The organism is Citrobacter sp. Cm046 (genome assembly GCF_030333065.1).
In the GTDB taxonomy this organism is placed as follows: Bacteria; Pseudomonadota; Gammaproteobacteria; order Enterobacterales; family Enterobacteriaceae; genus Citrobacter; species Citrobacter murliniae.
Window position 1 is genome coordinate 57,672 of sequence record NZ_JAOWGP010000034.1, and the last position, 115,343, is coordinate 173,014.

Annotated in this window: 100 protein-coding genes and 1 tRNA gene (1 of these 101 only partly in view); 49 read left to right on the forward strand and 52 right to left on the reverse strand. The window is 51.0% G+C overall.

The window, feature by feature from the left end:
- The 3 genes in view from OGX98_RS05135 to cecR are tightly spaced (each overlapping or abutting the next) and all read right to left on the reverse strand, a layout consistent with a single transcriptional unit that may run on beyond the window.
- Positions 1 to 662: the 5' portion of an ATP-binding cassette domain-containing protein gene (locus OGX98_RS05135; protein ID WP_284096544.1), read on the reverse strand. 1,075 nt of this gene lie to the left of the window's left edge; the window shows 662 of its 1,737 coding nt (coding positions 1-662); it begins with the start codon at positions 660 to 662; its stop codon lies off the left edge, out of view.
- Positions 655 to 1,650: a secretion protein HlyD gene (gene hlyD, locus OGX98_RS05140; RefSeq protein ID WP_048221803.1), complete on the reverse strand. Its 996-nt coding sequence runs from the start codon at positions 1,648 to 1,650 to the stop codon at positions 655 to 657. The genes OGX98_RS05135 and hlyD overlap by 8 nt, the downstream gene beginning before the upstream one ends.
- Positions 1,647 to 2,324, reverse strand: a complete 678-nt coding sequence (gene cecR / locus OGX98_RS05145; protein WP_045441172.1) for a transcriptional regulator CecR — start codon at positions 2,322 to 2,324, stop codon at positions 1,647 to 1,649. The genes hlyD and cecR overlap by 4 nt, the downstream gene beginning before the upstream one ends.
- 228 nt (positions 2,325 to 2,552) lie before the next feature.
- On the opposite strand from cecR, the gene rhlE reads away from it, so the two are divergent.
- A complete protein-coding gene (rhlE, locus tag OGX98_RS05150) occupies positions 2,553 to 3,899 on the forward strand; it encodes an ATP-dependent RNA helicase RhlE (RefSeq protein ID WP_045441173.1) in 1,347 nt (448 codons plus the stop codon).
- Positions 3,900 to 3,933: 34 nt separating this feature from the next.
- Here the strand turns inward: rhlE and OGX98_RS05155 are convergent, their stop codons facing one another.
- Positions 3,934 to 4,668: a GntR family transcriptional regulator gene (locus OGX98_RS05155; RefSeq protein WP_048221800.1), complete on the reverse strand. Its 735-nt coding sequence runs from the start codon at positions 4,666 to 4,668 to the stop codon at positions 3,934 to 3,936.
- A 202-nt stretch (positions 4,669 to 4,870) separates the two neighbouring features.
- Between OGX98_RS05155 and OGX98_RS05160 the strand changes: the two genes are divergently transcribed.
- From OGX98_RS05160 to OGX98_RS05180, 5 genes are all read left to right on the forward strand, one after another.
- On the forward strand, positions 4,871 to 6,223 hold the full coding sequence (locus tag OGX98_RS05160) for a class-II fumarase/aspartase family protein (protein WP_045441175.1): 1,353 nt from the start codon (positions 4,871 to 4,873) through the stop codon (positions 6,221 to 6,223).
- Positions 6,224 to 6,256: 33 nt separating this feature from the next.
- The gene (locus OGX98_RS05165) at positions 6,257 to 7,678 is read left to right on the forward strand and encodes a DASS family sodium-coupled anion symporter (RefSeq protein WP_048221798.1); all 1,422 of its coding nucleotides are present in this window, start codon (positions 6,257 to 6,259) and stop codon (positions 7,676 to 7,678) included.
- 177 nt (positions 7,679 to 7,855) lie between these two features.
- Positions 7,856 to 10,006: an ATP-dependent DNA helicase DinG gene (gene dinG, locus OGX98_RS05170; protein ID WP_200010651.1), complete on the forward strand. Its 2,151-nt coding sequence runs from the start codon at positions 7,856 to 7,858 to the stop codon at positions 10,004 to 10,006.
- Positions 10,007 to 10,035: 29 nt separating this feature from the next.
- Positions 10,036 to 11,004 (forward strand): DNA-binding protein YbiB, encoded by a 969-nt coding sequence (ybiB, locus tag OGX98_RS05175; RefSeq protein ID WP_045441178.1) that lies wholly within the window; start codon positions 10,036 to 10,038, stop codon positions 11,002 to 11,004.
- A gap of 163 nt (positions 11,005 to 11,167) precedes the next feature.
- Entirely contained in the window at positions 11,168 to 12,253 is a 1,086-nt protein-coding gene (locus OGX98_RS05180; RefSeq protein ID WP_200041974.1) for a malate/lactate/ureidoglycolate dehydrogenase, read from the forward strand.
- Positions 12,254 to 12,351: 98 nt separating this feature from the next.
- Here the strand turns inward: OGX98_RS05180 and ybiJ are convergent, their stop codons facing one another.
- From ybiJ to mcbA, 5 genes are all read right to left on the reverse strand, one after another.
- Positions 12,352 to 12,612 (reverse strand): DUF1471 family protein YbiJ, encoded by a 261-nt coding sequence (gene ybiJ, locus OGX98_RS05185; RefSeq protein WP_045441180.1) that lies wholly within the window; start codon positions 12,610 to 12,612, stop codon positions 12,352 to 12,354.
- A gap of 301 nt (positions 12,613 to 12,913) precedes the next feature.
- Positions 12,914 to 13,180: a DksA/TraR family C4-type zinc finger protein gene (locus OGX98_RS05190; protein WP_048221795.1), complete on the reverse strand. Its 267-nt coding sequence runs from the start codon at positions 13,178 to 13,180 to the stop codon at positions 12,914 to 12,916.
- Positions 13,181 to 13,256: 76 nt separating this feature from the next.
- Positions 13,257 to 13,934, reverse strand: a complete 678-nt coding sequence (ybiX, locus tag OGX98_RS05195) for a PKHD-type hydroxylase YbiX (protein ID WP_045441182.1) — start codon at positions 13,932 to 13,934, stop codon at positions 13,257 to 13,259.
- Positions 13,935 to 13,977: 43 nt separating this feature from the next.
- The gene (locus OGX98_RS05200) at positions 13,978 to 16,263 is read right to left on the reverse strand and encodes a catecholate siderophore receptor Fiu (RefSeq protein WP_225760682.1); all 2,286 of its coding nucleotides are present in this window, start codon (positions 16,261 to 16,263) and stop codon (positions 13,978 to 13,980) included.
- Positions 16,264 to 16,555: 292 nt separating this feature from the next.
- On the reverse strand, positions 16,556 to 16,816 hold the full coding sequence (gene mcbA, locus OGX98_RS05205) for a DUF1471 family periplasmic protein McbA (protein WP_225760683.1): 261 nt from the start codon (positions 16,814 to 16,816) through the stop codon (positions 16,556 to 16,558).
- Positions 16,817 to 17,035: 219 nt separating this feature from the next.
- Here mcbA and rlmF point away from each other — a divergent pair, with 219 nt between their 5' ends.
- Positions 17,036 to 17,962: a 23S rRNA (adenine(1618)-N(6))-methyltransferase RlmF gene (rlmF, locus tag OGX98_RS05210; RefSeq protein ID WP_048221794.1), complete on the forward strand. Its 927-nt coding sequence runs from the start codon at positions 17,036 to 17,038 to the stop codon at positions 17,960 to 17,962.
- Here rlmF and ybiO read toward each other — a convergent pair.
- From ybiO to rhtA, 6 genes are all read right to left on the reverse strand, one after another.
- Positions 17,959 to 20,193 carry a mechanosensitive channel protein gene (gene ybiO, locus OGX98_RS05215; protein ID WP_200010663.1) on the reverse strand — a complete coding sequence of 745 codons (2,235 nt, stop codon included), beginning with the start codon at positions 20,191 to 20,193 and terminating at the stop codon, positions 17,959 to 17,961. The genes rlmF and ybiO overlap by 4 nt on opposite strands.
- 117 nt (positions 20,194 to 20,310) lie before the next feature.
- Entirely contained in the window at positions 20,311 to 21,033 is a 723-nt protein-coding gene (gene glnQ / locus OGX98_RS05220) for a glutamine ABC transporter ATP-binding protein GlnQ (protein ID WP_045441186.1), read from the reverse strand.
- Positions 21,030 to 21,689 (reverse strand): glutamine ABC transporter permease GlnP, encoded by a 660-nt coding sequence (gene glnP, locus OGX98_RS05225; RefSeq protein ID WP_003035248.1) that lies wholly within the window; start codon positions 21,687 to 21,689, stop codon positions 21,030 to 21,032. The genes glnQ and glnP overlap by 4 nt, the downstream gene beginning before the upstream one ends.
- A 130-nt stretch (positions 21,690 to 21,819) precedes the next feature.
- Complete coding sequence (gene glnH, locus OGX98_RS05230) at positions 21,820 to 22,566, reverse strand: glutamine ABC transporter substrate-binding protein GlnH (RefSeq protein WP_045441187.1); 747 nt, start codon at positions 22,564 to 22,566, stop codon at positions 21,820 to 21,822.
- Between the two features lie 365 nt (positions 22,567 to 22,931).
- Entirely contained in the window at positions 22,932 to 23,435 is a 504-nt protein-coding gene (dps, locus tag OGX98_RS05235) for a DNA starvation/stationary phase protection protein Dps (RefSeq protein ID WP_045441188.1), read from the reverse strand.
- Positions 23,436 to 23,739: 304 nt separating this feature from the next.
- Positions 23,740 to 24,627, reverse strand: a complete 888-nt coding sequence (rhtA, locus tag OGX98_RS05240) for a threonine/homoserine exporter RhtA (RefSeq protein ID WP_045441189.1) — start codon at positions 24,625 to 24,627, stop codon at positions 23,740 to 23,742.
- Positions 24,628 to 25,038: 411 nt separating this feature from the next.
- Between rhtA and ompX the strand changes: the two genes are divergently transcribed.
- Complete coding sequence (gene ompX / locus OGX98_RS05245) at positions 25,039 to 25,554, forward strand: outer membrane protein OmpX (RefSeq protein WP_048221793.1); 516 nt, start codon at positions 25,039 to 25,041, stop codon at positions 25,552 to 25,554.
- Between the two features lie 64 nt (positions 25,555 to 25,618).
- On the opposite strand, the gene OGX98_RS05250 is transcribed toward ompX, so the two are convergent.
- Positions 25,619 to 27,205 (reverse strand): phosphoethanolamine transferase, encoded by a 1,587-nt coding sequence (locus OGX98_RS05250; protein WP_136345462.1) that lies wholly within the window; start codon positions 27,203 to 27,205, stop codon positions 25,619 to 25,621.
- A gap of 276 nt (positions 27,206 to 27,481) precedes the next feature.
- Positions 27,482 to 27,610 (reverse strand): manganase accumulation protein MntS, encoded by a 129-nt coding sequence (gene mntS, locus OGX98_RS05255; protein ID WP_045441191.1) that lies wholly within the window; start codon positions 27,608 to 27,610, stop codon positions 27,482 to 27,484.
- A 186-nt stretch (positions 27,611 to 27,796) separates the two neighbouring features.
- On the opposite strand from mntS, the gene mntR reads away from it, so the two are divergent.
- Together mntR and OGX98_RS05265 are read left to right on the forward strand one after the other, a co-directional pair.
- Entirely contained in the window at positions 27,797 to 28,270 is a 474-nt protein-coding gene (mntR, locus tag OGX98_RS05260; protein ID WP_045441192.1) for a manganese-binding transcriptional regulator MntR, read from the forward strand.
- On the forward strand, positions 28,267 to 29,376 hold the full coding sequence (locus OGX98_RS05265; RefSeq protein WP_284096539.1) for an anion transporter: 1,110 nt from the start codon (positions 28,267 to 28,269) through the stop codon (positions 29,374 to 29,376). Before mntR ends, OGX98_RS05265 begins: the two co-directional genes overlap by 4 nt.
- A 62-nt stretch (positions 29,377 to 29,438) precedes the next feature.
- On the opposite strand, the gene ldtB is transcribed toward OGX98_RS05265, so the two are convergent.
- Positions 29,439 to 30,359 (reverse strand): L,D-transpeptidase, encoded by a 921-nt coding sequence (ldtB, locus tag OGX98_RS05270; RefSeq protein WP_045441194.1) that lies wholly within the window; start codon positions 30,357 to 30,359, stop codon positions 29,439 to 29,441.
- A 221-nt stretch (positions 30,360 to 30,580) separates the two neighbouring features.
- Here ldtB and OGX98_RS05275 point away from each other — a divergent pair, with 221 nt between their 5' ends.
- Complete coding sequence (locus tag OGX98_RS05275; RefSeq protein ID WP_048221791.1) at positions 30,581 to 32,176, forward strand: ABC-F family ATPase; 1,596 nt, start codon at positions 30,581 to 30,583, stop codon at positions 32,174 to 32,176.
- A gap of 86 nt (positions 32,177 to 32,262) precedes the next feature.
- Here OGX98_RS05275 and OGX98_RS05280 read toward each other — a convergent pair whose 3' ends face one another.
- Together OGX98_RS05280 and OGX98_RS05285 are read right to left on the reverse strand one after the other, a co-directional pair.
- Positions 32,263 to 34,626 carry a glycoside hydrolase family 31 protein gene (locus tag OGX98_RS05280; RefSeq protein WP_286594929.1) on the reverse strand — a complete coding sequence of 788 codons (2,364 nt, stop codon included), beginning with the start codon at positions 34,624 to 34,626 and terminating at the stop codon, positions 32,263 to 32,265.
- Positions 34,627 to 34,643: 17 nt separating this feature from the next.
- Positions 34,644 to 35,945 carry an MFS transporter gene (locus OGX98_RS05285; RefSeq protein WP_045441197.1) on the reverse strand — a complete coding sequence of 434 codons (1,302 nt, stop codon included), beginning with the start codon at positions 35,943 to 35,945 and terminating at the stop codon, positions 34,644 to 34,646.
- Positions 35,946 to 36,232: 287 nt separating this feature from the next.
- Here OGX98_RS05285 and OGX98_RS05290 point away from each other — a divergent pair, with 287 nt between their 5' ends.
- Entirely contained in the window at positions 36,233 to 37,306 is a 1,074-nt protein-coding gene (locus tag OGX98_RS05290; protein WP_045441198.1) for a LacI family DNA-binding transcriptional regulator, read from the forward strand.
- Here OGX98_RS05290 and OGX98_RS05295 read toward each other — a convergent pair.
- The 4 genes from OGX98_RS05295 to OGX98_RS05310 all read right to left on the reverse strand — a co-directional run bounded on the left by OGX98_RS05295 (position 37,303) and on the right by OGX98_RS05310 (position 43,117).
- On the reverse strand, positions 37,303 to 38,565 hold the full coding sequence (locus OGX98_RS05295) for a DUF1479 domain-containing protein (RefSeq protein ID WP_045441199.1): 1,263 nt from the start codon (positions 38,563 to 38,565) through the stop codon (positions 37,303 to 37,305). The genes OGX98_RS05290 and OGX98_RS05295 overlap by 4 nt on opposite strands.
- 150 nt (positions 38,566 to 38,715) lie before the next feature.
- Entirely contained in the window at positions 38,716 to 39,531 is an 816-nt protein-coding gene (locus OGX98_RS05300) for a Cof-type HAD-IIB family hydrolase (RefSeq protein ID WP_048221789.1), read from the reverse strand.
- Positions 39,532 to 39,779: 248 nt separating this feature from the next.
- Positions 39,780 to 42,212, reverse strand: a complete 2,433-nt coding sequence (locus OGX98_RS05305) for a glycyl radical protein (RefSeq protein ID WP_048221788.1) — start codon at positions 42,210 to 42,212, stop codon at positions 39,780 to 39,782.
- A gap of 5 nt (positions 42,213 to 42,217) precedes the next feature.
- Positions 42,218 to 43,117 carry a glycyl-radical enzyme activating protein gene (locus tag OGX98_RS05310; protein ID WP_200010677.1) on the reverse strand — a complete coding sequence of 300 codons (900 nt, stop codon included), beginning with the start codon at positions 43,115 to 43,117 and terminating at the stop codon, positions 42,218 to 42,220.
- 130 nt (positions 43,118 to 43,247) lie between these two features.
- Here OGX98_RS05310 and fsa point away from each other — a divergent pair, with 130 nt between their 5' ends.
- Together fsa and OGX98_RS05320 are read left to right on the forward strand one after the other, a co-directional pair.
- Positions 43,248 to 43,910, forward strand: coding sequence for a fructose-6-phosphate aldolase (gene fsa, locus OGX98_RS05315; RefSeq protein ID WP_200010680.1), 663 nt, complete (start codon positions 43,248 to 43,250; stop codon positions 43,908 to 43,910).
- A gap of 177 nt (positions 43,911 to 44,087) precedes the next feature.
- The gene (locus OGX98_RS05320; protein ID WP_286594931.1) at positions 44,088 to 45,029 is read left to right on the forward strand and encodes an Rpn family recombination-promoting nuclease/putative transposase; all 942 of its coding nucleotides are present in this window, start codon (positions 44,088 to 44,090) and stop codon (positions 45,027 to 45,029) included.
- A 50-nt stretch (positions 45,030 to 45,079) separates the two neighbouring features.
- Here the strand turns inward: OGX98_RS05320 and moeB are convergent, their stop codons facing one another.
- Positions 45,080 to 45,829: a molybdopterin-synthase adenylyltransferase MoeB gene (gene moeB, locus OGX98_RS05325; RefSeq protein ID WP_225760691.1), complete on the reverse strand. Its 750-nt coding sequence runs from the start codon at positions 45,827 to 45,829 to the stop codon at positions 45,080 to 45,082.
- Positions 45,829 to 47,064: a molybdopterin molybdotransferase MoeA gene (gene moeA, locus OGX98_RS05330; protein ID WP_045441206.1), complete on the reverse strand. Its 1,236-nt coding sequence runs from the start codon at positions 47,062 to 47,064 to the stop codon at positions 45,829 to 45,831. Before moeA ends, moeB begins: the two co-directional genes overlap by 1 nt.
- A 201-nt stretch (positions 47,065 to 47,265) precedes the next feature.
- Between moeA and iaaA the strand changes: the two genes are divergently transcribed.
- From iaaA to gsiD, 5 genes are read left to right on the forward strand one after another with little or no spacing between them, the layout of a single operon-like run.
- On the forward strand, positions 47,266 to 48,231 hold the full coding sequence (gene iaaA, locus OGX98_RS05335; RefSeq protein ID WP_286594932.1) for a beta-aspartyl-peptidase: 966 nt from the start codon (positions 47,266 to 47,268) through the stop codon (positions 48,229 to 48,231).
- The gene (gene gsiA / locus OGX98_RS05340) at positions 48,218 to 50,089 is read left to right on the forward strand and encodes a glutathione ABC transporter ATP-binding protein GsiA (protein WP_048221784.1); all 1,872 of its coding nucleotides are present in this window, start codon (positions 48,218 to 48,220) and stop codon (positions 50,087 to 50,089) included. Before iaaA ends, gsiA begins: the two co-directional genes overlap by 14 nt.
- Before the next feature lie 27 nt (positions 50,090 to 50,116).
- Positions 50,117 to 51,655: a glutathione ABC transporter substrate-binding protein GsiB gene (gene gsiB / locus OGX98_RS05345; protein ID WP_200010688.1), complete on the forward strand. Its 1,539-nt coding sequence runs from the start codon at positions 50,117 to 50,119 to the stop codon at positions 51,653 to 51,655.
- Positions 51,656 to 51,702: 47 nt separating this feature from the next.
- Positions 51,703 to 52,623, forward strand: a complete 921-nt coding sequence (gene gsiC, locus OGX98_RS05350; protein ID WP_045441210.1) for a glutathione ABC transporter permease GsiC — start codon at positions 51,703 to 51,705, stop codon at positions 52,621 to 52,623.
- A 2-nt stretch (positions 52,624 to 52,625) separates the two neighbouring features.
- A complete protein-coding gene (gene gsiD / locus OGX98_RS05355; protein ID WP_286594933.1) occupies positions 52,626 to 53,537 on the forward strand; it encodes a glutathione ABC transporter permease GsiD in 912 nt (303 codons plus the stop codon).
- Positions 53,538 to 53,632: 95 nt separating this feature from the next.
- Here gsiD and rimO read toward each other — a convergent pair whose 3' ends face one another.
- Positions 53,633 to 54,940: a 30S ribosomal protein S12 methylthiotransferase RimO gene (gene rimO, locus OGX98_RS05360; RefSeq protein WP_045441212.1), complete on the reverse strand. Its 1,308-nt coding sequence runs from the start codon at positions 54,938 to 54,940 to the stop codon at positions 53,633 to 53,635.
- Between the two features lie 225 nt (positions 54,941 to 55,165).
- Here rimO and OGX98_RS05365 point away from each other — a divergent pair, with 225 nt between their 5' ends.
- Both OGX98_RS05365 and glgP read left to right on the forward strand, forming a co-directional pair.
- Positions 55,166 to 55,351 (forward strand): glycine cleavage system protein T, encoded by a 186-nt coding sequence (locus OGX98_RS05365; protein ID WP_286594934.1) that lies wholly within the window; start codon positions 55,166 to 55,168, stop codon positions 55,349 to 55,351.
- 53 nt (positions 55,352 to 55,404) lie between these two features.
- Positions 55,405 to 57,855, forward strand: a complete 2,451-nt coding sequence (gene glgP, locus OGX98_RS05370; RefSeq protein ID WP_286594935.1) for a glycogen phosphorylase — start codon at positions 55,405 to 55,407, stop codon at positions 57,853 to 57,855.
- A gap of 10 nt (positions 57,856 to 57,865) precedes the next feature.
- On the opposite strand, the gene OGX98_RS05375 is transcribed toward glgP, so the two are convergent.
- The gene (locus OGX98_RS05375) at positions 57,866 to 58,813 is read right to left on the reverse strand and encodes a LysR family transcriptional regulator (protein ID WP_045441215.1); all 948 of its coding nucleotides are present in this window, start codon (positions 58,811 to 58,813) and stop codon (positions 57,866 to 57,868) included.
- A 239-nt stretch (positions 58,814 to 59,052) separates the two neighbouring features.
- Here OGX98_RS05375 and bssR point away from each other — a divergent pair, with 239 nt between their 5' ends.
- Positions 59,053 to 59,436: a biofilm formation regulator BssR gene (gene bssR, locus OGX98_RS05380; protein WP_045441216.1), complete on the forward strand. Its 384-nt coding sequence runs from the start codon at positions 59,053 to 59,055 to the stop codon at positions 59,434 to 59,436.
- A 102-nt stretch (positions 59,437 to 59,538) separates the two neighbouring features.
- Entirely contained in the window at positions 59,539 to 60,648 is a 1,110-nt protein-coding gene (locus tag OGX98_RS05385; RefSeq protein ID WP_286594936.1) for a PQQ-dependent sugar dehydrogenase, read from the forward strand.
- A 20-nt stretch (positions 60,649 to 60,668) separates the two neighbouring features.
- Here the strand turns inward: OGX98_RS05385 and OGX98_RS05390 are convergent, their stop codons facing one another.
- Positions 60,669 to 61,295, reverse strand: coding sequence for a glutathione S-transferase family protein (locus tag OGX98_RS05390; protein WP_286594937.1), 627 nt, complete (start codon positions 61,293 to 61,295; stop codon positions 60,669 to 60,671).
- Positions 61,296 to 61,614: 319 nt separating this feature from the next.
- Between OGX98_RS05390 and dacC the strand changes: the two genes are divergently transcribed.
- Complete coding sequence (dacC, locus tag OGX98_RS05395; RefSeq protein ID WP_048222747.1) at positions 61,615 to 62,817, forward strand: serine-type D-Ala-D-Ala carboxypeptidase; 1,203 nt, start codon at positions 61,615 to 61,617, stop codon at positions 62,815 to 62,817.
- A 45-nt stretch (positions 62,818 to 62,862) separates the two neighbouring features.
- Here dacC and deoR read toward each other — a convergent pair whose 3' ends face one another.
- Both deoR and ybjG read right to left on the reverse strand, forming a co-directional pair.
- Entirely contained in the window at positions 62,863 to 63,621 is a 759-nt protein-coding gene (gene deoR, locus OGX98_RS05400; protein ID WP_045441219.1) for a DNA-binding transcriptional repressor DeoR, read from the reverse strand.
- Positions 63,622 to 63,687: 66 nt separating this feature from the next.
- Positions 63,688 to 64,296, reverse strand: coding sequence for an undecaprenyl-diphosphate phosphatase (gene ybjG / locus OGX98_RS05405; RefSeq protein WP_200010699.1), 609 nt, complete (start codon positions 64,294 to 64,296; stop codon positions 63,688 to 63,690).
- Positions 64,297 to 64,615: 319 nt separating this feature from the next.
- On the opposite strand from ybjG, the gene OGX98_RS05410 reads away from it, so the two are divergent.
- On the forward strand, positions 64,616 to 65,848 hold the full coding sequence (locus tag OGX98_RS05410) for an MFS transporter (RefSeq protein ID WP_048221778.1): 1,233 nt from the start codon (positions 64,616 to 64,618) through the stop codon (positions 65,846 to 65,848).
- Positions 65,849 to 65,892: 44 nt separating this feature from the next.
- On the opposite strand, the gene OGX98_RS05415 is transcribed toward OGX98_RS05410, so the two are convergent.
- The 3 genes from OGX98_RS05415 to OGX98_RS05425 all read right to left on the reverse strand — a co-directional run bounded on the left by OGX98_RS05415 (position 65,893) and on the right by OGX98_RS05425 (position 68,305).
- On the reverse strand, positions 65,893 to 66,174 hold the full coding sequence (locus OGX98_RS05415; protein ID WP_045449517.1) for a hypothetical protein: 282 nt from the start codon (positions 66,172 to 66,174) through the stop codon (positions 65,893 to 65,895).
- A gap of 107 nt (positions 66,175 to 66,281) precedes the next feature.
- Positions 66,282 to 67,097, reverse strand: a complete 816-nt coding sequence (locus OGX98_RS05420) for a Cof-type HAD-IIB family hydrolase (protein ID WP_045441222.1) — start codon at positions 67,095 to 67,097, stop codon at positions 66,282 to 66,284.
- Positions 67,097 to 68,305 (reverse strand): MFS transporter, encoded by a 1,209-nt coding sequence (locus OGX98_RS05425; protein ID WP_286594938.1) that lies wholly within the window; start codon positions 68,303 to 68,305, stop codon positions 67,097 to 67,099. The genes OGX98_RS05420 and OGX98_RS05425 overlap by 1 nt, the downstream gene beginning before the upstream one ends.
- 85 nt (positions 68,306 to 68,390) lie before the next feature.
- Here OGX98_RS05425 and OGX98_RS05430 point away from each other — a divergent pair, with 85 nt between their 5' ends.
- Positions 68,391 to 68,939, forward strand: a complete 549-nt coding sequence (locus tag OGX98_RS05430) for a TetR/AcrR family transcriptional regulator (RefSeq protein ID WP_045441224.1) — start codon at positions 68,391 to 68,393, stop codon at positions 68,937 to 68,939.
- A gap of 5 nt (positions 68,940 to 68,944) precedes the next feature.
- On the opposite strand, the gene OGX98_RS05435 is transcribed toward OGX98_RS05430, so the two are convergent.
- Positions 68,945 to 69,859: a LysR family transcriptional regulator gene (locus OGX98_RS05435; protein WP_045441225.1), complete on the reverse strand. Its 915-nt coding sequence runs from the start codon at positions 69,857 to 69,859 to the stop codon at positions 68,945 to 68,947.
- 102 nt (positions 69,860 to 69,961) lie between these two features.
- Between OGX98_RS05435 and OGX98_RS05440 the strand changes: the two genes are divergently transcribed.
- On the forward strand, positions 69,962 to 70,876 hold the full coding sequence (locus tag OGX98_RS05440) for a DMT family transporter (protein ID WP_048221776.1): 915 nt from the start codon (positions 69,962 to 69,964) through the stop codon (positions 70,874 to 70,876).
- Positions 70,877 to 70,891: 15 nt separating this feature from the next.
- Here the strand turns inward: OGX98_RS05440 and OGX98_RS05445 are convergent, their stop codons facing one another.
- Entirely contained in the window at positions 70,892 to 71,689 is a 798-nt protein-coding gene (locus OGX98_RS05445) for an SDR family NAD(P)-dependent oxidoreductase (protein ID WP_286594939.1), read from the reverse strand.
- Positions 71,690 to 71,966: 277 nt separating this feature from the next.
- Entirely contained in the window at positions 71,967 to 73,652 is a 1,686-nt protein-coding gene (locus OGX98_RS05450) for an aspartate:alanine antiporter (RefSeq protein WP_045441228.1), read from the reverse strand.
- 270 nt (positions 73,653 to 73,922) lie between these two features.
- Between OGX98_RS05450 and OGX98_RS05455 the strand changes: the two genes are divergently transcribed.
- Positions 73,923 to 74,303, forward strand: a complete 381-nt coding sequence (locus tag OGX98_RS05455; RefSeq protein ID WP_045441229.1) for an inner membrane protein YbjM — start codon at positions 73,923 to 73,925, stop codon at positions 74,301 to 74,303.
- Positions 74,304 to 74,337: 34 nt separating this feature from the next.
- Here OGX98_RS05455 and OGX98_RS05460 read toward each other — a convergent pair whose 3' ends face one another.
- Positions 74,338 to 74,601 carry a GrxA family glutaredoxin gene (locus OGX98_RS05460; RefSeq protein WP_045441230.1) on the reverse strand — a complete coding sequence of 88 codons (264 nt, stop codon included), beginning with the start codon at positions 74,599 to 74,601 and terminating at the stop codon, positions 74,338 to 74,340.
- A gap of 263 nt (positions 74,602 to 74,864) precedes the next feature.
- Between OGX98_RS05460 and OGX98_RS05465 the strand changes: the two genes are divergently transcribed.
- The 10 genes from OGX98_RS05465 to rlmC all read left to right on the forward strand — a co-directional run bounded on the left by OGX98_RS05465 (position 74,865) and on the right by rlmC (position 83,728).
- Positions 74,865 to 75,155, forward strand: coding sequence for a DUF1418 family protein (locus OGX98_RS05465; protein WP_045441231.1), 291 nt, complete (start codon positions 74,865 to 74,867; stop codon positions 75,153 to 75,155).
- Positions 75,139 to 75,861, forward strand: a complete 723-nt coding sequence (nfsA, locus tag OGX98_RS05470; RefSeq protein WP_045441232.1) for a nitroreductase NfsA — start codon at positions 75,139 to 75,141, stop codon at positions 75,859 to 75,861. The genes OGX98_RS05465 and nfsA overlap by 17 nt, the downstream gene beginning before the upstream one ends.
- Before the next feature lie 59 nt (positions 75,862 to 75,920).
- Positions 75,921 to 76,823: a 30S ribosomal protein S6--L-glutamate ligase gene (gene rimK, locus OGX98_RS05475; RefSeq protein WP_045441233.1), complete on the forward strand. Its 903-nt coding sequence runs from the start codon at positions 75,921 to 75,923 to the stop codon at positions 76,821 to 76,823.
- 90 nt (positions 76,824 to 76,913) lie between these two features.
- Entirely contained in the window at positions 76,914 to 77,390 is a 477-nt protein-coding gene (locus tag OGX98_RS05480; protein ID WP_045441234.1) for a type III secretion system chaperone family protein, read from the forward strand.
- 430 nt (positions 77,391 to 77,820) lie between these two features.
- The gene (gene potF, locus OGX98_RS05485) at positions 77,821 to 78,933 is read left to right on the forward strand and encodes a spermidine/putrescine ABC transporter substrate-binding protein PotF (protein ID WP_045441235.1); all 1,113 of its coding nucleotides are present in this window, start codon (positions 77,821 to 77,823) and stop codon (positions 78,931 to 78,933) included.
- A gap of 140 nt (positions 78,934 to 79,073) precedes the next feature.
- Positions 79,074 to 80,207: a putrescine ABC transporter ATP-binding subunit PotG gene (potG, locus tag OGX98_RS05490; protein WP_048221773.1), complete on the forward strand. Its 1,134-nt coding sequence runs from the start codon at positions 79,074 to 79,076 to the stop codon at positions 80,205 to 80,207.
- Positions 80,208 to 80,216: 9 nt separating this feature from the next.
- Positions 80,217 to 81,170, forward strand: coding sequence for a putrescine ABC transporter permease PotH (gene potH, locus OGX98_RS05495; protein ID WP_045441237.1), 954 nt, complete (start codon positions 80,217 to 80,219; stop codon positions 81,168 to 81,170).
- Positions 81,167 to 82,012: a putrescine ABC transporter permease PotI gene (gene potI, locus OGX98_RS05500; RefSeq protein ID WP_286594940.1), complete on the forward strand. Its 846-nt coding sequence runs from the start codon at positions 81,167 to 81,169 to the stop codon at positions 82,010 to 82,012. Before potH ends, potI begins: the two co-directional genes overlap by 4 nt.
- Positions 82,013 to 82,032: 20 nt before the next feature.
- A complete protein-coding gene (locus OGX98_RS05505; protein WP_144243096.1) occupies positions 82,033 to 82,560 on the forward strand; it encodes a YbjO family protein in 528 nt (175 codons plus the stop codon).
- A gap of 40 nt (positions 82,561 to 82,600) precedes the next feature.
- The gene (rlmC, locus tag OGX98_RS05510) at positions 82,601 to 83,728 is read left to right on the forward strand and encodes a 23S rRNA (uracil(747)-C(5))-methyltransferase RlmC (RefSeq protein WP_286594941.1); all 1,128 of its coding nucleotides are present in this window, start codon (positions 82,601 to 82,603) and stop codon (positions 83,726 to 83,728) included.
- Positions 83,729 to 84,017: 289 nt separating this feature from the next.
- Here the strand turns inward: rlmC and OGX98_RS05515 are convergent.
- The 3 genes from OGX98_RS05515 to OGX98_RS05525 all read right to left on the reverse strand — a co-directional run bounded on the left by OGX98_RS05515 (position 84,018) and on the right by OGX98_RS05525 (position 85,808).
- A tRNA-Ser gene (locus OGX98_RS05515) sits at positions 84,018 to 84,105 on the reverse strand.
- Between the two features lie 148 nt (positions 84,106 to 84,253).
- Positions 84,254 to 84,931: an isochorismatase family protein gene (locus OGX98_RS05520; protein WP_045441241.1), complete on the reverse strand. Its 678-nt coding sequence runs from the start codon at positions 84,929 to 84,931 to the stop codon at positions 84,254 to 84,256.
- Positions 84,932 to 84,947: 16 nt separating this feature from the next.
- The gene (locus OGX98_RS05525; RefSeq protein WP_045441242.1) at positions 84,948 to 85,808 is read right to left on the reverse strand and encodes a pirin family protein; all 861 of its coding nucleotides are present in this window, start codon (positions 85,806 to 85,808) and stop codon (positions 84,948 to 84,950) included.
- 108 nt (positions 85,809 to 85,916) lie between these two features.
- Here OGX98_RS05525 and OGX98_RS05530 point away from each other — a divergent pair, with 108 nt between their 5' ends.
- A complete protein-coding gene (locus OGX98_RS05530; RefSeq protein WP_045441243.1) occupies positions 85,917 to 86,828 on the forward strand; it encodes a LysR family transcriptional regulator in 912 nt (303 codons plus the stop codon).
- Between the two features lie 78 nt (positions 86,829 to 86,906).
- Here OGX98_RS05530 and infA read toward each other — a convergent pair whose 3' ends face one another.
- The 5 genes from infA to trxB all read right to left on the reverse strand — a co-directional run bounded on the left by infA (position 86,907) and on the right by trxB (position 92,731).
- The gene (infA, locus tag OGX98_RS05535; protein WP_002211347.1) at positions 86,907 to 87,125 is read right to left on the reverse strand and encodes a translation initiation factor IF-1; all 219 of its coding nucleotides are present in this window, start codon (positions 87,123 to 87,125) and stop codon (positions 86,907 to 86,909) included.
- A 285-nt stretch (positions 87,126 to 87,410) separates the two neighbouring features.
- A complete protein-coding gene (aat, locus tag OGX98_RS05545) occupies positions 87,411 to 88,115 on the reverse strand; it encodes a leucyl/phenylalanyl-tRNA--protein transferase (protein ID WP_200010726.1) in 705 nt (234 codons plus the stop codon).
- 44 nt (positions 88,116 to 88,159) lie between these two features.
- Positions 88,160 to 89,881 (reverse strand): heme ABC transporter ATP-binding protein/permease CydC, encoded by a 1,722-nt coding sequence (gene cydC, locus OGX98_RS05550; RefSeq protein WP_286594942.1) that lies wholly within the window; start codon positions 89,879 to 89,881, stop codon positions 88,160 to 88,162.
- Positions 89,882 to 91,648: a heme ABC transporter permease/ATP-binding protein CydD gene (gene cydD / locus OGX98_RS05555; RefSeq protein WP_284096527.1), complete on the reverse strand. Its 1,767-nt coding sequence runs from the start codon at positions 91,646 to 91,648 to the stop codon at positions 89,882 to 89,884.
- A 114-nt stretch (positions 91,649 to 91,762) separates the two neighbouring features.
- The gene (gene trxB, locus OGX98_RS05560; protein WP_045441247.1) at positions 91,763 to 92,731 is read right to left on the reverse strand and encodes a thioredoxin-disulfide reductase; all 969 of its coding nucleotides are present in this window, start codon (positions 92,729 to 92,731) and stop codon (positions 91,763 to 91,765) included.
- 547 nt (positions 92,732 to 93,278) lie between these two features.
- On the opposite strand from trxB, the gene lrp reads away from it, so the two are divergent.
- The 9 genes from lrp to OGX98_RS05605 all read left to right on the forward strand — a co-directional run bounded on the left by lrp (position 93,279) and on the right by OGX98_RS05605 (position 107,009).
- On the forward strand, positions 93,279 to 93,773 hold the full coding sequence (gene lrp, locus OGX98_RS05565) for a leucine-responsive transcriptional regulator Lrp (RefSeq protein ID WP_002439523.1): 495 nt from the start codon (positions 93,279 to 93,281) through the stop codon (positions 93,771 to 93,773).
- A gap of 134 nt (positions 93,774 to 93,907) precedes the next feature.
- Positions 93,908 to 97,912 (forward strand): DNA translocase FtsK, encoded by a 4,005-nt coding sequence (gene ftsK, locus OGX98_RS05570; RefSeq protein WP_286594944.1) that lies wholly within the window; start codon positions 93,908 to 93,910, stop codon positions 97,910 to 97,912.
- A 111-nt stretch (positions 97,913 to 98,023) separates the two neighbouring features.
- Positions 98,024 to 98,635, forward strand: a complete 612-nt coding sequence (gene lolA, locus OGX98_RS05575) for an outer membrane lipoprotein periplasmic chaperone LolA (protein WP_040233939.1) — start codon at positions 98,024 to 98,026, stop codon at positions 98,633 to 98,635.
- Between the two features lie 10 nt (positions 98,636 to 98,645).
- Complete coding sequence (gene rarA / locus OGX98_RS05580) at positions 98,646 to 99,989, forward strand: replication-associated recombination protein RarA (RefSeq protein WP_045441249.1); 1,344 nt, start codon at positions 98,646 to 98,648, stop codon at positions 99,987 to 99,989.
- Positions 99,990 to 100,081: 92 nt separating this feature from the next.
- On the forward strand, positions 100,082 to 101,374 hold the full coding sequence (serS, locus tag OGX98_RS05585) for a serine--tRNA ligase (RefSeq protein WP_045441250.1): 1,293 nt from the start codon (positions 100,082 to 100,084) through the stop codon (positions 101,372 to 101,374).
- Positions 101,375 to 101,610: 236 nt separating this feature from the next.
- Positions 101,611 to 104,055, forward strand: coding sequence for a dimethylsulfoxide reductase subunit A (gene dmsA / locus OGX98_RS05590; protein ID WP_286594945.1), 2,445 nt, complete (start codon positions 101,611 to 101,613; stop codon positions 104,053 to 104,055).
- 10 nt (positions 104,056 to 104,065) lie between these two features.
- Positions 104,066 to 104,683 carry a dimethylsulfoxide reductase iron-sulfur subunit DmsB gene (gene dmsB / locus OGX98_RS05595; protein WP_045441252.1) on the forward strand — a complete coding sequence of 206 codons (618 nt, stop codon included), beginning with the start codon at positions 104,066 to 104,068 and terminating at the stop codon, positions 104,681 to 104,683.
- A 1-nt stretch (position 104,684) separates the two neighbouring features.
- Positions 104,685 to 105,548 carry a dimethyl sulfoxide reductase anchor subunit family protein gene (locus OGX98_RS05600; RefSeq protein ID WP_045441253.1) on the forward strand — a complete coding sequence of 288 codons (864 nt, stop codon included), beginning with the start codon at positions 104,685 to 104,687 and terminating at the stop codon, positions 105,546 to 105,548.
- A 309-nt stretch (positions 105,549 to 105,857) separates the two neighbouring features.
- Positions 105,858 to 107,009, forward strand: a complete 1,152-nt coding sequence (locus tag OGX98_RS05605) for an MFS transporter (RefSeq protein ID WP_045441254.1) — start codon at positions 105,858 to 105,860, stop codon at positions 107,007 to 107,009.
- Here OGX98_RS05605 and OGX98_RS05610 read toward each other — a convergent pair.
- From OGX98_RS05610 to ycaO, 6 genes are all read right to left on the reverse strand, one after another.
- Entirely contained in the window at positions 106,949 to 107,158 is a 210-nt protein-coding gene (locus tag OGX98_RS05610) for a PTS sugar transporter subunit IIA (RefSeq protein ID WP_081918189.1), read from the reverse strand. The genes OGX98_RS05605 and OGX98_RS05610 overlap by 61 nt on opposite strands.
- Positions 107,159 to 107,254: 96 nt before the next feature.
- The gene (locus tag OGX98_RS05615) at positions 107,255 to 108,049 is read right to left on the reverse strand and encodes a PA3715 family protein (protein ID WP_225760707.1); all 795 of its coding nucleotides are present in this window, start codon (positions 108,047 to 108,049) and stop codon (positions 107,255 to 107,257) included.
- A gap of 88 nt (positions 108,050 to 108,137) precedes the next feature.
- Positions 108,138 to 108,878, reverse strand: a complete 741-nt coding sequence (gene pflA, locus OGX98_RS05620) for a pyruvate formate lyase 1-activating protein (RefSeq protein ID WP_045441255.1) — start codon at positions 108,876 to 108,878, stop codon at positions 108,138 to 108,140.
- Between the two features lie 180 nt (positions 108,879 to 109,058).
- On the reverse strand, positions 109,059 to 111,341 hold the full coding sequence (pflB, locus tag OGX98_RS05625; protein ID WP_045441256.1) for a formate C-acetyltransferase: 2,283 nt from the start codon (positions 111,339 to 111,341) through the stop codon (positions 109,059 to 109,061).
- Positions 111,342 to 111,400: 59 nt separating this feature from the next.
- Positions 111,401 to 112,258 (reverse strand): formate transporter FocA, encoded by an 858-nt coding sequence (focA, locus tag OGX98_RS05630; RefSeq protein ID WP_003831909.1) that lies wholly within the window; start codon positions 112,256 to 112,258, stop codon positions 111,401 to 111,403.
- Positions 112,259 to 112,662: 404 nt separating this feature from the next.
- Positions 112,663 to 114,423, reverse strand: coding sequence for a 30S ribosomal protein S12 methylthiotransferase accessory factor YcaO (ycaO, locus tag OGX98_RS05635; protein WP_045441257.1), 1,761 nt, complete (start codon positions 114,421 to 114,423; stop codon positions 112,663 to 112,665).
- A 136-nt stretch (positions 114,424 to 114,559) separates the two neighbouring features.
- On the opposite strand from ycaO, the gene OGX98_RS05640 reads away from it, so the two are divergent.
- Positions 114,560 to 115,252, forward strand: a complete 693-nt coding sequence (locus OGX98_RS05640) for a DUF421 domain-containing protein (RefSeq protein WP_045441258.1) — start codon at positions 114,560 to 114,562, stop codon at positions 115,250 to 115,252.
- The last annotated feature ends 91 nt before the right edge of the window (positions 115,253 to 115,343 follow it).

Sequence of the window (115,343 nt, forward strand, 5' to 3'; positions counted from 1 at the left end):
GGTTCGCCCTGATACAGCAGTTCACCTTCGTTCATCAGCAGCACATCACGACACTGCTCGGCTTCATCAAGATAGGAAGTGCTCCAGAGGATCAGCATGCCGTCCCCGGCCAGCTCGTGCACCATTTGCCACAGTTCGCGACGAGAAATGGGGTCCACACCAACGCCTGGTTCATCCAACAACAGAACTTTTGGCTCACCAACCAGGGTACAGGCAAGACCCAGCTTCTGTTTCATCCCGCCGGAGAGCTTTCCTGCCAGACGCCCGGTAAATGGCCCCAGCGAGGTAAACTCCAGCAAACGGGCAAAGGTCTCTTTGCGTTTTTCACCGGTCACGCTACGTAAATCGGCATAGAGATTGAGATTCTCCATGACGGTCAAGTCTTCATACAGGCCAAATTTTTGCGGCATGTAGCCCAGCACGGCATGCAGCGCGCTATCGTCTTTTATCGGGTCAAAACCGATCACTGTCGCGCTACCGTCATCTGGCTTCAACAGGCCCGCCAGCATACGCATTAAGGTCGTTTTCCCTGCGCCGTCTGGCCCTACAAGACCGGTGACATAGCCAGCGTGAATGGTACAGTCGAGCGGTGCAACCGCCGGCTTTTCCAGGCCTTTGAAGCGTTTGACCAGTCCACTAAGCGTAATGACGGCGTCATTCATGCCGCGCCTCGTCACTGAGTTTCACCGTGACAGGCATCCCCTGGCGTAATGCATCATCCGCATCTGTCACAACAATACGCAGGCGATAAACCAGGTCGGTACGCAGGTCCGGGGTTTCAACCGTTTTGGGCGTAAACTCTGCGGTAGGAGATACAAAGCCTATTTTACCGTGATACGGTTTATCCGGACGGCCATCGGTATAGAGCAGAATTTCTCGTCCTGGCTGTGCCTGGCTCAGATTACGTTCGTCAACATAGGCGCGAACCCAGACCGGACGGGTAAGCGACAGTGTAAGCACGGTGCCGCCCGCGTTCAGCATGCTGCCGGGTTCGACCGCTCGGGTTAGCAACGTGCCGTCAGACGGTGAGGTGAGAGTTGTATCATGCAAATCAAGTTCAGCCTGCGCCAGCTGGGCCTGAGCTTGTTCGAGTGTTGCTTTCGCCTGGGCGATATCCTGTGGGCGGTTACCGCTGCGATATTGCGAAAGTTTATCCTGGGCAGATTTCAGTGTGGCCAGCGCCTGGTCGCGTGCAGAACGGGCGTTTTCCAGGTCATTGGCGGAAATCGTGCGACTTTTCCACAATCCTGACTGGCGGTTGTAAAAGTTTTGTGCGTAATCGTATGCCGCCTGAGCCTGTTTCACGGCTGCTGCGGTTTGTGCGATCTCTTCCTCACGATACCCTGCCAGCATCAGGTCGTATTGCGCCTGTGCAGCGGCGACATTGGCTTTTGCCTGCATCAGTGCGTTTTCGTATGGGGCATGGTCCAGCTCGCCCAGCACCTGACCGGCGGTAATGGCATCACCTTCGTCAACGGCTAGCGAGGCCAGTCTGCCACCAACACGAAAACTTAAGTTGACGCTACGGATGTCGACATTGCCGTACAGGGTCAGGCCGTTATCTTGTCGGCTTTGATACCACCACGTTCCACCGGCAATCACGGCCACGAGTGTCGCGATAACCAGCCCAAGAACGACAGGTTTTTTCATGAGTCCAGACTCCTTTGCGTTAAACCTTGCAGAATAAGATCGATGTGAAAGATGACCGTTTGGGAAATCAGCGCGGCTTTATCCTCATCAAATTGTGACCAGCCAGTGCGTAACAGTATGGTTTCTTTACCCAGCCGGAAGGCCAGTACCTCGCCGAGTATGGCGTGGGTGTGCAGGATCATTTGGGTATCGTTGGCATCGCAGCCAGTATAGGCAGCAATCAGGCGTGTCAGGTGTGTATGTAGAGGATTGAGTACCTGATCGTGCACCAGTTGATAAGCGGCGGTGGGCGAAAGCTGCTCACGCGAAATAAATTTACTCAGATTAACGGTGTCGTCCTGGGTTAACAGCATGATCATATTTTTGCAGGCGCGCAGAATAAGTTCGCGCATTGCCGCCCGATCCGGCTCTGGCTGGGCAAACAGGCGCTCAGCTTCCTCTGCGTGGGGACGAAACTGTGAACCGATAAAATCAGCAATCCACTGGGCGCAGGCAAGATATAAATCTTCTTTTGAACCAAAATAGTAGGTAATTGCGGCAATGTTCTGCCCGGCCAGGGCGGCAATATCGCGCGTCGTCGCGTGCAGGCCATACTCACCGAATTGTGCCAGCGCGGCGGCAATGAGCTGGTTCTTTGCCTGTTCACCTTTTGTTGTCATGGTTGGTGTATTCATTGCACGGTCATAATCTTAATCAATCGATTGATTAAGATTATGACTGATGTTCGATATTGTCCAGTGTGGTGGTTTATTTTGTTTTTTCGGCTGGCGGGATAATTTATGCGGTACATCACAAAAACTGCTACACTCCGCCCCTTCATGACATTGTGGTTTTTGTCATCTCTTTTGCGAGTATCTCCCTGAAAACGACACCGGTAACGGTCGGGGCGGTTCGGAGTAGTTATGTCTTTTGATTCCCTTGGTTTAAATCCTGATATTTTGCGCGCCGTTGCCGAGCAGGGTTACCGTGAACCAACCCCTATTCAGCAGCAGGCAATTCCCGCAGTGCTGGAAGGCCGTGACCTGATGGCCAGCGCCCAGACTGGTACAGGTAAAACAGCAGGCTTTACCCTGCCGCTGCTACAACATCTTATTACCCATCAGCCGCATGGCAAAAGCCGTCGCCCGGTGCGTGCGCTGATTCTGACACCAACACGTGAACTGGCTGCGCAGATTGGTGAAAACGTCCGCGATTACAGTAAGTATCTGAATATCCGCTCACTGGTGGTTTTTGGCGGTGTGAGTATTAACCCGCAAATGATGAAACTGCGTGGCGGTGTTGATGTGCTGGTGGCGACTCCCGGTCGTTTGCTCGATCTGGAACATCAGAACGCGGTCAAACTGGATCAGATTGAGATCCTGGTGCTGGATGAAGCGGACCGTATGCTGGATATGGGCTTTATCCATGACATTCGTCGCGTACTGGCAAAATTGCCGGCAAAACGTCAGAACCTGCTGTTCTCTGCAACGTTCTCTGACGACATCAAAGCGCTTGCTGAAAAGCTGCTGCATAACCCGCTGGAAATTGAAGTGGCTCGTCGTAATACCGCTTCTGAGCAGGTTACTCAACACGTTCATTTCGTTGATAAAAAACGCAAGCGCGAATTGTTGTCGCAGATGATTGGCCAGGGTAACTGGCAGCAGGTACTGGTCTTTACCCGTACCAAACATGGCGCTAACCACCTGGCAGAACAGCTGAATAAAGACGGCATTCGCAGTGCAGCCATTCACGGTAACAAATCTCAGGGTGCGCGTACGCGTGCGTTGGCCGATTTTAAATCCGGTGATATTCGGGTTCTGGTGGCGACCGATATCGCCGCGCGCGGACTGGATATTGAAGAACTGCCGCACGTAGTGAACTACGAGCTGCCGAACGTGCCGGAAGATTATGTACACCGTATTGGTCGTACCGGCCGTGCGGCGGCAACGGGTGAAGCGTTATCTCTGGTGTGCGTCGATGAGCACAAACTGTTGCGTGATATCGAGAAGCTACTGAAAAAAGAGATCCCACGTATTGCTATCCCGGGCTACGAGCCGGACCCGTCCATCAAAGCTGAGCCGATCCAGAACGGACGCCAACAGCGTGGCGGTGGTGGTGGCCGCGGACAGGGTGGTGCAGGGCGTGGGCAGCAACCGCGTCGTCAGGATGGCGGAGCGCCAAAAGCGAAGCCGCGCAGCAGTGAAGGCAAACCGGCAGGCGATAAGCCTCGTCCGCCACGTCGTCCTCGCAGACCGTCTTCAGCACAGTAATTGAATGAAAAACCTGCCATGTCGGCAGGTTTTTTTACTCACCTGAACTCTGCGGTTTCAGCACGATTGAGCAGGTATACCGTCCTGCCGGGTGAATCGAAATCGTCGTTTCAAATACCTTTCCTTCCCTGTCCATATAGCGACGCACAATTCTCATCGCCGGTGAATCAGGTTCTACGTTGAGGATTTTCGCCACCTTTTTAGGCACGCCCACGGCTGTAATCGTCTGATGTACCTCATGGCTTTTAATACCGTAATGGGTTTCGATCAAATCGCTAATTAACGAGTGTGGATCGTTGCGGATGTAAGCGCGCAGCTTGGCGTAATCCGTACTGGCATAACTGTCGGTCCAGCAGATTGGCGCGTCCGGGTTTTGCGCATCTTCGCGGGTGCTGGCAATGTGCAGCCAGCGGGAGCCCGGCGGACAACCAATCATCTGGGAAAGCTCAATATCCGCGACAATTTCATCGATTTTTTTAATCACGCGCAGATTGTTTTTCGCCAGCAGTAACAGATCTTCAAGATGCGATAATGGGTGGTTGACGCCGTTTGCCTGTGGTTCGCAAACGCGGGTTCCTGCGCCTTTACGGCGTGAAATCAACCCCTGTTCCGTTAATTCCCTCAATGCCTCTCGTATGGTGTGGCGGCTGACCTGCCATGTTTCACACAGCTCCATTTCTGTGGGAAACAGCGAGCCTGGGGCAAAAGTACCCACCGATATTTGCTGCGCCAGTTCACGTGCTATTCGCTTGTACAGAGATTCTTTCATCGCAGTTTCATCAAAAAATTAATGATCTTCATCACAAAAATATGTACGGACTATTCCATACATTCCTTGTGAATACTATAAATGTCCGTACATTTAAATGTACGGACATTGTTGTATGTCTGGACAATGTGGTGGTCTTTGTTCTTCCAACAAACGGCCTGAAACACGCATCTTATCATTATCAGATTTTCCAGGGGGATTTATGGCTTCGAATGTGCTTGATTCTGTTCTGTTCAGGGATTCTTTCGGTACACCTGCAATGCGCGCGGTGTTTGACGATCGCGAACTGGTGCGCAAATACGTGGAAGTGGAAGTGGCATTAGCTAAAGCCCAGGCACGCTGTGGCGTGATACCCGAAGCTGCGGCGCAGGAAATTGCTGAGAAATGCAATGCCGATACGCTTGATTTTGATTTGCTGCGTCATGAAACCGAAATTGTGGGTTATCCGATCCTGCCGCTGGTGCATCAGATTTCAAAACAGGCCGGAGAGTCCGGCGGTTACGTGCACTGGGGGGCGACCACCCAGGACATTATGGACACTGCGGTAGTGCTGCAAATTCGTGATGCTTTTGCATTAATCGAATCCGATATGGACAAACTTCGTGCGACGCTGGCCGATCTTGCTCGTCGGTACCGCGATACGCCAATGGCGGGGAGAACTCATCTGCAGCAGGCGCTGCCAGTGACCTTTGGTTATAAAGCTGCCATTTGGCTGGATATGTTCGAACGCCATGCCGAGCGTCTTGCTCAGGCGCGTCCACGTGTGCTGGTCGGTGAATTTGCTGGCGCAGCCGGTACGCTGGCATCGTTGGGCGATAAAGGGCTGGCGGTACAAAAAGCCATGATGGAAGAGCTGGGACTCAATGTACCTACGTCTACCTGGCACGTCGCGCGCGATGGTTTTGCTGAAGCCGTAAACCTGCTGGCGGTTATGACTGGTTCTCTGGGCAAGATCGCTTATGACGTGATGCTGATGGCATCAAACGAGTTTGGCGAACTGTACGAGCCGTTTGTTAAAGGACGCGGCGCCAGCAGCACCATGCCGCAGAAACGAAACCCTATCTCCAGTGAGCTGATGCTGGCCTGTGCCAAAGGCGTACGTCAGCAAGCAGGGCTCATGCTGGATGCGATGGTACAGGACCTGGAACGGGCAACCGGGCCGTGGCATGCCGAGTGGATTGCTATCCCGGAAAGTTTCGTCCTCAGCGCGGGGGCGTTGCATCAGGCCAACTTTATGCTGGCGGGGCTGGTGGTTGATGAAGCGGCGATGAAACGTAACCTCGGTATGACCAATGGTTTGATTGTGGCCGAAGCGGTCATGATGGGTCTGGCGCCATATATTGGCCGTCAGGATGCGCATGACGTAGTGTACGACGCCTGCCGTATCGTTAATGAACAGGGGGGACGACTGGCCGATGTACTGAATGCGATGCCGTCAGTCTCAGAACGTCTGGATCCGCAGTTGATTGAGGAGCTGACCGACCCGGCAAATTACCTGGGGATGGCACCCGCGATGGTCGATCAGGTGCTGGCCAAATATATGTCGCGGAAATGAATTATCTCGGGCTAACGGAATAAGGATATTTTTATGTCAACGAATTCTGTCACGGGAAAATCCATTCTGTCATTCCTGATACCGCTGGCGATTGGCGGAATCATTTGGTTTTATCCCGTACCTGAGGGGCTGACGCCTCAGGCCTGGCATATGTTTGCTATTTTTGCCGCCACTATTGCCGCCATTTTGACCCAACCGCTCCCTTCGGGGGCGGTCATGTTGATTGCGCTTTGCGTGGTGATTTTTACCAAAACGTTGCCAGAGGCGAAAGCGCTTTCCGGGTTTGCTTCCGGCACGGTATGGCTCATCTTCTGCGCCTATGTCCTTTCTCTGGGGTTTGTCACCTCGGGTCTGGGGAAACGTATTGCGTATAAGATGTTGTCGCTTTTTGGCGGTAGCAGTCTGGGTATCGCCTACTCGCTGGGGGTTTCCGATCTGATTATGGCCCCGGCAATGCCGTCGGTGACCGCGCGTTCCGGGGGGATTATTTTCCCTATCACGCGTTCAATTAATGATGTGCTGGGCTCGGCTCCTGGGGTAACGGGCAAACGTATTGGCGATTTCTTAACCATGGTGTGCTTTCAGTTTACGCCGATTACCGGGGCGATATTTCTCACCGGGATGGCGGCGAATCCGCTGGTGGCGAGCCTGGCGAAATCCTCATTAGGCGTTGAGATAACCTGGGGCGGGTGGTTTGTTTCCGCAGTGGTCCCGGCGATGGTTTGTTTTTGCCTGATGCCGCTATTGGTTTATAAGTTGCTGGATCCTGAGCTTAAGCGCACGCCAGAGGCAAAAGCGATGGGTAAGCAGGCGCTGGGGGAACTCGGCGCGATGAGCAGCAACGAGAAAAAAGTCGCTTTCGGCTTTGTGCTGGCGTTGGTTGGCTGGGGCACAAGTTTGATCACAGGATTGTCTGCGACGTCAGTCGGACTGGGATTGGCTGCTTATCTGTTCGCCTCGGGCGCCGTGAGCTGGAAAAGCCTGCTCAATGACCATGCGGCCTGGGATACGGTGATCTGGTTTAGCGTCATTATCAGCCTCGCGACCGGGCTTGCCGATCTGGGCTTTATTAAATGGATGACGATCAAGCTGGGTAGCGGTATTCAGGGATTTGGCGCGATAGAGTCCTTTATTATGTTGGGGATCCTCTATATTTACGTCCATTATCTCTTTGCAACCGCGACCGGACATGTAGCGGCGCTGTACGCACCTTTTGCGGCCACCGCGATCGCTGCAGGCGCACCGCCGATGATGGTGGCTATTTGCTTCGGTATTTTCAGCAATCTGATGTGGGGTAATACGGAGTATGGCGGCGGACCTGGCCCAATCTATTTTGCGCAAGGTTATTTTGAACGACCGCGCTTTTACAAAATCAACCTCTGCGTGGTGACGGTGAATGTGATTATCATTTTTGCCGTGGGTATGCTGTGGTGGAAGCTACTGGGATACTATTAACCGATACGCTTATTCGGCCTGCAATATGTATAAATGCAGGCCGGATAAGGCGTAAGCCGACATCCGGCAAAGTGAACCCGAGTTGCGAAGCGCTTTCCAGTTTGGGGGAAAAAGGTACATCCAGCGCCTGAAATGTGCCACAATAGTGGCTGTTTATACAGTATTTCAGGTTTTCTCATGGCATTAACTGCTGCGCTAAAAGCGCAAATTGCCGCCTGGTATAAGGCGCTTCAGGAACAGATCCCCGACTTTATTCCCCGAGCACCACAGCGGCAGATGATTGCTGATGTCGCTAAAACGCTGACTGGAGAAGAAGGGCGGCATCTGGCGATTGAAGCACCGACTGGCGTAGGGAAAACGTTATCGTACCTGATCCCCGGTATTGCCATTGCGCGTGAAGAACAAAAAACGCTGGTGGTCAGCACCGCCAACGTTGCGTTGCAGGATCAAATCTACAGTAAAGATCTGCCGCTGCTGCGAAAAATTATCCCTGATCTGCGTTTTACCGCTGCCTTTGGTCGCGGACGCTATGTCTGTCCACGAAATTTAGCTGCATTAGCCAGTACCGAACCTAATCAGCAGGATCTGCTGGCGTTCCTCGACGATGAACTGACGCCAAATAACCAGGAAGAACAAAAGCGCTGTGCCAGGCTGAAAGGCGATCTCGACAGCTACAAGTGGGACGGGCTTCGCGACCATACGGATATCGCCATTGACGACGGACTCTGGCAGCGTCTGAGCACCGATAAAGCCAGTTGTCTGAACCGTAACTGTCACTACTATCGTGAATGTCCATTTTTTGTTGCCCGCCGGGAAATTCAGGAAGCTGAAGTGGTGGTGGCGAACCACGCACTGGTGATGGCGGCTATGGAAAGCGAGGCCGTTTTACCGGAACCGAAAAACCTGTTGCTGGTTCTTGATGAAGGTCACCACTTGCCAGATGTTGCACGCGATGCGCTGGAAATGAGTGCGGAAATTACGGCACCCTGGTATCGACTCCAGTTGGATCTGTTCAGCAAATTAGTCGGTACCTGCCTGGAGCAGTTCCGTCCGAAAACCACGCCACCGCTGGCTAATCCTGAGCGGCTGAACGCCCACTGCGAAGAACTGTACGAACTGATCGCTTCATTAAACAACATTCTCAATCTGTATCTGCCCGCCACGCAGGAGGCCGAACACCGCTTTGCAATGGGCGAGTTGCCTGCGGAAGTGATGGAAATTTGTCAGCGTCTGGCGAAGTTGACGGAAATGTTGCGCGGTCTGGCGGAACTGTTCCTCAACGATCTCAGCGAAAAAACCGGCAGCCACGATATCGTGCGTCTGCACCGGGTCATTTTGCAGATGAACCGGGCGCTGGGTATGTTCGAAGCGCAGAGTAAACTGTGGCGGCTGGCGTCGCTTGCGCAATCATCAGGTGCGCCGGTGACTAAATGGGTGACGCGCGATGTGCGTGACGGACAGATCCATGTCTGGTTCCACTGCGTGGGGATCCGCGTCAGCGATCAGCTTGAACGGCTGCTGTGGCGCAGCGTACCGCATATTATTGTCACTTCAGCTACCTTACGCTCGCTCAACAGTTTCTCGCGCCTGCAGGAAATGAGCGGCCTGAAAGAAAAAGCAGGAGACAGGTTTGTCGCGCTCGATTCACCGTTTAATCATGTTGAGCAAGGCAAGATCGTTATTCCTCAGATGCGCTATGAGCCATTGATTGATAATGAAGAGCAGCATATAGCGGAAATGGCGGCCTATTTTCGCGAGCAACTGGAAAGCAAAAAACATCAGGGCATGCTGGTGCTGTTTGCCAGCGGGCGCGCGATGCAGCGTTTTCTTGAGCATGTGACCGATCTGCGCCTGTTGTTGCTGGTACAGGGCGATCAACCGCGTTATCGTCTGGTGGAGCTGCACCGTAAGCGAGTGGAAAGCGGTGAACGTAGCGTGCTGGTTGGCTTACAGTCTTTCGCCGAAGGCTTAGATTTGAAAGGCGAGTTGCTGACTCAGGTGCATATCCACAAAATTGCGTTTCCACCTATCGACAGCCCGGTGGTGATTACCGAAGGCGAGTGGCTGAAAAGCCTGAATCGTTATCCCTTTGAGGTGCAGAGTTTACCTGCGGCGTCGTTCAATTTGATCCAGCAGGTCGGGCGACTCATTCGTAGCCACGGCTGCTGGGGTGAAGTGGTTATTTATGACAAGCGTTTATTGACCAAAAACTATGGTAAGCGTTTACTGAATGCGTTACCCATTTTTCCTATAGAGCAACCTGCTGTGCCAGACGTTATAGTAAAACCAAAAGAAAAAGCGAAACCCACGCGCCGTCGGCGGCGTTAACGATGTGAGCAACAGGCAAGGAGTTTTCGATGGATTACCGCAAAATCATTAAAGAGATTGGGCGAGGAAAAAATCACGCGCGTGACCTGGACCAGGATACCGCTCGCGGACTGTATACCCACATGTTGAATGGCGACGTGCCCGATCTTGAGATGGGCGGCGTATTAATTGCGCTGCGTATCAAAGGGGAAGGGGAAGCGGAGATGCTCGGTTTTTATGAGGCGATGCAAAACCATACTATTCGTCTGACACCGCCTGTCGCCAAACCCATGCCAATTGTTATTCCCACCTACAACGGGGCACGTAAGCAGGCGAACCTGACCCCGCTGCTGGCCATTTTGCTGCATAAGCTGGGCTTCCCGGTGGTGGTACACGGTGTCAGTGAGGATCCGACTCGCGTACTGACGGAAACCATTTTTGAACTGCTGGGCATTGCGCCAACGCTGCATGCCGGGCAGGCACAGGCAAAACTGGATGGACATGAGCCGGTGTTTATCCCGGTGAGTGCCTTATGCCCTCCACTGGAGAAACAGCTGGCGATGCGCTGGCGGATGGGCGTACGCAACAGTGCGCATACGCTGGCGAAATTAGCCACGCCGTTTGCTGAGGACGTTGCGCTGCGCCTTTCCAGTGTTTCGCACCCGGAATATGTTTCGCGGGTGGCGAAATTCTTTGGCGATATCGGGGGGCGTGGCCTGCTGATGCATGGTACGGAAGGTGAAGTGTATGCTAACCCTCAGCGCTGCCCACAGATAAGCTTGATAGACTATTCCGGCGTTCGGGTATTGCAGGACAGGCAGAGTGATATGCCGGACGAGCCGGTGCCATTGCCAGTGGCAAAAGATCCTGAAACAACGGCTCGCTGGATTGAGCGTTGTCTTGCCGGAAGCGAGCCGATACCGGCCTCGTTGAAAATTCAGATGGCGTGCTGCCTGGTGGCAACCGGCGAAGTCGGGACGCTGGCTGAAGGGGTTACCCGCGTCGAACAATGCTTCTGATTATCTGACTCTTCCGACGGGTCGTTGCCTGACCTGTCGGCTCTTCCCCCTTCCTGTAACGTGAAATTTCTGCACGTTTATTGATCTCCTGGTCATCGTGGCGCAGCATAGTTTGTTGAAAAATAAGAAACACAACAAACACGCAACATAACAGGAGATAACAATGAACAGTGGACATCGCTTCCATGTGCCAACGTTGCACGCTTTTATTCAGGCCGTTTTCCGCCAAATGGGAAGCGTTGAGCAAGAAGCGCGACTGGTTGCCGATCATCTGATTGCCGCGAACCTGGCCGGACATGACTCTCACGGTATTGGGATGATCCCAAGCTATATCCGCTCGTTCTCTCAGGGGCATTTGCAGATCAACCGTCATGCGAAAGTGGTGAAAGATGCGGGGGCGGTGATCACGCTTGATGGCGATTGTGCATTTGGTCAGGTGGCAGCGCATGAAGCCATCACGCTGGGTATTGAAAAAGCACGCCAGTACGGTATTGCAGCTGTGGCGCTACATAACTCTCATCATATCGGGCGAATTGGCTACTGGGCGGAGCAATGTGCGGAAGCGGGTTTTGTCTCTGTTCACTTTGTGAATGTGGTGGGTATTCCGATGGTCGCACCATTTAATGGTCGTGATAGTCGTTTTGGCACCAACCCCTTCTGCGTTGTTTTTCCGCGTAAAAATGCCTTCCCGCTGCTGCTGGACTACGCTACCAGCGCCATTGCCTTCGGAAAAACGCGCGTGGCATGGCATAAAGGGGAGCCGGTTGCAGCGGGATGCCTGATCGATGCTGATGGTGTACCGACCACCGATCCGGCTGTCATGCAGGTTTCGCCGCTTGGGTCGCTACTGACTTTCGCCCAGCACAAGGGCTATGCGCTGGCAGCAATGTGCGAAATCATGGGTGGTGCACTTTCTGGTGGTAAAACAACGCACAAAGAAAGTTTACAGGATAGCGCTGACGCCATTATTAATTGCATGACGACTATCATTATTAACCCGGAATTATTTGGCGCACCGGACTGCGATAATCAGGTTTCGGCCTTTGCTGAATGGGTAAAAGCGTCGCCGCATGCTGAGGATGCGCCCATTCTGTTACCGGGTGAGTGGGAGGTGAAAACCCGTCAGGAGCGACTGGCTCAGGGGATCCCGCTTGACGCCGGAAGCTGGCAGGCTATTTGCGAAGCGGCACAGCAAATAGGCATGTCGGATGCCGTGTTGCAGGAATTCCGTCAACAACTGGAACAGTAGGCAAAAAAAAAGCCCGTCCAGTGACGGACGGGCAAACAAAGGGTAACAAACAGGGTCAATGAGGGTTGGAGCATTGGGTACTACAAAAATTCTGTTGGTTATTTGTAGATAACCGCGGTGCCGCTCATTTTGTCTTTGCCGACAGCGGACGTGATGCTGTAACCACTAGCGCCTGCGGCAGCAGCTTTTTCAGCCAGTTTTGCTTCCAGGCCATCCAGCGTACTGGCACCATCAGCGGATACCACACCAATTTTATTCATGCTTTGTGCCTGGGTTGAAGTAACCGGCTCGGCAGCAAAAGCGCCAAATGACAGGGTAGAGAGGGCGATGGCGGCAACAGCATATTTGATATTTTTCATGATTAATCTCTCGCAGGTTGTTCTGTTAGTCAGTTGTTTTGTTAAGTAGACGTTGTTCTGTCGATGTGAGAAGTATCACGCTATTTTATGTGAGAGAAAATCGAATAGAATTGACGGCATCCATCAAATAAATTGAATGACAAATAACTTATTGAATATTAATAAATTAGAAGGGGAGATTTACAGTTCTTGCCATTGCACTTTACAGAGAAAGTCTGGACGGCACATTTTGCTACACAGTGTGTGAAAAACCGTGCTCGTAAAGTAAATCGTATGCGCTGAAACTTTCGGTAAAGATAGGTCAACGTAGCTGGCTGTCTTTCGAACCTCTGCGATTATATCCTGAGAAAGCCGAGTTATGTGAATCTTTGTCCTGCTGGCAGGTGATGCATAAGCGCACGCCAGGAACGGCCTCACGTCTGGCCTGAGGGATAGGATCACCACATTCCTCACACTCATAAAGACTTTCTCCCGTGGGTAATTCACCCCGGGCGCGGGCAACAGCATCTTCAATAGTATTGTTGATCTGTTCGTTTACCGCGTCGTCATTTGCCCATCCGGATGCCATATATGCCTCCCCATAGTCGGTATACAAATAAGTATAGCGAATGCTATGGGTGAAAAACGACCATCAGGGAGACGCATCAGATTTCGGACCATTCACGCAGCAGGTTATGGTAGAGATTGAGCAAGGAAAGGATCTCTGTGTTTTCTCCATGGCGTGACTTCAGGGACTGGATGTTTTTATCCAGTTCAAAGAGCATTGCGCGTTTTTTATCATCACGGATCATAGACTGGATCCACATAAATGAAGCGACGCGAATGCCGCGAGTGACCGGCGTTACACAATGCAGGCTGCTGGAGGGGTAGAGAACCAGATCGCCTGCCGGGAGCTTCACCGCGTGTTGACCGTAGGTGTCATTCACCAGCAGTTCTCCACCTTCGTAACTGTCGGGATCGCTTAAGAATAAGGTGGCAGACAGATCTGTACGCATCCAGCCGTTTTCCGGGTGACTGCGTACCGCACCATCGACGTGAAAACCGTAAGTTTCGTTGTTCTGATAGCGATTGAACAGCGGAGTTGAAAGTGTTTTTGGCAGTGCAGCGGCAAAGAAAAGCGCGTTGTTGTTAACGGCGTTCTGCACTGCTTGTTGCAATGCTGCATAGCGTTCGTCGCGTGTATCAACCTGTTGGTTATTCTTAACCTGCGCCCCCTGAGCGCCCGTGGTTACGCGGCCATCAACCCACCCTGTGGTGCTCAGTTGTTCGCGAAACCAGGTTACATCCTGCGCCGACAGGATGCCGGGAATGTGGTACATCATTAGTGTCTCTCCTGAGAGTGGGGCTTGCGCCCCACGTAATGGATCAGAAATGCATGTTGGCGGTGAGCAGGAAGGTTCTTGGTTCACCTGGATGGTAACGGTATCCGCTCTTGTTGATTGAGGATACGTAATCGGTATCGAACAGGTTGTAGACGTTCAACTGGAAGTCGAGATTGCGGTTCACTCGGTAACCCAGCTTGGCGTCGGCTACCCAGTACCCTTCGGTATAGGATGGTGTACCCACCGCACCGTCAGAGCCGCGATGCATGCTGCCAACGTAGCGTGCGCCTGCGCCTACGGAAACATCATCAGTGGCCTGATACTGGCTCCACAGCGTGAACGCATGTTCCGGAGTATACGGCAGCGAGGATGAGCCATCCTGGGCAACATCTTTACCGTTGTGCACCGTAGCACGCTGCTGGGTATAACCCCCAATCACCTGCCATGCAGGAGTGATATTACCTGCGACAGAGAGTTCGTACCCTTCAACACGTTTCTCTCCGTACTGGGACCAGGTCCCGTCGTCATTCTGTTCAACTTCGTTCTCAATATCCGTGCGGAAAATCGCTGCGGTTAACAGCAGACGTTTATCCAGTACTTCCCACTTGGTGCCGATCTCGCTGGTTTTCGCTTTTTGCGGTTTGAAGTCGGTACGGTTTGCGCTGTTACCTGTTCCGCTCTGGGCAAGGGCGAAGTTGCTGCCGCCCGGCGGTTGCTGAGAAACGGCGTAGTTAATGTAAACGTTGCCGTTATCGGTCAGATGATAAAGCGCACCGGCTTTCCAGTTCACCAGATTATCTGACTTTGCGGTATCAATGGTGGTGACTGGTGACCCTTTAGCTACCCCTGCCGGGCACGCAACTGCGCCACGACCAGAAGCGCCGCATGCAGTCGCGCTGTCATACTCGGTACGATAATTATCCAGTCGGATACCGCCGTTCAGTTCGATATCACGGGTAATTTGCAGGGTGTCGAAGGCGTAAATGCCGAAGGTGTCAGTCTGACCGTTGGCGTTTGCGCCATTGCGGGACAATCCGCCCAGGTTCACGTTGCTGTTGGGATGGTAAATATTAACCGGTGGAGGCGTGAGTGGAACCAGGCCGTAGTTGGTCTGTGTTTCGCGCGTCAACTCTACGCCAGTGCTGATGTCATGCCCGACAGAGCCGGTATAAAATTTTGAGGTCAGGTTAGTCTGGTTAGTCAGGATCTTATTGCTGACATCTTTGGTATTCGACAGGCGTGACCAGGTCCATGTATCGACGCTGCTGGTCGGTTGCGTAATGTTTGACGCACCACCCATTACCGCAGTCATCAGGTAATCCTGTTTAATACGTGACCAGCGCGTGGTGTTACGAATGGTTGTGCTGTCGTTCAGATCATGCTCAAACCGCATAGTCGCGGTGTCGGTCGTCGAGTCGTCGTAATCTGAGTCGGTACCGTAGAAATTATTTGTATCCACTTTCCCGGAATGGTTCAGGGCGGAAGTCCCTGCAGAAGGCGCAGAGTAGCCCGGCAGACCAATTGTGGGAATGCCTCCGTCTGGTGTGTTGTGCTGGGTGACATGCAGATAGTTCAGGTAAAGTCGATTTTCGGTGCCTAGCCCAAAGGCGATAGATGGGGCAACGCCATAGCGCTCGTTTTTAATGTTATCGCGTCCGGCATCGTGCGTTTTTTCGCCCATCAGATTTAAACGTGCCGCAGTGGTGTCACCGATGACCTGGTTAATGTCAAGCGTACCCCGACGGAACCAGGCGCTGCCTACACTGGCAGACGCATCAATTCCAGAGTCGGTGCGCGGCTGCTTGCTGATCATATTGATAGAGCCGGTTGGCGCGCTGCGACCATAATCGGTACCGGAAGGGCCCTTAATCACTTCAACTTGTTCGGTGTTAAAAGTATCGCGTGTGACGCTACCGATATCACGAACACCGTCAATATAAATGCTGTTTGACGTATCAGCTCCGCGCATATAAACAGCGTCACCGGTGGTGGAGTTTCCGTTTTCACCGGCGAAAAATGCGCCCACACCCGGTACGTTTTTCAGCGCATCGGTCAGATTTGTTGCCCCTTGATCCTTGATAACCTGCTCAGAAATTACCGTCATGGTGCGTGTGGTATCCGCAATCGGACGAGAAAATTTCGGATCGGCAGACTGCGTAGGGGCATACAGCGATGGCTTAGCCGCTTCTACAACCAGCGTATCTTCCTGTTTCTTATCTTGATCACCCGCGGCGACAGCCTGAGCTACCGGAGTCAGGCTAATGCACAACCCGGCAAAAAAGGTGAGGGAGTGAAAACTACTGGACGGCAAATTGCGATTTTTATCCATATTAATGAGTAACTTATTATTTTTTGAGTAGAAGGTTTCACTCATGCGAAGGGACATCTCTGTGGATGTTGTGCCCTGCAGGTCTCGCCGGAATGAAAGATGTAATTGATAATGATTTTGATTAGCATTGCTAATCAGTGCAGCTTTTTAGCATTCATTAATTCAAAAATAAATACATTTATTTACATTGGATTCAAAATTCCAACATGATGGTCACATTTTGTGCGGGTAGTGGTGAGAACATCAAAAAGAAAACTGCATTCAGGGCGAATGCAGTTGAGCTGAGGGTGAGTTACTTATAGATAGTTGCTGTACCATACATCTGGTTTTTGCCGCCAGCAGAATTAACCACAAAGCCTTTTGCGCCTTGCTCCTTCGCTTTTTCCGCTAACTTATCTTCAAGATCGCTCAGGTTGGACGCCCCTGTAGCGGATACTGTGCCGGAAGCCTGTAGTGGACCGGTGGCAGGACTGGTGATGGGCTGTGCAGCAAAAGAAGCAAATGTCATGCCGGTGAGTACGGTAGCGGCAAGAAATGTGAGGCATTTTTTCATGATGATATCCTCTGAGAAACAACAGGTAGTACCTGATAAGTTTAGGACGTCATCACATGACAATTAACGCAAAAAATTGATGTTGAACTGCGCATTTTTTGAACAACTCATTTTGTGTTAATCAGCGCTATACCCTAATTAATTCGAGATTCCCTGTTGTGTGTGTTTACCACTTAGCGTTATGCGGGTATCTTACGCCGCTGTTAAAAGGAGAAAGCTATGCCCCCCCAGAAACCGGGATTACACCCACGAAACCGCCACAATGGCCGTTATGATCTTGCGACTTTATGCCAGGTTACGCCCGAACTGACGCAATTTCTCACCCTTACACCGGGTGGTGAGCAGAGCGTTGATTTCGCGAATCCCCAGGCTGTGAAGGCGCTGAACAAAGCATTGCTGGCACATTATTATGCGGTGGCAAACTGGGATATTCCGCAAGGTTTCCTGTGTCCGCCAGTGCCGGGGCGCGCGGATTACATTCATCATCTGGCCGATCTACTGGGGGAAACGACGGGAACTATTCCTGCCAATGCGAGCGTGCTGGATGTCGGGGTGGGGGCAAACTGTATTTATCCGCTTATCGGCGTGCATGAATATGGCTGGCGATTTACCGGTAGTGAGACCAGTGACGAAGCGTTTAGTAGCGCACAGGCGATCATCAACGCTAACCCTGGGTTAACCCGAGCTATCCGTTTGCGTCGTCAGAAAGATGCGTCGGCTATCTTCACCGGTATTATTCATAAAAATGAACAGTACGAAGCCACGCTTTGCAATCCGCCATTCCACGACTCTGCAGCCTCCGCCCGTGCAGGAAGCGAGCGCAAACGCCGCAACCTGGGGCAGGACAAAGATGATGCGCTGAACTTTGGCGGACAGCAGCAGGAGCTGTGGTGTGAAGGCGGTGAAGTGGCATTCATCAAGAAAATGATCGCTGAAAGCCAGACCTTTGGTCGGCAGGTCATGTGGTTCACAACGCTGGTATCGCGCGGTGAAAATTTGCCACCGCTGTATCATGCGTTAACGGACGCAGGTGCGGTGAAAGTGGTTAAAAAAGAGATGGCCCAGGGGCAAAAGCAGAGTCGCTTTATTGCCTGGACCTTTATGGATAACGATCAGCGCCGACGTTTTATGACGCGTAAACGCTAAATCGTAGGCTCAGTTGGCGGCAGTTGCCTACCGGACTGCGTTGAGCTATTTCCCGGTGCAGGCAGTACCTGATAGGTCTGCACCGGCGCGCGAACATTGGCCAGATCAAAATATTTTTTCACCTGACTGTCGAGCGCGAAACGCACGGTCCATTGCTTCAGCGGTAGTGTGGTAAAGGAGACCCGTAGCGTAAACGCCGTATTCGTTAAGCCGACAATTCCGGCGAATGACGGCTCACCGATGATGAGTCCCCGGATATCCTCCATGCCCATCACAGCGGCGACTGCATCTTTTAGCGCCTGATTGGCTTTATCAGCATCCTCATGGCGGTCAACGTCGTAATTGGCGACTACTGACCCAATCCCCCGCACGAAGTTGGCGAAGGTCGTTATCGAAGACCAGGGGATGATATGGTACGCCCCGGTGTCCTGCCGCACGCCTACCGAGCGAATAGACATGCGCTCAACTGTACCGGTTAACGGACCGATGGTAACTAAATCACCGGTGTTCATACCGTTTTCGAACTGGATAAAAATCCCGGTAATAATGTCTTTCACCAGCGTCTGTGAGCCGAAAGAAATCGCCAGACCCAGTGCACCTGCGCCCGCCAGTAACGGAGCGATATTGACGCCAATTTCTGACAGTACGATCATAATGGTGATAGTGCTGATAATCACCGCCAGCGCGTTGCGAAACAGTGTGAGCAGAGTTCGGGTTCGTGCGCTGGGTAACGGGCGGCCATGAATATCCGATGCCAGTCGGTTTTCAATCAGGCTGGCGAGGATCGTCCAGCCGATGGCGGAGAAAAATAATATCAGCGCGATGCGGATCAGGATATCAACCGTTTTTTCGCCCGCGCCGTAATGCAGCCAGTTCCAGAAATCGAACAGACCCCAGGCATTAAGTAGCAGCATTACCGCAACGCAGACGGTCAGGATCCGCGCAACGCTTAATGCCGTCGACAACCAGCCATTGAGTCGTTTTTGTAGTTCCGGATAGCTGCGCTGGGTGTGTGGCGATAGCGTAATCGTTTTGGCTATCCAGCGGGAGAACATACCGGATACAAACGCCGCAATACCGATAATCACCAGGCTGCGTAGCGTCGCGCCCATCATAAATTTCAGGCTGTTGCCTGGATCAAACAGTGAAAAGAAAAACAGCACAATAAAATAAGCACTGGCCAGCCAGTGCCAGACAAGCGCAAAGGCGCGGATAAACAGGCTAAAAAAAGCCAGCGAGCGCTCCGCCAGATTCTGCAAATGCTGTGTTATCTCTTTCTTGTTCCTGAAAATCAGATACAGCGCCCACAGCGTGATACATAACATGATGATAACGTTAGCCATGGCGCCGACCTGCACATTGACCTGATTAGAAATGATGGGAACCGCCACGATAAGTCCATAGCCAATCAGACTGCTTAATGAACTCAGACGCCGATTCCAGTAGCGTGCGCCCGCATCCTGAATGTTGAAGGGGCGTAGTTCTGCCACTGTCGGGCAAAATATCAGGCGCAGAATAGCCTTGAAAAACTCAATCAGCGCGAAAGCATTGAGAAACAAGCTTTGCTGGAAAGCGATGGTACGGCTACCGGCGTTCATTCTGTCACTCAGTATCTGTCCGATAAACAGCGTGAGCGCCAGCAGTAGTAAATCAATGATAAACGCGCCGATGATCATTGCGGGAAGTTGTAGCCAATTGCTGCGTTCGCGGTTTTTCCGCCGCGCCCATTGCCCCATTTTTCGATATAACGGCAACGCACACAGGCGTATCAGCCAGTAAAATCCGAATACCGAAACAGCCAGCATTAAAAAATGGGTCAGGGCATTGGTGAACGTTTGCGAATTAAAGGTTTTATGCGGCGCATCAGTGATGTTGCGATAAAGCTGAGCAAAGCGGCCGGAGAGAGCTTCACCGTAATGACGGCTGATATCAGTAACGTTTTCCAGAACCGTTTTTTCTTCAGTCAGTGTGGGTGGGACGATAGTTGGTACGGGATCGGGAGGAGGAGTTGCCGCGACTTTTCGCAACTGGCCAATCAACTCCTGACGGGAAGCTTCATTCTCCAGAACGTCTGCCAGCGCACCGTAGGCGGCTTTCTTTTGTTCAACGTCAGGTTCAGGCGCTGGTTCTGTTTGTGGGCTGGTGGACGCTGTTGACGTCACACCGGGTATTGTCACCGCCTGAGCCGGGACGCTCAGCAGACAAAAGAAGATGAACAGGATCCACCGCATGACTCCTCCCATGAGAAAAGAAATTCAAAAGGATAAGTATAGATGTCAGTGCGGGAGAAAATTGAAATGAGAGGATTCTGGTGTAGAACCTCCCTTCGGGGAAGGGAGGTATTTGTATCAGGAAACGTGCTGTAAAAATTCCTGCAAACGCTGGCTTGGCGGATTTTCAATCAGAGCTTGCGGATTACCATCTTCAGCAATACGGCCCTTATCAATGAAAATCAGACGAGAGGCCACTTTTTCGGCAAAGCCGATTTCGTGGGTCACAATCACCATTGTCATACCTTCTTCCGCCAGATCCTGCATGACCTTTAGAACTTCGTGACGCAGTTCCGGGTCAAGTGCTGAAGTCGGCTCATCGAACAGCATCATTTTCGGCTTCACCGCCAGCGCGCGGGCGATAGCTACGCGCTGCTGCTGACCGCCGGAAAGCTCAGAAGGATAGTGATGAGCACGCTCGGCCAGACCAACTTTCGCTAATAATTCTTTGGCCTGTTTCTCTGCCTGCTCTTTCGTCGCTCCACGTACGCGCAGTGGACCAAACATGACGTTTTCCAGTGCCGTCAGGTGTGGGAAAAGGTAGAACTGCTGGAACACCATTCCCGCTTCCTGGCGGATCAATCGTTCGTCTACCTTCGGGTCATTTACCTTCAGGCCATCGACGATCAGTTCACCCGAGGTGATTTCTTCCAGCTTGTTAATGCAGCGTAGTAGCGTGGATTTACCAGAACCGGAAGGCCCGATAATCACCACCACTTCACCCTGACCAATATTCAGATCAATGTTATGCAGCACCTGGGTTGGGCCAAAATGCTTAGAGACGTTTTTAAATTCAATCACAGGATTTTCATCCTTCTTTCCAGACGACGCAGAATGAAGCTCAGCACCAGCGTAATGATCAGATAGAACACCGCGACGGCGCTCCAGATTTCCAGTGCGCGGAAGTTACCGGCAATGATTTCCTGACCCTGACGGGTAAGTTCAGCGACACCAATGACAATAAACAACGAAGTATCTTTGATACTGATGATCCACTGGTTGCCCAACGGTGGCAGCATACGACGCAGTGCGAGAGGTAAAATAACGTGGCGAATGGTCTCAGTACGTGAGAGGCCAAGCGCCAGTCCAGCTTCGCTGAAGCCTTTATGGATTGAGAGTACCGCGCCGCGCGTGATTTCCGCGATGTAGGCCCCTGAGTTAATCATGATGGTGACAACGGCGGCGCTGAAGGGATCAATACGCAAGTCGTTAAACGCCATTGGCAGGGCGAAGTAGATAAACATCACCTGTACGACGATCGGCGTACCGCGGATGACTTCGATAAAGACCAGCGCAACGTGGTTGGCAATCCAACCTCCGAAGGTACGCGCAAATCCCGCTGCTAGTCCGATGATCAGACCGCCTGCCAGACCGAGGACCGAAATCCACAGGGTCATTTTGGCGCCTTCTATCAAAAGCGGAATGGCGGGCCAGATGGCACTCCAGTCAAACTGCATATGTCGTTCCTGTTACCGTGGTGAAAATATTCAAACAGCCAGCAGTGTCGGATTATCCGACCTGGGGCCAAAACGTAGGCCCGGTATGCGTAAGTGCTACCGGGCTCGACGAGCCGATGTTCAGGCTGTTTTATTTAGGTTCAGTACCGAACCATTTTTTGTAGATTTCGTTATAGGTGCCGTTTTCACGCAGTGTTTTCAGCGCACCGTTTACCTTCTCACGCAGTTCGTCGCTGCCTTTCGGGAAGGCGATACCGTACTGTTGGGCTTCCAGAGAGTCGCCTACAGCTTTGAACTGGCCATTACCCGCGGTTTTGATAAAGTAAAGAATGTTTGGTGTATCGTGCAGTACTGCATCTGCGCGATTTGTACCCAGTTCCATATATGCGTTATCGATGTTCGGGAACTGACGCAGATCTTTGGTTTTAATGTTCGCTTTCGCGTAATCCACTGAACCGGTGCCGCTCTTCACTGCAACGACTTTACCATCCAGATCTTTCACGCTTTTCACGTCGTTATTGTTTGCTTTAACCATCACTAACAGACCGCTTTTGTAGTAGCCGTCAGAGAAGTCGATCGCTTTTTTACGTTCTTCGGTGATGGTGATACCAGCCAGAGCCAAATCGATATTTTTGGTTTGCAGCGCCGGGATGATGCCGCTGAAATCCATAGGTTTCAGTTCATAATCCAGCTTCAGTTCTTTAGCTACGGCAGCCCACAGATCCACATCAAAACCAACGTATTTATCACCTTGTTTAAACTCAAATGGAACAAAGGCGGTGTCGGTTGCGACAACGAGTTTCTTATCCGCGGCATGAGATGACACCGCAAAAGCCAGGGTAAGTGCAGCCAGTGAAACTTTAAATACAGACTTCATAGCATTTCCTTTTATATCCACGGGGCGATCCCCTGCGAGAGCTTAAAACGTAATGAAAAAATCGTGCCAGTTTTGCAACTTATTGTTTTAAAAAGGAGACCTTTCGTTTTACTGCACAATAAGTAAGGCAATGCTGGTGATTTGCACCGTTTCGGGGCACTGATTTGGTGCATGAATAGTGCAGTACAAACGGTATGACTATTTAGCGTAAAAATTGTAGATAAAACAATCTTTCGTTAACGATTGTGTGAGGTGATTATTACAAATATTTTACTTTGAAGTGACGAACGATCAATGTTGTGCACCATAAAAGTGCAAAACCCCCGCGGGAGCGAGGGTATTATAGGGAATACTTATGACAGTTATTATTCGATGTTAGCTTCGATAAACCACAGGAATTTGTCGAGATCGCGTGATGCTGCTGTAAAGATATCGGCAGTATCTTCGTCTTTTGCTTCGTTAATGGCTTTACGCACGCTGTTAGCGACCACGGCATAACGTTCGGCCAGCTCTTTTAAGTGATCCTGAACGCTGTGGATGTCCAGCGGATAGCTTTTCAGTGACGTTTTGCTGTTAATTACCTGCGTTGTACCCAGTGCAACACCGCCCAGCTGTACGGCGCGCTCAGCCATGGTATCAAGGTGATCGGTTAGCGCAGTACGGAAGCCATCGAGCATTTCATGTACGGCAATAAAATTGGCACCGCGCATATTCCAGTGAGCCTGTTTAGTGATGAGTGACAGGTCGATGAACTGGATCACCTGCTGATTCAACAGCTCCACAGTAGCTTTTTTATCACTGTCGGATACATCGTTGCGGGTATAAAGGAGAGTGGATGCTTTTGTTTTTACCAGTTTTGCGGTAGTCATAATTTCATATCCTCTTGATATTTACGTCCCAGGTCATTCAACGGGAGTAAGTATAGACCTTATTTTGGATTTATTTTTCTGGCCTTACCTATCACTTTAATAGTGGAGAGCGAGGTGAATATAAAATGTTCAATAAAATCATTTGGATATATTGTTATTGTGTCAGTATCGGATATTTATTTTGCGTGCATCTGATGCAGATGAATATGATTATGAGAATGGATTAAGTGTAAGAATAATAATTACTGCGATAAACAGCAGGATATTCTGCATGGTTATGCAAACCATGCAGAATAATGGAAGGTTATTTAACGTCGAGTTCCTTAATTTGTGGCTCTCTGCGGATGGTAAGTGTCGACCCCATTGAGGCGGCAATGATTGCCCCTAAGGCCAGCGTCTGTACCATCGTCAGCGTTTCTCCAAGGAAAATCATCCCGGAAACGGCGGCCAGCGCGGGTTCCATGCTCATTAACGTACCAAAGGTACGCGTCGGTAATCGGGTCAACGCGATCATCTCCAGTGAGTAGGGAAGGGCCGTGGAGAGAACAGCCACCGCCAAACCTAGCGGGAGTATTGACCAGTGCCACAGCGCATCTCCAGCCTGCATCACGCCAATCGGAACAAAAATGAGTGCTGCTATCAATGAACCTACCGCCACGGTTGCAGGTCCATGTTCTTCGCCGGCCCGCTGCCCAGTCAGAATATAGACAGCCCAGCAGGCGCCAGCACCCAGCGCAAGCGCAGCACCGGTTAAGTCAACGTGTGATACGTCCTGGCCCAGCGGCAACAGGAACCAGAGTCCGAGTACGGCCAGCGCAACCCAAATAAAATCAACGGGACGTCGGGAAGAGAACAGCGCCACCGCGAGCGGTCCGGTAAATTCCAGTGCCACGGCAATACCCAACGGCACGGTCTGAATTGACAGGTAGAAAAGATAGTTCATCCCGCCTAGTGACAGGCCATAAAACAGCAGAGGAAGACGCTGTTCTTTTGCAAATCGTAAACGCCATGGTTTAAAGAATGCGATGAGGATTATCGTTCCCAGTGCAAGACGCAGCGCGGTAACACCAGGCGCGCCGACAAGGGGGAACAGTGATTTCGCCAGCGATGCTCCGCTTTGAATGGAGGACATAGCAATAAGCAAAACCAAAATAGGCAACCATACTGGCGCTTTACGTGACGACCCCGGCATCCTTTCTCCTGTCAAATGATGTTAATACACCTGCTCCTGCGGGCCGCCTCTGTTGGACTGCGGCCTGGATGAGTTTGTGTATAGAAAAGTAAAAGAGCGAGTGTAATGGAAATACGCTCAGCTGGTTGAGTATTCGTTGAAAAAAAAATTACTGAGATCCGTACAATGGCATGAAAATGATGGATTAATAATCTGCGTGATTAGGAATCATCTGGATGAATGTGCCATGTTGTGCGCGCAATAATGGCATAATTCGTTGGAAAAGTGATGTTAATTGAAAGAGATAGCGGTGTTTTGAAACGTTCTGTTACATGAAAAGCCTCGTTAGACATCGCTAATCGCAAAGAGTTTCCCATCAATTTTTGGTATATTTAAAACTTAGGATTTACTTGAAGCACATTTGAGGTGGTTATGAAAAAAATTGCATGTCTTTCAGCACTGGCCGCTGTTCTGGCTTTCTCCGCAGGTACCGCTGTAGCTGCTACTTCTACCGTTACCGGTGGTTACGCTCAGAGCGATGCTCAGGGCGCAGCGAACAAAATGAACGGTTTTAACCTGAAGTATCGCTACGAGCAGGACAACAGCCCGCTGGGCGTAATCGGTTCCTTCACTTACACTGAAAAAGATCGTACCGACGCTTCTGGCGACTACAACAAAACTCAGTACTACGGCATCACTGCTGGTCCTGCGTACCGTCTGAATGACTGGGCGAGCATCTACGGTGTTGTAGGTGTTGGTTACGGTAAATTCCAGGATGCAGCAACTCCTGCTGACAACCACACCACCAGCGACTACGGTTTCTCTTACGGTGCCGGTGTGCAGTTCAACCCGATCGAAAACGTTGCTCTGGACTTCTCTTACGAGCAGAGCCGTATTCGTAGCGTTGACGTAGGTACCTGGATCGCGGGTGTTGGTTACCGCTTCTAATCACTTCGGTGATATAAAAAATCCGCCTCTTGGGGCGGATTTTTTTTGCGTGCGGTTCTGGATGCTAGCGTGATTTTGTCTCGAAAATGTCGGTACCCAGATGGTTGTAATCTACCTTCTGCAATTTGAAGTTGGTGATGTAAACCGGCCCGGCTTTTTTCTCTGAGATAAAACGGTAGCTGTTGGTAATTTCCTTCGCACTGATCCCTGTCCACTGAGAGAAGAAACTCAAGAAATCATTCGCGGAGCGACGGGCTTTAATCACCCGATGTGCTTTATCATCGCTGGACAGTACCATAAAAGGAACCTGGAAGTTCTGCTGGAACTGATCGTCATGTGCCAGATACTGCACCTCTTTTCCACGTTCTTTAAAGGCCAGTCCATGATCGGAGAAATAGACCATCGAGAAGCTATCCCCGCTGTTACGTAGCTGATCGTAAAGCTGGCGCAGCAGGTCATCCGTTTGCGTCATGGTGTACAGATAACAGGAGGTCTCTTTCGACTGGACGAATGTTTCGTACTTCCCTTGTGTACGATCGCAGGCCTGCGGATGTGAACCCATTAAATGCAGCACAATCAGTTGTGGCTGGGTGCGCTCGGTTGCCAATACCTGAGCGGTCATCTTCAACAGCGCTTCATCACGGGTGTTTTTATCGGCTTCGAAGTCACCGTTTTTGAGGAAATGTACTTCGTCGGCCCGCTTGGCGATGCTTGCTATCGCTGTATCATATTCTCCAATCTGCCCCTGATTAGAGAACCACCATGTCTGGAAGCCAGCGCGGTTAGCCAGGGTGACAAAGTTGTCCTGGAACTGAGGCTTATTATCGACCACCCGATTCAGTGTTAAGCCAAGTGACTTCTGCGTTGAACCGCTCGCGGCAATGTAATCGGCAAAGATATAGCCATTAACGCTACTGGCAAATGGGGTATTATCCCAGTGACCGCCAAACGCACCTAGCGCATCGCGTCGGGCGCTCTCACCAATCACCACGACATAGGTATGGTATTTGGGTTTTACCCCTGTCACTGTCCAGCTATCTTTGACGCTTGCCAGTTTCGCCATCCGCTCCTGTTCATCGAGCACTTCGTTGTTGTTAACGATGACGTCTTTAGCAAAACGAAATACCGGGTAGCCAGTGTCTTTCAGTTTAAATACACCACCCCAGGCCAGGTTTTGCACGGGAGTAACAAAGAACGCCACGATGCTAAACAGCAAGCACAGGCTATCGAGCTTATTCCAGCGTGGTCTGTTCATCTCTTTTTTACGGCGAACGGCGATAACGCCAAGCGCAAAAATAAATACCCCAACCAGGTAGTTGTACCAGGGGAAGATCGTCAGGATCTCGGTGGACTCTTCCATGTTGGTCGAGTGCAGCGCCAGCAAGGTATTAAAGTTTGGCGAGCCGTAAGCCTGGCCGAACGGAAAGTACATCGCCGCAATCAATGAACAAATGCCAATCAGCACTTTCTGCGTGCGCGGCGCATAACGCCAAAGTAGCAGCAATATACAGGTAAAAGCGGCGCTATAGAGCAGGCTAAGCGGGTAGCCCAGTGCAAGGTTGATCAGCAGAGACTGTAAGAAATAAAGGCCAGTCCACGGGCTAATAGCTCGGCTACGAGCAATAAGTGAGTCTTTGAGGGTTAAATTCATATGCCACTGTTGCAAAAACGCCATGTGCTTACCCTGGCGCAAAGGGTCATTGCCTGCCTGAGAGAGCGAGAAGAGGGATGAGGTCCGCATCTGCGAGCCGCAATATACGCAGGGCTGCGAAAAGATAGAGTGTGCGCAGGAGAAGGTCAACTACTACAAAGAAATTGTTTTGGGATGGCAGTGGCAAAACGGACAAAAAGAAGGGTTATTGGGGCGTAATCTGTCACCGTAACTACGTTACAGCAGGAAAATGAAGCGGCGTACCGCGACGCCGCATTATTTACTTGAAGGTTTTTCCTGCTCTGGTTTGCTGTTAATCATGTCGCACAGCATAGAGATCAGCATCAACCGTACTTTAAAGGGAGAATGGCTAAACACGCGTATACACCTCTTGAATTCATTCATATGAACCTCCTGACTTCACGATCCCATCAGTCCTTGAGGGATGTCTTTATTATATACAGATATAGCACAGGCTATATTATATAGCTATTGCTAAAACGTTAATTTTTTGTGCCCACGCAACTCTGGTTTACAATGAGCGCTCTCTAATCAGATGCCGTTAACGCGTCACAGTAACGAGGAAGCAGAATGAGTCGTCGCGCAGGTACGCCAACAACAAAAAAAGTGACGCAATTGGTGAATGTTGAAGAACACGTTGAAGGGTTTCGCCAGGTCAGGGAGGCGCATCGACGCGAACTGATTGATGACTACGTTGAGCTGATTTCCGATCTCATTATCGAAGTCGGTGAAGCGCGCCAGGTGGATATGGCGGCACGTCTTGGGGTTTCCCAGCCCACCGTTGCCAAAATGCTGAAGCGCCTGGCGTCAGTAGGATTGATTGAAATGATCCCCTGGCGCGGTGTGTTTTTAACCGCAGAGGGCGAGAAGCTGGCTCAGGAGAGTCGCGAGCGTCATCAGATTGTGGAAAATTTTCTGCTGATGTTAGGGATCAGTCCAGAAATTGCCCGTCGTGATGCGGAGGGCATGGAACACCACGTGAGCAAGGAAACGCTGGAGGCTTTTAGCCGGTTTACGCAACAACATGGAACAGGCTCTGAATGAGTTTTCCTTTACTACGCGCTTTGCAGCGCGATCGCTTTTTCCAGTTGCTAATCATCGTCGGGATTATTCTAAGTCTGTTGACGCCGTTTGCGCCCCGGAGCTGGCCGGGGGCAATTGACTGGCACACGATCATTACGCTCAGTGGTCTGATGCTACTCACCAAAGGCGTGGAGTTAAGCGGTTACTTTGACGTGTTAGGGCGAAAAATGACTCGCCGTTTCAACACGGAACGTCAGCTGGCAATATTTATGGTGCTGGCTGCGGCGTTACTGTCGACGTTTTTGACCAACGATGTTGCTTTATTTATTGTCGTTCCGCTGACGATTACCCTGAAAAAACTGTGCGCTATCCCGGTTAACCGCCTCATCATCTTTGAGGCGCTGGCGGTTAACGCCGGATCGTTGCTGACGCCGATAGGAAATCCGCAGAACATCCTGATGTGGGGACGCTCTGGTCTTTCATTTGCGGCGTTTACCTGGCAAATGGCACCGCTTGCTGGCGCCATGATGCTGACGCTGGTGGTGCTCTGCTGGTTCAGTTTTCCGCATAAAGCCTTGCATTATCATACTGGTACATCTGCGCCTGACTGGCAACCTCGGCTGGTGTGGAGTTGTCTGGTGTTCTATATCGTCTTTTTGACGGCTCTGGAATTGAAGCAGGAACTCTGGGGGCTGGCGATTGTGGCTGCGGGGTTCATGGTCCTGGCTCGTCGCGTGATACTCAGCGTGGACTGGACGTTATTGCTGGTGTTTATGGCGATGTTCATTGATGTACATTTGCTGACGCAATTACCCCTGTTGCAAGGGATAGCTAACCAGATTGGGGCGCTCTCAGCGCCGGGGCTATGGTTGACGGCAATCGGCTTGTCACAGTTTATCAGTAATGTTCCCGGTACGATTTTGCTGTTGAACTATGTGCCACCGACGCAGTTGCTGGCCTGGGCTGTTAATATTGGCGGTTTTGGCCTGTTGCAGGGATCGCTGGCGAATATTATTGCATTACGGATGGCAAACGACCGGCGTATCTGGTGGCGTTTTCATCTGTACTCGGTGCCGATGCTGATATGGGCGATGCTGGTAGGATATGGATTGTTGTTGCTGATGTGATAGCGGCAAAGAGGCAATAAAAAAGGCGGATGATTCATCCGCCTTTTTCGTTTCTGGTCTGCTTAGTTCAGACGAACCGGCATACCGGAACGGTTTTGTACTGCCTGCTCAACGACGGACTGATCAACATCAGACTGACCGGTGATGCTGGTAATGCTCTTGTTCAGGGTAATCGGAACAATTTCCCCGCCTTCGAACTGCGCTTCAGTGGTTGACAGTGGGTTATGCACCTCAATGTAACGGCTACCATCTGGTTCAGTGGTGGCTTTCACTGGTTCATCGATAAACTGTACGCGAGTGCCGACCGGAACATTTTCAAACAGGAATTTGATGTCTTCGTTACGCAGACGCACGCAGCCGTGGCTGACGCGTAGGCCGACGCCGAAGTTAGCGTTGGTCCCGTGGATAGCGTACAGACGACCGATATACAGTGCGTACAAGCCCATCGGGTTATCCGGGCCTGCCGGAACTACGGCTGGCAGCGGTTCACCCGCAGCGCGGTACTCAGCGTGCATTTTCGCCGTTGGCGTCCAGGTTGGACCCGCTTTCTTACGTTCCACTTTGGTGGTCCAGTTGATAGGCGTGTCTTTGCCTAACTGGCCGATACCAATTGGTAAAACGATCACGGTATTGGTGCCTTTTGGATAGTAGTACAGACGCATTTCAGCGCTGTTGATAACAATACCTTCATGTACGGTATCCGGCAGAATCAACTGCTGCGGAATGTTCAGTACGGTACCGCCTTTCGGCAGGAAGGTGTCCACGCCTGGGTTTGCTTCCAGCATGTTGGACAGACCCATCTGGTATTCAGCCGCATAATACTCCAGCGGTTGGGTATTACCTTCAGGGATGGTGATGACCTGGTTCTGGCCAATCAAGCGACTACCATCGGTAGGCAGCGGATACGTGACGGCTGAAGCGGTATTACAAAAACCAACTACCGCGAGCGCCGCCGCGAAAAGCGTTGTCAATTTCATATTCATTTTTGCGAGATTCTGAAGCCAAGCAGGCTAGTGGGTTGAGATTTATGTAGTGTTGGGCACGCATTATATGTGCATTCTGAGCAACAAGGAATTCGGATGTGTACTAAATCACATTTTTTTCCGTTTGCTTTCACTTTATCCCTTCAGCACGAAGGCGCGATCTTATTTTAGAGTTATGGCATAATAAGCGGTTTGTCACATATTTCTTTCAGGATACGCCAGTGTTAGTTTCCAGCAACGTCACCATGCAGTTCGGCAGTAAGCCGCTGTTTGAAAATATTTCCGTCAAATTTGGCGGCGGCAACCGTTACGGCCTGATTGGCGCGAACGGTAGCGGTAAATCCACTTTTATGAAAATTCTCGGCGGCGATCTTGAGCCGACGCTGGGTAACGTTTCACTCGATCCGAACGAACGCATCGGTAAGCTGCGTCAGGATCAGTTTGCTTTTGAAGAGTTCACTGTGCTGGACACCGTTATTATGGGGCACGCTGAACTGTGGGAAGTGAAGCAGGAACGCGATCGTATCTATGCGCTGCCGGAAATGAGCGAAGAAGACGGCTATAAAGTTGCCGACCTCGAAGTGAAATACGGCGAGATGGACGGTTACTCCGCAGAAGCACGTGCGGGCGAATTGCTGCTGGGTGTGGGTATTCCGGTAGAACAACATTACGGACCGATGAGCGAAGTCGCTCCTGGCTGGAAACTGCGTGTGCTTCTGGCACAGGCGCTGTTCTCTAACCCGGATATTCTGTTGCTCGACGAACCAACGAACAACCTGGATATCGATACCATCCGCTGGCTGGAGCAGACGCTGAACGAGCGTGACAGCACCATGATCATCATTTCGCACGACCGTCACTTCCTGAACATGGTCTGTACGCACATGGCGGATCTGGACTACGGCGAGCTGCGTGTTTACCCAGGCAACTACGACGAATATATGACGGCGGCAACGCAGGCTCGCGAGCGTCTGTTGGCAGATAACGCCAAGAAAAAAGCGCAGATTGCCGATCTGCAATCTTTCGTCAGCCGCTTCAGTGCTAACGCGTCGAAATCTCGTCAGGCGACCTCTCGTGCGCGCCAGATTGATAAGATCAAACTCGATGAAGTGAAGGCCTCCAGCCGCCAGAACCCATTCATCCGTTTCGAGCAGGATAAGAAACTGTTCCGTAACGCGCTGGAAGTGGAAGCGCTGGCTAAAGGCTTTGATGAAGGCCCACTGTTTAAAAACTTCAACCTGCTTCTGGAAGTGGGCGAGAAGATTGCCATCCTGGGCGCTAACGGCGTGGGTAAATCAACCATGCTGAAAACGCTGGTGGGTGAACTGCAGCCGGATAACGGTACGGTGAAGTGGTCTGAAAACGCGCAAGTAGGTTACTACGCGCAGGATCACGAATATGAGTTTGAAAACGATCTGACCGTATTCGAGTGGATGAGCCAGTGGAAACAGGAAGGGGACGATGAGCAAGTTGTACGTAGCTTCCTCGGTCGCCTGCTGTTCAGCCAGGACGATATCAAAAAGCCTGCGAAGGTGCTGTCCGGTGGTGAAAAAGGGCGCATGCTGTTCGGTAAGCTGATGATGCAGAAACCGAATATTCTGGTGATGGATGAACCAACCAACCACCTGGATATGGAATCGATTGAATCGCTGAACATGGCGCTGGAAATGTATCAGGGCACGCTGATCTTCGTTTCTCACGACCGCGAGTTCGTGAGTTCGCTGGCAACTCGCGTGATTGAAATTACGCCGGAACGCGTAATCGACTTCACCGGTAACTACGAAGATTATCTGCGTAGTAAAGGGATCGACGGCTAAACATTGTGGCCCGGTGGCGCTACGCTGACCGGGCCAATAGTCTGCCTTGTAAGCCGGGTAAGGCGAAGTTGCCACCCGGCATTCAATTACACCACCCACTCACTCCCGTCTTTACCATTCACCAACAGTTGGCGTTGTTCCCCTATCGGTAACGAAACTTTCAGCGCTTTCCACGCCGGACGATAATCGCCACGGGATTTAACCTTGAGGTTAATGGTTGAACTGTCACATATCATCTCCCATTCAACCCACAAGGCATTACCGTTCTGATAGCCCCAGCTTTCACCATCGTCTTCAAACAGCAGACCTGTTGCCGTTCCCACACCTTTGAGTGGGAACAACTTCAGCTCACGCTTATTGTCTTCCTCTACACTGACGTGACTGATACGTTCGCTGACTGGCAAACCGGCACCTGCACGCACCAGTAGCGGCAGTTTTTCCAGCGGGGCATCGCGGGTGATCCACTGACCGCCGGAGAACCATTCGTGGGTGTAGAAATCGTACCAGCCGGTTTCATTGTCCGGTAACCAGACGCGACGCTGGCGTTGGCCCGCCTCAACCACGCTGGCGACTAAAATATCGCGGCCAAGCAGAAAGTCATCGCACTCTTCGAATGTCTGCTCATCGTGTTCATGGTCGAGGAACGTAGGACGCAGCATTGGTTCGTCGTCGGCATGCGCCTGCCAGAGCAGCGTATAAAAGTAGGGCAGCAGACGGTAACGTAGTTCAATCGCGCTGCGAATGGCCGGGGTGACGCCTGGGTACATCCAGGGTTCATTGACTGTATGGTCATCATTCCAGGAATGGATGGTAAAGCGTGGGTGCATCACGCCGTTTTGTATCCAGCGTACAAACAGTTCGGCATCTGGTTTGTTGCCTGAAAAACCGCCAACGTCGTGACCGACGTTATACAGCCCGGAAAGACTCATCCCCAGCCCCATCCGCGTGTTATAGCGCAGTGTGTCCCAACTGGTACGGTTATCGCCGCTCCAGGTTTGCACGTAGCGTTGCATTCCGGCGCAGCCTGAACGCGAGATCAGATAGGGACGTTTTTCCGGGGCAAACCGCTGTTGTGCTTCCAGCGAGGCACGCATCATGAGCAGTGGCATCACTGGTCGAATGTGCTTGATAGCAATCTCCTGACCAAAGCCGTTGCAGCGTGCTTCACCGTCCCAGACTTCAAACTCGTTGTTGTCGTTCCAGGTCGAGTCGATGCCCATTTCCAGCAGTTGGGTAGTAACTCCTTCCTGCCACCACTGAATGGTTTGTGGGTTGGTAAAGTCGAGGTTAGACCCTTCGTCATCCCAGAAACTTGAGCGTTCCGGCGCATTCGTTTCTGAATCACGAATGAACAGGCTCTTTTCGGCGACTTCGTTATAGCGTGGGTGGTCTTGCAATAAGCACGGTTTGATGTTTGCCGCGAGTTTCAGTCCAGCTTCATGGAAGGCGCGGGACATCACTTTCGGCTGCGGCACTTTATCGTAGTTCCAGTTGAAGACGTAGCGCTTACCATTGATCGAGGTATAGCCGGAAGAGAGCTGGAATGAATCGCACGGTATTGCATGCTTATCGCACAGGCGAATGAAGTTCATTAGCTGATTCTGTGCATCCGGGGCGTCAGTGTAATGCATCGTCGAGCCGCTATACCCCAGGCTCCACTTAGGTCCGAACAGGGTTTTTCCGGTCAAACGTACAAACGCTTTGGTGACGTCCAGGACGCGTTTTCCGGTAAACATGTAGTAATCAATATCTCCAGCTTCTGCCTGCCAGCGGCGATACGCGGTGTGATAGTTGTCAATTTCATTTCCCAGATCCAGCCAGCAACTGCTCAGATTGTCATAAAACAGACCGTAGCTCACATCATCACGACGGGTAATAGTAAACGGAATATGTTTGTACAACGGGTCGGTGCTGACAGCGTTATAACCCATTGCATCAAGATTACGCATTTCATAGCGTTTGCCATTGCGCTGCAAATTACCTGCTTTTTCACCTAAGCCATAAAAACGCTCATCTTTGCGACGACTCAGGTAGTGCGCCACGCCATCTCCGTGCGCATTTAGCAGGTAGGCACTGGTTGCGCGATCGCTGGCAAGCGGTTGCCATTCTCCGGCGTCATTACGATAGTGCCATTCCAGCCACAGGGGGTTATGTATAGTGACCCGTAGCTGTTTAGTGCTGATTGTCACCGTTTCATCCTGTTGTTCCAGAGTCCACGCAGGGCAGGTAAAACCGCTTAAATCATCGCGATGACGCCCCTCCCAGGGGACATCTTGCTGCGGGGCGATGCTCCAGGTTCTGTCCAGCGCCAGTTCACCTTTGCGTCTAATCAGTACGCGGAACAGATTGTCTTCCAGTACGTACAGGCACAGGTGGTGCTGGTTATCCACCAGCAGTTCCAGATGATGAGCCGACTGCTTATTAACGGTCCAGGTCTTCAGGGTTTTCATATGCAATACATCCACTATCAAGCGCGCTTGGCGCGACGTTCAGCAATAAATGCCACCAGGAAAATAGCGCCAATCAGGTCGAAGAAACCCATGGCGATGAATAGCGGGTTAAAGCCGATTTTGTCAGCGGTAACCCCAATTAAAAGGGAGAACAGGAAGCTGGCGATCCATGCCGCCGAACCACGCATGCCGTTCACGGTCGCCATCTGGCCTTTATCAAACGACTCTACGACCAGCGCACTTAACATGCAGGAGATGATCTGATGCCCGAAGCCGCCAATGGACATCAGGATCACGGCAATAATCGGATCCCGGGTGAGCGCTACCACGGCAAGTGAAATCATCAGGAATGCGCCGGTGACAGAACTGGCGATGGTTGAGTTAACTCGTGAACAGCCGAACAGGCGGGTATAGAGTTTGGTCAGATAACCACTTGCTACGCTACCCAGGTCGGCGGCGAGAAACGGTAGCCAGGCGAATAAGGCAATCTGCTTCAGATCCATATCGTATTCTTTGGCGAAGTAGAGCGGCATCCAAAAACTGAACACTGCCCAGGCCGGTTCGGCCATAAAAGCAGGGATGGCAATACCGTAAAAACGTTTGTTTTTAGCGACATCTTTCAGAGAGGTGAAAAAGGGCAGTTTTACCGGGGCGGCTTCATTATCCTGCTTGATCCAGGCCAGCTCGTCTTTGCTAAGATTCGGGTGCTGTTCCGGATTATGGTAGAACACCCACCACAGAATGACCCACAGCAGCGCCAGCACACCAGTGAACATGAATGCGCCCTGCCAGCCAAATGAGGCGTGCGCGAAATAAATAATTGGTGGAGCGAGCATTGCGCCAATCGAGAAACCCACACCAGCCCAACCGGCAGCAACAGGACGTTCAGCTTTCGGGAACCATTCGCCAAGGGTTTTGGCGTTGGCTGGGGTGGCGGCGGCTTCCGCACCGCCCATAAAGAAGCGCAGGATCGCCAAATGCAGCCAGCTACCAGCACCCGCGTGAGCGATACAAGCAATAGCCCACAAGCATGCGCAGACCATAAAGCCGAGCTTCAGACCGATTACATCAATTAACCAGCCGCACAGAGGTTGAAAAAGTGTATAGGCAAGCTGGAAGGCACCGACAATCCAGGAATATTGTTCGGTGGTAATACCCAGGCTCAGTTTTAGCTCCGGAGCCAGAATACCCAAAGAGTTTCGGGTGATGTAGTTAACCGTCACGCCAAGTAAAAAAAGCACCAGCACATACCAGCGCAAATTTTTAATCACCCGGCGAGTTTTATTTGCCGCAACCGTGTTGTTAATGTCCTGACTCATTTTTTCTCTCCACAAGACGGACGATGTAGGGGGAAATCCATTTCGATTGATATATATCTATCACTTTGATAGTTAATTGTTTTTTTAATTAATACTGATATCAAACTAGTATGGAAGCGTTGTGCAAATTAACCTTAAGCGAGAAATTTGGTCGGTAATAGCAGAATTTGTGCAAGCTTTCTCATAACCATGCCTCTGAATTTGGCATCATGCTTTCGAGGTCAGTTACTGCTTAATCTGAGTGCTGTGAAAATTTTTTCATTTACCTGGTGGACCGAGATCACAAAATGGATAAAAGGTTAAAAATCGCAGAAATTGCTGCCCGGACGCAGCTCTCTATCAGCACTGTTTCCCGCGTTCTCGCAGGGAAGGCCAACACCAGCGAAAAAGCACGGAGTAAGGTGCTGGCATGTGCGCGGGAACTGGGGGTGATGGAGGGAATGGCTGCGGGTCGACTGTTGCTGAATAATCTGTTGGTTTTTGCACCGCAACGGGCATTCGATGAGCGGTCTGATATCTTTTATTTCCGCGTTCTGCAAAGTTTAAGTAAAGGCTTGGCTTCCCATGAAGTAAGGCTGCGTTACTGCGCGCTGGAGGAGTTGGATAGTGATGCACAGCTTTTTCTGACACGCATCAATGAGCCGGAAACGCAGGCGGTGATTTTGCTGGGCATTGACGATCCGCATATTCATGATCTTATGGTTGATGTCGGCAAACCGTGTGTGTTGATCAATTGTCGCGACAGGCATGTTCGTTTGCCTGCAATCGCTCCCGATCATCGTGCGGTTGGCGAACTGGCGGCCGAATACCTTTTTGAAATGGGACATCGGGAAATCATCAACGTGCTTTGTCTGCGTCGTTACACCATGGAGCTTCGGCTGGCAGGGATCCGCGATGCGTGGCAATCGCGAAATCTGAAATTTAATGACAAACGCGATCTACTGGTGGTGCCCAGTTTCAGTGCAAAAGAAACGGAGCTACAAATAAGCGAATGGCTGAAGCAGACGTCGGCGAAAACGCTACCGACCGCGTTTCTGGTTGGCGGGGATTTTATGGCGGCAGGGACGATCAGTGCCCTGCAAAAGCACGGGCTACGGGTACCACAGGATGTCTCGGTGATGAGCATTGATGGCTTTAATCTGGCGGCAGTTCAGGATGTTCTCTTAACTGCAGTACACGTTCCACGTGATGAGTTGGGCATTGAGGCGGTACATATGCTCCAGCAACGGCTGGTGCGACCCGATGCCCCGATTGGCACTCTGTTGCTTAATGGCGCGTTGACAATACGTGAATCAGTCCGGCGGATACGTCAGGGAAAACGACGCACCGCCGTAGAGAGAGAAGGCCTGTATGATGATTAAATCATTCCCAGTGCGCGTTTGCCGTGGATATTCAAATCCTCCAGCCTAAAGCGTCCTTCCCAGTCGGTTTCATAATCTTCGCGCGGAAAATCGCCCGGTGATGCGCCTTTTTCCAGTGCCGCCTTCACTTTATGGGCGTAGGCGAGATTTTTCTCGCACATCGGTGCGGCGGGAATGTACATCACATTACCCCAGCCCTGTTGATTTTCTACAGGGGCTACGGAGTGGATCACATCGCAATGCCACCAGACGGAATCTCCGGCCTCCAGTTGTGGAATGCTGGTTAGCGCTTCGATCAGCAGCGGATGCCATTGTTCTGAAACCGGCAGCACTCTTCCTGGCGCTACGCCGCACAGTTCATCTTCCGGGACATCATCCAGAAGTGGCCGCAACAGAATATAGGCCATGGCTTCAGGAACAGGCACTACGTGCAACAGCCCCTGGCCTGGCAACATATCGGACAACGCTGTCCAGCCCTGGAATGTACGAAACACCGAACATTTGGTCGTGTTATCCACCGTGTACTCTTCGACTTCAGTGCGGTGCGCCGCATGCCACGGATCGTATTTCGCCAGATTGCCATTAAAGACGTTGGCGAAAACGCGCTGATAGGCCGGAAGCAGCCAGCGTTCCAGTGCACCTGAGTCAGTATGTGCTCCAAGGCCTTTAGAGGTGGTTCCCGGTGGGCGGCGGCGAATACGGTCCGGATAGATGACGCTGACGTCCGGGTTAAACCACTGTTTACCCTCGCTTTCAAACGTCCACAGCCGGTTGAGAAGCGACTGCGCATTAGCCATCTCCTCGCTCTGGCGGGCCTGCATTTGCGCCTGTGACCAGTAAATCGGATAGATCTCAGGACGTGATGCGCTCAGGGTACCGAAGAAATTGTCTCCCGGTCCTTTGTAGACCTCATCAAAGCGGTTGCGGTCCAGATAGTCCAACATTGACTGATCCCAGCCGAGAGCCTGTTCGCGGGGGAAATGGCCTTTGATAACCGCGCATCCGCGACGTTTAATCAGCTCACGCTGTTCTGATGTGACAGTACCTGCTTTGATATCGGCATAAGAGAGCATCGGCCAGACGGCATCACCCTGCGCTTTGAGGGCGTTGATCTCTGCCACCCTCGTGGCAATGGTATCGCTAAGCTGATTGAAGATCTGTTGGACATCACCAAGTTGCGCCCGCAGTTCCTGCTTCATCTGACGGATTGCTGCTTTATGATCAGCAGGCAATGTGTCGCTGGTAAAAGTAAAAGCCATAACCACCTCACATAAATCTTCATTCGAAACTAATTTAACTTACATATGACAATATAAGTTATAAATAAGTTAATGCAAGTTTAATAATTTGATGAGGGCGCAGAATGCAAAAAGAGAGAAAACCGGAGTGGAGTACTCCGGTAGACAGGCTCAGGCGTTAAAGGGGGAGGTGTTATCCAGCACGGCCTGAATCACGTTCAGAGCACCCTGATGGTTGTTATCACTGGTCTGATAACGGGCAATGGATTTGATGCTCTCGGCTGCGTTTGCCATGGCGAAAGAGTAGCGTGCCATTTTCAGCATTTCTGCATCGTTGCCGCTGTCGCCAATTGCTACCACGTTCTGCGGAGACAGGTTCCAGCGTTTTAGCAGGCGGCTGATACCATTCGCTTTGTGCAAACCTGGAATAATCAGGTCAATAAAGCCAAAGCCGCTGGTGACGGGCTTCATAATGCCGTCCAGCGAGGTATGCAGATGGTCAATTACCAACGGGATTTGCTGATCGGGCAGATTTAGTGAGAACTTAAACAGCACATCATCGATATCCTGATAATCCTTTACCGGTTTTAGCCGGTGATAGTGTTTCGACATCAGGGAGACAAAGGCGTCCGGCGCATTTTCACTGACGTAGGCGCTTTGCAGACCACAGGCTACGAAGTTGAGCTGTTTATCTTTTAGCAGCTCGCCAATGACGATACGGGATTCATGGCGGGTAAGCTCGCCGTGAAACAGCTGTTTACCATGCTCATACACCAGCGCACCGTTCTCTGCGACAAAAGAGATCTCATCTTTGAGTTCCGGGAAAAAGGAAATGAGCTGGTAATACTGGTTACCGCTGGCGACGACAAATTCAATGCCTTGTTTTTTCAATTGCTGATACTGCGCCATAAATCGTTCACGATCGTATTGCTTGGCGTCGTCGAGAAAAGTTCCGTCCATATCGGTGACGATAACTTTGATGGTCATAAATGCTCCTGGCTTTCACTGCAACCAGCAACATTCTAATAACAATGTGACCTACAGCACAAATTTAATTTCGAATGAAAGTTTCCACTTCGTCTTTCACGCCACAGGTGCGTTGGCAGTGGTGGTTCGCCCCAGTCGCTTACTGATGTAAGCTCCTGGGGACGTACCGCCTTGCCGCGTTCCTGCAACTTGAAATCCATTGGGGAATGGTTCAAGACTGGATAAACACGGTAGTTATCCGATTGGTGCTACAGCATATGTTCCGTACGGGCGATGATATCGTCCTGCGCATCCGGAGACAGGGCGGTGAAGAAGGCGGAGTAGCCAGCGACACGCACCACCAGATCACGATACTGATCCGGATGTTTTTTGGCTTCCAGCAGCGTTTCACGGGAAACGATGTTGTACTGAATATGCCAGCCTTTGTGCTCTTCAAAGAAGGTGCGCAGCAGGATCATTAGTTTCTGCTTATCAGACTCATTCTCCAGCGTCGCTGGATTCAGTTTCTGATTGAGCAGTACGCCGCCGAGAATCGAGCCGGTAGGCAACTTGCCAACCGAACCAATAACCGCAGTCGGACCGAGATGATCGGTGCCGGAGGCCGGGCTCGCGCCTTCCGCCAACGGAGTATGGGCTTTACGGCCATCCGGCGTCGCCATAGTTGCTGCACCAAACGGCACGTTTGCGGAGATGGAAGAGGTACCGGCATAGTAATTGCCACCAACCGGGCCACGGCCGTAACGTGGGTTATGGTACTGTTTCAGTTCGTCGATATAGGTCTGATAAGCGCGGGCCAACAGAGTATCGACGCTGTCATCATCATTACCGTATTTTGGCGCACCGTTGATCAGACGCTGGCGTAACTGCTCATGAGTCAGACCGTCAAAGTCATCTTCCAGTGCGGCAGCCAGCTGTTGCTGACCAATAACCCCCTGTTCGAAGACTAACTTTTTCACTGCCGCCAGACTGTTGCCGAGGTTAGCAATACCGACCTGCAAGCCAGATACCCAGTCATACTTTGCGCCGCCTTGCTTAATGCTTTTTGCACGCTCAATACAATCGTCTACCAGTGCGGAGCAGAGAATGTCATGAACATTTTCCTCCAGCATGGTATCGACTACGTACTCAATCTCGATGGATTTACGTGTGTAATAGCGGATCTGCGTATCCCAGGCAGCCATTACTTCGTCGAAATTATCGAAGTTACCCGCGGAGAGTGCTTTTTCCTGTGGCAGGAACACTTTCCCGCTGGTGGCATCACGACCACCTTCCAGTGCAGCCAGCATTACGCGGGCAAAGTTGATAAAGCTCATTCCGGTGCAGCGGTAGCCCCACTTACCGCCAACGGCGGTTTCGATGCAGCCAATCGCCGCATAGTCGTAAGCGTCCTGAGGTTCAATACCGAGCTTAATGAATTCCGGGATGACGATTTCATCATTGTTAAAGGCCGGCATCCCGAAACCGCAGCGAATTACCTGTACGCAGGCATCAAGGAAATCGTTACTCATTCCCGCGTGATAGCGCACGCTGAGGTTTGGCTGAGTTGAACGAAGACGACCGCAAGATTCCAGAATGGCATAAGAGAGCGGATTGACCGCATCTGTTGGTTGACCGTTAAGCAGATTTTGCCCGCCAATGGTAACGTTTTGATATAACGGGCTGCCTGCTGACGCTTTTGAGTGGGACCCGGAGCGGATTTTGTTCACTTCCAGCAGTTTCAGCCAGCAGCTGTGCAGCAGTTCAATGGCATGCTCACGATCCAGTGACTGGTTCAGCTCCACGTCACGACGATAGAACGGATAGAGATACTGGTCCATGCGACCAAACGATACCGAGTGACCGTTTGATTCAATTTGCAGAATCAACTGGATGAAGTAGCACAATTGCAGCGCTTGCCAGAAGGTCTGCGGTGGCTGGTGGGCAATAACATCGCAGTTTTCCGCTATTGCCAGCAGTTCATCGCGGCGACTTTCGCGGGTCTCAGTGGCCGCCATTTCACGCGCCAGGTCGGCAAAACGCTCAATGTGCAGACTCACCGCGTCGAGGACGATATCAATGGCTTTCAGGAACTGATCGCCATGCAGGTCTTCCAGGCAGGTGAGGTTAATGCGGGCACGGCGCTCGTCGACTTTGTGGCGCAGACCATCAAGACCTTTTTCCAGCACCAGCGGGAAGTTTACCGCCAGATGCGCATCACCAGAGGTCATGTTGCCTTCGGCTTTGATAATACCGGTTTCCAGCAAACCTTTTTGTTCGTCGGTGAACATACCGTAGCAGCGATCCTGCACGGTCTGACCACGCCACCACGGGCAAATTTCATGCAGTACCCGCTTGTTTTCTTCGCTAACCGCAAAGCCTGCGCCTGGTCGATCCGCCAGGTCGTCGATCTCTTTTTCAATCCAGGAAACGGTATATTCCGGGAAGATAGGCGCGGCGCGCACTTCGCTTGCCTGGTTACCTATAATCAGCTCGTCATGCTTGATCCAGATTGTTCGTTCCGCCAGATGATGCGCTAGTGCCAGCGCGCGCCGAACCGGGACAGGCTTATCCAGATGTTGCTGATACATCTCGGTGTAGTGTTGGGCGCGCTCAGTACAGACTGGCGGTTTCACGATGTGGATCAGGGCCGTTTTGTGCGCTTTGATACGATCGCTGAGTATATCCAGTTTCAGTGTGGTCATGGCGGTTATCCTCGTAGGGTCGCGGTTAAACCTTTATGGCAGGCATACTGCTCGGCAAATTCAAGCAATGCAGGCGCATCAAGCGGTTTATCCGGGGCGTTGTAGGGTTGACTGAGTAAGTGGTATTTGTTGATGCCCAGGGTGTGGTAGGGCAAAAAATGAATCTCACCGACGTGAAGTTCATCGGCGGCAAAATCGGTAATGGCTTTGATGGCTGCTTCGTCAGCGTTGAATCCCTGAATTAACGGCACGCGGATAATCATTTTTTTACCGGCCGCGGCCAGTTTTTTCAGATTTTCCAGTACGCGTGAGGCGCTACCATCGGTCCACTGTTTAAACGGCGCATCGGCCACATGTTTTAGATCGGCAAGAAACAGATCGATGTCTGGTAATGAAGGTTCAATATACTTCCAGGGTACATGCAGACAGGTTTCGACGGCCGTGTGAATACCTGCGTCGTGGCTGGCTTTCAATAATTCTGCTGCCAGTTCCGGCTGCATAAACGGTTCGCCGCCGGAAAGCGTTATCCCGCCACCGCTGCGATCGTAAAACGGTTTATCGCGCAGCACGGTGGACATGATTTCTTCCACACTTTTGACTTCGCCGCAAACGGTCAGTGCCTGAGTTGGGCAGCAGTGGGTCAGTGCAGCGATCGCTTCATCACTTAGTTTTTCGCGATGGATTAACAGGCCGTTCAGCGCACGCTCAATCACCGCGGGTGCGGCCTGAGCACACAGGTCGCACCCGTCCAGGCACAGACGCGCGTCGTATAACAGATCCTGTGTACGGGCGCGACTCTCTGGATTCTGGCACCAGCGACAGCCCAGGGAGCATCCTTTAAGGAACACTACGGTACGGATACCGGGACCATCGTGAGTGGAATAGCGCTGAATATTGAAAATCATAAGCGGCCTCTTTTCTTTCATATAAAGATTAAATTACTTTCGAATGAAAGTTATATTGACGTGCGTCAACTAACTGCGAGGTTTTGCCGTGCTACCTTTTATCCAGGCAAATATTCGTTGAGGAAAGGTTATGGAACTCTATTTAGATACGTCTGACATTGACGCGGTGAAAGCCCTGGCGCGTATTTTTCCGCTGGCAGGAGTGACCACAAACCCGAGCATTGTGGCAGCAGGCAAGAAGACGCTGGAGATGTTACTACCGGCTTTGTATGACGCGATGGGAGGCCGGGGGCGTCTGTTTGCTCAGGTAATGGCGACGACCGCTGAGGGTATGGTTAGCGATGCGCGTAAACTTCGGGCCATTATTCCTGATATCGTGGTGAAAGTACCGGTCACAGCAGAAGGTCTGGCGGCGATTAAGTTACTGAAGGAAGAAGGGATCCCGACGCTGGGCACGGGAGTATATGGTGCGGCACAGGGATTGTTAGCTGCGCTGGCGGGAGCAGAATACGTTGCACCTTATGTTAACCGCGTGGATGCGCAGGGGGGCGATGGGATTCAGATGGTGGCCGATCTGCAGAACTTACTGAAAATGCACGCTCCGCACGCCAAAGTTCTGGCTGCCAGCTTTAAAACGCCACGTCAGGCGCTGGATTGCCTGCTGGTCGGCTGCGAAGCCATCACACTGCCGTTGGATGTTGCTCAGCAGATGATAAGTTCCCCAGCTGTTGATGCCGCTGTAGCCAAGTTTGAGCACGACTGGCAGGGGGCGTTTGGTCGGACATCTCTTTAAGCCGAATATGCCGGGTTGGCCCGGCATTTCTGCGTACACTATCCCGCAAAAATGAATCCGTTACAGTTGAGGCGGTTTATCTCCGAACTGTGTTCGTATATCCGATAAAGTCTGGGTGTTATCCGTCACGATGGCGAGTACAGTCGCGTCATTATGTGAATCAGGTGACGGACCACCATGAAGAAATCGTCCACTTCCACACCGCACGATGCGCTATTTAAAACATTTTTAAAGTATCCGGAGACTGCCCGCGACTTTATTGAAATTCATCTTCCCTCCAGGTTACGTACATTATGCGATCTCACGACATTAGAACTGAAACCCGCCAGTTTCATCGAAGAAAACTTGCGCGCCTATTATTCCGATGTGCTCTGGTCGATGAAAACCAGTGAGGGTGATGGTTATATCTATGTGGTGATTGAACATCAAAGCAGTCCCGATATTCATATGGCGTTTCGCCTGATGCGTTATGCGATAGCGGCAATGCAAAGCCATCTCGACGCTGGGCATGACACGTTACCGTTAGTGGTACCGATGCTGTTTTATCACGGCATCGACACGCCTTACCCTTTCTCGTTGTGCTGGCTGGATGAGTTCGATAATCCGGCGTTGGCACATCAGCTTTACCTGTCGGCATTTCCATTAGTGGATATCACAGTCGTTCCGGATGATGACATCATGCAGCACCGACGCGTAGCGCTTCTGGAGCTGATGCAAAAACATATTCGTCGGCGTGATCTGATGGGGCTGGCAGACAAAGTGGCCTCGCTCCTGACTACTGGAACCACTAATGACAGCCAGCTAAAAGCGCTGTTTAATTACCTGCTTATCCAGCACGGACACAAACCGAGATTTAGTCGATTTATGCGTAAACTGGCGCAGCAGGTACCCGGATACAAGGAGAGTACAATGAACATTGTAGAAAAAATACGCAGGGCGGGACAGAGGAAAGGGCTGCGGGAAGGTATGCAACGTGGTCTTGAAAAAGGTTTAGCCGAAGGGCGCCGTGAGGAAGCGTTGCGTATTGCTGGCTCAATGCTGGAAGACGGTCTTCCACGGGAGTTGATCGTCAGAATCACCGGGCTTTCTGAGGATGATGTTAAATCACAGAGGCATTGAACACTGGCTTTATGCAGCCCCGGCGAGTGTGTGTCACCGGGGGCTACATATTACTGCCCGCACACCTCGCAGCCTGGGTTACGCATTAGCTTCATTTCGCGAAACTGGCAGGTCATTGCATCGTACATCACGATCTTTCCTGTCGCTGGTTTACCGTAGTTTGCCAGTAACTTAATCGCTTCCATTGCCTGCAATGAACCGATCACGCCAATTAGCGGAGACATCACCCCGGCTTCCACGCAGGTTAAGGCGTTTTCGCCAAACAGTCGGCTCAGGCAGCGATAGCAGGGCTCTCCGTCCTGCCAGGTAAATACGCTGATTTGCCCTTCCATGCGAATTGCCGCACCGGACACAAGTGGAATCTTAGTGGCAAAACAGGCGGCATTTAGCTGATTACGCACCGCGACATTATCGGTACAATCCAGCACCAGATCATGCTCAGCAATTAGCGTATGAATAGCGGCATCATCCAGCAGCGCATTGATTGGCGTAATCGTAATATGTGGATTGATCCGCGCCAGTGCGTCTCGAGCAGACTCTACTTTTGGCATCCCTACCGTAGCATCGCTGTGAAGCGTCTGGCGCTGGAGGTTAGAAACTGAAACGGTATCAAAGTCGAGCAGGGTCAAATGCCCGATACCCGCACCCGCCAGGTACTGGGTAGCAGCACAACCAAGTCCTCCCAGACCAACGACCAGTACCCGCGCCTCTTTAAGCGCTTCCTGACCTTCAAAATCAAAGCCGCGCAGGATGATTTGCCGGTTATAGCGCATCATCTCCTGGTCGCTGAGTTCTGCCATTACAGGCCTCCAAACAGTGCGTTAAACGGTTCGACCTCTACCCACTCTCCGGCCTCCACGTTACCGCGGTCGCGCTCCAGTACAATAAAACAGTTACCCTGGCTGAAGGAGCTAAAAATATGCGAGCCCTGATGACCGGTGGTGGTGACCTCCAGTTCGCCCTCTGCCGTGCGCTGCAATACTCCGCGTTGGAAATCCAGGCGCCCTGGCGTTTTTTTCAGGCGTGATGCGGTGCGCACGCGCTGGCGAGGTGGAAGCCCGCTGGCCGTATTACCACTGAGTTTCGCTAAAAGTGGCTGCACGAGTTGATAGAAGGTGAGGGCTGCAGAAACCGGGTTGCCTGGCAGGCCGCAAAACCAGCTATTGCTTAGTTTACCGAAAGCAAATGGCTTGCCTGGCTTGATCGCCAGCTTCCAGAACGCGATCTCTCCCAGTTCTTCCAGTATGGTTTTGGTGTAGTCTGCTTCACCCACAGAAACACCGCCGGAACTGATAACCACGTCGGCCTGGCTGTCAGCTTCGATAAACGCCGCGCGTAACGCATTTGGATCGTCGCGGATAATGCCTAAGTTGATTACTTCGCAGCCCAACTGTTGCAGCATGAGATGCACGGTCAGGCGGTTGGTGTCATAAATTTGTCCGTCGCCCAGTGGTTGGCCTGGCAACTGCAATTCATCACCGGTGGAGAAGAGTGCTACGCGCACTTTGCGAACCACCTGGACCTCAGCTATACCCAGCGATGCCAGAACGGGGAGTTCAGCCGTCGTCAGGCGAGTTCCTGCGGGAAAGACAACAGCGCCGTTGGAAATATCTTCGCCGCGCCGACGGATATTTTGCCCGGTGCGGACATCCGCAGTAAAACGGATGCCGCCGTCAGTTTGTTCGGTTTGTTCCTGCATCACCACCGCTTCACAACCGGCAGGAACCGGTGCGCCAGTCATAATACGAATGCAGGTTCCCGCTGGCCATTCACCATGGTAAGGCTGACCGGCAAAGGCTTTACCTGCAACAGTCAGCGGCTGACCGGATTGTAGATCCTCTACACGTACCGCGTAGCCGTCCATTGCCGAGTTATCAAATCCCGGTACATCACAAGGGGAGACTACGTCAGTTGCCAGAATGCGACCGAAGCATTGAACCAGGGGCAACGTTTCGACTGCGGTGAGTGGGGTAATAGACGACAGCATCTGAGTGAGTGCCGTTTCGAGCGGCATCAGTCCGGTGGTAAATTCCATGAGAAGACTCCTGCGAGGCAAAATCGAATCTGGCCATTATGTCAGAAAACAGGCGTCGACAGTATGCCACCTCAGTCTTAGGTGCGGGGCTTTATCTTTACATGACGTCTGCATCTTTCTATATTCAAAAATCGAATCAATAACTCACAGAATTTCTGATATTTATAACCCCGATACCAGCCACCTTAATGGACGATAAAAATGAGCAAAGCAGTCATTGCAATTCACGGTGGTGCTGGCGCAATAACCCGCTCACAACTGAGTCAGGAGCAGGAGTTACGTTATATACAGGCGCTGTCAGATGTCGTTGAGGTGGGGCAACGGATGCTTGAAGCGGGTCAAAACGCGCTGGATGTCGTCACCGAAGCCGTACGCCTGCTTGAAGAGTGCCCTCTGTTCAATGCCGGAATTGGTGCGGTGTTTACCCGTGATGAAACCCATGAGCTGGATGCTTGCGTTATGGACGGTAATACGCTGAAGGCGGGAGCTGTTGCCGGGGTTAGCCACCTGCGAAACCCGATCCTTGCTGCTCGTCTGGTGATGGAGCACAGTCCGCATGTCATGATGGTGGGGGAAGGGGCGGAAAATTTTGCCATTGCGCAGGGAATGACGCGCGTTGCTGCCGATATTTTCTCTACACCAGAGCGTTTTGCACAGCTTGTGGCGGCGCGTACGGCGGATGAGACGATACTTGATCATAGTGGTTCGCCATTGGACGAACGCAATAAAATGGGGACCGTCGGTGCGGTAGCGCTGGATCAGTACGGCAATCTGGCTGCTGCGACATCAACGGGTGGTATGACCAACAAATTGCCGGGGCGCGTCGGTGACAGTCCGCTGGTCGGTGCGGGGTGTTATGCCAATAATGCCAGTGTTGCTGTCTCCTGTACGGGAACTGGCGAAGTATTTATTCGTGCGCTGGCTGCTTATGACATTGCGGCGCTGATGGATTATGGCGGTCTGAGCTTATCAGAGGCGTGCGAACGCGTGGTGATGGAGAAATTACCGGCGTTGGGCGGCAGCGGTGGGCTAATCGCCGTCGATCATGAAGGTAACGTCGCTTTACCGTTTAATAGTGAAGGCATGTACCGTGCATGGGGATATGCCGGCGATACGCCAACTACCGGTATTTACCGGGAGAAAGGAGATACCGTTGCCACACAGTGATGAGCTTGATGTCAGCGATGTGCTGGCGGTCAGCAACCTGAATATTGCCTTTGAGCAGGAGCAGCAACGTATCAGCGCGGTGCGTAATCTGTCATTTCGCCTGAAGCGTGGAGAAACGCTGGCGATTGTTGGCGAATCCGGTTCAGGGAAATCAGTAACTGCTTTGTCACTAATGCGTCTGATAGAACAGGCGGGCGGTGAAGTAAGTTGCGATGAGATGCTGCTTCGGCGACGCAACCGACAGGTAATTGAGCTCGGTGAACAAAGCGCCTCGCAGATGCGTCATGTACGCGGTGCGGATATCGCGATGATCTTCCAGGAGCCGATGACGTCACTCAACCCGGTGTTTACCGTTGGCGAACAGATTGCCGAGTCTATTCGCTTACATCAGGGCGCAAATCGTGAAGATGCGATGGCGGAGGCCAAACGAATGCTCGACCAGGTGCGTATTCCCGAGTCGAGGGCCATTTTATCGCGCTACCCGCATCAGCTTTCCGGCGGCATGCGTCAGCGGGTGATGATTGCGATGGCGCTCTCTTGCCGTCCTGCGGTATTGATTGCTGATGAGCCGACAACTGCGCTGGATGTCACTATTCAGTCACAGATCCTTCAGCTGATCAAAGTGTTACAGCAGGATATGTCCATGGGAGTGATATTTATCACCCACGATATGGGGGTTGTTGCCGATATAGCCGATCGTGTGCTGGTAATGTATCAGGGGGAAGCTGTAGAAACCGGCAGCGTTGAACAGATTTTTCACGCCCCCCAACATCCCTACACTAAAGCGCTTCTGGCAGCCGTACCGCAGCTTGGAGCGATGAGCGGGCATGACCTTCCGCGTCGGTTTCCGCTTATTTCCCTGCATGATCCTGACCATATTGAACCAGAGACTGAACAGGACACCGTGGTTGAGGGGGAGCCGATTTTGCGGGTACGCAATCTGGTGACGCGTTTTCCATTGCGTAGCGGCATTCTTAATCGCGTAACTCGCGAAGTTCATGCAGTAGAAAACGTCAGCTTTGATCTCTGGCCCGGTGAAACGCTATCGCTGGTTGGGGAGTCAGGCTGCGGTAAGTCCACCACCGGGCGCGCGTTGTTGCGTCTGGTGGAGTCCCAGCGTGGGGAGATAACGTTCAACGGCCAACGTATTGATACGCTGGCGGCCAGCAAGCTGCAGCCGCTGCGCCGGGATATACAATTTATCTTCCAGGACCCTTATGCATCACTGGATCCTCGCCAGACGGTGGGATATTCGATTCTGGAACCGCTGCGGGTTCATGGTTTACTGCAAGGCGATGCAGCGGCAAAACGCGTGGCATGGTTGCTGGAGCGTGTTGGCTTGCTTCCTGAGCATGCCTGGCGTTATCCGCATGAATTTTCAGGCGGGCAGCGTCAGCGCATTTGCATTGCCCGGGCGCTGGCGCTGAATCCGAAAGTGATTATCGCCGATGAGTCTGTTTCCGCACTGGATGTCTCAATTCGTGGACAGATTATCAACCTGTTGCTCGACCTGCAGCGCGAAATGGGTATCGCATACCTGTTTATTTCTCACGATATGGCGGTAGTAGAGCGTATCAGTCACCGTGTGGCGGTGATGTATCTGGGACAAATTGTAGAAATTGGGACCCGGCGGGCGGTGTTTGAAAATCCTCAACATCCCTATACCCGAAAATTGATGTCGGCAGTACCAGTCGCCGACCCATCTCATCACCGGCCGCAGCGCGTACTGCTGTCGGATGATATCCCCAGCAATATCCGCAAACGCGGTGAAGAAATCTTCCCCGTCTCACTCCAGTTAGTTGGGCCGGGGCATTATGTTGCGCGTTCGCAAGCGGATAATGCGCTTTCGCGTTTATAACAGGCAGGCAGGGTTCAGGAGAATAACATGACAAAAATTGTTGCTCGAAAATGGCTGGTTGCTCTGGGGGTAGCCTCTGCACTGGCTGCGTCTCCTTCCTGGGCTGCCAAAAATGTGGTGGTGGCGGTAGGGTCTAATTTCACTACGCTCGATCCGTATGATGCGAACGATACGCTGTCACAGGCGGTGGCGAAGTCGTTTTATCAGGGATTGTTCGGTCTTGATAAAGAGATGAAACTGAAAAACGTGCTGGCGGAAAGCTACACCGTTTCCGCCGATGGCCTGACGTACCTCGTCAAACTGCGCCAGGGCGTGAAGTTTCAGGATGGGACCGACTTCAATGCCGCTGCGGTAAAAGCCAACCTTGATCGAGCCAGTAATCCGGAAAACCATCTTAAACGCTACAATTTGTATAAGAATATTGATAAAACCGAGGCCGTCGATCCGTCTACGGTGAAGATCACGCTAAAACAACCGTTCTCTGCATTTATCAATATCCTGGCGCATCCGGCAACGGCGATGATTTCACCAGCAGCACTGGAAAAGTACGGCAAGGAGATTGGTTTCCATCCTGTTGGTACCGGCCCTTATCAACTGGATACCTGGAATCAGACCGATTTTGTTAAGGTGAAGAAGTTCCCTGGCTACTGGCAGCAGGGATTGCCAAAGCTTGATACGATTACCTGGCGTCCGGTAACGGACAACAATACCCGTGCGGCAATGTTGCAGACGGGTGAAGCCCAGTTTGCTTTCCCGATCCCTTACGAGCAGGCTGCGTTACTGGCGAAGAACAAAAATCTGCAACTGGTTGCCAGCCCGTCAATAATGCAGCGTTATATCAGTATGAACGTCACGCAAAAACCGTTCGACAACCCGAAGGTGCGTGAGGCGCTGAATTATGCCATCAACCGTCAGGCGCTGGTGAAAGTAGCTTTTGCCGGTTACGCGACGCCAGCGACAGGTGTTCTTCCTCCGGCGATTGCCTACGCACAAAGCTATACGCCGTGGCCTTACGATCCGGCAAAGGCACGTGAATTGTTAAAAGAGGCGGGTTATCCCAACGGGTTTACCACCACACTGTGGTCGTCGCATAACCACAGCACCGCGCAGAAAGTTCTGCAATTTACGCAGCAGCAGTTAGCGCAGGTGGGCATTAAAGCACAGGTCACGGCGATGGATGCCGGACAGCGAGCCGCCGAAGTTGAAGGGAAGGCGCAGAAAGAGAGTGGGGTGCGGATGTTCTACACCGGCTGGTCAGCGTCTACGGGCGAGGCTGACTGGGCGCTGTCGCCGCTGTTTGCTTCACAAAACTGGCCGCCAACCTTGTTTAATACGGCGTTCTACAGTAACAAGCAGGTGGACAGCGATTTATCGGCAGCATTGCAGACCAACGATCCGGCGCAAAAAGCGCAGTTGTACAAAGACGCGCAAGATATCATCTGGAAAGAGTCGCCGTGGATCCCGTTAGTGGTGGAAAAACTGATCTCTGCGCACAGTACAAATTTGACCGGATTCTGGATTATGCCGGATACCGGATTTAGTTTTGATGATGCGGATTTGCAATAAGCTATTCATTTGGCCCCTGAACAACGGGGGCCGCCGAAGGGAGTCTGATGCTTAACTATGTTTTCAAGCGCCTGCTGGGGCTAATTCCAACCCTGTTGATTGTCGCGGTGCTGGTGTTTTTATTTGTCCACCTGCTGCCAGGCGACCCGGCCCGACTGATTGCCGGGCCGGAGGCCGACGCTGAGGTTATTGAACTGGTGCGCCAGCAGTTGGGTCTGGACCAGCCGCTGCATGTTCAGTTCTGGCATTACATCACTAACGTTTTGCAGGGCGATTTCGGGACATCAATGGTCTCCCGTCGGCCGGTGGCTGAAGAGATTGCCAGCCGCTTTATGCCGTCCCTGTGGCTGACGATCGCCAGTATGGCGTGGGCGGTTTTATTTGGTATGACGGCGGGGATCATCGCCGCCGTATGGCGCAACCGTTGGCCGGATAGGGTGAGCATGGCGCTGGCGGTAACGGGGATATCTTTCCCGGCCTTTGCGCTTGGTATGCTGTTGATGCAGATATTCTCCGTTGAGCTGGGCTGGTTACCGACCGTTGGCGCAGACACCTGGCTGCATTATATCCTGCCTTCCATCACTCTCGGTGCAGCGGTGGCGGCGGTGCTTGCACGTTTTACCCGCGCCTCGTTTGTCGATGTGCTTAGCGAAGATTACATGCGCACTGCTCGTGCGAAAGGGGTAAGTGAAACCTGGGTGGTGTTAAAACACGGTCTGCGAAACGCAATGATTCCGGTCGTTACGATGATGGGATTGCAGTTCGGTTTTTTGCTTGGTGGCTCAATTGTGGTTGAGAAAGTGTTCAACTGGCCCGGGCTTGGGCGATTGTTGGTAGACTCTGTTGAAATGCGAGACTATCCGGTGATTCAGGCCGAGGTTCTGTTATTTTCTCTGGAGTTTATTCTTATTAACTTAGTGGTGGATGTGCTCTATGCCGCCATTAATCCCGCTATCAGGTACAAGTAAGGATGCGATTTTTTAACTGGCGCCGGCAGGCGATTTTAAATGCGATGCCCCTCGTGAAGCCTGAACAGATCCGTACGCCATGGCATGAGTTCTGGCGTCGTTTTCGTCGCCAGCACGTGGCGATGATCGCCGGGATATTTGTGCTGGCCTTGATCCTGGTCGCGATATTTGCCCGCTGGCTGACGCCGTTTGATGCCGAGAATTACTTCGATTATGACCGTCTGAATGACGGCCCGTCGATGATGCACTGGTTTGGCGTCGATTCATTGGGTAGAGATATTTTCAGCCGCGTGTTGGTCGGTGCGCAAATCTCGCTGGCTGCGGGAGTCTTTGCCGTCTTTATTGGCGCGGCGATGGGGACGGTATTGGGACTGGTGGCGGGCTATTACGAAGGCTGGTGGGATCGGCTGATTATGCGCATCTGCGATGTGCTGTTCGCCTTTCCTGGTATTTTGCTGGCAATTGCGGTGGTGGCGGTGCTGGGAAGTGGCATTGCTAACGTCATCATTGCTGTCGCAGTCTTCTCCATTCCGGCCTTCGCCCGTCTGGTGCGAGGGAATACGCTGGTACTTAAGCAACAGACGTTTATTGAGTCGGCGCGTAGCATCGGCGCCAGCGATACAACTATCATCTTCAACCATATTCTGCCGGGAACCGTCTCCTCGATTGTGGTCTTTTTTACCATGCGTATCGGGACATCGATTATTTCAGCCGCGAGTTTGTCATTTCTTGGGTTAGGTGCTCAGCCGCCAACGCCGGAGTGGGGGGCTATGCTTAACGAAGCGCGGGCAGATATGGTGATCGCGCCGCACGTGGCGATTTTCCCGGCAGTAGCTATATTCCTGACGGTACTGGCGTTTAATATGTTGGGAGATGGCCTGCGCGACGCGCTGGACCCTAAGATAAAGGGATAAACCGTAGGCCTGATAAGATGCTTTAGCATCGCTATCTGGCATTGCCAGATGTCAGCATAAATGGCTTATCCGGCCTACGGTTCTGTTACGTGTGTTTAGACGCGGGAGCCCCACAGATCGTATTCGTCTGCGTTTTCAACTTTCACGCGGATGATATCGCCTGGTTTCACGTTGGTTTCCCCATTCATGTACACCGCGCCGTCGATTTCAGGTGCGTCTGCCATGCTACGGCCAATGGCGCCTTCTTCATCAACTTCATCAACGATGACCATAATTTCGCGACCTACTTTTTCCTGCAAACGTTCAGCAGAGATCTGCTGCTGAAGTTGCATAAAGCGGTTCCAGCGCTCTTCCTTCACCTCTTCCGGGATTTGATCCGGCAGATCATTTGCGCCAGCACCCTCAACTGGGCTGTACTTAAAGCAACCAACGCGATCCAGGCGAGCTTCTTTCAGGAAGTCGAGCAGCATCTGGAAGTCTTCTTCTGTTTCACCCGGGAAGCCGACGATGAATGTCGATCGCAGAGTCAGCTCAGGGCAGATTTCACGCCATTGTTTAATACGCGCTAATTGTCTGTCCACAGAGCCAGGTCGCTTCATCAGCTTGAGAATACGCGGGCTGGCATGCTGCAGTGGGATGTCCAGATACGGCAGGATTTTACCTTCCGCCATCAGTGGAATTACGTCGTCAACGTGCGGGTACGGGTAGACATAATGCAAACGGGTCCAGATACCCAGTTTTGACAGTTGCTCACACAGGTCAACCATGCTGGTTTTTACTGGTTCGCCGTTATGAAAACCAGTGCGATGCTTCACATCCACGCCGTAAGCAGAAGTATCCTGGGAGATTACCAGGATCTCTTTCACACCGGCATCAACCAGGCGTTTAGCTTCGCTGAGTACGTCGCCGATCGGACGGCTCACCAGATCACCACGCATAGATGGAATAATGCAGAATGTGCAGCGGTGGTTACAGCCTTCAGATATTTTCAGATAGGCGTAGTGACGCGGAGTCAGTTTGACGCCCTGCTCAGGTACCAGGCTCTGGAAGGGGTTATGCTTCGGCTTTGGCACATAGTGGTGAACATGCTCAAGAACCTGTTCGTAGCTATGTGGCCCGGTGATTTCCAGCACCTTCGGGTGAACTTCACGGATCTGATCGACTTTCGCGCCCAGACAGCCGGTGACAATCACCTTGCCGTTTTCGTTCAGCGCTTCGCCAATCACTTCCAGTGACTCTTGTACCGCACTGTCGATAAAGCCGCAGGTGTTAACGATAACCATATCCGCGTCGTCGTAGCTCGGTACAACATCATAACCTTCAGTACGAAGTTCAGTCAGGATGCGTTCGGAATCGACGAGGTTTTTCGGACAACCTAGTGATATAAAACCAATTTTTGCCATTTTCTTATACTGTACATTGCTCGTAATCGGGGGATTATACAGATGCCTTCACGCTACATCTATATCTGATAGCGAGAAGACGAACAGAATAAAGGGGAATTAATAGAATATCTGCTGGTGAAAGGTGTTTAGAGAGTCTAATTCCGGCTTTAAGTGCTACTTCTTGGCTATAGAAACGCATTGGCGTAAATTTTATTCCGTCGAGCGTTATCAATGAGGTTAAATTTGAAAGATATTGTTTTGCAGGCCAAACTTGAAATGGCTAAAACACTTTATGCTAATGGCGTGAGTTTATATTATATCTCTCTCGCGACAGGTCTAACCTGGCGTATTTTAATGGCAGAATTAAGTTTTATTACTCGCCACGAAGTTATCCTGCAAAAAAGTAAAACTCGAAAACCTAAGCTTTAAATAATTCGCCTGTCGATGTCCCATCCTAAAATATTCTGAAAGGTAATGTTGATATGTATATTTCGCCACTTCCGGTCGCTGCAGATTCTGATGTTGATAAACTTAGAGATGATATTGCGAATAAACTCTTATTTACGATTGGTAAGGATCCCGCAATCGCGACAAAACGGGAGTGGCTAAATGCAACGTTATACGCCGTGCGCGATCGAATGGTCGAACGCTGGCACCGCTCTAACCGGGCCCAGTTTTCTCAGGATGCCCGCCAGGTTTACTATTTATCGATGGAATTTCTGATTGGACGCACTCTTTCCAACGCGTTGCTTTCTTTAGGTCTGTACGATGAAGTGAACTGCGCGCTTGAAGCTATGGGGCTGGATCTGGAAGAACTGATCGATGAAGAAAATGACCCTGGGTTAGGTAATGGCGGTCTCGGACGTCTGGCTGCCTGTTTCCTCGATTCGCTGGCGACGCTTGGGCTGCCGGGATGCGGATATGGTATTCGTTATAATTACGGTATGTTCAAACAAAATATCGTAAATGGAGTACAAAAAGAGTCTCTGGACTATTGGCTGGAATACGGGAATCCGTGGGAATTCAAACGACATAATACGCATTATAAAGTGCGTTTCGGTGGTCGCATTCAGCAGGAAGGGAATAAAACCAGGTGGATTGAAACCGAGGATATTCTGGCTGTGGCGCACGATCAAATTGTGCCCGGCTACGCGACAGACACCACAAATACATTACGCTTGTGGAATGTGCAGGTTAACAGCGAGGTTAATTCTGGCAAACTGAATCTGAATGATGATTTTTCTATTGAAGTGGAAAACAAATACCACTTTGAGAGGATCTCGCGGGTGCTATACCCGGACGACTCTACCGATGCTGGCCGTGAATTACGCTTACGACAGGCTTATTTCCTGGCGTCCGCAACAGTTCAGGATATTCTGAGTCGTCATTATCAGTTGCACAAAACCTACCATAATCTGGCAGATAAAATCGCAATCCACCTTAATGATACTCATCCGGTACTGGCGATCCCTGAACTGATGCGTTTATTGATCGATCAGCATCAGTTTTGCTGGGAAGATGCGTTTGATGTGACCTGTCAGATCTTTTCCTATACCAATCATACCCTGATGAGCGAAGCGCTGGAGACATGGCCGGTGGAGATGCTGAGCAGACTCCTGCCTCGTCATTTACAGATTATTTTTGAAATTAACGAGCGGTTCCTGAAATCGGTGAGCGATAAATATCACGATAATAGTGAGTTACTAAAACGTGTATCGCTGATTGATGAATCTAATGGTCGCGTGGTGCGTATGGCCTGGCTGGCCGTTGTTGTCAGCCATAAAGTTAATGGCGTGTCGGCATTGCATTCAAAACTGATGACGGAATCCTTGTTTGCTGATTTCGCACGTATTTTCCCTATGCGTTTTACTAATGTGACTAATGGTGTTACGGCCAGGCGTTGGCTGGCCCTGGCGAATCCTCCACTTGCCAGCGTGCTGGATGAGCATATTGGTCATACCTGGCGTACCAGACTTATTCAGCTTGGCGAGTTGAAGCAGTACATCGATTATCCGTCCGTGAACGAGGCGGTGCATCGGGCGAAGCGGGAAAATAAACAGCGGTTGGCACACTACATTGCCACACAATTTGGTGTGGTAGTGAATCCTGATGCTTTGTTTGACGTGCAAGTAAAGCGTATCCACGAGTACAAGCGGCAATTACTGAATGTGCTCCACATCATCACCCGTTATAACCGCATTAAAGCTGCGCCGGATGCCAATTGGGTACCTCGTGTGAATATTTTTGCGGGAAAAGCCGCTTCGTCGTACTACATGGCGAAACAGATTATTCGCTTAATTAACGATGTGGCGCAGCGGGTCAATAACGATCCGCAAATTGGTGGCAGGTTGAAAGTGGTGTTTATACCGGATTACAGCGTCAGTCTGGCGCAATTGATCATTCCGGCCGCAGATCTGTCTGAACAGATTTCGTTGGCCGGTACTGAAGCTTCCGGGACCAGTAACATGAAGTTTGGGCTTAATGGCGCGTTAACAATCGGTACGCTGGACGGGGCGAATATTGAGATGCGGGAGTATGTCGGCGAAGATAACATCTTTATCTTTGGGAATACGGCACAAGAAGTAGAAGCCTTACGACAAAGCGGTTATAGCCCCAGAGCTATTTTTGAGAACGATATTGAGCTGCACCAGGTACTGACTCAAATAGGTACTGGCATGTTCAGTCCACAGGAACCAGGGCGATATCAGAATATACTGGATTCGTTGATTAACTTTGGCGACCATTATCAGGTTTTAGCGGATTATCGTAGCTATGTAGATTGCCAGGATGCGGTGGACGATTTGTATTGTAATCCTCGTGAATGGACGACAAAAACGCTGCATAATATTGCCAATATGGGTTACTTTTCTTCAGACAGAACGGTACAGGAATATGCTGATAACATCTGGCGTATTACCAAAATACACGTTTAACCTTTAATGACTACAGGTGCCCTTCCAGGTTTTCAGGACCGGGAGGCGCTTGTAATTCAGCCAGAATGGGAGCCAGTATCTTATGGGTACTGGTTTCTTTACGCGATGAAGCATAAATACTAAATTGCGGTAACGGGAATGGTGTGTTTATTTTTTTTAACCCGTAAAGTTTTGCGTGAGTGTTAAATACTTTTTCCGGGATCACGCCTACACATTGTGTATTAGATACAATGGTGAGTATTGCTGTAAAAGAAGAGGTGAGCAGGCAGCGCTCTCCAGTTCTGAATTTCTTATCAACGATGCTTCTGTGGTAAATAATCTTTTCATTTTTTGTGTTATAGCCGACGAGATTTGCGCGTCGGAACATTTCTTCACTAATCGAATTCTCATACAACGTATTATTCTGTGAAGCGGCCAGTACCAGGCGCATATCACATATTTTTTGGCAGGAGATCCCCCCTGATTCAACCGAAAAGGTTGAAAAAACAACATCCGCCTGCCGCATGTTTAACAACTCAATAATGCTTTGCTCATTTAAATCGGCGGTAAGATGCAGGAGGCTAATATCAGCGTCAGTGTTGATTATTTTGGCTGTGACATCGGGAATAACGATCGGAGAAATAAAAGATTCAGTGTACAGAGTAAGTCTTTTTTTTGTTGCCGGGGACGAATGTGGCATCAGCAGTGAGAGTTTATCGATAATTGGGATCGTATTGTCATAAAGCTCGTCGGAATAGACTGTCGGCAACAGAGCATTGCCGCTGCGGACAAATAAGTTATCCCCCATTAATTCGCGTAGCTTCCTTAATGATTGGCTGACGGCAGAGGGCGAAATATTCAGCATGTCAGCGACCCTGCTGATACTGCCTACGCTATAGATCAAACAGAAAATCGTCAGCAGATTGAGGTCTATCTTTGATAGCGTGCGTATTTTTTCTGCATCATTTGCTTTTGACATAGTCCCCTCATGCTAAGCGTCGCGCAGTAATCCCACAGGTATAGCAAAAAATGACCGGTAAGTCAGAGATCTGAGGGAGGTTGTCTCTCCGTGAGCACAACGACTCTGTCCGCTGCTACAGGTTGTAACATTGTAAATTATGTTAATCAATTAGGGTTTATTGATATAGAGCATCAATTTGTTCAAAAAACAACCATACTATTAAGTTGCACTATAGTTGGAAAGAGGAGGAACAAAGTATGGTTGTTGACAGACTGAGAACCGATCTTCTCAACAAGTTGATAAACGCCCGCATCGACCTCGCCGCTTATCTGTTGTTGAGGAAGGCGAAAGGCTACATGTCAGTCAGCGAGAACGATCGTCTGCGTGATGGTTTTTTTGCACTGAATCGCGAACTACACGATCAATCACAGCTCCACGGTATGCATCTTGATCAGGAAGAGTGGAATGCCCTTCATCGTGCTGAAGGGGCGTTAGCCGCCGCCGCTGTTTGTCTTATGAGTGGACATCATGACTGTCCAAATTTTATTGCTGTTAACGCAGAGAAACTTGAAAACTGCCTGACAACGCTGACGCTGAGTATCCAAAGCTTGCAGAGCTACTCAACATTGGAACACGTCTGAACCAGGGGGAGGGCGCTCCCCCTTTTCGTTAATATTATGTAAAAGTAGCAGGATATCTCCTCCTGCTGGCTACGCTTTATGCAGAGCCATTAAGGAGGTGTTATGCGTCGACTCTTTCTCTGTGTTGCCTCGTTTGCGTTACTTTCCCCTTTTGCCGGTGCTGAACTGTCTGCTGTGAAGGTTGAAGTGTTGCAAACCAAACTTGACCATCCCTGGTCACTTGCTTTTTTACCTGATAATCGCGGCATACTCATTACGCTTCGGGGAGGACAACTTCGACTCTGGCAACCCGGTAAGGGGCTTTCAGATCCGCTGACCGGTGTGCCAAAGGTTTGGGTAAATGGCCAGGGAGGATTACTCGACGTGGTGTTAGCGCCGGATTTTGAACACTCCCGGCGGGTTTGGCTCAGTTATGCTGAAGCCAACCATGAAGGGAAAGCAGGGACAGCCGTAGGCTACGGACGACTGAGTGATGACCTCAAGCATCTGGAGGGATTCAAGGCGATTTTTCGCCAAATGCCTAAACTCTCAACCGGAAACCATTTTGGCGGACGCATGGTGTTTGATGGCAAAGGTTATCTGTTTATTGGACTGGGAGAGAATAATCAGCGTTCTACCGCTCAGGATCTGGATAAGTTGCAAGGCAAGGTTGTGCGTCTGACCGAGCAGGGCAAAATTCCGTCAGACAATCCCTTTGTGAATCAGGCTGGTGCTCGTCCTGAAATTTGGTCGTACGGCATTCGTAATCCGCAGGGCATGGCGATGAATCCCTGGAGTGAGGTGTTGTGGTTAAATGAGCATGGCCCACGCGGAGGCGATGAAATTAATGTCCCCGAAAAAGGTAAAAACTATGGCTGGCCGATAGCGACCTGGGGTGTTAACTACAGTGGTTTTAAAATTCCGGAATCACAGGGCGAAATAGTCGACGGTACTGAACAACCCGTCTTTTACTGGGAAAAATCTCCCGCAGTCAGCGGAATGGCTTTTTATAACCGCGATACCTTCCCGCAGTGGCGGCAGAAACTGTTTATTGGCGCGTTGAAAGAACAGGACGTGATCGTGTTAAGCGTCAACGGGAATAACGTGACGGAGGACGGACGCATTTTGCGGGAAAGGGGGCAACGGATCCGTGATGTGCGTGTCGGACCAGACGGTTATTTATATGTGTTAACCGACGAGTCCGACGGGGAATTACTTAAGGTGAGTCCCTGAACATTGCATCATTGACGCTATTAGCTGACTGGGATCATGACCACTTTCTGGAATGCCGGACGCTCGGTGAGCTGCTGATACCAGCGTTCAAGATGAGGTCGGTGGGTCCAGCTCAGGCCGACGTTAAACAGGTTATAGATGAACGGCGCGACGGCAATATCGCCGGTACCAAATTCAGCCCCGGAGAACCATGGTTGGTTTGCCAGCGCGTCGTCAAGAATGCTAAACAGGTTATCGCAAACCTTCGCCCCTGCGTCGATGGCTGCCTGGTCACGTTGTTCAGCCGGTGTTCTGACCAGACCGAATAAAATCACCCGGTGTGCAGGACTCAACGTCTGGTTAGCCCAGTCCATCCATTTTTCGCCTTCAGCGCGCTTTGCCGGAGCATCAATCCACAAACGCTTTTGCCCGTACTGGGCAGCCAGATAGCGGACAATGGTGTTGGATTCCCACAGTAATACGTCGGTTTCATCATCGCGCAGTAGCGGAACCAGGCCGTTGGGATTCATTGCCAGATAGTCCGCATCGCGGTTAATGCCATGCTGCCCGCCCGCCAGGATTTGGGTATACGGTAGTTCCAGTTCTTCGAGCGTCCACAACACTTTCTTTACGTTGGTCGAGTTATTTCGACCCCACAGTGTAATCATAGTAACTCCGTAAATTAATTGAGCAGCTTTATGTCTGCATTCGGCATCTGACAGGTTCACATGGTGGGGTAAACCTAATATTTACGCAACAAGGTGTAAAAAAATCGTGATGGGGGCAGCGCAGCGCAATGTTATTGCATAAACTTTAAAAACTTTACCAACTTACGGTTTCTTTAAGCTCGTTAGTGCGTTATTACTCACCGCACTTATTTTACACGTCATCCATCAGGCCTCTTCTGCGTTGGTTGGGCCGATGCAGTTTGTGTAAACACGGTGTGTTATGACGTGGTTTTTTGGAATGGATACTCGGGTGGCATTTATGACGCAATACTTCTCTTCCCTTCGCAGCCTGGCTGCAGGTTCAGCACTCTTATTCCTTTTTGCACCAACCGCACAGGCGGTGGAGCAACCAACGGCCCCGCCGAGCGTGGATGCGCGGGCGTGGATCTTAATGGATTACGCCAGCGGCAAGGTTCTGGCGGAAGGCAATGCTGACGAGAAACTGGACCCAGCCAGTCTGACTAAAATTATGACCAGCTATGTGGTTGGTCAGGCGCTGAAGGCGGGGAAAATTAACCTGACTGACATGGTGACCGTGGGGAAAGATGCCTGGGCGACGGGCAACCCGGCCCTGCGTGGATCTTCGGTGATGTTCCTGAAGCCTGGCGATCAGGTAGCGGTGTCCGATCTGAATAAAGGCATTATCATCCAGTCCGGTAATGATGCCTGTATCGCTCTGGCAGATTACGTGGCCGGTAGTCAGGAATCCTTTATTGGTTTGATGAACGGTTACGCGCAAAAACTGGGACTGACCAACACCACTTTCCAGACGGTACATGGTCTGGATGCGCCAGGGCAGTTCAGTACCGCGCGTGATATGGCGTTGCTGGGCAAAGCGTTAATCCACGATGTGCCAGAAGAGTACGCCATCCATAAAGAGAAAGAGTTTACCTTCAATAAAATTCGTCAACCGAACCGCAACCGCCTGTTGTGGAGCACCAACCTGAATGTTGATGGTATGAAAACGGGTACCACTACAGGTGCGGGATATAACCTGGTGGCCTCCGCGACGCAAGGTGATATGCGCCTGATCTCCGTGGTGTTAGGGGCGAAAACCGATCGTATTCGTTTCAATGAGTCAGAAAAACTGCTCACGTGGGGCTTTCGTTTCTTTGAAACCGTTACACCGATCAAGCCGGATGCAACTTTCGTGACCCAGCGCGTCTGGTTTGGTGATAAGAGTGAAGTCAATCTGGGGGCTGGAGAAGGCGGATCTGTGACTATCCCACGTGGTCAGCTTAAAAACCTGAAGGCCAGCTTTACTCTGACTGAACCGCAATTAACCGCTCCGTTGAAGAAAGGCCAGGTTGTCGGAACTATCGACTTCCAGCTTAACGGGAAATCTATTGAACAGCGTCCGTTGATGGTGATGGAAGCGGTTGAAGAGGGCGGATTCTTTAGCCGGATGTGGGACTTTGTGATGATGAAGTTCCACCAGTGGTTTGGTGGCTGGTTCTCTTAATTTCAGTCATTGCCGGATGGCGTTATCGCTGTCCGGCAAACCTCATCAATACATCAGCTTAATATGCTGTGCTTTAGCGTAATTAACAAATTCATCGTCAGGACGGTTATCACTGATGATGGTATTAAAGCGTTTTAATTCTCCCATCCGTGCGGGACGCACCTTGCCAAATTTACTGTGATCTACCACCAGAACGTGATATTGCGCCATCGACATCGCCCAATGTTTAACCGGTAACTCTTCCAGGTTAAAACAGGTCGCTCCCTTGTCAATATGAACGCCAGCGGCGGAGTAAAAGGCAATATCCGGGCACAGGTTATTCAGTGTTTCCTGGAAATCGAGTGGTTTGAAAATCGCGTTGCTGGCATGGAATTCACCCCCACACAGGATGACGCGACACTGTGGTTTTTCCTGTAGCGCCAGAAACGTATTCAGCGAGTAACAGATAGCTGTGAAGGGCAGTTCATTATCTATCGCTTCGATGATCCACGGCGTAGTTGTACCGCAGTCAAAAAAAATTGTCTGATGCGCCTGAACGAGGCTTGCAGCCTGCTGCGCGGCGCGCCGTTTTTCATCCACCAGGCGGGATTTTTGGTCGCTGATTAGGTAGTGGCTGGCGCTGCGGGGTTCCAGAACAATATAACCCCCAAGCAATACCACAGGGGCATTGTTATTGTTCAGATCGCGACGGATGGTCATCTCAGATACGCCCAACAGCGTCGCGGCTTCTTTAAGGTGTAATTTATCGCTGCGTTTCAGTGCCTGCAGCAATTGACCAATACGCTCGTCGCGTCGTGTTTCCATATTTCCCCTGATGAGTAGAGTATGCGATCAGTATCGCGCGCCTAATACTACTCTTTTTACCAAGGGTTAGTCACGCACCCAGCCCTTACGGATGGGCAGGGCGAAGCAGGTGCGATAGCACGCTTGCAAACCGTTATACAGAGGGGCGCCAAATCGTTGCCAGATCATCTGTGCACTCAGGCAGCCGATCAGGCCTGCCAGCAATCCGCCCAGCATATCCAGCGGCCAGTGTACGCCGAGGTAAACCCGCGACCAGGCAATTGCGACAGCGATGACCATCAACAGTGCGCCAGACCAGAGGCGATGCCAGAACAAAAACGCCAGCGCAAAGGTAAAAATGACCGTACCGTGATCGCTTGGGAAAGAGTCATCTGGCGCATGGTGCAGGAAGTTGTAACCAATATGATTAACGAACGGACGATCGTGCGGGAAAAGATGGCCCATCAGCCACGAAATGGTTAAACCGACGATCAGCGCGATCGCCATTTTTATAACCAACTGACGCTGAATGATAACACGGCTACGCGGGCCCCAAAGCCAGAGTACAACGGCTAATATCGGTACGATATTGATCAGATCTTTGGCGATAAAAATGGCAAGCGAGATCGCCCACTGCGCAGAGTCTGGCGTGGCGTTGATCAGGTAAAAAAGCGAGTTATTCAGATTTTCCAGCATAACATCCAGACTCAGTACAGTGTTTAAAAAAAGGGCGAGCAATGCGCCTCATATCCGTATCAGACAGATCATAAAATCGCGGCCACCTGAGAAAAAGTGGTTTTGTCTTATTTATCTGTTAAATGAAGAGTTTTAATACAGCTATTGAGATTTAATCACCATGATAACGACTTCAACTTAAATTAACCTTAACGCGGGAGGATATTGTGAAAACGAGTGTAAAAATGTGCGCATTTTGCTTTCAATTCACATAATTCACTATCACCAGTTCGACGCATTTATTACACTTTGCGCGTTTTTTCATTTGTTAAGAGACTGCATGCAGAACCGTTTATCTTCAGGCGCCCGTTTGGGGCGTCAGGCATTACTTTTCCCTCTCTGTCTGGTGCTTTACGAATTCTCTACTTATATCGGTAACGATATGATCCAGCCCGGAATGTTGGCAGTAGTGGAGCAATATCAGGCTGGATTAGATTGGGTTCCAACTTCCATGACTGCTTATCTGGCTGGTGGCATGTTTTTGCAATGGCTGCTTGGGCCGCTGTCGGATCGCATAGGCCGTCGCCCGGTGATGTTAACCGGTGTTGTCTGGTTCATTATTACCTGCCTGGCGACGCTGTTTGCGCAGAATATTGAGCAATTTACCTTCCTGCGTTTTTTGCAAGGGATCAGCCTGTGCTTTATTGGCGCGGTGGGCTATGCCGCAATTCAGGAATCCTTTGAAGAGGCGGTCTGTATTAAAATTACCGCACTCATGGCGAATGTGGCGCTGATTGCACCTTTGTTGGGGCCGTTAGTCGGAGCCGCCTGGGTGCATGTTCTTCCGTGGGAAGGGATGTTTGTTCTGTTTGCGGCACTGGCGGCCATCGCCTTTTTTGGCTTACAGCGCGCGATGCCTGAAACGGCAACCCGACTGGGTGAAAAGCTATCCATTAAAGAGCTTGGCAAAGATTACAAACTGGTGCTTAAAAACGTGCGTTTTGTCGCCGGAGCACTGGCGCTGGGCTTTGTCAGCCTGCCGTTACTGGCCTGGATTGCGCAGTCCCCGATTATCATTATTAGTGGTGAACATCTCAGCAGCTATGAATATGGTCTGTTACAGGTGCCAATTTTTGGTGCGCTGATTGCCGGGAATCTGGTGCTGGCTCGTCTGACTTCGCGGCGCACAGTGCGATCGCTGATTATTCTGGGCGGTTGGCCAGTTGCTGTGGGGTTGATTATCGCTGCGGCAGCCACGGTGGTTTCTTCCCATGCTTATCTGTGGATGACGGCAGGTTTGAGTATTTATGCTTTTGGTATAGGTGTGGCGAATGCAGGTCTGGTGCGCCTGACACTGTTTGCCAGCGAAATGAGCAAAGGGACTGTTTCAGCCGCAATGGGCATGCTACAGATGCTGATTTTTACCGTCGGTATTGAGTTGAGCAAACATGCGTATCTGATCGGTGGAAACGGCTTATTTAGCCTGTTTAATCTGGCAAGCGGTATAATTTGGCTGGTCCTGATGTTTATCTTCCTGAAGGATAAACGGGTCGGAGATTCCCGGGAAGGATAGGATTTCAATGCCTGATAGTTGTTCGCTATCAGGCATTCAAAGCGTTAGTGATGGTCGTCGATTTGATGTTCGATAATCATCCCTTCGCCAACGCTGGCAACATGACGTGCATAAGGATGCGCACGATAAACGGGGGCAGGTGCGGGGGCCGGTGCAACATAGACCGTTTGCGGTGCGGTCGTGACGCTTACCGCCTGTGGAACACTCACGGAAGAAGGGACCACCACCACTTTATACCCGTCTGGCACATCAACGGTTACGCTCTGCGCCATTGTCGTTCCCGCAACCCCCAGCAACAATGCTGCCATCAGTACACTTTTCTTCATCATCAGTTCACCTGAAATGTTCACTGGAGGTAATTATCCAGCGGGTTAATTTGATGCGGATTATGAAGAGATCATCCCAACGTTTTGTTGCCGTCCGTGCTAAGAGATTATTGTGTAAACGGCGCTTCGTTTTTGAGCACACGATCGATAATATCCAGCACGCCTTCTTCGTTATTTGAACCCGCGCGATATTTTGCCGCCGCGACCACCGTGTCTTTGGCGTTTGCCATCGCAAAACTAAAGCCCGCCTGGCGCAGCATCTCAATATCATTTCCACCATCGCCAAATACCACGACTTCATCGTCGGTAATATTCCAGCGTTTTTGTAGCAGACGCAGACCGTTTGCCTTATGCACTCCTGGAATAATTAAATCAATGCTGCCGTAGCCCGTATGAACCGGAACCATAATATCGCCAATTGCGTTATGGAGGTCCGCCTGAACCTGGGGGATACGATCGTCTGAGATATTCAACCCGAATTTGAAGAATACGTCGTTGATGTTGTCAAAGTTATCTACAAATTCAAGACGATGATAGTACATAGCCGCGACCGATTTTAGTTCATCACTGTATTGCTTCAGTGTGTAGGCGCTGCTTTTCCCGCAGGCAATAATGTCGATGTCCGTTCGCGTCAACAAATGTTCCACGACGACATCAAAATCATCCTTTGCCAGCTCACCGTTAAATACATCTTCCTCTTCGCTGACCACCCAGCCGCCGTTTTCCGCCACAAATGAGATTTCGTGAGCCAGTTCGGGGAAAAAGGAGATTAACTGGTAATACTGGTTACCGCTGGCGACAACAAAGCGGATCCCTTGTTTTTTCATCTGATGATACTGCGCCATGAACCGCTCACGGTTGTAGGTCTTTTGGTCACTTAAAAAAGTACCGTCCATATCTACCGCAATTAACTTGATACCCATTAGCCGTTCTCCATCGCAGTTTGAGTTTTTGAATCTGGTTTGGCGACAGCTTTCGCCACAATAGCCGCTACCAGCACCAGTGCCAGCACGACTAACATTGCGCTGCGTAATCCGTAGTGTTCACCCAGATAGCCCAACAGCGGCGGTCCAACCAGGAAGGCCAGGTAGCCGGTAGTCGCAACCACGCTCACGCGGGTTGGGGCATCGGGACCGGTATCACTGGCCGCCGAAATAGTCAGTGGGAAGCCAAGCGATGCGCCAAGTCCCCACAGGATGACGGAAACGCCCGCTAACCACGAGCTATCAACAAAAATAATCAGGCTAATCCCAAGCGCCCCCATTAGCGCGCTGGCACGCACGACAGCGACGCGGCTGTAACGGTCGATAAACCAGCCGCCAGTGAACCGTCCGACGGTCATTCCCAGCGTAAAACCGGCATAAATCAATGAACCGGATGTCGGGCTAAAGCCATGTCCGTCCACCATCAATAGCGGAAGCCAGTCGTTGGCGGAACCCTCGGCAAAAGCCATTGCCAGAACCACTACGCCGATGAGCAACAACTGGATATCACGGTAAAAAGGTAGCCCCTTTTCGCTCGAATGAGATCCGTCGGTGGCATTTTTGCCCGTGCCGTCAGGAATGGCTTTTATGGCGATGAATATTGGGGTAATCGTGACTACCGCCGCCAGCAGAATATGTACAGTCGCCGGTATGCTAAGGGCGGTAAGAATCATCCCGACGCCGGCACCGGCAAGAGTTCCCAGACTGTAAAAGCCATGCATCATCGGCAGAACGGTTTTGTTCATTTCGCGCTCAACTGCCGCGCCTTCAACGTTAATGGCAACTTCTGCGGCACCAAAGCTGGCACCAAATACGACCAAACCAAATGCAAAAAACCATGGTGAGTGCAACCATAGCGCCAGGCTGAGGACCATCATTCCTGTGACTGCGCAAGACATGGTGGTGCGAATCACCTTTCGTGTGCCAAATCGTTTCACCAGCCAGGCCGAACATAGAATGCCACTCATCGAACCAATAGAGAGTCCAAACAATACTGCGCCCATTTCCGCAGTGGAAATGGAGAGGATATCTCTGATGGCTGGGGTACGCGTTGCCCAGGAAGCCATTAATAATCCTGGTAAAAAGAAGAATGTGAATAGCGCCCAGGTACGGCGTCTTAGGGCTTTGCGTGATGAGATGCCTGTCATGAATTCGAGCCAAAGAGAAGAGGAAAGAAGACAACATTAGCAAGGTTGTGTACATTTGTACATAAATGTACTCAGAGGAAATACAGTGCGACGCGCGAACGATCCGCAACGGCGGGAAAAAATAGTTCAGGCTACTCTGGAAGCGATAATAACCCATGGTATTCATGCGGTTACACACCGCAAAATCGCAATAATTGCTCAGGTACCCTTGGGTTCTATGACTTATTACTTTTCGGGAATGGATGAGCTTTTAATGGCGGCATTTGGTCGTTTCACTGAAACCATGTCGCAGCAATATCAGGCATTCTTTGATGACGTTTCAAATGCGTCGCAGGCCTGTCATGCCATTACCAGTATGATCTACAGTTCACAGGTCACCACGCCGGACAATATGGAGCTAATGTACCAGCTTTATGCTTTTGCCAGCCGAAAACCAGCACTGAAAATGGTGATGCAAAACTGGATGCTACGCAGTCAGCAAACGTTAGAGCAGTGGTTCGATCCGGCCACGGCTCGGGCTCTGGATGCGTTTATTGAAGGGATGACTCTGCACTTTGTGACGGATAAAACGCCACTGCGTCGAGAAGATATTCTGGTTATGGTTGAACGTATTGCAGGGCTGCCGCAGGCGTGATTTTCTTAAAACGAACTGTCGAGGCGGGTAATCGCCTGACGTAAAAAGTCGATGACTCTCCGGGTTTCTGTTGTCAGTGGTTGATTCGCATTTGTCACGGTCCCGACATCCATATACGTAATAAAATCATCAATCGTTCTGCGCATGACGCGTAATCCGTCCAGCGACCAGGGGCGATATACCAGATCTGACAAAATAGTTATTCCTCTGCCTTTGGCGACCAGGCTGCGTATCGCCTCAAAAGAATTACTGCGAAAACAGATGTCAGGCGCGTAGCCACGCTGTTGCCAGTAGTCTGTGATGACGTCGGGATACTTGTCGGTTTCCAGCAGTAAAAACGGTAGCTTCACGACATCTTTCAGACGGATTGCTGGCTGGCTTTGCAACGGGTGCCCGATTGAGCTCCACAGGCGTCGTTGTGAGCGAATGAAGGTTTCGATTTTCAGGTCAGCGTCGTGGCTGATATTCGAAGTCAGTAGCAGGCAAAAATCAACGTTCTTTTGTCGCAGCGCCTGAACTAACTCTGGCGCTGTATCTTCATGAAAAATGATCTCCAGCAGCGGAAAACGGCGTTCAATGTCATCAAGTATATCCGGGATAAGATAGGCGGAGAGCGTTTCGGCAACCCCAATACGCACCGTACCGCAGAGGAGATCACTCCTGTCATGCAGGGCGTCAACGGCGGCCCGGCTACTGTTGATGATGTTACAGGCATGAGCCAGAAAGCGCTCACCCTCAGCGGTTAGCTTCACACCTTTGGGATATCGTACAAATAATTGTGCGTCTAATGCTTCTTCCAGGTTCCGCATGGCGATGGTCATCGATGACTGAGAGATATGACAACGTGCTGCTGCTTTGGAAATTTGTAATGTTTCGGCAAGCGCGATGTAAAACTCAAGTTGCCTTAGCGTGAATTTCATAGTTTTAATCTATGCACATGGATGAAAACGTTATATTAGCATTCATTCGGACACCGCCGTAGCCTTGTTGTTATACCGTGAATGTAACAAAAAGGCTTATTTATGCCCTATATTTTACTCAGTCTGGCAGCCTGTTTTTGGGGCGGGAATTATGTAATCGGCCACATACTGGTCGCTGACGTTAATCCTGTTGTTTTATCTGCGGTGCGCTGGATAGCTACCGCACTATTATTGATGACGCTTTATTTTCGCCAGGTTACAGAGCAGTGGCCGGCGATGAAAAAAAACATGAGTACTATCGTTTTCCTCGCGTTATGTGGTCAGGTCCTTTTTCCGTTGACCTTGTACATCGGCCTACAATATACGACATCTCTGAATGCGGCGATTTATATGTCGACCACACCAGCAATAGTCCTGCTAATCAATAAACTCTTTTTCAAGGAGAGGATCTCTTTGCGTAATATTGCTGGTGTGATACTCAGTACTGTTGGCGTTATCTGGCTAATATTGCAGGGTAATCTGATGCATCCGGAGGTGTTTAGTCATCTGAACCAGGGCGATATATGGACTATGGGCTCAGCGCTTAGTTGGGCTGTCTACTGTGCTTTTCTGCGAATTAAACCTCGTGAGGTTAAGGGAAATGCATTCGTCGCTGTGAGTGCACTGATAGGCGCAATTGTTCTTCTTCCGGTGCTAGCTATAGAACTGATGCGTGATGGTGTTCCGGACTGGAGTGGTTATGTGAATTCTGCAGTTATTTCCGGGGTCATGTACCTTATTATTTTTCCGTCCTGGCTGTCGTATTTACTCTGGAACAAAGGCATTAGCGCCATCGGGGCCACGCGTGGAGAAATATACTCACACCTGATCCCTTTGAGTGGAGGATTATTTAGCGTGGTATTTTTGCATGTGACGCTACATTCGTATCATCTGGTCAGTGCGCTGGTTATCGTCTTCGGTATTGCGCTCTGTTCACGCCCGGCAGTGCACAGGATAACGGAGCAACATACGGTGTGAGGGGGAAGAGCTACATTAGCTGACGGTGGCGCCACTTGTTACATTCACCACCGTAGCAGTCATTGCACTGGCATGATCTGATGCCAGAAATGTTATAACTTCGGCGATTTGTAACAGAGTGGGCAGGCGCTTGAGCATAGTGCTTTGTGCGGCGCCACCCAGCCATTGTTCCACGGTTAACCCCATTGACTGAGCTTTTGTGGTGAATATTTCCTCTGTGTAAGAGCCGGCCTGTACCGCATCCACAATTGCATGCGATCGCACGCCGAGGACTCGAATATTCTGTGGGCCGAGTTCACTGGCGAGCGCTTTAATAAAGGCTTCGGTTCCCGCGCAGCCAACGATGTGGCCCAGATGTCCTGGCATTGCCATCGGTGCCGCAGGAGCTACGATGGTGATAATACTGCCTGCACGTTCACCGCCCATATACGGAGTGACGGCCTTTGATATATTGAATTGTGCGGAGAGAAAAGGGGTGATGCCACTCATAAACTCAGCCAGAGATAACGCTTCTATTCTTTTGCCCTGTTCGTGCATAAAGCCAGTTGCGTTTACCACCACGTCAATACCACCGGCTTGCTGAGCCAGTTGCGCAATATGTTGAGTTGTGGACTGTTCGTCAAGTACATCGACGATGAAGATTTCAGCCGTGCCACCGGCCATGCGGATGCTGTCGGCAGCGCAGTCTAGCTTTCCCTTGCTACGTGCACCAAGGAACACATTCGCCCCTTCACGCGCCATAGTGCGTGCAACCGTACTACCGATCGCGCCACTTCCGCCGAAGATCACTACGTTTTTGCCTGAAAGCAACATTATGAATCTCCATCACCAGAAAGCATCAATCAAAAGTATGTGCCATAAACGGCATGCTGCAAATTGCGCGGATTATGGGGGGAATGTGGTATTTGAGGGGCGGGAGCTGAATTTCAGACAACAAAAAACCCATCAACCTTGAACCAAAACGGCGGGGTTGATGGGCTCCACAAATTGGGGACATCAAAGAAAAGCAGTGGCAATAGTTATGACTGACACCTTGAAGAAAAGTTCTGCTTACCTGCAAAAAATTTTCACTTAAGGATAATTATCAGTCTTAACCGAGGCCTGGCCAGACAATGACAATAAGTGTCCCTGCCAGCGTCAGCAGGACGTTAGCAATTGCATAAGTGCCCGCATAACCTAAGGCCGGAATGTTACTGCGCGCCGTGTCGCTGATGATTTCCATTGCCGGAGCACAGGTACGCGCTCCCATCATGGCCCCAAACAACAGGGCGCGGTTCATACGCAATACGTAAGCACCAAACAAGAAGCAGATAACCACCGGAACCAGACTGACAATCAAACCGGCAATCAGCATTTGACCACCCACGGCACCGAGGCCGTTGCCAATACCGCTGCCAGCGCTTAAACCGACGCCTGCCATAAATACCATCAGGCCAAACTCTTTCACCATATTCAGCGCACCCTGCGGAATATAGCCAAACGTAGGATGGTTGGCGCGCAAGAAGCCAAGCATGATCCCGGCGAACAGTAATCCGGCTGCATTCCCAATGCCGAAGCTGAAATTACTGAACTGGAAGGTGATCATCCCGATCATCAGACCGATGATAAAGAAGGCGCAGAAGGCAAGGAGATCGGTCACCTGACTATGGATTGAAATAAAGCCGATACGATCAGCAATGGTTTTGACACGACGGGCATCACCACTGACCTGCAACACGTCGCCTTTATTGAGTACAACGTTGTCATCGATTGGCATCTCAATTTGGCTGCGGATCACGCGGTTAAGGAAGCAGCCGTGATCGGTTAGTTTCAACTGCGCCAGACGACGACCGACGGCATTGTGGTTTTTGACAACAATCTCTTCGGTGACGATACGCATATCGAGCAGATCGCGATCGAACACCTCTTTGCCATTACGAAAACTTGGGTCGAGACGGGCATGCGCATCCGGGTAACCCACCAGGGCAATCTCATCACCCATTTGTAGCACTGCGTCACCATCAGGATTCGCCAAAATGCCGTTGCGACGGATGCGTTCAATATAACAACCAGTCTGGCGATAGATGCCCAGCTCACGGAGATTTTTACCGTCAGCCCATGCGACCAGTTCCGGACCGACACGATAGGCCCGAATCACGGGCAGATACACCTTACGGTTAGCGTCAGTGTCCAGACCCCGTTCACGTGCGATTTGTTGTGCGCTGGTTTGCAGATCCTGATGTTGCAGTTTCGGCAGGTAGCGTGCGCCGACGATCAGGCTGACCAGTCCAATAAGATAGGTGAGGGCGTAACCCAGACTCAGATTATCAAGGGCACTTGACAGCTGCGTACCTGCCATTCCTGAATGCCGCAATGTGTCGCCTGCGCCTACCAGCACAGGTGTGGAGGTCATTGAGCCAGCTAGCATACCGGCTGTCAGGCCGATGTCCCAGCCAAATAGCCGACCCAGCCCCAGGGCGATCAGCATTGCACTACCGACCATTACCAGAGCAAGCATTAGGTAATTTTTACCATCGCGAAAAAAAATGGAAAAAAAGTTGGGACCCGCTTCCACTCCGACACAAAAAATAAACAGCATAAAGCCGAGATTTAATGCATCAGTGTTAATACTAAAGTGCTGCTGCCCTAATAATAGGGAGACTACCAAAACGCCAATGGAATTACCGAGTTGGACTGAGCCCAGACGTAATTTACCCAGACACAGGCCCAGCGCCAGGACCACAAATAATAACAGGATGTAATTCCCATTTAACAAATCTGCGACGTTTATATTCACGGAGGCTAACTTCTTGTTTACTAGTAAGCTATTGAAAGAAATGGCAATTTACGCTAATGTTTTTGCCAGAAATTAAGGGGCGACAGCTTCGTATACAGCCCCAAATAAAAGCAGCATAACAATATATGTGGCTAGTTTAATCTCATTACGTATCAACGGCTATAAGAATCGTGTGGGTGTGTTTTTGGCATGGAATGCCGAGTAACTTTATCTGACTGGACGCCTTTGGGCGAAAAGAGTGTTCGATAGAGAAAAAGTCAGGAGGAACGGTTGAAACATAAGCAAGGTTGGGCGGGTGCGATCTGCTGCTTTGTGCTTTTTATTGTGGTGTGTCTTTCATTAACGCTAAACGTGAAAGGGGCATTTAAAGCGGCTGGACATCCTGAAGTCGGGTTGTTGTTTTTTATATTGCCAGGTGCAGCGGCAAGCTTTTTCTCCCACCGTCGGGAGGTGCTCAGACCTCTTCTTGGTGCAATGTTGGCGGCACCATGTTGCCTGTTGCTGATGCGGTTCGTCTTTATGCCCACGCGTTCGCTGTGGCAAGAACTGGCATGGCTGTTTAGTGCGGTGTTTTGGTGCGCGCTTGGCGCATTGTGTTTTTTATTTATCAGTAGCTTATTTAACCAACATCAACGACGTAAAAAAAACTAACGACGCCCTCCAGCGGAGGGCGTTGAAACACTAATCAGGCGAACAGGTTCGCATTTTCTTTTGCCCACGCTTCAAAATCCGTGCAGCCGCCGATGTGTTTTTGATCGACAAAAATCTGCGGTACGGTTTCAACAGGCTTACCTACCGTTTTTTCCAGATCCGCTTTGGTAATACCTTCAGCGTGGATATCAATGTAGCGGTAGTTAAAATCGTCATGCTCATTGCTCAATTTTTCTGCTAATTCTTTTGCGCGCACGCAATACGGGCACCCTGGGCGACCAAAAATAACAGCAAACATCTCTTTCTCCTCGAACTTATCAGGCCGGATGGCGAATTACCGTTATGATGCCGCGATTTACGATAGATGGAAAGCAGGTTGAGCCTGTTGCTTTGATATCCTTAGTCTATACCCTTTGTCTTTCAGGCTACATTTTGTGGTCTGCATCCGTTCACACCTGCCATAGAGTTATCTATGCTGCTGGAGATCACGGGCTTGCCGCTTCAGTACAACCCGAAATTCATAGTGTATACACTAAGCACCACTTCACCGGGAGGCCACTTATGCGCACAATTGGTGTGTTACCCAGGAGCGTATTGATTCTGGAAATGATTGGTATGGTATTGTTAGCGCTGGCGTTGCTGTCGCTTAACGATTACCTCACCTTACCCGCGCCGTTTAACAGCTCAGTAGCCTGCGTTGTGATGATCTTTTTGGGTGTATTGCTGATGCTTCCTGCGGCGGTGGTGTTGATGTGGCGCATTGCACGACTGCTTGCGCCGCAGTTGATGTCGCGTTCATCCGACGCGACTTCCCATTCAGTCAGAGATAAAAGAGATGACTCCAACCATTGATTTAATTCGCGGTCACCGCTCCATTCGCCATTTCACTGACGAGTCGATTTCGGATGCACAACGAGATGCGATTATTGCTGCTGCCCAGGGAACTTCAAGTTCCAGCTTTTTACAATGCAGTACAATAATTCGGATTACCGATAAAACTCTGCGCGAATCGCTGGTTACCTTGTCTGGAGGGCAAAAACATGTCGCCCAGGCTGCTGAGTTCTGGGTGTTTTGCGCTGATTTCAATCGTCATTTACAGATCTGCCCGGATGCTCAGTTAGGGCTGGCGGAACAACTGCTGCTGGGCGTGGTTGATACGGCTATGATGGCGCAAAATGCGCTAACGGCCGCGGAATCGTTGGGACTCGGAGGCGTCTATATTGGTGGCCTGCGCAATAATATTGAGGCAGTCTCCGAGCTCCTGAAACTCCCGCAGCACGTCTTACCGTTGTTTGGTCTTTGTCTCGGCTGGCCTGCCGATAACCCGGACATCAAACCGCGATTGCCTGCTGCAATCGTCGTGCATGAAAATCAGTACCAACCGCTCGATAAGGACATTCTGGCGCAATATGATGAACAGCTCGCGCAGTACTATCTGACCCGTGGCAGTAACACGCGTCGCGATACCTGGAGCGATCACATCCGCCGTACCATCATTAAAGAAAGTCGCCCCTTTATCCTGGAATATTTGCATAAACAAGGTTGGGCGACGCGCTAAAGATTCTAACCCGGTGTATGATACGTCAGCTTTTACCAGGTCTTTCAGAGAGGTGCAGGGTGAAAATTGCCATTTTGTCCCGGGACGGAACGCTCTATTCGTGTAAACGCCTGCGTGAAGCGGCGATGCATCGCGGCCACCTGGTAGAAATTATCGATCCCCTTTCTTGCTATATGAACATTAGCCCGGCGGCTTCTTCTATTCATTATAAGGGCCGCCAGCTACCCCATTTTGACGCAGTCATCCCAAGGATTGGCTCGGCCATTACTTTTTATGGAACTGCTGCGTTACGTCAGTTTGAGATACTGGGCAGCTATCCGCTGAATGAATCGGTAGCAATTACCCGTGCGCGCGATAAGCTGCGTTCGTTACAACTGCTGGCGCGCCAGGGGATAGATCTCCCCATCACCGGGATTGCACACTCGCCGGATGATACCAGCGACATGATTGATATGGTCGGTGGGGCACCGTTGGTGGTGAAGTTGGTCGAAGGCACACAGGGCATCGGTGTAGTGCTGGCCGAAACGCGTCAGGCTGCAGAGAGCGTTGTGGATGCGTTTCGTGGGTTGAATGCCCATATACTGGTTCAGGAATACATTAAAGAAGCGAAAGGCCGCGATATCCGCTGTTTCGTTGTAGGTGACGAGGTTGTGGCCGCCATTGAGCGTCGGGCGAAAGATGGTGATTTTCGTTCTAATCTCCATCGTGGCGGAGTTGCCAGTATTGCAAATATCACGTCTCGCGAAAGGGAGATCGCCATCAAAGCCGCTCAGACAATGGGGCTGGATGTGGCGGGGGTTGATATTCTGCGCGCAGATCGCGGGCCACTGGTCATGGAAGTCAACGCTTCTCCTGGATTGGAAGGCGTGGAGAAAACTACAGGGATAGATATTGCTGCGCGGATGATCCAGTGGATCGAACGTCACGCAACACCTGAATTCTGTCTTAAAATCGGCGGTTAAGCGCAATATCGATTGCGATCGTGGTATGACACGGTCTTTTTGCGTAAGCTGTGCCGGTAATTTTTTCATCGTAAGAGGTCGCACATTATTATGACATCACTGGTCGTTCCCACTCTGGATACGTTGCGTCAATGGCTCGACGACCTGGGCATGAGTTTTTTTGAATGCGATACCTGTCAGGCGCTGCATTTACCACACATGCAGAACTTCGACGGCATCTTTGATGCGAAAATTGATTTGGTAGATAACGTCATTCTGTTCTCTGCAATGGCGGAGGTCAGACCTTCTGCACTGCTGCCGCTTGCGGCCGATCTGTCTGCTATTAATGCCAGTTCGCTGACGGTGAAAGCGTTTTTAGATATGCAGGATGATAATCTGCCAAAGCTGGTGGTTTGCCAGTCTTTATCCGTTATGCCTGGCGTGACTTTCGAGCAGTTTGAATGTTTTGTTCGTCAGAGTGAAGAGCAGATATCGATGGTGATCCTTGAGGCCGGGGCACACCAGCTGTTGTTTAACGCCGAAGAAGATGCGCAAAATAGCAGCACCGAAAACCATTTCCTCCATTAATTCTTTCTTAGCAGTGACACATTTAACGCAGCCGCTGCCATAGCGGTTGCGTATTGCATTTTTTTATTCTGCATTTAACCTTTTATTAAAGAATTATTCACTTCAATTCTTTGCCTTCCGCTTTATGTCATAGACAAAACCTGCATAAAAAATTGATAAAAGACGTTTTTTAATCTGAGCTATATCCTTGAATCCTGGCTAAAGTTATTCTTGCGAGGCTCTTAAACGTCATCCTTCATCTGCCCCTGTGAGCTGACTTATAGCCACTATGCATAGTGAATGATTTCGCGTTGATCAGCGAGCCATAGCGGCATGGGGAGAAGCCCTTCTTCTCATCGGTGCCCAATGAAAAAATATGCACATTTCTTGCATATCGTGGAGTGTGACTTTTTTGTTCGTTTGTTAACGAACTTTCAGAAGGAAAGAGATTATGACCGCCTTAAATAAAAAATGGTTATCAGGCCTGGTTGCGGGTGCTCTGATGGCTATCTCTGCCGGCACGCTCGCTGCTGAACAAAAAACACTGCATATTTATAACTGGTCTGATTATATCGCTCCGGATACGGTGGCGAATTTTGAAAAAGAGACCGGGATTAAAGTGGTTTATGACGTATTCGACTCCAACGAGGTGCTGGAAGGTAAGCTGATGGCTGGCAGCACCGGTTTTGATCTGGTGGTACCTTCAGCCAGCTTTCTTGAGCGTCAACTCACTGCGGGCGTATTTCAGCCGCTGGATAAAAGTAAACTTCCTGGCTGGAAGAACCTCGATCCCGAACTGCTGAAACTGGTAGCGAAACACGATCCTGACAATAAGTTTGCCATGCCGTATATGTGGGCAACCACCGGTATTGGTTACAACGTGGATAAAGTTAAAGCGGTTCTGGGGGCTGATGCGCCGGTTAATAGTTGGGATCTGATCCTTAAACCGGAAAATCTTGAAAAACTCAAAAGCTGCGGTGTTTCTTTCCTGGATGCGCCCGAAGAAGTATTTGCCACTGTGCTGAATTATTTGGGGAAAGATCCAAACAGTACCAAAGCAGATGATTACACCGGGCCGGCGACGGACCTGCTGTTGAAGCTGCGTCCGAACATTCGCTACTTCCACTCTTCTCAATACATTAACGATCTGGCTAACGGCGATACCTGCGTAGCAATCGGCTGGGCAGGGGATGTATGGCAGGCCGCTAACCGTGCTAAGGAAGCGAAAAATGGTGTCAATATTTCCTTCTCAATTCCAAAAGAAGGGGCGATGGCGTTCTTCGACGTTTTTGCGATGCCTGCGGATGCTAAAAACAAAGATGAAGCATATCAGTTCCTCAACTACCTGCTGCGTCCGGATGTGATTGCCCATATTTCCGATCACGTGTTCTACGCGAATGCTAACAAAGAAGCGACGGCGTTGGTCAGCCCTGAGGTTCGGGACAATCCGGGTATCTATCCACCTGCGGATGTAAGAGCCAAGATGTTCACGCTGAAAGTGCAGGATCCGAAGATCGATCGTGTACGTACCCGTGCCTGGACGAAGGTGAAAAGCGGGAAATAACCCGATGTTTGGGACATGACCCGGCGGTATTTGTGCCCGCCGGGGCTGCATTGATACCCGAACACGTATAACCCGGCAATACGCACCATTGTGGTGCGTTATTTGCACCGTTTTTTTGTTTTATGCCGGAGAGCACTTGAGTGAATGATGCAACCTCCCGCCCACAGGCGAAGACCCGTAAAGCGCTGACCCCGCTCCTTGAAATTCGTAACCTGACCAAGTCATTTGATGGCCAGCACGCCGTCGATGATGTCAGCCTCACAATCTATAAAGGTGAAATATTTGCCCTGCTTGGCGCATCCGGCTGCGGCAAATCGACTCTGCTACGCATGCTGGCGGGGTTTGAACTGCCGACTACCGGGCAAATTATGCTGGATGGTGTTGATTTAGCGCATGTCCCGCCTTATCTGCGCCCGATAAATATGATGTTTCAGTCCTACGCGCTGTTTCCGCACATGACGGTGGAGCAGAACATTGCCTTTGGCCTTAAGCAGGACAAGTTGCCGAAAGCTGAAATTACCAGTCGCGTGAACGAGATGTTAGGCCTGGTGCATATGCAGGAATTTGCCAAACGCAAACCGCACCAGCTTTCCGGCGGTCAGCGTCAGCGTGTGGCGCTGGCGCGAAGCCTGGCAAAACGTCCGAAGCTGTTGCTGCTGGATGAGCCGATGGGGGCTCTGGATAAGAAACTACGTGACCGTATGCAACTGGAAGTGGTTGATATCCTCGAGCGTGTAGGGGTTACCTGCGTGATGGTGACACACGATCAGGAAGAAGCCATGACGATGGCGGGTCGCATTGCGATTATGAATCGTGGCAAGTTTGTGCAAATCGGCGAGCCTGAAGAAATATATGAGCATCCGACCACGCGTTACAGCGCGGAATTTATCGGCTCAGTAAACGTTTTTGAAGGTCTACTGAAAGATCGTCAGGAAGATGGTCTGGTTATTGACTCCCCTGGGTTGGTTCATCCGCTGAAAGTGGATGCCGATGTTTCCATTGTTGATAACGTGCCAGTGTATGTTGCGCTGCGCCCGGAAAAAATCATGCTCTGTGAAGCCCCTCCGGCTGATGGCTATAACTTTGCGGTGGGCGAAGTCGTACACATTGCCTATCTCGGTGATTTGTCTGTATACCACGTACGTTTAAAAAGCGGCCAGATGTTGAGCGCCCAGTTACAAAACGAACATCGCTATCGCAAGGGGCTACCGACCTGGGGCGATGAAGTACGTTTGTGTTGGGATGCGGACAGCTGTGTGGTGTTGACGGTTTAAGGAGTGAAGATGAGTACACTTGAACCTCCGGCTCGTGTGGACAAAGCGGGCCGTTTCACGCTGTTTATGTCGCGGATGCAGATGAAGCACGGGCGCAAGCTGGTGATTGCGCTGCCGTATGTTTGGCTGGTGCTCCTGTTTTTGTTGCCGTTTTTGATTGTTTTTAAGATCAGCCTGTCAGAGATGGCGCGGGCTATTCCCCCGTATACTGACCTTGTAGGCTGGGCTGATGACCAATTATCCATTACGCTCAATCTGGGCAACTTCCTGCAGCTAACGGATGATCCGCTCTATTTTGATGCTTATCTGCAGTCTTTGCAGGTGGCGGGGATTTCGACGATCTGTTGCCTGTTGCTGGGCTATCCATTGGCATGGGCCGTGGCGCACAGTAAACCGTCAACGCGTAATATTTTGCTATTGCTGGTGATCCTGCCGTCCTGGACCTCTTTTTTGATTCGCGTGTATGCCTGGATGGGGATCCTGAAAAATAACGGGGTATTGAACAATTTCCTGATGTGGCTCGGCGTTATCGATCAGCCACTGACGATCCTGCATACCAATCTGGCAGTTTATATTGGGATTGTTTATGCCTATTTGCCATTTATGGTGCTGCCAATATACACCGCATTAACGCGTATTGATTATTCGCTGGTGGAAGCTGCGCTGGATTTGGGAGCCAGACCGTTGAAAACCTTCTTTAGCGTGATTGTGCCGTTGACCAAGGGAGGGATCATCGCCGGTTCAATGCTGGTGTTTATTCCGGCGGTGGGAGAGTTCGTGATCCCTGAGCTGCTTGGAGGCCCGGACAGCATTATGATTGGTCGCGTGTTGTGGCAGGAGTTTTTCAACAATCGTGACTGGCCGGTGGCATCCGCTGTCGCCATTATTATGCTGCTGTTACTGATTGTGCCGATCATGTGGTTCCATAAATATCAGCAAAAAAGCGTGGGGGAACACGGATGAATAACTTACCGGTCGTTCGCTCGCCGTGGCGTATTTTTATTCTGGTGTTGGGATTTACCTTCCTGTACGCACCGATGTTGATGTTGGTTATCTATTCGTTCAACAGCTCCAAACTGGTGACGGTCTGGGCTGGTTGGTCAACGCGCTGGTACGGCGAGCTTTTCCGCGATACTGCGATGATAAGTGCAGTTGGTATGAGCTTAACGATTGCAGCTTGTGCTGCGACGATGGCGGCGATCCTCGGTACTATTGCCGCTGTCGTGATGGTGCGTTTGGGTCGTTTCCGTGGATCTAATGGTTTTGCCTTTATGATTACCGCACCACTGGTTATGCCGGATGTCATTACCGGTTTATCGTTGTTGTTGTTGTTTGTGGCAATGGCACATGCGATTGGCTGGCCAGCGGATCGTGGCATGTTGACCATCTGGCTGGCGCACGTCACGTTCTGTACGGCGTATGTTGCGGTGGTTATCTCTTCGCGTTTGCGCGAACTGGATCACTCAATTGAAGAAGCGGCGATGGATCTTGGTGCGACGCCGGTGAAGGTCTTTTTTGTCATCACGTTGCCGATGATTATGCCAGCGGTAATTTCCGGTTGGTTGTTGGCCTTCACGCTGTCGTTGGATGATCTGGTGATCGCCAGTTTTGTGTCTGGTCCGGGAGCGACGACCCTGCCAATGCTGGTGTTCTCCAGCGTACGTATGGGGGTCAATCCGGAGATTAACGCGTTGGCTACACTCATCCTTGGTGTGGTAGGAATTATCGGATTTATCGCGTGGTATCTGATGGCGCGAACAGAAAAACAGCGGTTACGCGATATCCAGCGTGCAAGACGCAGCTGAAAAAACTAAAATCTGCCAACCTGTCTACACGGTGCAGCGTTTCCCGTTGCACCGTTTTCACGGAAGACGACGCGTTGGGATTTTTTAAGAAATCATCCACATCACATGCACGCCTGAACGTACCTGCTCTGGTGCAGGTGGCGGCGCTTGCTATTATCATGATCCGTTGCCTCGATCTGTTGATGATTTTTAATACGCTTGGCGTTCGTGGGACGAGCGAGTTTATTCATCGCAGCGTGCAGACCTGGGATTTGACTTTGGTATTTTTGAGCAGCCTGGTGCTGGTTTTTATTGAAATTTACTGTGCATTCTCCCTGGTGAAAGGACGTAACTGGGCACGCTGGCTCTATTTGCTTACCCAGGTGATTGCCTCAGGTTACCTGTGGGCGGCGTCACTCGGTTACGGGTATCCGGAACTGTTCAGTATCGCAGGGGAGTCTAAGCGCGAAATATTCCACACGCTGGTGATGCAAAAATTGCCGGATATGCTGGTGTTGCTGCTTCTCTTTGTTCCTGCGTCCAGTCGGCGGTTCTTCCGTTTGCAATAACGTGTATAATCTTCGCCCCTGTTAATTTGAAGGTTTCCGTATGCAGTGCGCACTTTATGACGCCGGACGCTGTCGTTCCTGTCAGTGGATAACACAGCCAGTTGGCGATCAACTCTCCACTAAAACAGCCGATCTCCAGAATTTGCTGGTCGATTTTTCGGTCTGGGAATGGTGCGCACCGGTCAGTGGTGCGGAAAGCGCTTTTCGTAATAAAGCTAAAATGGTGGTCAGCGGCAGCGTGGAAAAACCGCTGCTGGGTATGCTGCATCGCGACGGCACGCCAGAGGATTTGTGCGATTGCCCGCTCTATCCCACTTCATTTTCCCCGGTATTTGCAGTGTTAAAGCCCTTCATTGCGCGCGCAGGGCTTACTCCTTACAACGTTGCACGCAAGCGGGGAGAGCTCAAATATATTCTGTTAACCGAAAGTCAGTTCGATGGCGGCATGATGCTGCGTTTTGTCTTACGTTCAGACGCTAAACTGGCACAGTTGCGCACGGCGCTGCCGTGGCTGCAGGAACAACTGCCACAGTTGAAGGTGATTACGGCCAATATTCAGCCGGTGCATATGGCGATTATGGAAGGGGAGATGGAAATCTTCCTGACAGAACAGCAGGCGCTGGCAGAACGCTTCAACGATGTTCCGCTGTGGATACGCCCGCAGAGCTTCTTTCAGACCAACCCGGAGGTGGCCAGCTGTTTATATGCCACGGCCCGTAACTGGGTCCGTCAGCTTCCGGTTAACCATATGTGGGATCTATTTTGCGGTGTCGGGGGCTTTGGTCTGCATTGCGCTACGCCACAGATGAAACTGACGGGTATTGAAATCGCGCCAGAGGCGATTACCTGTGCAAAACAGTCTGCCCAGGAACTCGGGCTACAGAATCTGCATTTCCAGGCGCTGGACTCGACTCAATTTGCCACGGCGCAGGAAGAAGTGCCTGATCTGGTGCTGGTTAATCCGCCGCGTCGTGGAATTGGAAAACCACTGTGTGATTTTCTCTCCAGAATGGCGCCACGTTTTATTGTGTATTCCAGCTGTAATCCGCAAACGATGGCAAAAGATATTCGCGAGCTGTCGGAATACCACATTGAACGCGTGCAGATATTCGATATGTTCCCTCATACCGCCCATTATGAAGTGTTAACGTTGCTCAGCAGACGATAATTCATTTTCATCAACGAGAATGCCGGATGCGCTGCTTGCATCGTATCTGACATGCGCAACAGGCGAAAAAAAAGCCCGTACTTGAGTACGAGCTCTTCTTCAAATATGGCGGTGAAGCGGGGATTGACTCGCTTCGCTCGCCCCTCTGGGGCAGCCCACTCTCTGCGTTCGCGGTCTGTCCAACTGGCTGCGCCAGTTGCCGAACCCCGGCCGGGGATTCTCATCCCCCTGGTTGGGTGCAACAGGCGAAAAAAAAGCCCGTACTTGCGTACGAGCTCTTCTTCAAATATGGCGGTGAGGCGGGGATTCGAACCCCGGATACGTTGCCGTATACACACTTTCCAGGCGTGCTCCTTCAGCCACTCGGACACCTCACCATATTGTATTGCTGCCTGACCGCTTGGGGGGCAACGGGGCGCTACTATAGGGAGTTGCGCTAAAACGGTCAAGCAGAATTTACGCGTTCATACTCGTTTGGTCACGCAATGTACATATTCTTCGCTCTGACAAGCACGGAGAATATTATTAGCGCTGAGAGTCCAGTTTTTCGCCGTTTGTCACGACCTCCTGGGCTTTGCTGTAGCTTTCGATCAGTAACTGATAAGCCGGGAATACTTTTGTATACACTTCCGCCCATTCTGCGGCGTCTTCACGGTTCCATGTACCCTGCAGTTCGGAGGCGACTGCTGCGGTATCCATTGGTACGACACCAGCCTGAACAACACGCGCGAGGGTGATTTCCTGCGCCATTTTACTGTATGTACCCGATGCGTCGATCACGGCGAAGACTTTATAACCCTCCGCAACCGCGCTGATGGCCGGGAAAGCCATGCATACGCTAGTAATGGTACCGGCGATAATCAGAGTCTTACGCCCCGTCGCTTTTACAGCATTAACAAAGTCTTCGTTATCCCAGGCGTTGATCTCACCTTTACGCGCCACGTATTGGGCATGTGGCGCGTTGGCGTGGATCTCCGGTATCAATGGACCATTGGGGCCTTGTGGGACAGATGCGGTTGTAATCACTGGCATCTTCGCCAGAGTTGCCATTTTCGCCAGCGCGGCGGCACGAGCGCGAAGTTCCGGCATTGGCATATCGCCTACGGTCTGGAAGAGTCCACTCTGGTGATCGATAAGCAGCATGATCGAATCATTCACATCAATGACCGGGCGTGAACCATTAAAATTTGCAGGACTGGACATCGTATTCTCCTTCGATTCAGATTTGGCCAAAGCGGCCGGAGTTAAAATCGCGTACGGCTTCAGCGATTTCTTGTTTCGTGTTCATCACAAACGGGCCGTAACCTACAATCGGCTCATTCAACGGTTCGCCAGATAGAAGCAGCACGCTGGCATCGCTGCTGGCTTCAATGTGTACTGTTTTACCTTGCTGGCTTAATACCACTAGCTGCGCTTCACTCGCGGGCGTGGTGCCGTTGACACTAATATTTCCTTTCAGTACGACCAGCGCGGTGCTCCATCCTTCAGGCTGGGGCAACATGACCTGATGGTTGCGTTGCAGGTGCATATCCCAGACATTTAACGGGGAGAACGTATGTGCCGGACCTTTTATGTCCTGATAGCTACCCGCAATAACGCGAACAGTACCAGCATCATCTGGCAGGGTGACCGTAGGGATGACGTCGCTGCTGATACCCTGGTAACCCGGCGCAGTCATTTTGTCTTTTGCTGGCAGATTCACCCACAGCTGTACCATTTCCAGCTCGCCGCCTTTACGGGTAAATTCAGGCGAATGGAACTCTTCGTGTAAGATCCCGGCCCCCGCCGTCATCCACTGCACGTCACCCGGGCCGATAACGCCGCCGCGACCCGTTGAATCGCGATGTTCAACTTCACCACTGTAAACAATGGTCACCGTTTCAAAGCCACGATGAGGGTGCTCTCCCACGCCGCGCTTTTCGCTACCCGGTGTGAATGTATGCGGACCGGCATAATCCAGCAGCAGGAAAGGGCTTAACTGCTCACCATGAGACTGGTAAGAGAACATTGAGCGAACCGGGAATCCATCGCCAACCCAGTGTGGGCGAGGTGCTGTGTAGACGCCTGTTACTTGTTTCATATTTGTCTCCTCATGGGCATTAGCTTGATGTGAATAAGCTTATATTCATGACAGCGAGCTGAGTAGTCGCTAAAATAGTCTTCACAGTCTCATTAATAGGACAATGCGATGGCGAAGCTGGATCTCAATGATTTCGCGTGGTTTGTTCATGTAGTCGAAGAGGGGGGATTCGCTGCTGCCGGGCGAGCGCTGGATGAACCTAAATCAAAACTCAGCCGACGAATTGCGCAACTGGAGGAGAGACTGGGCGTCCGTTTGATTCAACGAACTACCCGGCAATTTAATGTCACTGAAGTTGGACAGACATTTTACGAGCATTGTAAGGCGATGCTGGTGGAAGCGCAGGCGGCACAGGATGCTATTGCCGCGTTGCAGGTTGAGCCGCGTGGAATTGTAAAACTGACCTGTCCGGTCACTTTGCTGCATGTGCATATTGGTCCCATGCTGGCCAGGTTTATGGCGCGTTATCCGGATGTGTCGGTACAGCTTGAGGCCACGAACCGACGGGTTGATGTCGTAGGGGAAGGCCTGGATGTTGCGATTCGCGTCAGGCCACGCCCTTTTGAGGACAGCGATCTGGTCATGCGGGTGCTTGCGGACAGGGGACATCGGCTGTATGCCAGCCCGACATTAATAGCTCAAATGGGCGCTTTACACTCTCCAGCAGACCTGACTCGCTGGCCGGGCCTGAGTCTGGCATCCGGTAAACATGTTCATCGCTGGGAGTTATTTGGCCCACAGGGCGCGCGTGCGGAGGTTCATTTTACGCCGCGTATGATTACTACTGATATGCTGGCATTACGCGAAGCGGCGATAGCGGGAGTTGGTGTTGTTCAACTTCCGCAACTGATGGTAAAAGATCAATTAGCGGCGGGTGAACTGGTGGCATTACTGGACGGGTGGGAACCTAAGCGAGAGATTATTCACGCAGTCTTTCCATCACGCCGGGGATTATTGCCGTCGGTACGCGCATTGGTGGATTTCCTGACAGAAGAATATGCGCGAATGATCGAGGATTAAATACTTAACCCCGATCCACAAAAAAGGTCGGCTAAACCGACCTTTTATTATCTGGACGCCGGTCTGGCGTGAAAACAATCAGCGACTACGGAAGACAATGCGGCCTTTGCTCAGGTCGTACGGGGTCAGCTCAACAGTCACTTTGTCGCCCGTCAGGATGCGGATATAGTTTTTACGCATTTTACCGGAGATGTGTGCAGTAACCACGTGACCGTTTTCTAACTCTACGCGGAACATGGTATTAGGTAACGTATCGAGAACGGTACCCTGCATTTCAATATTGTCTTCTTTGGCCATCTAATCCTCTGGGGTATCACTACCGTAATTTGAACCGGCAAGATAATGCCGAAGTTCTTTTAATAAGTAAAGATTTGCGCGTTTAAAACACAGCAAATCAGGTTTGGCGCATTACTCTAACCACACACGGCAAAGCCGCACTAAAAGCGCAACGTGTAAGGGAACGATGAGATAAACGATAGGCGTTGCCTGACGCGAACTGTTCCTTAACGGCGGCGGGGTAATGGGCTAAACCAACTCTGCGGCACAATTATAACACCCCGACAAAAAATGTGCCGAAAACATTCACACCTGAGGTGAAAATAACGTTCTCGGCACCCAAAAATGGCTGGGTAGCCGCTGTTGGCGCAGTCTGCTCAGGTGTTCAAGGTACTCCCGCCGGGGAGTTTCAACTGCGCCCAGCGACGCTGTATGGCTATTTAACACCTGGCAGTCGATGAGTTTTCCACCCTGACGTATAAATTCAGCGCAAAATACAAGCAGTGCGGTCTTGGAAGCATTTTCCTGACGACTGAACATCGATTCACCACAGAAAAGTGTACCTTGTGATACGCCGTACATACCGCCCACTAATTCGTTTTGCCGCCATACCTCAATAGAATGAGCATGGCCCAGTTCATGGAGTCGATGGTATGCGTCAACCACATCATGCGTTATCCAGGTGCCTTCTTCCCGGTCATTTGCACAGCCTTCAATAACCTGGCCAAATGCATAATTGAGAGTTACGCGATAAGGTGAATGTTTATGAAAACGTTTCATGCTGCGGCTAATATGAAATGTCTCAGGCCACAAAATAGCTCGCGGATCGGGTGACCACCAGAGGATCGGGTCGCCAGGTGAAAACCACGGGAAAATCCCGCGCTGGTATGCCATGAGCAAGCGGGCAGGGCTGAGATCGCCGCCAAGCGCCAACAAACCGTTAGGTTCGCGTAAAGCGCCTTCCGGCGACGGGAAGGCGATAGAATTACGAGAAAGTTGCACCAGGCGCATGACAGCGAAACTCCACTACGCGAGTCGGATCGTTCAATAATAGCTTACAGACGTTGCTTAAACTGGTAATAACGACCCTGCCGGGCTAACAGATCTGCGTGATTACCTTGCTCAATAATGTGTCCGTTGTCCATCACTATTATTTGATCAAAACGTGACAGCCCGCGCAGACGATGCGTAACCATCAGTACGGTTTTATCTCGCATCACATCGCCAATTAATTCAAGCATTTGGCTTTCTGTTGTGGCATCCAGCCCTTCGGTGGGTTCATCCAGCAGCATCAATGGGGCATCGTGCAACAATGCACGAGCGATGGCCAGACGGCGGAGTTCGCCACCTGAAAGTTGACGACCACCTTCACCTAACCAGGCGTTAAGTCCATCATCCGCCAGCAGATTTTCCAGACCGACCCGGCTGAGCATTCCGGACAATACCTCATCACTGGCGTGTGGTGCGGCCAGCAGCAGGTTATCGCGTAATGTCGCGCTGAACAGATGCACGCGTTGCGGCACAACGCTGATGCTTTGACGCAGACTGGATTCACTTAAGGCCGAAATTGGCTGTTCGTTGATCAGAATTTCGCCGCTTTGTGGGTCCCAGGCACGCGTCAGCAATTGCAGAAGCGTTGACTTTCCGCAGCCGGTACGACCAAGAATTGCAATATGCTCACCGGGTTTAGCCTGCAAGGAAAGAGTATCCAGCGCGTTTTGCGCCTGTCCAGGGTAGCTGAAAGAAACGTCGCGCAGCGTGAGCGTTATTTGTTCAGTGACCGAGGAGCCCGCCTCAGGGAAGGTGACTTCCGGCTGCTGTTCGCTCAGTTCAGTGATACGCAGAGCCGAAGCAATCACCTGGCCAAGATGCTGAAACGCCCCGGTGACAGGCGCCAGAGCTTCAAAAGCAGCCAGCGCGCAGAAGACAAACAGGGCAATCAGTGCACCCGGTTGGGTATTTCCGCCCACACCGCCAGAGGCCATCCATAACATCATTATTACGGCCAGAGCGCCAACGAGTAGCATGACAGCCTGGGACAGCGCGGTTAATTCAGACTGACGACGCTGAGCTTCATGCCACTGCATTTCTGTCGCTTCCATTTGCGCACGATAGCGTTCGCTGGCACCAAAAATGGTGAGTTCAGCCTGCCCCTGCAACCATGAAGTTAACTGCTGACGATATTGACCGCGCAGATGCGTCAGACTTTGCCCGGTGCTTTTTCCGGCCTGATAAAAGATTGGGGGCAAAATAAACAAGGTGAGCAGCATAATGCCGCCAAGTGTGATCGCCAGAGTTAGATCGAGAACGCTAAGTCCCAGCGTCACTACCACGATGACCACAAATGCCCCTGTTAGCGGGGAGAGCACGCGTAAATAGAGATGATCGAGCGTGTCGACATCAGCAACCACACGGTTAAGCAACTCCCCCTGGCCATACCGGGCCAGACCAGCAGGAGAAAGCGGCAGCAGTTTACTAAAGGTATAAATACGCAGGTGCTGCAGCACGCGGAATGTCGCGTCGTGGCTGACCAGTCGCTCAAAATAACGGCCTGCGGTTCGGGTGATTGCTGCTCCCCGAACGCCTGCCGCCGGGAGCATGTAGTTAAAACTGTAAATCCCGGTCACGCCAACAACTGCGGAGGCGGAAAGGAACCAGCCTGACAGGGTCAGCAAACCGATACTTGCCAGCAGCGTGATTATCGCCAGAACAATGCCTAGCGTTAACATCCATTTGTGACGTTTATACAGCGTCAGATAGGGTAGCAAGGCGCGCATTCAGATATCCTCCTGACGGTGAGCCAGCAATGTCGCAAAAGCGCCGTTGGTTGCGCTAAGTTGAGCATAAGTGCCTTGCTCGACGATTTGTCCATCCTGCATGACCCAGATAGCATCCCAGTCGGCAAGATCTTCGAGCTGATGCGTCACCATCAGCGTGGTCTGGCGGCGTGATGCGGCATTCAATGCCTGCATTACGCGTTGTTCACTGTGAGCATCAAGGCTGGCAGCGGGTTCGTCGAGCAGCAGTAACTGACACGGATTAAGCAGAGCGCGGGCAACGGCAACGCGTTGTGCTTGTCCGACAGAAAGTCGAGCCGCCTGATCGCCTACTGGCGTATCTACACCCTGAGGAAGCAAAGGTAAAAACTCGCTTACCCAGGCACTGTCGAGCGCGGCCTGAAGCTGTTGTTCACTGGCATCAGGACGTGCCAGCAACACATTATCTCGTAACGTCGCGGCGGGAAGTTGCGGGTTTTGACCAACCCATGAGAGCTGTTTACGCCAGGAGTCAGGCGATAAATCGCGAAGCTCAAAGCCGTTAATCCGCAATGACCCCTGATAAGAGAGAAAACCGGACAGAACGTTCAGAAGGGAGCTTTTACCTGAGCCACTACGACCAACCAGCACCGCACGTTGAGCTGCTGGCAGAGAAAAATTGAGCGGCCCTGCCAGAATTTTGCCTTCCGGTGATGTAATGACCAGATCTTCCGCTTCAATCGAAACGGCTTCTTTTGCTGCCAACTCAATGTCACCACGCTCAGGGTGAGCAAGCGGCGTTTCCATGAATGTTTTCAGACTATCTGCAGCACCTACCGCTTGTGCTTTCGCGTGGTAAAACGTACCCAGATCGCGCAAAGGCTGGAAAAATTCTGGGGCAAGGATCAGAGCCAGGAAACCAGCAGCCAGCGTTACGCCAGTTCCGTAATGACCGAAGTTGAGTTCGCCGAGGTAAGAAAAACCAAAATAAACCGCCACCAGGGCGATCGACAGTGACGTGAAAAACTCCAGTACACCCGAGGAAAGGAACGCAAGACGCAGGACTTCCATGGTGCGCTGACGAAAATCTTGCGATGCGGCGCGAATGCTTTCTGTTTCAGCTTCTCCGCGACCAAATATTCTCAGCGTCTCCATGCCCCTTAAGCGGTCGAGGAAATGGCCACTGAGTCTGGCAAGTGCCTGAAAATTACGACGGTTAGCATCTGCTGCTCCCATACCGACCATTGCCATAAAGAGCGGGATCAGCGGTGCGGTGCCCAGCAGGATAAGGGCGGCTACCCAGTTTGAAGGGAAAATTGCTGCCACAATTAATATAGGTACACAGACGGCAAGCGCCATTTGCGGCAGATAACGCGCATAGTAATCATGCATATCGTCAATCTGTTCCAGCACCAGGGTGGCCCAACTCCCGGCGGGTTTACCTTGTATCCATGCCGGACCTGCCTGCTGCAGGCGGTCCAGAACTTGACGGCGAATTTCAAAGCGAATGTGTTGTCCCGCATGGAAACCGACTCGCTCACGTAACCAGACAACCCAAGCACGCAGGATAAATATCAATACCAGCACGATGAAGGGGAGGAGAAGGGCCTCTCGGGGAATGTTGTCCATGATCATATGCTCAAGAATACGAGCCATGAGCCAGGCCTGAGCGACAATTAACAGCCCGCTCACGAATCCCAGCAGACGTGAAATATTTAGCCAGCGTTGTGAAATGACACTTTGCTGTTTTAACCAGTGGGTTAGCTCTTTTTGACGGGTTTTATTCATTGCTCGCTTAGCAGGTGAGTTATTGGAATTTTTGGGCAGGACAATGTTACAACGAGGCAAAAATAAAGGCGACTTATAGTCGCCTTTTTTACTTTTGTTACTGATTTGTAAAAACTATTTGCAGGCGTCAGCCAGACCATCAAGATAGCGTTCAGCATCGAGGGCAGCCATACACCCCGTACCTGCCGAGGTAATCGCCTGACGATAGATATGATCCATTACGTCGCCGGCTGCGAATACGCCAGGAATGCTGGTTTGCGTTGCATTGCCATGAATGCCGGACTGGACTTTGATGTAGCCGTTTTCCAGTTCAAGCTGACCGTCGAAAATGGCGGTGTTCGGGCTGTGGCCGATAGCGACAAATAATCCTGCGACGTCGAGAGACTCAACGTTGTCAGTATTCTGGGTATCACGCAGACGCAGTCCGGTCACACCCATTTGATCGCCGGTAACTTCTTCCAGAGTGCGGTGAGTGTGCAGCACAATGTTGCCGTTCTCGACTTTATCCATCAAACGTTTGATGAGGATTTTCTCAGCACGGAAGCTGTCGCGACGGTGGATCAAATGAACCTCAGAAGCGATATTCGCCAGGTACAATGCTTCTTCTACAGCGGTATTACCACCGCCAATAACCGCAACCTTTTGGTTACGATAGAAGAAACCGTCACAGGTCGCACAGGCGGAAACGCCGCGGCCTTTAAATGCCTCTTCTGAAGGTAAACCAAGATAGCGTGCTGAAGCGCCAGTGGCGATAATCAGTGCATCGCAAGTATATTCGCCGCTGTCACCGGTCAGGCGAAACGGACGATTTTGCAGATCAACTTTACTGATGTGATCAAAAATGATTTCGGTTTCAAATTTCGTCGCGTGTTCGTGCATACGCTCCATCAGCAACGGGCCAGTGAGATCGTGCGGATCGCCAGGCCAGTTTTCCACTTCTGTCGTTGTGGTCAACTGACCACCTTTTTCCATACCGGTAATCAACACCGGTTGCAGGTTTGCACGCGCAGCATAGACCGCGGCGGTGTATCCCGCAGGGCCTGAGCCCAGAATAAGAAGTTTACTGTGTTTGGTCGTGCCCATGAGATCCCCATAGTTGTTGGCAGGCAATGAGCAGGATTGTAGGGAATTTACGAACGTAAAAAAAGAGTATGGCGATTTTGTTAACAATATGTGTAATAGCAGAAACCGATGATTGCTAAAAACGACGGTAATATTATAACGATTTCTACTTAAAATCGGTCAGTTATAAGGTGATAAAATGACGATTTTCCATCACTCCCAATGAATAACTGGCATGTTGTACTAAAAATCGATGTTTTGCTTTGACAATCCCCTGCTGTTTTGCGAAAACATTCAAGGAAGAAAAAAACTGTGTCATGTATATGCTGCATAATCATGCATGTAGATAACATGTTTACCGAGTTAGCGAAATCTACGCATGGCGTGGACAGATGCCATTCGTGATGTCGATAGCCGCCGACAGGCAACGGTCTTCTCACCGTAAACCCAGGCATTGCGCACCGTAAATCCCTCTGGGTTTCGGGTTATTATGATGGGTAGCGGCTCTAAACAGTGATGTTTGTAGAGTCAGGCAGGAGTAGGGAAGGAATACAGAGAGACAATAATAATGGTAGATAGTAAGAAGCGCCCTGGCAAAGATCTCGACCGTATCGATCGTAACATTCTTAATGAGCTGCAAAAGGATGGGCGTATTTCTAACGTCGAGCTTTCTAAACGAGTGGGACTTTCACCAACGCCCTGCCTTGAGCGTGTGCGTCGGTTGGAAAGACAGGGTTTTATTCAGGGCTATACAGCGCTGTTGAACCCGCATTATCTGGATGCATCACTTCTGGTTTTTGTTGAGATTACTCTGAATCGTGGCGCCCCGGATGTGTTTGAGCAATTTAACTCTGCAGTACAAAAACTTGAAGAAATTCAAGAATGTCATTTGGTGTCCGGTGATTTCGACTACCTGCTGAAAACACGCGTACCGGATATGTCAGCTTACCGTAAGCTATTAGGGGAAACCCTGCTGCGTCTGCCTGGCGTGAATGACACACGTACTTACGTGGTTATGGAAGAAGTAAAACAGAGCAATCGTCTGGTTATTAAGACGCGCTAACACGGAACAGGTGCAAAATCGACTCAGTTTGATTACACTCCTGTTAATCCATACAGCAACAGTGCCGGGGTAACCCGGTGCTGTTGTCCGTTTTAGCATCGGGCAGGAAAAGCCTGAAACCTGGAGAGCCGTTTTTGAGCCAGGAATACACTGAAGACAAAGACGTCACATTGACGAAGTTAAGCAGCGGGCGCCGACTTCTGGAAGCGCTACTCATCCTTATTGCCCTTTTTGCCGTCTGGTTGATGGCTGCCTTACTCAGCTTTAACCCTTCGGACCCCAGCTGGTCGCAAACCGCGTGGCACGAGCCTATTCATAATCTGGGGGGAATACCCGGCGCATGGCTGGCGGACACGCTGTTCTTTATTTTCGGCGTCATGGCCTACACCATTCCCGTAATCATTGTTGGCGGCTGTTGGTTTGCCTGGCGGCATCAGGCCAGTGATGAATACGTTGATTATTTTGCCGTGTCGCTTCGCATTATCGGCGTTCTGGCGCTGATTCTTACTTCTTGCGGACTGGCGGCAATCAATGCCGACGACATCTGGTATTTCGCCTCAGGTGGCGTGATTGGCAGTTTGCTAAGTACCACTTTGCAACCTCTGCTGCATAGCAGCGGGGGAACGCTCACACTGTTATGTATCTGGGCTGCTGGGTTAACTCTGTTTACCGGCTGGTCATGGGTGAGTATTGCGGAGAAATTAGGGGGCTGGCTGCTAAATATTCTGACATTTGCCAGCAACCGAACTCGTCGTGATGATACCTGGGTCGATGATGAAGAATATGAAGACGACGAGTTTGTCGACGCTGCCGAAGGAAAACCGCATGAATCGCGTCGGGCACGTATTCTTCGCGGCGCATTAGCGCGTCGTAAGCGCCTGGCTGAAAAATTTACCAACCCGCTTGGGCGTCACACCGATGCTGCGCTGTTCTCCGGCAAACGCATGGATGATGAAGATGAAATAGAATACAGCGCCCGTGGCGTCGTTGCCGATCCTAATGATGTCCTGTTCTCTGGAAATCGGGCGACGTTGCCAGAATATGATGAATTCGATCCGCTTCTCAATGGACACTCTGTAGCAGAGCCAGTGGCAGCTGCTGCGGCGGCCACTGCAGCAACGCAGGCCTGGAGCGCTCCCGTTGACCCATTGATGCAAACCCCGCCTGCATCGGGCACAGTTCCTGTTCAGCCTGCTCCTGCAGTTGCATGGCAATCTGCGCCGGGGCCACAGACTGGTGAACCGGCTATCGCGCCTGGACCAGAAGGGTATCCGCAGCCAAATCAGTACGCACAGCCATCTGTACAACCTTATGAAGCGTGGCAACAACCGGCGCCTGTTGAGCCCCAACCGCAATATGCCGTTCCTCCTGTGGCTGACGTTGGTTATGAGCAGCCGATGATGCCAGAATCGCAAATGCCCTGGCAGACGCAAGAGCCGGTAGCGGAACAAAGCTGGCAACCTGAACCGGTTTATCAGCAGAATGCTCCTCTCCAGCCGCAGTCTGTCTATCAGCAGGAGACTATTCCATCGCAACCAGTTGTTCATCAGCAATCCATTGTTGAACCGCCACCTGTTGTTGAGCCGGAACCGGTTGTTGAAGAGACTAAACCAGCTCGCCCTCCGCTCTACTATTTTGAAGAAGTGGAAGAGAAACGTGCGCGCGAACGTGAACAACTCGCAGCATGGTATCAGCCAATTCCGGAACCTGTGACAGAGCCAGAACGGGTGAAAACGTCTATGCCGACAACTGCCGCCATACCGCCAGTTGAGTCTGTCGTTGCCGCTGCACCAATGGCCACAGGGGCGAAAAATGCAGCTCTGGCTACTGGGGCTGCCGTTGCTGCCGCACCTGTGTTTAGTCTGGCTGGTGGTGCGCCACGTCCGCAGGTGAAAGAAGGTATTGGGCCGCAGTTGCCACGCCCGAACCGTGTCCGCGTGCCAACGCGTCGTGAACTGGCCTCGTATGGCATAAAATTACCGTCGCAGCGAATTGCTGAAGAAAAAGCGCGTGAAGAGCAACTTGATTCGGATACGCAATATAGTGACGATGAAATTGATGCAATGCATCAGGATGAGCTGGCACGTCAGTTCGCGCAGTCCCAACAGCATCGTTATGGGGAAGAGTATCAGGACGGTACAAACCAAGCTGAGGATGAAGATTCTGCTGCAGAAGCGGAGTTAGCCCGTCAGTTTGCATCTTCCCAACAGCAGCGCTATTCCGGCGAACAACCAGCGGGCGCTAATCCGTTCTCACTGGATGACTTTGCATTCTCACCGATGAAAGCTCTGGTCGATGACGGCCCGCATGAGCCGCTGTTTACCCCGAGCGTGATGCCGGAGGAGCCTGCACCAGCGCCGCAATATCAACAACCGCCGCAACCTGTAGCACCGCAGCAGCATTATCAACAGCCGCCGCAGCCTGTAGCGCCGCAGCAACATTATCAGCAGCCGCCACAGCCTGTAGCACCGCAGCAGCATTATCAGCAGCCGCCGCAGCCTGTAGCATCGCAGCAGCATTATCAGCAGCCGCCACAGCCTGTAGCGCCGCAGCAGCATTATCAGCAGCCGCCACAACCTGTAGCACCGCAGCCGCAGGATAGCTTGATCCATCCATTACTGATGCGTAATGGTGACAGCCGCCCGGTACAACGTCCAACCACACCGCTGCCCTCGCTGGATCTGTTGACGCCACCGCCGAGTGAAGTTGAACCAGTGGATACCTTTGCTCTGGAGCAAATGGCGCGTCTGGTTGAAGCCCGACTGGCGGATTTCCGCATTAAAGCTGATGTCGTGAACTATTCACCGGGTCCGGTTATTACCCGTTTTGAACTGAACCTGGCCCCTGGTGTGAAAGCTGCGCGTATTTCTAACCTCTCCCGCGACCTGGCTCGTTCGTTGTCGACCGTTGCGGTGCGTGTGGTAGAAGTGATTCCAGGTAAACCGTATGTGGGACTGGAACTGCCGAATAAAAAACGTCAGACCGTCTATCTGCGCGAAGTTCTGGACAACGCGAAGTTCCGCGAAAATCCATCTCCGCTGACAGTCGTGTTGGGTAAAGATATTGCAGGCGAGCCGGTCGTTGCTGACCTGGCAAAAATGCCTCATCTGCTGGTTGCAGGAACCACCGGCTCCGGTAAGTCGGTTGGGGTAAACGCCATGATCCTCAGCATGCTATACAAGGCACAACCGGAAGATGTCCGCTTTATCATGATTGACCCGAAAATGCTGGAACTTTCCGTTTACGAAGGTATCCCGCATCTGTTGACTGAAGTTGTTACAGATATGAAAGATGCGGCCAATGCTTTGCGCTGGAGCGTCAATGAAATGGAGCGTCGCTATAAGCTGATGTCGGCGCTTGGCGTACGTAACCTTGCTGGTTATAACGAGAAAATCGCTGAAGCAGCCCGTATGGGGCGTCCGATTCCTGACCCGTACTGGAAACCTGGCGATAGCATGGACGTTCAGCATCCTGTGCTGGAAAAACTGCCGTATATCGTCGTGTTGGTAGATGAATTCGCTGATCTGATGATGACCGTCGGTAAAAAGGTGGAAGAACTCATCGCTCGTCTGGCACAAAAAGCACGTGCGGCGGGCATCCACCTGGTACTGGCGACTCAGCGTCCGTCGGTTGATGTTATTACCGGTTTGATTAAAGCCAACATTCCAACCCGTATCGCCTTTACCGTTTCCAGTAAGATTGATTCACGCACCATCCTCGACCAGAGTGGCGCAGAGTCTCTGCTGGGCATGGGGGATATGCTTTATTCCGGGCCTAACTCCACTATGCCAGTGCGTGTGCATGGCGCATTTGTGCGCGACCAGGAAGTGCATGCAGTTGTTCAGGACTGGAAAGCGCGTGGGCGTCCACAATACGTCGATGGCATTACCTCCGACAGCGAAAGCGAAGGCGGTGGTGGTGGTTTTGACGGTGGTGAAGAGCTGGATCCGCTGTTTGACCAGGCCGTCAAATTTGTCACGGAGAAACGTAAAGCCTCAATCTCCGGCGTTCAGCGTCAGTTCCGTATTGGTTACAACCGTGCGGCACGCATCATTGAACAGATGGAAGCGCAGGGAATTGTCAGTGAGCAGGGACATAATGGTAATCGTGAAGTGCTGGCGCCGCCTCCCTTCGATTGATTGCAAAGTTAAGTAATTCAGTATTTTCTACTTTCCTCATGCTGATTTTTGGCCTGGAATGGATAGCAGAGGGATCTCCCCGTCGGGAGTGACGTATTTTGAGGAATAACGATGAAAAGAATCGCAATCACCTGTGCATTACTGTCGAGCTTTGTGGTTAGCAGCGTCTGGGCTGATGCTGCCAGCGATCTGAAAAGCCGTCTGGATAAAGTCAGTAGTTTCCATGCCAGCTTCACCCAGAAGGTGACGGATGGCAGCGGAGCGGCAGTACAGGAAGGTCAGGGTGACTTATGGGTTAAACGTCCGAACCTGTTTAACTGGCATATGACACAGCCTGACGAGAGCATTCTGGTATCCGATGGCAAAACGCTGTGGTTCTTTAACCCGTTTGTTGAGCAAGCAACGGCCACCTGGCTGAAAGATGCCACGGGGAATACACCGTTTATGCTGATTGCGCGCAACCAGTCCAGCGACTGGCAACAATACAATATCAAGCAAAACGGTGATGACTTTGTGCTGACCCCGAAAACCAGCAGCGGTAATCTGAAGCAGTTCACCATTAATGTCGGGCGTGATGGAACAATCCATCAGTTCAGTGCTGTCGAGCAGGACGATCAACGCAGTAGCTATCAGCTGAAGTCTCAGCAGAATGGTGCAATTGAACCATCAAAATTCACCTTTACCCCGCCACAAGGTGTGACGGTGGACGATCAACGTAAGTAGAGGCGCGTGAGTGGGCAATCTGTCGCTCGATTTTTCTGATAATACCTTTCAGCCACTGGCCGCGCGTATGCGGCCAGAAAATTTAGCACAGTATATCGGCCAGCAGCATTTGCTGGCCGCAGGCAAGCCCTTGCCGCGTGCCATTGAGGCAGGGCACCTGCACTCCATGATCTTGTGGGGACCACCCGGTACGGGTAAAACAACACTCGCCGAAGTGATTGCTCGCTACGCTGATGCAGATGTTGAACGCATTTCGGCGGTCACCTCTGGTGTGAAAGAAATTCGTGAGGCCATTGAGCGTGCGCGTCAGAACCGCAATGCAGGTCGGCGTACAATTTTGTTCGTGGATGAAGTTCATCGTTTTAATAAAAGCCAGCAGGACGCGTTTCTCCCGCATATCGAAGATGGCACCATTACATTTATTGGCGCCACGACCGAAAATCCCTCTTTTGAACTTAACTCGGCATTACTGTCGCGTGCGCGTGTCTATCTACTGAAATCGTTAACCACCGAAGATATTGAGCAGGTGCTGGACCAGGCGATGACAGATAAAGCACGTGGCTACGGGGGACAGGATATTGTCCTGCCGAATGAAACACGTCGGGCGATTGCGGAACTGGTGAATGGTGACGCGCGAAGGGCGTTGAACACGCTGGAAATGATGGCTGATATGGCCGAAGTCGATGACAGCGGAAAACGTGTTTTACAGACAGCATTACTGACTGAGATTGCCGGGGAGCGCAGCGCGCGCTTTGATAATAAAGGCGATCGCTTTTACGATCTGATCTCGGCGTTACACAAATCGGTACGCGGCAGCGCACCGGATGCGGCGCTTTACTGGTATGCACGGATCATTACCGCCGGTGGCGATCCGTTATACGTCGCGCGCCGTTGTCTGGCAATTGCTTCCGAAGATGTGGGAAATGCCGACCCACGGGCTATGCAAGTGGCAATTTCAGCATGGGATTGTTTCACTCGCGTAGGGCCTGCAGAAGGCGAACGAGCGATAGCTCAGGCGATAGTTTATCTGGCCTGTGCGCCGAAAAGTAATGCAGTCTATACCGCCTATAAAGCAGCGTTGGCTGATGCCCGCGAGCGTCCGGATTATGATGTGCCTGTGCATTTGCGTAATGCACCGACGAAGCTGATGAAAGAAATGGGCTACGGACAGGAATATCGCTACGCTCATGATGAGCCGAATGCGTATGCTGCCGGTGAAGAGTACTTTCCGCAGGAACTGGCACAAACGCGCTATTATCACCCCACAAACAGAGGTCTTGAGGGTAAGATTGGCGAAAAGCTCGCCTGGCTTGCCGGGCAGGATCAAAATAGCCCTATAAAACGCTACCGTTAGCGCGATCGTTGCGGTAATGTTGGCAATGTATCCCTGTGATCGCAGGCTGTGGTCACTTTCTCCTATTTTAATTCGATAAGCACAGGATAAGCATGCTCGATCCCAATCTGCTGCGTAATGAGCCAGACGCAGTCGCTGAAAAACTGGCAAGCCGGGGCTTTAAGCTGGATGTAGATAAGCTGCGCGCTCTTGAAGAGCGTCGTAAAGTTCTGCAGGTACAAACAGAGAACCTGCAGGCAGAGCGTAACTCTCGATCGAAATCCATCGGCCAGGCAAAAGCGCGCGGAGAAGATATCGAGTCTTTACGTCTGGAAGTGAACAAACTGGGCGAAGAGCTGGATACCGCGAAAGCTGAACTTGATGCCTTGCAGGCCGAGATCCGCGATATTGCACTGACCATTCCTAACCTGCCAGCGGACGAAGTTCCGGTGGGTAAAGATGAAAATGACAATATCGAAGTCAGCCGTTGGGGTACTCCTCGCGAATTTGATTTCGAAGTGCGCGATCACGTCACGCTGGGTGAAATGCATACCGGTCTTGATTTCGCTGCTGCGGTTAAGCTAACGGGTTCTCGTTTCGTGGTAATGAAAGGGCAGATTGCACGTATGCACCGTGCGCTGTCTCAGTTCATGCTGGATCTACATACCGAACAGCATGGTTACAGCGAAAACTACGTTCCGTATCTGGTTAACCATGACACGCTGTACGGTACAGGTCAGTTGCCGAAGTTTGCCGGTGATCTGTTCCATACGCGTCCGCTGGACGAAGAAGCCGATAGCAGTAACTATGCGCTGATCCCAACGGCAGAAGTCCCGCTGACCAACCTGGTACGCGATGAGATCATTGACGAAGATGCACTGCCGATCAAAATGACCGCGCATACGCCATGCTTCCGTTCTGAAGCCGGCTCTTATGGTCGTGACACTCGTGGTCTGATCCGTATGCACCAGTTTGATAAAGTTGAAATGGTGCAGATTGTTCGTCCGGAAGATTCTATGGACGCACTGGAAGAGATGACAGGCCATGCTGAGAAAGTACTTCAGCTGCTGGGACTGCCGTACCGTAAGATCATTCTATGCACTGGTGACATGGGCTTTGGCGCATGCAAAACCTATGATCTGGAAGTGTGGATCCCGGCGCAGAATACTTACCGCGAGATCTCCTCCTGCTCAAACGTGTGGGATTTCCAGGCACGTCGTATGCAGGCTCGTTGCCGCAACAAATCCGACAAGAAGACGCGTTTAGTGCATACGCTGAACGGTTCTGGTCTGGCTGTGGGACGTACCTTGGTTGCTGTGATGGAAAACTACCAGCAAGCTGATGGCCGCATTCAGGTTCCGGAAGTATTACGTCCCTATATGAATGGTCTGGAATACATCGGTTAAGCCATCTTTTTCTGTTAAAAAAGCGCCTGTGGGCGCTTTTTTTATGCCTGCTTGATACCGGACAATAACCCTTACCTCATTAGTGGTAATACTACCTTCGAATGAAGGTCAGTATTTATCTCTGTCTTTACGCAAATTCACTATATACCAGTCTGTATAACGATAATATCGATATATAAATATCTATACAACGAGTATTTCTTTTTTGTTTATTGTGAGCAGCAGAGTGAGTCACTATGAAAACTAAGATCCCCGATGCCGTACTGGCAGCTGAGGTGAGTCGTCGCGGTTTGGTAAAAACGACGGCGATAGGCGGACTGGCGATGGCCAGTAGCGCATTTACCCTGCCATTTACCCGCATAGCAAATGCCGCAGAAGCCATTAATCCGGCGCAGATCAATGAGAAAGTGATCTGGAGCGCCTGTACGGTGAACTGCGGTAGCCGCTGTCCGTTGCGTATGCATGTGGTGGATGGTGAAATAAAGTATGTTGAAACCGATAATACCGGCGATGACAATTATGACGGCCTGCACCAGGTTCGTGCCTGTCTGCGCGGCCGCTCCATGCGTCGTCGCGTCTATAACCCGGACCGTCTGAAATATCCGATGAAGCGTGTCGGTAAGCGCGGTGAAGGCAAATTCGAGCGTATAAGTTGGGATGAAGCCTACGATATTATCGCCAGCAATATGCAACGTCTGATCAAAGACTACGGTAACGAGTCTATTTACCTCAACTACGGTACCGGTACGCTGGGAGGCACCATGACGCGCTCATGGCCGCCGGGAAAAACGCTGGTTGCTCGCTTGATGAACTGTTGTGGCGGCTATCTGAACCACTACGGTGACTACTCTTCTGCGCAAATTGCTGCTGGTCTGAACTATACCTATGGCGGCTGGGCGGACGGTAATAGCCCGTCTGATATCGAAAACAGCAAGCTTGTTGTTCTGTTTGGTAATAACCCTGGTGAAACCCGCATGAGCGGTGGTGGGGTAACGTATTACCTTGAGCAGGCGAGGCAGAAGTCAAATGCCCGTATGATCATTATAGATCCTCGTTATACCGATACTGGTGCGGGGCGCGAGGACGAATGGATCCCGATTAGACCGGGCACCGATGCGGCGCTGGTCAATGGTCTGGCGTACGTATTGATCAGCGAAAATATGGTTGATCAACCGTTTCTCGATAAATACTGCGTGGGATACGATGAGAAAACCCTTCCGGCAGGTGCGCCAAAAAATGGCCACTACAAGGCTTACATCCTCGGGCAGGGTAAAGATGGTATAGCGAAGACTCCGGAATGGGCTGCGCAGATAACAGGTATTCCGGCTGACCGTATCGTTAAGCTGGCACGTGAGATTGGTAGTGCCAAACCCGCCTATATCAGCCAGGGCTGGGGACCACAGCGTCATGCTAACGGTGAAATTGCTACCCGTGCTATTTCCATGCTGGCTATTCTGACCGGTAACGTCGGTATTAACGGCGGTAACAGCGGCGCGCGTGAAGGCTCTTACAGTTTACCGTTTGAACGTATGCCTACGCTGGAAAACCCTGTTGAAACCAGTATCTCGATGTTTATGTGGACCGACGCGATTGAACGCGGCCCGGAAATGACGGCGCTACGTGACGGCGTTCGTGGAAAAAATAAACTCGACGTTCCGATTAAAATGATCTGGAACTATGCTGGTAACTGTCTGATTAACCAGCATTCCGATATCAACCGCACTCACGAAATCCTTCAGGATGATAAGAAGTGCGAAATGATTGTTGTCATTGACTGCCATATGACGTCCTCGGCTAAATACGCCGATATTTTGCTGCCAGACTGCACAGCTTCCGAACAAATGGATTTCGCCCTCGACGCTTCGTGCGGGAATATGTCCTATGTGATATTCACCGACCAGGCCATCAAGCCACGCTTTGAGTGCAAGACTATCTATCAAATGACCAGCGAGCTGGCAAAACGCCTGGGCGTCGAGCAGCAGTTTACTGAGGGTCGTACTCAGGAAGAGTGGATGCGTCATCTGTACGAGCAGTCACGCAAAGCGATACCTGAATTGCCGACGTTTGAAGAGTTCCGCAAGCAAGGGATCTTCAAACAGCGCGATCCCGAAGGACATCACGTAGCTTACAAAGCATTCCGCGAGGATCCAAAAGCAAATCCACTTACCACGCCATCGGGCAAGATCGAAATTTATTCCCAGGAACTGGCGGATATCGCATCAACCTGGGAACTGCCTGAAGACGACGTGATTGATCCATTGCCAATCTACGCCCCGGGATTTGAAAGCTTAAACGATCCGTTGGCGGATAAATTTCCCCTGCAGTTGACGGGATTTCACTATAAGTCTCGCGTTCACTCAACCTATGGCAACGTTGATGTTCTGAAAGCATCTTGCCGCCAGGAAATGTGGATTAACCCGCTGGACGCGCAAAGACGTGGTATTAACAACGGCGACAAAGTTCGTATCTTTAATGACCGTGGCGAGGTGCATATTGAGGCGAAAGTGACGCCACGTATGATGCCAGGCGTTGTGGCGTTAGGTGAGGGGGCATGGTATGACCCGGATGTGAAACGTGTGGATCAGGGCGGTTGTATTAACGTGCTGACAACCCAGCGTCCTTCTCCTCTCGCCAAGGGGAACCCGTCACATACGAACCTTGTTCAGGTTGAAAAGGTGTAAGGAGTAACCGATGACAACCCAGTATGGATTTTTTATTGATTCCAGCCGTTGCACCGGTTGCAAAACCTGCGAACTGGCCTGCAAAGACTACAAAGATTTAACTCCGGATGTCAGCTTCCGTCGTATTTATGAATACGCTGGCGGCGACTGGCAGGAAGATAACGGCGTCTGGCATCAAAACGTTTTTGCCTATTATCTCTCCATCGCATGTAACCACTGCGAAGACCCGGCCTGCACCAAGGTTTGTCCGAGCGGAGCTATGCACAAACGTGAAGATGGTTTTGTGGTCGTTGATGAGGACGTGTGCATCGGATGTCGTTATTGCCATATGGCCTGCCCTTATGGCGCTCCGCAATACAATGCTGCTAAAGGGCATATGACCAAGTGTGATGGCTGTCATGACCGTGTTGCAGAGGGTAAAAAACCAATCTGCGTTGAGTCCTGCCCGTTACGTGCACTGGATTTTGGCCCGATTGATGAACTGCGTAAAAAGCACGGAGAACTGGCTGCGGTTGCGCCATTGCCGGGTGCGCACTTCACCAAACCTTGTATTGTGATCAAGCCTAACGCCAATAGCCGCCCTACAGGGGATACCACGGGTTATCTGGCAAATCCGAAGGAGGTGTAAGATGGGAAGTGGATGGCATGAGTGGCCGCTGATGATCTTCACTGTTTTCGGACAGTGTGTGGTTGGTGGCTTTATTGTTCTGGCACTGGCGCTGATGAAAGGGGATTTACGCCCTGAATCACAACAACGTGTGATTGCCTGTATGTTTGGCTTGTGGGTGTTAATGGGGATCGGTTTTATTGCTTCCATGCTGCACCTGGGGTCACCTGTGCGAGCCTTTAACTCACTCAACCGTGTAGGTTCTTCTGCACTGAGTAATGAAATCGCCAGCGGCTCGCTCTTCTTCGCCGTAGGTGGTATCGGTTGGTTGTTGGCGGTATTGAAAAAAATGTCACCAGCATTACGTAATCTTTGGCTGGTTGCCACCATGGTACTGGGCGTAGCTTTTGTCTGGATGATGGTACGTGTATATAACACCATTGATACGGTACCAACCTGGTTCAGTATCTGGACGCCGCTGGGCTTCTTCCTGACGCTATTTATGGGGGGGCCACTGCTGGGTTATCTGCTGCTGCGCGTTGCCGGAATTGATGGTTGGGCAATGCGACTGCTGCCGGCTATTTCAGTACTTGCACTGGTGGTAAGCGCCATCATGTCCGTGATGCAGGGGGCTGAGCTGGCAACTATCCACAGTTCAATTCAGCAGGCATCTACCCTTGTGCCGGATTACGGTTCGCTGATGGCATGGCGTATTGTGGCATTGGCTTTAGCGCTGTGCTGCTGGATAGTGCCGCAAGTAAAAGGCTATCAACCAGCAATACCACTGCTTTCAGTCGCATTTATACTGCTGTTGGTGGGTGAATTGATCGGTCGCGGCGTGTTTTATGGTCTGCATATGACAGTCGGCATGGCAGTTGCCAGTTAAAGTCTGTTTGTCGGCATGATATGAAAGCCGGGGTTAATACCCCGGTTTTTTTACATCTGACTGGTAATAACAGAAAAAAAGACAAAATGAACCATGAAATTTTTCGACTGAACGTAACGGGGCAGTTTTGTTTTAGATCAATTTAAACAATCAGATGGCGTCAGGCAGATTATCATCATTGATGATGAGAATTAGTATTTCAAATCGATCACATTGAAATCGTGCTACAGGCCGTAGTCAGCCGATTGACAATGTTTTTGGCAGTGGCATGATGCGCATGAAATTTGAACTTCCTCACGGTTTTTATTCATGTCCACCTATACCCGACCCGTCATGCTGCTGCTGTGCGGGCTGCTTCTATTGACCCTGGCGATCGCCGTGTTAAACACGCTCGTCCCGCTTTGGCTCGCCCATGAAAATTTGCCAACCTGGCAAGTGGGAGTGGTCAGCTCGTCTTATTTCACAGGCAATCTGATTGGGACATTACTTACCGGGTATTTAATTAGACACCTTGGCTTTAATCGCAGCTATTACATTGCATCGTTTATTTTTGCAGTGGGTTGTGTGGGATTGGGCGTTATGGTGGGATTCTGGAGCTGGATGACCTGGCGCTTTATTGCGGGCGTAGGTTGCGCCATGATTTGGGTGGTGGTGGAAAGCGCGCTAATGTGCAGCGGAACTTCGCGTAATCGCGGACGCTTACTTGCTGCATATATGATGGTCTATTACGTGGGGACGTTTTTAGGACAGCTGTTGGTCAGTAAAGTATCGACAGAATTAATGAGCGTTCTGCCATGGGTTACTGGCACGATCCTGGCCGGTGTCTTACCGTTGCTCTTTACGCGCATTGTGAACCAACAGAGTGATGATCATCATTCGACGACCCCAATTGCCTCCATGTTGAAGCTTCGACAGGCTCGTCTGGGCGTGAATGGCTGTATTATTTCCGGAATTGTGCTGGGTTCTTTGTACGGTTTGATGCCGTTGTATCTCAATCATCAGGGAGTCAGCAATGCCAGCATTGGCTTCTGGATGGCCGTTCTGGTCAGCGCCGGGATTCTGGGGCAATGGCCGATTGGTCGTCTGGCGGATAAATTAGGCCGTCTGTTGGTTTTGCGTGTGCAGGTGTTCGTGGTGATCCTCGGTAGTATCGCTATGCTGAATCAGGCGGCGATGGCACCCGCGTTGTTCATGCTGGGAGCGGCAGGTTTTACCCTCTATCCGGTAGCAATGGCCTGGGCCTGCGAGAAAGTTGAGCATCATCAACTAGTCGCCATGAATCAGGCACTGTTATTAAGCTATACCGTGGGTAGCCTGCTTGGACCGTCATTTACCGCCATGCTGATGCAGAATTATTCTGACAGCGTGTTGTTTATTATGATCGCCAGTGTGTCGTTTATTTATTTGCTGATGCTGCTTCGTAAGGCAGGGCATACACCAAACTCTGTGGCGCATGTCTGAGTTGTATTAAGTAAAATAGCGTGAAGTTCCTGTTGGCTGCTAACAGTGGCGAGTTGTTGCAGATGCTCAGCCTCATCCAGCCAGCACACCAGCTGTTGAATAATCCTGATATGCTGAGTGCCATCAGATGCGACAAGTACAATAATTATCCGTACTTCAGGCTAGCCAGGAAAACATACTGCCGTGGTCAAGGCATAGCAATGACAAATGCGTCACATGGCTGCTTTTCAGACGTTATGGTGCTCTTATTCCAGAGGCATAAGGGATTTGGGTACGACATAGTGCTTGCCATCATATCGTAGCAATGTTGTCGTTTTGCCTGGTTTGTCTTTTGATACACACTCGCCATTGGCGTCAGTATGTGTGGTGGATGCTACGTTTTTCTCGGTTACCCGTATATTGGCGTATCCCTTCTGTGAGCCGGGTTCCAGAGCCAGGGTGCGTTTAACATCGTTAAATGTGCCTGCACAGTTTCCATCCCATTCTCCGCTGCTATTTTCAAGCACAATACCGTTTAATATTGTCCGTAACTGGTTATCCTCAATGACAAACAGCGACAGTGCATCTTCACTCATAGGGTTCACTCGTGAGCTGCCGTTGCGCATGATATGCAAGCCGAATGCAGTCTGGTTAGGTTTAACTTTCCAGCGTGCTGTATCAAGAGTAATGCCTGTAATACGAAAAGCGTCATCGTCCATACGCGCAGGAAGATTTAATCGCTGTTTGACGTTGAGGGTAGCGGAATCCAGTACCAGAAGTTCCAGATCGCCTGAGTGATCGTAATCGGTATACTGCTGAGACATCAATGGAACTGCTGCCAGTGTCAGCTCCGGTTGTGCCGGCCAGACCTTGCAAATCGCGCTTTGGGGAGAATTGGCGCTGGTGGTGATAACCTGGTTATCTTTGGTGATGATGCCCTGCGGTGTAGATGTTGCATCTGGCCACGCATGCTGGACGATGGCATTGATATCGCAACTGCTGGCGGCATTTACGCACTGGGCTGACAGCAGTAAAACTCCTGAGATGAATAAGCGCTTCACATCCTTTCCTTTGTTATGACCTGAATATCAGATGCTTTAGATAGCAAAACGGCTGCCCTGATGGCAGCCGTTTCGATGAGGCAAAAAATCAATACATCACTTTGTGACCATATTGCTCAAGGATACCTTTCACGCGCTCCATGGTCTCTTTCTTCGGCGGCTTAACACCATCCAGTTTGTACTCTTCGCCCATCGCCACCCATTTGTGTTTACCCAACTCGTGATAAGGCAGTAGTTCGATTTTTTCTACGTTGCCCATATCACGGGTAAACTCACCCAGACGGTGCGCGGAATCGTCATCGTCAGACCAACCGGGGACGACAACGTAGCGGATCCACACTTTAATATCTTTGTTAGACAGGTAGCGAGCAAATTCCAGTGTACGATGGTTAGATACACCTACCAGGTTCTGATGGATTTCGTCGTTCATCTGTTTAAGATCGAGCATTACCAGGTCAGTCACTTCCAGCAGTTCATCAATAACTGGATCGTAGCGGCGAACAAAACCGTTAGTATCAAGACAGGTATGAATACCTTCTTTCTTACAGGCACGAAACCAGTCACGAACAAATTCAGCCTGCAGGATGGCCTCACCGCCGGATGCCGTTACGCCGCCACCGGAAGCATTCATAAAGTGGCGATAAGTTACCACTTCTTTCATTAACTCTTCGACAGTAACTTCTTTGCCACCGTGCGTATCCCACGTATCACGGTTGTGGCAATACAGGCAGCGCATCAGGCAGCCCTGGAAGAAAGTGATAAAACGGATGCCTGGGCCGTCTACGGTGCCACAGGATTCAAAGGAGTGAATGCGACCAATAACTGACATTGCGGTGTTTCTCCAGGTGTGGCCCATCCGGGGCCTGTGTTAGTGCACAGTTGTTCACTGTGTCGAGTCTGTTTTGGCAGTCATCCATAAGTATAGATAGCTGGCGAAAGAGACTTAGTTGTTAAAAAGGCCCCACTTACGTGGAGCCTTTATTGTACGCTTTTTCAGTCAGACTGGGAATTACATGGTCTGAGTGAAGGTACGAGTGATAACGTCCTGCTGCTGTTCTTTAGTCAGGGAGTTAAAACGTACTGCGTAGCCAGAAACACGGATGGTCAGCTGCGGATATTTTTCCGGATGTTCCATCGCATCCAGCAGCATTTCGCGGTTCATGACGTTCACGTTCAGGTGCTGACCACCTTCGATGGACGCTTCATGGTGGAAGTAACCATCCATCAGACCAGCCAGGTTGGTCTTACGAACTTCGTCGTCTTTACCCAGAGCGTTCGGAACGATAGAGAAGGTGTAAGAGATACCATCTTTAGCGTAAGCAAACGGCAGTTTTGCAACAGAGGTCAGAGAGGCAACAGCACCTTTCTGGTCACGACCGTGCATTGGGTTAGCACCAGGTCCGAACGGCGCGCCAGCACGACGACCATCTGGGGTGTTACCTGTTTTCTTACCATACACAACGTTAGAAGTGATGGTCAGAACAGACTGAGTCGGGATAGCGTTACGGTAGGTAGTCAGTTTCTGAATTTTCTTCATGAAACGTTCTACCAGGTCAACCGCCATGTCATCAACGCGAGAGTCGTTGTTACCAAACTGCGGGTATTCGCCTTCGATTTCGAAGTCAACAGCCAGGCCGTCTTCGTCACGAATCGGTTTAACTTTCGCATATTTGATTGCAGACAGGGAGTCTGCAGCAACGGACAGACCAGCGATACCACACGCCATGGTGCGGATAACGTCACGGTCGTGCAGCGCCATCAGAGAGGCTTCGTAGCTGTACTTATCGTGCATGTAGTGGATAACGTTCAGTGCGGTGACGTACTGTTTTGCCAGCCAGTCCATGAAGTGATCCATGCGCTCCATAACTTCGTCGAAGTTCAGGACGTCGCCTTTGATCGGCTCAGACTTAGGACCAACCTGCATTTTCAGTTTTTCATCAACGCCGCCGTTGATTGCGTACAGCATGGTTTTCGCCAGGTTTGCACGCGCACCGAAGAACTGCATTTGTTTACCAACAACCATTGGGCTTACGCAGCAAGCGATAGCGTAATCGTCGTTGTTGAAGTCCGGACGCATCAGGTCATCGTTCTCGTACTGCAGAGAGGAGGTATCGATGGACACTTTAGCGGCGAATTTCTTGAAGTTCAGAGGCAGTTTTTCAGACCACAGAACGGTGATGTTCGGCTCCGGAGAAGGACCCATGGTGTACAGGGTGTTCAGGAAGCGGAAGCTGTTTTTGGTAACCAGAGTACGGCCGTCAACGCCCATACCACCGATAGATTCAGTTGCCCAAATCGGGTCACCGGAGAACAGTTCATCATATTCAGGGGTACGCAGGAAGCGAACCATACGCAGTTTCATGACCAGGTGGTCAATCATTTCCTGAGCGTCTTGCTCGGTGATTTTGCCTGCTTTGATATCGCGTTCGATGTATGCATCCAGGAAGGTGGATACACGACCGAAGGACATTGCTGCACCGTTCTGAGACTTAACAGCGGCCAGGTAGCCGAAGTAGGTCCACTGGATAGCTTCCTGAGCGTTGGTAGCCGGACCAGAGATATCGCAGCCATATTTAGCAGCCATTTCTTTGATCTGACCCAGCGCGCGGTGCTGTTCAGCGATTTCTTCACGCAGACGGATAGTCGCTTCCAGGTTTACGCCATTTTCCAGATCGGATTGCAGAGAAACGAACTGAGCGTATTTGTCTTTCATCAGGTAGTCGATACCGTACAGCGCAACGCGACGGTAGTCACCGATGATACGACCACGGCCATACGCATCTGGCAGACCAGTCAGAACACCGGATTTACGGCAGTTCAGAATGTCTTTGGTATAAACATCGAATACACCCTGGTTGTGGGTTTTGCGGTATTCGGTGAAGATTTTTTTCAGCATCGGGTCCAGTTCGCGATTGTACGCTTTGCAGGAACCTTCAACCATTTTGATGCCGCCAAACGGGATAATTGCACGTTTCAGCGGAGCTTCAGTCTGCAGACCAACAATTTTCTCGAGCGCTTTGTTGATGTAACCAGCGTCGTGAGAAGTGATGGTAGAAGCAACGGAGGTGTCAAAGTCAACAGGCGCGTGAGTGCGGTTTTCCTGTTTAACGCCTTCCATCACGCTGTCCCACAGTGCGGTGGTCGCTTCAGTCGCGCCAGCCAGGAAGGACTCGTCACCCTCGTACGGAGTGTAGTTTTTCTGAATGAAGTCACGGACGTTTACTTCATTCTGCCAATCACCTTTGGTAAAACCTTCCCAGGCTGTGGCTAACTTTTCATTAAGCTCGGACATGTAACACCTACCTTCTTAAGTGGATTTTTTATTTACTGCGTGTAATGAACATCAACAAATTAATGATGATCGTTACCACGCAGGTAAATGACCCAGTATGTCAACCCGACCAACAAACCGCCGCCGATAATGTTACCGATCGTAACCGGAATCAGGTTATCGGTGATGAAATTCATCACGGTCAGGTGAGAAAAATTCTCCGGAGAGGAACCGACTGCGGTCCAGAATTCCGGGGTGGCGAAATCGCGTATTACGATACCCATAGGGATCATAAACATGTTTGCGATACTGTGCTCAAAACCGCTGGCAACAAACATTGCGACCGGTAATACCATGATAAACGCTTTGTCCATCAGGCTGCGACCTGAGTAGCTCATCCATACGGCCAGACATACCATCAGGTTAGCCAGAATGCCAAGGCTAACAGCCTCAACAAAAGTATGGTGCACTTTGTGATCGGCTGTTTGTAGAACGTTAAGCCCCCATGCGCCATTGGCGGTCATGTACTCGCCAGAAAGCCACATCAGTAACACGAAGATGAGGGCGCCAATCAGGTTGCCGACATATACGTTAAGCCAGTTCTTTGCCAGTTGGCCCCAGGTAATACGACCACTCGCCTTAGCGACGACAATCAGTACCGTTGAGGTGAAGAGGTCTGCACCGCAGACAACACACAGGATCAACCCCAGGGAAAAGCAGATACCACCCACCAATTTTGCCATACCGAAAGGCATTGTTCCGGTGCCGGTGGTGGCGGTGATATAGAAAACAAAGGCAATTGAAATGAATACACCGGCAGTAATTGCCAGATAGAACGTCTTAAGCGGATGTTTCGTTGCTTTATAGACGCCTGCTTCTTCGGCAACTTTGGCCATTGCAGCAGGTAGAATAAGATCAAAAGGGTTGTCAGCTTTCACACTAACTCTCTCTTTATTAAGTCGGCGACGAGATACTAACAAAGCATTATAGATGAGAATTTGATATAGATCATATCTCGCCTGGCTTATAGGCCCGTAAGACGCATGGTTTTTATGCAATTACGGTGTAACTTTTTGATTATCCAAGTAAAAATAAATTTTAAAAATTATAAAGTGAGTTGAATTTTTTCCTTTTGCCCCCTGTTGAGCAGTTAATTAAAATGGAGTAATTGCAATAAAAGGTAACATTACTAAGTTAATTTTTTTAATATCAACTACTAATATTTAACCTTGCTTTTACATTTATTTTTGATTACGCAAAAATAAAAAAATGGGGCACTAAAAGCGCCCCGTAATATAGCGTAGTCAATTGTTGAAGCCTACTCAGAGTAGGCTGTTTGCCACTATTTTGACCAGTGTGCTGCTTTAGCACGCTGCAATTTTTCGTAGGCTTTCAGCAAAGACTGATGTGCTGGAAACGCTTGCAGATCGTTGTCAACGGGCTGGAGGCCATAGAAAGGCGCTTCTCCGCTCAATGCCGCACTTGCCGCTTCAACGGCATCAGCACCGTACATGCGAACAAAGGCATTCAGATATTGCAGCGGTTGCCGATCTTCTTCTTGCGACAGCAGCAACAGCGTTTGCAGACAACGGTAATAGTTTGCACGTTCGGCGCTAAAGACAGAGGCGTTAAATTCCATCGTCCATTCCGTCCAAATCAATGCCTGCTCCAGGTCGCCACCAGCCAGAGCCAGCATGACTTTTAACTCGCCAATGCGCAGGGTAGACCAACCGTTGTCCGGACCAGTCGCCAGGCCCAGCAGTTCACGCACGCGAGTAAAGTCGTCAAAACCTTCTTCATCCAGTTGTTCGAGCAGATTGAGATAGTCTTCTTTATCCCATTCACTGCCCGGCAGAGAAAGGATTGTCTCACGCAAATGCGCGCCCATACCGTTGTTCGCTAACCACAAATCTTCAGCCGGATAGATGTCAGACATACCGGGAACGATAATGCGGCAAGCGTACACGCCCAGGTGTTCGTAGTCGGCGATATACACTTCTTTATCTTCAGTGTTGAAGATAGCCATCAGGGTGGCGAACTCCTGTTCCGTGGTTCCGGAGAAATTCCAGTCGACGAACGGATAATCAGCATCCTGTTTGAACAGATCCCAGGAGATCAAGCCGCTGGAATCGATGAAATGAGTTTCGAGGTTGGTGTGTTCAGCGACTTCTTCGTCGTCGAAGGTCGGCGGAGTGAACACATCGAGATCTTTCAGACCACGGCCTTGTAACAGTTCGGTGACTGTACGTTCCAGTGCCACGCCAAAATCAGGATGTGCGCCGAATGAAGCAAAGCAGGTGCCATTGGCAGGGTTAAACAAAACCACGCAGATTACTGGGTATTTGCCGCCCAGAGAGCCGTCATACGCGAAAATCGGGAAACCTTCCGCTTCCAGTTTGGCGATGGACTCGACAACCGCCGGATAGCGCGCCAGCACGTCGGCAGGAATTTCCGGCAGGCTGATGCTTTCCGCGATAATACGATTCTTCACATAACGTTCAAAGACCTCAGACAAACCCTGAACGCGCGCTTCATTAGGCGTGTTACCGGCGGACATCCCGTTAGATACGTACAGGTTGCCGATAATGTTCATCGGAATATAGACGGTCTGGTTATCAGACTGGCGGGTAAACGGCAGGCCGCAGACACCGCGTTCTTCATTGCCTGACTGCAGATCGATAAGCATGCTTCCGGTCAGTTCATTTTCTGGATCGTAGAATGCGCGCAGACGCGGATCCAGCAGACCTTCCGGAACGTTGTCGTCTTCGGTCAACGGGAACCATTTTTCGTTCGGATAATGCACGAACGGACTGTTAGCGATGGTTTCACCCAACCAGAAATCAGCAAAGAAGTAGTTAGTGGACAGACGCTCAAAATATTCACCCAGCGCGGAAGCCAGCGCTGCTTTTTTCGTCGCGCCCTTACCGTTGGTGAAGCACAGTGCGCACTCTTTATCGCGGATATGTACAGACCAGACGTTAGGAACGGGGTTTAACCATGAAGCTTCTTCAATATGGAAACCGAGGTCGAGCAATTTTTGCTGGAAGCGGGCGATGGAATCTTCCAGAGCGGCATCTTTGCCGGGGATAAATGTTTGCGTCATGAAAATCACTTTTGTCGTACGGAAAGCGCGCAATGATACGGGTTTTAAATGAATGGCGCTATCGCCGCTACCACTGCGGCGTAAATAAAAGTATTGGCTATGCTTTCACACAGTCCACAACGTTTAGAGCGTAAGAATGAAAGCATTTGATTTGCAGCGTATGGCTCTTGATAAGGTGCCAATGGATTTTCTTGGCGAGGTTGCTCTGCGTAGCCTCTATACCTTTATATTAGTTTTCCTTTTCTTAAAGCTCACAGGACGGCGTGGCGTTCGTCAGATGTCACTTTTTGAAGTGCTGATTATTTTGACGCTGGGTTCAGCTGCGGGTGATGTGGCGTTCTATGACGATGTCCCTATGCTTCCGGTACTGGTGGTTTTTATGACCCTGGCGCTGCTTTATCGTTTAGTGATGTGGTTAATGGCACATAGCGAAAAGCTGGAGGATTTGCTGGAAGGCAAGCCAGTGGTCATCGTTGAGGATGGCGAACTGGCATGGTCAAAGCTTCACAACGCCAATATGACGGAATTCGAATTCTTTATGGAGCTACGTCTCAATGGTGTCGAGCAACTTGGGCAGGTCAGGCTGGCGATTCTTGAAACGAACGGGCAGATTAGCGTCTATTTTTTCGAGGATAAACAGATCAAACCCGGACTAAGCATTCTTCCCAAACACTGCACACAACGATTTAAGGTTGTACCTGAAGCGGGAGACTATGCCTGCGTACGTTGTAGTGAAGTGATCCAAATGAGTGCGGGCGATCATCAATTATGTCCGCGCTGTGCAAATCCAGAATGGTCGAAGGCCAGCCGGGCAAAACGCGTCACCTGACAGCGAAAATCTCGGTTTTTTTCCGTCAATCCGATAGATTCTGTTGTGTGATGCATCGCTCATTTTTACCCTGGTCATTTTTACCCATTGC

What these genes read in the sequence shown, in the direction of transcription:
- hlyD (WP_048221803.1), bottom strand. Translation starts at nt 1,650, where the DNA reads ATGAAAAAACCTGTCGTTCTTGGGCTGGTTATCGCGACACTCGTGGCC.
- cecR (WP_045441172.1), bottom strand. Translation starts at nt 2,324, where the DNA reads ATGAATACACCAACCATGACAACAAAAGGTGAACAGGCAAAGAACCAG.
- rhlE (WP_045441173.1), top strand. Translation starts at nt 2,553, where the DNA reads ATGTCTTTTGATTCCCTTGGTTTAAATCCTGATATTTTGCGCGCCGTT.
- OGX98_RS05155 (WP_048221800.1), bottom strand. Translation starts at nt 4,668, where the DNA reads ATGAAAGAATCTCTGTACAAGCGAATAGCACGTGAACTGGCGCAGCAA.
- OGX98_RS05160 (WP_045441175.1), top strand. Translation starts at nt 4,871, where the DNA reads ATGGCTTCGAATGTGCTTGATTCTGTTCTGTTCAGGGATTCTTTCGGT.
- OGX98_RS05165 (WP_048221798.1), top strand. Translation starts at nt 6,257, where the DNA reads ATGTCAACGAATTCTGTCACGGGAAAATCCATTCTGTCATTCCTGATA.
- dinG (WP_200010651.1), top strand. Translation starts at nt 7,856, where the DNA reads ATGGCATTAACTGCTGCGCTAAAAGCGCAAATTGCCGCCTGGTATAAG.
- ybiB (WP_045441178.1), top strand. Translation starts at nt 10,036, where the DNA reads ATGGATTACCGCAAAATCATTAAAGAGATTGGGCGAGGAAAAAATCAC.
- OGX98_RS05180 (WP_200041974.1), top strand. Translation starts at nt 11,168, where the DNA reads ATGAACAGTGGACATCGCTTCCATGTGCCAACGTTGCACGCTTTTATT.
- ybiJ (WP_045441180.1), bottom strand. Translation starts at nt 12,612, where the DNA reads ATGAAAAATATCAAATATGCTGTTGCCGCCATCGCCCTCTCTACCCTG.
- OGX98_RS05190 (WP_048221795.1), bottom strand. Translation starts at nt 13,180, where the DNA reads ATGGCATCCGGATGGGCAAATGACGACGCGGTAAACGAACAGATCAAC.
- ybiX (WP_045441182.1), bottom strand. Translation starts at nt 13,934, where the DNA reads ATGATGTACCACATTCCCGGCATCCTGTCGGCGCAGGATGTAACCTGG.
- OGX98_RS05200 (WP_225760682.1), bottom strand. Translation starts at nt 16,263, where the DNA reads ATGGATAAAAATCGCAATTTGCCGTCCAGTAGTTTTCACTCCCTCACC.
- mcbA (WP_225760683.1), bottom strand. Translation starts at nt 16,816, where the DNA reads ATGAAAAAATGCCTCACATTTCTTGCCGCTACCGTACTCACCGGCATG.
- rlmF (WP_048221794.1), top strand. Translation starts at nt 17,036, where the DNA reads ATGCCCCCCCAGAAACCGGGATTACACCCACGAAACCGCCACAATGGC.
- ybiO (WP_200010663.1), bottom strand. Translation starts at nt 20,193, where the DNA reads ATGCGGTGGATCCTGTTCATCTTCTTTTGTCTGCTGAGCGTCCCGGCT.
- glnP (WP_003035248.1), bottom strand. Translation starts at nt 21,689, where the DNA reads ATGCAGTTTGACTGGAGTGCCATCTGGCCCGCCATTCCGCTTTTGATA.
- glnH (WP_045441187.1), bottom strand. Translation starts at nt 22,566, where the DNA reads ATGAAGTCTGTATTTAAAGTTTCACTGGCTGCACTTACCCTGGCTTTT.
- dps (WP_045441188.1), bottom strand. Translation starts at nt 23,435, where the DNA reads ATGACTACCGCAAAACTGGTAAAAACAAAAGCATCCACTCTCCTTTAT.
- rhtA (WP_045441189.1), bottom strand. Translation starts at nt 24,627, where the DNA reads ATGCCGGGGTCGTCACGTAAAGCGCCAGTATGGTTGCCTATTTTGGTT.
- ompX (WP_048221793.1), top strand. Translation starts at nt 25,039, where the DNA reads ATGAAAAAAATTGCATGTCTTTCAGCACTGGCCGCTGTTCTGGCTTTC.
- OGX98_RS05250 (WP_136345462.1), bottom strand. Translation starts at nt 27,205, where the DNA reads ATGAATTTAACCCTCAAAGACTCACTTATTGCTCGTAGCCGAGCTATT.
- mntS (WP_045441191.1), bottom strand. Translation starts at nt 27,610, where the DNA reads ATGAATGAATTCAAGAGGTGTATACGCGTGTTTAGCCATTCTCCCTTT.
- mntR (WP_045441192.1), top strand. Translation starts at nt 27,797, where the DNA reads ATGAGTCGTCGCGCAGGTACGCCAACAACAAAAAAAGTGACGCAATTG.
- OGX98_RS05265 (WP_284096539.1), top strand. Translation starts at nt 28,267, where the DNA reads ATGAGTTTTCCTTTACTACGCGCTTTGCAGCGCGATCGCTTTTTCCAG.
- ldtB (WP_045441194.1), bottom strand. Translation starts at nt 30,359, where the DNA reads ATGAATATGAAATTGACAACGCTTTTCGCGGCGGCGCTCGCGGTAGTT.
- OGX98_RS05280 (WP_286594929.1), bottom strand. Translation starts at nt 34,626, where the DNA reads ATGAAAACCCTGAAGACCTGGACCGTTAATAAGCAGTCGGCTCATCAT.
- OGX98_RS05285 (WP_045441197.1), bottom strand. Translation starts at nt 35,945, where the DNA reads ATGAGTCAGGACATTAACAACACGGTTGCGGCAAATAAAACTCGCCGG.
- OGX98_RS05290 (WP_045441198.1), top strand. Translation starts at nt 36,233, where the DNA reads ATGGATAAAAGGTTAAAAATCGCAGAAATTGCTGCCCGGACGCAGCTC.
- OGX98_RS05295 (WP_045441199.1), bottom strand. Translation starts at nt 38,565, where the DNA reads ATGGCTTTTACTTTTACCAGCGACACATTGCCTGCTGATCATAAAGCA.
- OGX98_RS05300 (WP_048221789.1), bottom strand. Translation starts at nt 39,531, where the DNA reads ATGACCATCAAAGTTATCGTCACCGATATGGACGGAACTTTTCTCGAC.
- OGX98_RS05305 (WP_048221788.1), bottom strand. Translation starts at nt 42,212, where the DNA reads ATGACCACACTGAAACTGGATATACTCAGCGATCGTATCAAAGCGCAC.
- OGX98_RS05310 (WP_200010677.1), bottom strand. Translation starts at nt 43,117, where the DNA reads ATGATTTTCAATATTCAGCGCTATTCCACTCACGATGGTCCCGGTATC.
- fsa (WP_200010680.1), top strand. Translation starts at nt 43,248, where the DNA reads ATGGAACTCTATTTAGATACGTCTGACATTGACGCGGTGAAAGCCCTG.
- OGX98_RS05320 (WP_286594931.1), top strand. Translation starts at nt 44,088, where the DNA reads ATGAAGAAATCGTCCACTTCCACACCGCACGATGCGCTATTTAAAACA.
- moeB (WP_225760691.1), bottom strand. Translation starts at nt 45,829, where the DNA reads ATGGCAGAACTCAGCGACCAGGAGATGATGCGCTATAACCGGCAAATC.
- moeA (WP_045441206.1), bottom strand. Translation starts at nt 47,064, where the DNA reads ATGGAATTTACCACCGGACTGATGCCGCTCGAAACGGCACTCACTCAG.
- iaaA (WP_286594932.1), top strand. Translation starts at nt 47,266, where the DNA reads ATGAGCAAAGCAGTCATTGCAATTCACGGTGGTGCTGGCGCAATAACC.
- gsiB (WP_200010688.1), top strand. Translation starts at nt 50,117, where the DNA reads ATGACAAAAATTGTTGCTCGAAAATGGCTGGTTGCTCTGGGGGTAGCC.
- gsiC (WP_045441210.1), top strand. Translation starts at nt 51,703, where the DNA reads ATGCTTAACTATGTTTTCAAGCGCCTGCTGGGGCTAATTCCAACCCTG.
- gsiD (WP_286594933.1), top strand. Translation starts at nt 52,626, where the DNA reads ATGCGATTTTTTAACTGGCGCCGGCAGGCGATTTTAAATGCGATGCCC.
- rimO (WP_045441212.1), bottom strand. Translation starts at nt 54,940, where the DNA reads ATGGCAAAAATTGGTTTTATATCACTAGGTTGTCCGAAAAACCTCGTC.
- glgP (WP_286594935.1), top strand. Translation starts at nt 55,405, where the DNA reads ATGTATATTTCGCCACTTCCGGTCGCTGCAGATTCTGATGTTGATAAA.
- OGX98_RS05375 (WP_045441215.1), bottom strand. Translation starts at nt 58,813, where the DNA reads ATGTCAAAAGCAAATGATGCAGAAAAAATACGCACGCTATCAAAGATA.
- bssR (WP_045441216.1), top strand. Translation starts at nt 59,053, where the DNA reads ATGGTTGTTGACAGACTGAGAACCGATCTTCTCAACAAGTTGATAAAC.
- OGX98_RS05385 (WP_286594936.1), top strand. Translation starts at nt 59,539, where the DNA reads ATGCGTCGACTCTTTCTCTGTGTTGCCTCGTTTGCGTTACTTTCCCCT.
- OGX98_RS05390 (WP_286594937.1), bottom strand. Translation starts at nt 61,295, where the DNA reads ATGATTACACTGTGGGGTCGAAATAACTCGACCAACGTAAAGAAAGTG.
- dacC (WP_048222747.1), top strand. Translation starts at nt 61,615, where the DNA reads ATGACGCAATACTTCTCTTCCCTTCGCAGCCTGGCTGCAGGTTCAGCA.
- deoR (WP_045441219.1), bottom strand. Translation starts at nt 63,621, where the DNA reads ATGGAAACACGACGCGACGAGCGTATTGGTCAATTGCTGCAGGCACTG.
- ybjG (WP_200010699.1), bottom strand. Translation starts at nt 64,296, where the DNA reads ATGCTGGAAAATCTGAATAACTCGCTTTTTTACCTGATCAACGCCACG.
- OGX98_RS05410 (WP_048221778.1), top strand. Translation starts at nt 64,616, where the DNA reads ATGCAGAACCGTTTATCTTCAGGCGCCCGTTTGGGGCGTCAGGCATTA.
- OGX98_RS05415 (WP_045449517.1), bottom strand. Translation starts at nt 66,174, where the DNA reads ATGAAGAAAAGTGTACTGATGGCAGCATTGTTGCTGGGGGTTGCGGGA.
- OGX98_RS05420 (WP_045441222.1), bottom strand. Translation starts at nt 67,097, where the DNA reads ATGGGTATCAAGTTAATTGCGGTAGATATGGACGGTACTTTTTTAAGT.
- OGX98_RS05425 (WP_286594938.1), bottom strand. Translation starts at nt 68,305, where the DNA reads ATGACAGGCATCTCATCACGCAAAGCCCTAAGACGCCGTACCTGGGCG.
- OGX98_RS05435 (WP_045441225.1), bottom strand. Translation starts at nt 69,859, where the DNA reads ATGAAATTCACGCTAAGGCAACTTGAGTTTTACATCGCGCTTGCCGAA.
- OGX98_RS05440 (WP_048221776.1), top strand. Translation starts at nt 69,962, where the DNA reads ATGCCCTATATTTTACTCAGTCTGGCAGCCTGTTTTTGGGGCGGGAAT.
- OGX98_RS05445 (WP_286594939.1), bottom strand. Translation starts at nt 71,689, where the DNA reads ATGTTGCTTTCAGGCAAAAACGTAGTGATCTTCGGCGGAAGTGGCGCG.
- OGX98_RS05460 (WP_045441230.1), bottom strand. Translation starts at nt 74,601, where the DNA reads ATGTTTGCTGTTATTTTTGGTCGCCCAGGGTGCCCGTATTGCGTGCGC.
- OGX98_RS05465 (WP_045441231.1), top strand. Translation starts at nt 74,865, where the DNA reads ATGCGCACAATTGGTGTGTTACCCAGGAGCGTATTGATTCTGGAAATG.
- nfsA (WP_045441232.1), top strand. Translation starts at nt 75,139, where the DNA reads ATGACTCCAACCATTGATTTAATTCGCGGTCACCGCTCCATTCGCCAT.
- OGX98_RS05480 (WP_045441234.1), top strand. Translation starts at nt 76,914, where the DNA reads ATGACATCACTGGTCGTTCCCACTCTGGATACGTTGCGTCAATGGCTC.
- potF (WP_045441235.1), top strand. Translation starts at nt 77,821, where the DNA reads ATGACCGCCTTAAATAAAAAATGGTTATCAGGCCTGGTTGCGGGTGCT.
- potH (WP_045441237.1), top strand. Translation starts at nt 80,217, where the DNA reads ATGAGTACACTTGAACCTCCGGCTCGTGTGGACAAAGCGGGCCGTTTC.
- potI (WP_286594940.1), top strand. Translation starts at nt 81,167, where the DNA reads ATGAATAACTTACCGGTCGTTCGCTCGCCGTGGCGTATTTTTATTCTG.
- rlmC (WP_286594941.1), top strand. Translation starts at nt 82,601, where the DNA reads ATGCAGTGCGCACTTTATGACGCCGGACGCTGTCGTTCCTGTCAGTGG.
- OGX98_RS05520 (WP_045441241.1), bottom strand. Translation starts at nt 84,931, where the DNA reads ATGTCCAGTCCTGCAAATTTTAATGGTTCACGCCCGGTCATTGATGTG.
- OGX98_RS05525 (WP_045441242.1), bottom strand. Translation starts at nt 85,808, where the DNA reads ATGAAACAAGTAACAGGCGTCTACACAGCACCTCGCCCACACTGGGTT.
- OGX98_RS05530 (WP_045441243.1), top strand. Translation starts at nt 85,917, where the DNA reads ATGGCGAAGCTGGATCTCAATGATTTCGCGTGGTTTGTTCATGTAGTC.
- infA (WP_002211347.1), bottom strand. Translation starts at nt 87,125, where the DNA reads ATGGCCAAAGAAGACAATATTGAAATGCAGGGTACCGTTCTCGATACG.
- aat (WP_200010726.1), bottom strand. Translation starts at nt 88,115, where the DNA reads ATGCGCCTGGTGCAACTTTCTCGTAATTCTATCGCCTTCCCGTCGCCG.
- cydC (WP_286594942.1), bottom strand. Translation starts at nt 89,881, where the DNA reads ATGCGCGCCTTGCTACCCTATCTGACGCTGTATAAACGTCACAAATGG.
- cydD (WP_284096527.1), bottom strand. Translation starts at nt 91,648, where the DNA reads ATGAATAAAACCCGTCAAAAAGAGCTAACCCACTGGTTAAAACAGCAA.
- trxB (WP_045441247.1), bottom strand. Translation starts at nt 92,731, where the DNA reads ATGGGCACGACCAAACACAGTAAACTTCTTATTCTGGGCTCAGGCCCT.
- lrp (WP_002439523.1), top strand. Translation starts at nt 93,279, where the DNA reads ATGGTAGATAGTAAGAAGCGCCCTGGCAAAGATCTCGACCGTATCGAT.
- lolA (WP_040233939.1), top strand. Translation starts at nt 98,024, where the DNA reads ATGAAAAGAATCGCAATCACCTGTGCATTACTGTCGAGCTTTGTGGTT.
- serS (WP_045441250.1), top strand. Translation starts at nt 100,082, where the DNA reads ATGCTCGATCCCAATCTGCTGCGTAATGAGCCAGACGCAGTCGCTGAA.
- dmsA (WP_286594945.1), top strand. Translation starts at nt 101,611, where the DNA reads ATGAAAACTAAGATCCCCGATGCCGTACTGGCAGCTGAGGTGAGTCGT.
- dmsB (WP_045441252.1), top strand. Translation starts at nt 104,066, where the DNA reads ATGACAACCCAGTATGGATTTTTTATTGATTCCAGCCGTTGCACCGGT.
- OGX98_RS05600 (WP_045441253.1), top strand. Translation starts at nt 104,685, where the DNA reads ATGGGAAGTGGATGGCATGAGTGGCCGCTGATGATCTTCACTGTTTTC.
- OGX98_RS05605 (WP_045441254.1), top strand. Translation starts at nt 105,858, where the DNA reads ATGTCCACCTATACCCGACCCGTCATGCTGCTGCTGTGCGGGCTGCTT.
- pflA (WP_045441255.1), bottom strand. Translation starts at nt 108,878, where the DNA reads ATGTCAGTTATTGGTCGCATTCACTCCTTTGAATCCTGTGGCACCGTA.
- pflB (WP_045441256.1), bottom strand. Translation starts at nt 111,341, where the DNA reads ATGTCCGAGCTTAATGAAAAGTTAGCCACAGCCTGGGAAGGTTTTACC.
- ycaO (WP_045441257.1), bottom strand. Translation starts at nt 114,423, where the DNA reads ATGACGCAAACATTTATCCCCGGCAAAGATGCCGCTCTGGAAGATTCC.
- OGX98_RS05640 (WP_045441258.1), top strand. Translation starts at nt 114,560, where the DNA reads ATGAAAGCATTTGATTTGCAGCGTATGGCTCTTGATAAGGTGCCAATG.